Source organism: Sphingobacterium sp. UBA5670 (assembly GCF_002420705.1).
GTDB lineage: Bacteria > Bacteroidota > Bacteroidia > Sphingobacteriales > Sphingobacteriaceae > Sphingobacterium.
The window spans coordinates 328668-410382 of sequence record NZ_DIIM01000018.1; the positions used below are offsets into that span (position 1 = coordinate 328668).

General features: G+C 40.7%; 68 protein-coding genes and 4 tRNA genes (1 of these 72 running past the window's edge). 45 read left to right on the top strand and 27 right to left on the bottom strand.

Annotated features, from left to right (window positions below; genetic code table 11):
• The 4 genes from B3C94_RS15635 to B3C94_RS15650 all read left to right on the top strand — a co-directional run.
• On the top strand, positions 1 to 2236 hold the 3' portion of the coding sequence (locus B3C94_RS15635) for an NADP-dependent malic enzyme (RefSeq protein ID WP_293905274.1). It extends 47 nt beyond the left edge of the window; 2236 of the gene's 2283 nt are visible here — the last part of the coding sequence; its start codon lies off the left edge, out of view; it ends in the stop codon at positions 2234 to 2236.
• Positions 2237 to 2268: 32 nt separating this feature from the next.
• Positions 2269 to 2850, top strand: a complete 582-nt coding sequence (gene ruvA, locus B3C94_RS15640; RefSeq protein WP_293905276.1) for a Holliday junction branch migration protein RuvA — start codon at positions 2269 to 2271, stop codon at positions 2848 to 2850.
• Positions 2851 to 3692: 842 nt separating this feature from the next.
• Complete coding sequence (locus B3C94_RS15645; protein ID WP_293905278.1) at positions 3693 to 5549, top strand: beta-N-acetylhexosaminidase; 1857 nt, start codon at positions 3693 to 3695, stop codon at positions 5547 to 5549.
• 180 nt (positions 5550 to 5729) lie between these two features.
• The gene (locus tag B3C94_RS15650) at positions 5730 to 6206 is read left to right on the top strand and encodes a GAF domain-containing protein (RefSeq protein WP_293905280.1); all 477 of its coding nucleotides are present in this window, start codon (positions 5730 to 5732) and stop codon (positions 6204 to 6206) included.
• 134 nt (positions 6207 to 6340) lie between these two features.
• Here the strand turns inward: B3C94_RS15650 and B3C94_RS15655 are convergent, their stop codons facing one another.
• The 13 genes from B3C94_RS15655 to B3C94_RS15715 all read right to left on the bottom strand — a co-directional run bounded on the left by B3C94_RS15655 (position 6341) and on the right by B3C94_RS15715 (position 18176).
• On the bottom strand, positions 6341 to 6943 hold the full coding sequence (locus B3C94_RS15655; RefSeq protein ID WP_293905282.1) for a hypothetical protein: 603 nt from the start codon (positions 6941 to 6943) through the stop codon (positions 6341 to 6343).
• A gap of 25 nt (positions 6944 to 6968) precedes the next feature.
• Positions 6969 to 8189, bottom strand: coding sequence for an LVIVD repeat-containing protein (locus B3C94_RS15660; RefSeq protein WP_293905284.1), 1221 nt, complete (start codon positions 8187 to 8189; stop codon positions 6969 to 6971).
• A 73-nt stretch (positions 8190 to 8262) separates the two neighbouring features.
• The gene (locus B3C94_RS15665; protein WP_293905286.1) at positions 8263 to 9171 is read right to left on the bottom strand and encodes a WD40 repeat domain-containing protein; all 909 of its coding nucleotides are present in this window, start codon (positions 9169 to 9171) and stop codon (positions 8263 to 8265) included.
• Positions 9172 to 9471: 300 nt separating this feature from the next.
• Positions 9472 to 10056 carry a bifunctional phosphoribosyl-AMP cyclohydrolase/phosphoribosyl-ATP diphosphatase HisIE gene (gene hisIE / locus B3C94_RS15670; RefSeq protein WP_293905288.1) on the bottom strand — a complete coding sequence of 195 codons (585 nt, stop codon included), beginning with the start codon at positions 10054 to 10056 and terminating at the stop codon, positions 9472 to 9474.
• A 127-nt stretch (positions 10057 to 10183) separates the two neighbouring features.
• Positions 10184 to 10936 carry an imidazole glycerol phosphate synthase subunit HisF gene (gene hisF, locus B3C94_RS15675; RefSeq protein ID WP_293905290.1) on the bottom strand — a complete coding sequence of 251 codons (753 nt, stop codon included), beginning with the start codon at positions 10934 to 10936 and terminating at the stop codon, positions 10184 to 10186.
• Between the two features lies 1 nt (position 10937).
• Positions 10938 to 11690 (bottom strand): HisA/HisF-related TIM barrel protein, encoded by a 753-nt coding sequence (locus tag B3C94_RS15680; RefSeq protein WP_293905292.1) that lies wholly within the window; start codon positions 11688 to 11690, stop codon positions 10938 to 10940.
• Between the two features lie 12 nt (positions 11691 to 11702).
• Positions 11703 to 12302, bottom strand: coding sequence for an imidazole glycerol phosphate synthase subunit HisH (gene hisH, locus B3C94_RS15685; RefSeq protein ID WP_293905294.1), 600 nt, complete (start codon positions 12300 to 12302; stop codon positions 11703 to 11705).
• 1 nt (position 12303) lies between these two features.
• The gene (hisB, locus tag B3C94_RS15690) at positions 12304 to 13443 is read right to left on the bottom strand and encodes a bifunctional histidinol-phosphatase/imidazoleglycerol-phosphate dehydratase HisB (RefSeq protein ID WP_293905296.1); all 1140 of its coding nucleotides are present in this window, start codon (positions 13441 to 13443) and stop codon (positions 12304 to 12306) included.
• A gap of 4 nt (positions 13444 to 13447) precedes the next feature.
• Positions 13448 to 14506: a histidinol-phosphate transaminase gene (gene hisC, locus B3C94_RS15695; RefSeq protein WP_293905298.1), complete on the bottom strand. Its 1059-nt coding sequence runs from the start codon at positions 14504 to 14506 to the stop codon at positions 13448 to 13450.
• 226 nt (positions 14507 to 14732) lie between these two features.
• Positions 14733 to 15644 (bottom strand): ribonuclease Z, encoded by a 912-nt coding sequence (locus B3C94_RS15700; RefSeq protein ID WP_293905300.1) that lies wholly within the window; start codon positions 15642 to 15644, stop codon positions 14733 to 14735.
• A 1-nt stretch (position 15645) separates the two neighbouring features.
• Positions 15646 to 16026 (bottom strand): STAS domain-containing protein, encoded by a 381-nt coding sequence (locus B3C94_RS15705; RefSeq protein WP_293905302.1) that lies wholly within the window; start codon positions 16024 to 16026, stop codon positions 15646 to 15648.
• A 33-nt stretch (positions 16027 to 16059) separates the two neighbouring features.
• Positions 16060 to 17010 carry a phosphoribosylaminoimidazolesuccinocarboxamide synthase gene (locus tag B3C94_RS15710; protein ID WP_293905304.1) on the bottom strand — a complete coding sequence of 317 codons (951 nt, stop codon included), beginning with the start codon at positions 17008 to 17010 and terminating at the stop codon, positions 16060 to 16062.
• Positions 17011 to 17210: 200 nt separating this feature from the next.
• The gene (locus tag B3C94_RS15715; RefSeq protein WP_293905306.1) at positions 17211 to 18176 is read right to left on the bottom strand and encodes a PhoH family protein; all 966 of its coding nucleotides are present in this window, start codon (positions 18174 to 18176) and stop codon (positions 17211 to 17213) included.
• A 351-nt stretch (positions 18177 to 18527) separates the two neighbouring features.
• On the opposite strand from B3C94_RS15715, the gene B3C94_RS15720 reads away from it, so the two are divergent.
• From B3C94_RS15720 to B3C94_RS15810, 19 genes are all read left to right on the top strand, one after another.
• Positions 18528 to 19316: an SAM hydrolase/SAM-dependent halogenase family protein gene (locus tag B3C94_RS15720; protein ID WP_293905308.1), complete on the top strand. Its 789-nt coding sequence runs from the start codon at positions 18528 to 18530 to the stop codon at positions 19314 to 19316.
• 158 nt (positions 19317 to 19474) lie between these two features.
• On the top strand, positions 19475 to 20029 hold the full coding sequence (locus tag B3C94_RS15725; RefSeq protein WP_293905310.1) for a hypothetical protein: 555 nt from the start codon (positions 19475 to 19477) through the stop codon (positions 20027 to 20029).
• Positions 20030 to 20189: 160 nt separating this feature from the next.
• Complete coding sequence (locus B3C94_RS15730) at positions 20190 to 22025, top strand: ABC transporter ATP-binding protein (RefSeq protein WP_293905312.1); 1836 nt, start codon at positions 20190 to 20192, stop codon at positions 22023 to 22025.
• Positions 22026 to 22128: 103 nt separating this feature from the next.
• Entirely contained in the window at positions 22129 to 22527 is a 399-nt protein-coding gene (locus B3C94_RS15735) for a hypothetical protein (protein ID WP_070563336.1), read from the top strand.
• Between the two features lie 77 nt (positions 22528 to 22604).
• Complete coding sequence (locus B3C94_RS15740; protein WP_293905315.1) at positions 22605 to 23264, top strand: heme exporter protein CcmB; 660 nt, start codon at positions 22605 to 22607, stop codon at positions 23262 to 23264.
• Between the two features lie 37 nt (positions 23265 to 23301).
• Positions 23302 to 23967: a cytochrome c biogenesis protein gene (gene ccsA / locus B3C94_RS15745; RefSeq protein ID WP_293905317.1), complete on the top strand. Its 666-nt coding sequence runs from the start codon at positions 23302 to 23304 to the stop codon at positions 23965 to 23967.
• 241 nt (positions 23968 to 24208) lie between these two features.
• Positions 24209 to 24418: a CcmD family protein gene (locus B3C94_RS15750; protein WP_104385077.1), complete on the top strand. Its 210-nt coding sequence runs from the start codon at positions 24209 to 24211 to the stop codon at positions 24416 to 24418.
• Between the two features lie 20 nt (positions 24419 to 24438).
• The gene (locus tag B3C94_RS15755; protein WP_293905322.1) at positions 24439 to 25422 is read left to right on the top strand and encodes a DUF6427 family protein; all 984 of its coding nucleotides are present in this window, start codon (positions 24439 to 24441) and stop codon (positions 25420 to 25422) included.
• A 175-nt stretch (positions 25423 to 25597) separates the two neighbouring features.
• Positions 25598 to 26923 carry a hypothetical protein gene (locus B3C94_RS15760; RefSeq protein ID WP_293905324.1) on the top strand — a complete coding sequence of 442 codons (1326 nt, stop codon included), beginning with the start codon at positions 25598 to 25600 and terminating at the stop codon, positions 26921 to 26923.
• 4 nt (positions 26924 to 26927) lie between these two features.
• On the top strand, positions 26928 to 27557 hold the full coding sequence (lptC, locus tag B3C94_RS15765; protein ID WP_293905326.1) for an LPS export ABC transporter periplasmic protein LptC: 630 nt from the start codon (positions 26928 to 26930) through the stop codon (positions 27555 to 27557).
• A gap of 293 nt (positions 27558 to 27850) precedes the next feature.
• Positions 27851 to 29956: a peptidylprolyl isomerase gene (locus tag B3C94_RS15770; protein ID WP_293905328.1), complete on the top strand. Its 2106-nt coding sequence runs from the start codon at positions 27851 to 27853 to the stop codon at positions 29954 to 29956.
• 61 nt (positions 29957 to 30017) lie between these two features.
• Positions 30018 to 30539, top strand: a complete 522-nt coding sequence (locus tag B3C94_RS15775; RefSeq protein WP_293905330.1) for a DUF2480 family protein — start codon at positions 30018 to 30020, stop codon at positions 30537 to 30539.
• A gap of 119 nt (positions 30540 to 30658) precedes the next feature.
• A complete protein-coding gene (locus tag B3C94_RS15780; protein WP_293905332.1) occupies positions 30659 to 31444 on the top strand; it encodes a DUF3108 domain-containing protein in 786 nt (261 codons plus the stop codon).
• Positions 31445 to 31449: 5 nt separating this feature from the next.
• Entirely contained in the window at positions 31450 to 32013 is a 564-nt protein-coding gene (locus B3C94_RS15785) for a DUF3109 family protein (RefSeq protein ID WP_293905334.1), read from the top strand.
• A 50-nt stretch (positions 32014 to 32063) separates the two neighbouring features.
• Positions 32064 to 33035 carry a polyprenyl synthetase family protein gene (locus B3C94_RS15790; protein ID WP_293905336.1) on the top strand — a complete coding sequence of 324 codons (972 nt, stop codon included), beginning with the start codon at positions 32064 to 32066 and terminating at the stop codon, positions 33033 to 33035.
• A gap of 1 nt (position 33036) precedes the next feature.
• Positions 33037 to 34089, top strand: coding sequence for a TerC family protein (locus tag B3C94_RS15795; RefSeq protein ID WP_293905338.1), 1053 nt, complete (start codon positions 33037 to 33039; stop codon positions 34087 to 34089).
• A gap of 222 nt (positions 34090 to 34311) precedes the next feature.
• The gene (locus B3C94_RS15800) at positions 34312 to 35499 is read left to right on the top strand and encodes an aminopeptidase C (protein ID WP_293905340.1); all 1188 of its coding nucleotides are present in this window, start codon (positions 34312 to 34314) and stop codon (positions 35497 to 35499) included.
• A 111-nt stretch (positions 35500 to 35610) separates the two neighbouring features.
• Positions 35611 to 36849, top strand: a complete 1239-nt coding sequence (locus B3C94_RS15805) for a thioredoxin family protein (protein WP_293905342.1) — start codon at positions 35611 to 35613, stop codon at positions 36847 to 36849.
• A gap of 54 nt (positions 36850 to 36903) precedes the next feature.
• Positions 36904 to 38142, top strand: coding sequence for a thioredoxin family protein (locus B3C94_RS15810; RefSeq protein ID WP_293905345.1), 1239 nt, complete (start codon positions 36904 to 36906; stop codon positions 38140 to 38142).
• Between the two features lie 102 nt (positions 38143 to 38244).
• Here the strand turns inward: B3C94_RS15810 and B3C94_RS15815 are convergent, their stop codons facing one another.
• Entirely contained in the window at positions 38245 to 40368 is a 2124-nt protein-coding gene (locus tag B3C94_RS15815) for a prolyl oligopeptidase family serine peptidase (protein ID WP_293905347.1), read from the bottom strand.
• A 320-nt stretch (positions 40369 to 40688) separates the two neighbouring features.
• Between B3C94_RS15815 and B3C94_RS15820 the strand changes: the two genes are divergently transcribed.
• The 9 genes from B3C94_RS15820 to B3C94_RS15860 all read left to right on the top strand — a co-directional run bounded on the left by B3C94_RS15820 (position 40689) and on the right by B3C94_RS15860 (position 46301).
• Positions 40689 to 42857 carry a M1 family metallopeptidase gene (locus B3C94_RS15820; RefSeq protein WP_293905349.1) on the top strand — a complete coding sequence of 723 codons (2169 nt, stop codon included), beginning with the start codon at positions 40689 to 40691 and terminating at the stop codon, positions 42855 to 42857.
• Positions 42858 to 42916: 59 nt separating this feature from the next.
• Positions 42917 to 43672, top strand: coding sequence for a UDP-2,3-diacylglucosamine diphosphatase (locus tag B3C94_RS15825; protein ID WP_293905350.1), 756 nt, complete (start codon positions 42917 to 42919; stop codon positions 43670 to 43672).
• Complete coding sequence (locus B3C94_RS15830; RefSeq protein WP_293905351.1) at positions 43654 to 44244, top strand: Crp/Fnr family transcriptional regulator; 591 nt, start codon at positions 43654 to 43656, stop codon at positions 44242 to 44244. Before B3C94_RS15825 ends, B3C94_RS15830 begins: the two co-directional genes overlap by 19 nt.
• Before the next feature lie 66 nt (positions 44245 to 44310).
• Positions 44311 to 44640 (top strand): DMT family transporter, encoded by a 330-nt coding sequence (locus B3C94_RS15835; protein ID WP_293905353.1) that lies wholly within the window; start codon positions 44311 to 44313, stop codon positions 44638 to 44640.
• A 98-nt stretch (positions 44641 to 44738) separates the two neighbouring features.
• The gene (gene prfA / locus B3C94_RS15840) at positions 44739 to 45812 is read left to right on the top strand and encodes a peptide chain release factor 1 (protein ID WP_293905354.1); all 1074 of its coding nucleotides are present in this window, start codon (positions 44739 to 44741) and stop codon (positions 45810 to 45812) included.
• Between the two features lie 73 nt (positions 45813 to 45885).
• Positions 45886 to 45959, top strand: a tRNA-Asp gene (locus B3C94_RS15845).
• A gap of 59 nt (positions 45960 to 46018) precedes the next feature.
• A tRNA-Asp gene (locus B3C94_RS15850) sits at positions 46019 to 46095 on the top strand.
• A 31-nt stretch (positions 46096 to 46126) separates the two neighbouring features.
• A tRNA-Asp gene (locus B3C94_RS15855) sits at positions 46127 to 46200 on the top strand.
• A gap of 24 nt (positions 46201 to 46224) precedes the next feature.
• Positions 46225 to 46301: transfer RNA gene (locus B3C94_RS15860), tRNA-Asp, on the top strand.
• Between the two features lie 62 nt (positions 46302 to 46363).
• Here B3C94_RS15860 and B3C94_RS15865 read toward each other — a convergent pair.
• The 3 genes from B3C94_RS15865 to B3C94_RS15875 form a co-directional block, all read right to left on the bottom strand.
• Complete coding sequence (locus B3C94_RS15865; protein WP_293905355.1) at positions 46364 to 46588, bottom strand: (4Fe-4S)-binding protein; 225 nt, start codon at positions 46586 to 46588, stop codon at positions 46364 to 46366.
• Positions 46589 to 46636: 48 nt separating this feature from the next.
• Positions 46637 to 47878 carry an MFS transporter gene (locus B3C94_RS15870; RefSeq protein ID WP_293905357.1) on the bottom strand — a complete coding sequence of 414 codons (1242 nt, stop codon included), beginning with the start codon at positions 47876 to 47878 and terminating at the stop codon, positions 46637 to 46639.
• 374 nt (positions 47879 to 48252) lie between these two features.
• Positions 48253 to 52299, bottom strand: coding sequence for a glycoside hydrolase family 2 TIM barrel-domain containing protein (locus tag B3C94_RS15875; protein ID WP_293905358.1), 4047 nt, complete (start codon positions 52297 to 52299; stop codon positions 48253 to 48255).
• Between the two features lie 391 nt (positions 52300 to 52690).
• On the opposite strand from B3C94_RS15875, the gene B3C94_RS15880 reads away from it, so the two are divergent.
• Complete coding sequence (locus tag B3C94_RS15880; protein ID WP_293905359.1) at positions 52691 to 53263, top strand: RNA polymerase sigma factor; 573 nt, start codon at positions 52691 to 52693, stop codon at positions 53261 to 53263.
• Between the two features lie 15 nt (positions 53264 to 53278).
• Positions 53279 to 54394 (top strand): S1 family peptidase, encoded by a 1116-nt coding sequence (locus B3C94_RS15885; protein ID WP_293905360.1) that lies wholly within the window; start codon positions 53279 to 53281, stop codon positions 54392 to 54394.
• Positions 54395 to 54624: 230 nt separating this feature from the next.
• Here B3C94_RS15885 and B3C94_RS15890 read toward each other — a convergent pair whose 3' ends face one another.
• On the bottom strand, positions 54625 to 55260 hold the full coding sequence (locus B3C94_RS15890) for a peroxiredoxin (RefSeq protein ID WP_293905361.1): 636 nt from the start codon (positions 55258 to 55260) through the stop codon (positions 54625 to 54627).
• A gap of 471 nt (positions 55261 to 55731) precedes the next feature.
• Here B3C94_RS15890 and B3C94_RS15895 point away from each other — a divergent pair, with 471 nt between their 5' ends.
• A complete protein-coding gene (locus B3C94_RS15895; protein WP_293905362.1) occupies positions 55732 to 56868 on the top strand; it encodes an acyl-CoA dehydrogenase in 1137 nt (378 codons plus the stop codon).
• Positions 56869 to 57060: 192 nt separating this feature from the next.
• Here B3C94_RS15895 and B3C94_RS15900 read toward each other — a convergent pair whose 3' ends face one another.
• The 5 genes from B3C94_RS15900 to uvrB form a co-directional block, all read right to left on the bottom strand.
• Positions 57061 to 57465, bottom strand: coding sequence for a hypothetical protein (locus B3C94_RS15900; protein ID WP_293905363.1), 405 nt, complete (start codon positions 57463 to 57465; stop codon positions 57061 to 57063).
• An 11-nt stretch (positions 57466 to 57476) separates the two neighbouring features.
• Positions 57477 to 58727, bottom strand: coding sequence for a glutamate-5-semialdehyde dehydrogenase (locus B3C94_RS15905; RefSeq protein WP_293905364.1), 1251 nt, complete (start codon positions 58725 to 58727; stop codon positions 57477 to 57479).
• Positions 58724 to 59755, bottom strand: coding sequence for a glutamate 5-kinase (gene proB / locus B3C94_RS15910; RefSeq protein ID WP_293905365.1), 1032 nt, complete (start codon positions 59753 to 59755; stop codon positions 58724 to 58726). The genes B3C94_RS15905 and proB overlap by 4 nt, the downstream gene beginning before the upstream one ends.
• A 330-nt stretch (positions 59756 to 60085) precedes the next feature.
• Positions 60086 to 60691, bottom strand: coding sequence for a porin family protein (locus B3C94_RS15915; protein WP_293905367.1), 606 nt, complete (start codon positions 60689 to 60691; stop codon positions 60086 to 60088).
• 131 nt (positions 60692 to 60822) lie between these two features.
• Positions 60823 to 62856, bottom strand: a complete 2034-nt coding sequence (gene uvrB, locus B3C94_RS15920) for an excinuclease ABC subunit UvrB (protein WP_293905369.1) — start codon at positions 62854 to 62856, stop codon at positions 60823 to 60825.
• 284 nt (positions 62857 to 63140) lie between these two features.
• On the opposite strand from uvrB, the gene upp reads away from it, so the two are divergent.
• From upp to B3C94_RS15960, 8 genes are all read left to right on the top strand, one after another.
• Positions 63141 to 63788 carry a uracil phosphoribosyltransferase gene (gene upp / locus B3C94_RS15925; protein ID WP_293905371.1) on the top strand — a complete coding sequence of 216 codons (648 nt, stop codon included), beginning with the start codon at positions 63141 to 63143 and terminating at the stop codon, positions 63786 to 63788.
• A gap of 104 nt (positions 63789 to 63892) precedes the next feature.
• Positions 63893 to 64366 carry a ribonuclease H-like YkuK family protein gene (locus B3C94_RS15930; RefSeq protein WP_046672303.1) on the top strand — a complete coding sequence of 158 codons (474 nt, stop codon included), beginning with the start codon at positions 63893 to 63895 and terminating at the stop codon, positions 64364 to 64366.
• A gap of 51 nt (positions 64367 to 64417) precedes the next feature.
• Positions 64418 to 65020, top strand: a complete 603-nt coding sequence (gene pnuC, locus B3C94_RS15935) for a nicotinamide riboside transporter PnuC (protein ID WP_293905376.1) — start codon at positions 64418 to 64420, stop codon at positions 65018 to 65020.
• Positions 65021 to 65043: 23 nt separating this feature from the next.
• Positions 65044 to 65577, top strand: a complete 534-nt coding sequence (locus tag B3C94_RS15940) for an AAA family ATPase (protein WP_414712687.1) — start codon at positions 65044 to 65046, stop codon at positions 65575 to 65577.
• Positions 65578 to 65729: 152 nt separating this feature from the next.
• Positions 65730 to 66140: a BrxA/BrxB family bacilliredoxin gene (locus B3C94_RS15945; RefSeq protein WP_293905378.1), complete on the top strand. Its 411-nt coding sequence runs from the start codon at positions 65730 to 65732 to the stop codon at positions 66138 to 66140.
• Between the two features lie 270 nt (positions 66141 to 66410).
• Positions 66411 to 68054: an amidohydrolase gene (locus B3C94_RS15950; protein WP_293905380.1), complete on the top strand. Its 1644-nt coding sequence runs from the start codon at positions 66411 to 66413 to the stop codon at positions 68052 to 68054.
• Positions 68055 to 68190: 136 nt separating this feature from the next.
• Entirely contained in the window at positions 68191 to 69096 is a 906-nt protein-coding gene (locus tag B3C94_RS15955; RefSeq protein WP_293905382.1) for a GLPGLI family protein, read from the top strand.
• Entirely contained in the window at positions 69096 to 71756 is a 2661-nt protein-coding gene (locus B3C94_RS15960; protein ID WP_293905384.1) for an outer membrane beta-barrel protein, read from the top strand. Before B3C94_RS15955 ends, B3C94_RS15960 begins: the two co-directional genes overlap by 1 nt.
• Positions 71757 to 72042: 286 nt before the next feature.
• Here the strand turns inward: B3C94_RS15960 and lipA are convergent, their stop codons facing one another.
• Positions 72043 to 72924 carry a lipoyl synthase gene (lipA, locus tag B3C94_RS15965; protein WP_046672297.1) on the bottom strand — a complete coding sequence of 294 codons (882 nt, stop codon included), beginning with the start codon at positions 72922 to 72924 and terminating at the stop codon, positions 72043 to 72045.
• A 149-nt stretch (positions 72925 to 73073) separates the two neighbouring features.
• On the opposite strand from lipA, the gene B3C94_RS15970 reads away from it, so the two are divergent.
• On the top strand, positions 73074 to 75332 hold the full coding sequence (locus B3C94_RS15970) for a beta-N-acetylhexosaminidase (protein ID WP_293905387.1): 2259 nt from the start codon (positions 73074 to 73076) through the stop codon (positions 75330 to 75332).
• Positions 75333 to 75710: 378 nt separating this feature from the next.
• Positions 75711 to 78530 carry a carbamoyl-phosphate synthase large subunit gene (gene carB, locus B3C94_RS15975; RefSeq protein WP_293905389.1) on the top strand — a complete coding sequence of 940 codons (2820 nt, stop codon included), beginning with the start codon at positions 75711 to 75713 and terminating at the stop codon, positions 78528 to 78530.
• A gap of 50 nt (positions 78531 to 78580) precedes the next feature.
• On the opposite strand, the gene B3C94_RS15980 is transcribed toward carB, so the two are convergent.
• The 3 genes from B3C94_RS15980 to B3C94_RS15990 all read right to left on the bottom strand — a co-directional run.
• Positions 78581 to 79618 carry a formylglycine-generating enzyme family protein gene (locus tag B3C94_RS15980; protein ID WP_293905391.1) on the bottom strand — a complete coding sequence of 346 codons (1038 nt, stop codon included), beginning with the start codon at positions 79616 to 79618 and terminating at the stop codon, positions 78581 to 78583.
• 68 nt (positions 79619 to 79686) lie between these two features.
• Positions 79687 to 81093 carry a Gfo/Idh/MocA family protein gene (locus B3C94_RS15985; RefSeq protein ID WP_293905393.1) on the bottom strand — a complete coding sequence of 469 codons (1407 nt, stop codon included), beginning with the start codon at positions 81091 to 81093 and terminating at the stop codon, positions 79687 to 79689.
• Positions 81094 to 81481: 388 nt separating this feature from the next.
• Positions 81482 to 81715, bottom strand: a 234-nt coding sequence (locus B3C94_RS15990) for a hypothetical protein (RefSeq protein WP_293905395.1), incomplete at its 5' end; no start/stop codon positions are given.

Below are 81715 nucleotides of genomic sequence, written 5' to 3' on the forward strand. Positions count from 1 at the left end.
GGGTAGACCTGGTAAAATAGCTGTTGTTCCGACCAAACCAACAAATTCGCAAAGAGACTTATCATTAGCATATTCTCCGGGTGTAGCGGAGCCATGTTTGGCTATTGCTGAGAACAAAGAAGATGCTTATAAATATACCGCAAAAGGAAACCTTGTTGCTGTTATCAGTAATGGTACGGCAGTGTTGGGCTTAGGTGATATCGGCGCCCAAGCTGGTAAACCAGTCATGGAAGGTAAGGGTTTATTATTCAAAATTTTTGCCGACATTGATGTATTTGACATCGAAGTGGACACCAAAAATGTCGATGAGTTTGTCAACATCGTCAAAGCATTGGAACCTACTTTTGGGGGTATCAACCTAGAAGATATCAAAGCACCGGAATGTTTTGAAATCGAACGTCGTCTAAAAGAAGAAATGAACATCCCAGTGATGCACGATGACCAGCATGGTACGGCAATCATTTCGGGTGCCGCATTGATCAATGCCTGTGAAATTATCGGAAAAGATATTTCTAAAGTGAAAATCGTCGTGAATGGCGCTGGCGCAGCTGCAATGTCATGTACGGCAATGTATATTTCAGTAGGTGCTAGCAAGGAAAATATTGTGATGCTGGATAGCAAAGGTGTCATCCGTACTGACAGAGAAAATCTGGACAGTATGAAAGCACAATATGCAACAGATCGCGATATTCGTACCCTGGCAGATGCTGTAAAAGATTCGGATGTATTTATCGGTCTATCGGCAGCAGATGTCATGTCGGCAGAGATGTTGTTATCGATGGCTCCAAACCCGATTGTATTGGCGATGGCAAATCCAAATCCTGAGATTGCTTATGATTTGGCGATGGCTACGCGTAACGATATTATCATGGGTACAGGCCGTTCAGATTATCCTAACCAGGTAAATAACGTATTGGGGTTCCCCTATATCTTCCGTGGTGCTTTGGACGTACGTGCAACAGCAATTAACGAAGAAATGAAAATTGCCGCGGTACGTGCCATTGCAGATTTGGCGAAACAACCTGTTCCGGAAGAAGTAAATCAAGCCTATAACACCAGCAATTTAAAATTCTCGGAAGAATATATTATTCCAAAACCTACCGATCCGCGTTTGATCACTGAAGTTTCTATGGCTGTTGCTAAAGCCGCTATCGCATCGGGTGTGGCACAAAGCGTGATCGAAGACTGGGATCAATACAGCGATGCCCTACGTAAACGTCTTGGTAAAGATGATGCGATTATGCGCAACTTAACCATGGCTGCTAAAAGAGATCCTAAACGTGTTGTTTTTGCCGAAGCAGACAATTACAAAACTTTGCGTGCAGCGCAGATCGTTAAGGAAGAAGGCATTGCTATTCCAATTCTTTTAGGTCGAAAAGATAAAATCGAACGTCTAATCAAAGAGTATGCTTTTGAATTGGATGGCCTTGAAATCATCGATCCTGTTGCTGAAGTTGACAATGAAACGGAGCGTTCCAAGAAATTTATCGAGCATCTTTACATCAAAAGACAACGTCGTGGTATATCGAAATACGATGCTCGTAAGTTGATGTACGACCGTAACTATTTTGGCGCCTCTTTAGTGGAGTTCGGCGAAGCGGATACTCTAATTTCCGGTATGACCAAAAATTATGCAAATACAATCCGTCCGGCATTGCACGTAATCGGTGCTAAACCAGGCAGCCGTGTCGCAGGGATGTATATGATGTTAACTAAAAAAGGTCCGATCTTCATGGGTGATACAACCGTAAATGAAGACCCTACAGCACAAGAATTAGCAGACATTACCTTGCTACTGGATAAAGCTGTGAGACGTATGAACATTCAGCCACGTATTGCGTTACTATCTTACTCTAACTTTGGTTCCAGCGAAGGAAAAACACCAACCAAAGTAAGAGCTGCTGCACAGATCCTACACGATCAGCATCCAGAAATTATAGCTGATGGTGATTTACAGGCCAACTTCGCACTCAATAGCGAAATGCTGACAGCGAATTTTCCTTTCAGCTGCCTAAATGGAAAATCAGCGAATACACTTGTATTCCCTAACTTGGAATCAGGAAATATCGCTTATAAACTATTGCAAGAAGTTGGTGAAGCGGAAGCGGTAGGTCCAATCCTTTTGGGTATGAACAAACCAATTCACGTGTTGCAATTGGATAGCTCGGTGCGCGAAATCGTCAATATGGTTACCATTGCTGTAGTAGACGTACAAGCACATCTTAAAAATTTATAGAATCGCTTAAAATCTTCCTATATTCGTGTACTATGTACGAATATTTCAATGGAAAATTAGCATATAAAGCCCCCACTCATGTTGTTATCGATGTGAGTGGGATTGGCTATTATGTCCACATCTCTCTTTATACCTTTTCCCAAATCAAGGATCAGGAAAATTGTAAATTATTTATTTCACTGCAAGTTCGGGAAGATTCACATACGCTTTATGGCTTTGCGACAGAAGGCGAGAAAAAACTATTTGAAAATCTGATCTCCGTTTCTGGCATCGGTCCAAATACAGGCCGAATGATCCTCTCGTCAAACACACCAGATGAAATCCAGTCGGCTATTGTCAACGGTCAGGTCGCCCTGATTCAAAAGATTAAAGGAATTGGTCCTAAAACAGCACAGCGACTTATATTGGAGCTTCAGGATAAATTGAAAAAGCAGGGCTTCGAAGCTTTGGCAACACCGATTCAATCTCAATCCGTACCGGACGAAGCCTTGTCAGCACTGGTGATGCTTGGATTCAACAAAGCCGCAGCAGAGAAAGTATTAAACGCCATTCTAAAGACCGAAACCAATCTTTCCGTCGAAGACATGATCAAACTGGCGCTGAAACGACTTTAATGCATACACATTTGCTGAACTCATCCGATATCAATCATTAGATAACGGATACGTACTGCTAATGCTGTTGCGAAAAAGATATAAAGGAACCTTCGGGTTCCTTTGTCATTTCCCGAACCTCAGTTTTGCAATAAGTCGAAGACTAAAAAGGAAGCATCACAACAGCGATTTATTCTTTACAAAGGCATAGCCCTTTCTTCTTTTCGCTTTGGTTTTTAGGTACAGCAAACGGAGATCAAATAGGGACCAAATTCGGCCTTTTGACAGTGCTTGTTCAGTGATCGTTCAGTGCTTGTTCAGTAATCAGTCAGTGTGGGCTGAATAAACATTGACTGATTACTGTCTCAAAACTGATTAAAAATTGTGATTAGTCCGAACTTGGTATTAGGATGTTCCAGTTTTAACACCTACCTTATGTAAACTACAGCCTAATTAACCAATTGTAGTCATCTTTATAAATGGCGTTTATGAGACTTTTTCCGGAAAAAGCAGATTCCGCTGTGTTTGTATTGGCGACAATAGGAAATAATGTACGCTCTCTCCTTGCGTTAAAAAACAGGCGTCCATTCCTGAACAACTGTTCAGTAGAACACAGATAGAAACATTTAAGAAGCACATTTTTTTACATGAATTTAGATCCCATCCGCCGAAATAAAATGATCCATTTAACCACTTAAACAAACGATTGATCTAGCACAAACAGGCTGTTATCCTAGCTGCTTCTAAGTACCCAGAGACACGGTTAACAGTGTTTTCATACCCTATTTGTTACATTTTCTCTTTGCTAAAACGTATTTATTCACCTATTTTTAGAGCTTCTTATTTCAGTTATAATCTCACGCATGAAGAAACTATTTTCACTTGCGCTGGCTCTAAGTTTAGGAGCAGCAGTATTTGCGCAAGAAAAGAAAGATGCTATCTTGAACATTGTGCCATTACCGCAACAGGTTCAAATTAAAAATGGCACATTCAAAATCAACACAAACACCAAAATCGCCTTTGATAGCGAAGAAGACAAAAAAGTTGCCACTTTATTTCAGGACTTCCTGAAAAGCAACTATAACCTCAACTTATCCTTAGTGAAGTCAGCGAGCAGCAATTGTATCTATTTCTCCTCCAAAAATGCTAAATCTACTCATGCTGAAGCGTATGAGCTTAACATCGGTTCAGACCGCGCGACTATTAGCGGAAAAGCTGCCGGTCTATTTTATGGCATGCAATCCTTGATCCAATTGCTTCCTGTAGATAAAAAAGCCAGTATTGAAATTCAACAGGCTTCAATTCAGGATGAGCCTCGTTTTGCCTACCGTGGATTGCATCTCGATGTTGGCCGTCACTTCTTTCCGGTAGAATTTGTTAAAAAATACATTGATATTCTGGCATCTTACAAATTGAATACGTTCCATTGGCATTTGACAGACGATCAAGGTTGGCGTATAGAGATCAAATCTCATCCAAAGTTGACGCAAATTGGTGGTTACCGCAAGCAAACGCTCCTAGGTAATTACAAGACAGATGGCGATTATGACAACACACCGTACGGTGGTTTCTATACCCAGGATCAGATCAAAGAGGTCGTTGCCTACGCAAAATCCAAATATGTAACGGTTATCCCCGAAATTGAGATGCCAGGACATGCATTAGCAGCACTATCTGCTTATCCAGAATTAGGCTGCGGTGATAAACCGGGACCATACACTGCTGCCCAAACATGGGGTGTGTTTGACGATGTTTTCTGTGCAGGAAAAGAAGAAACATTTAAGTTGCTGGAAGATGTAATTGACGAAGTCATTCCCCTATTCCCTAGCGAATATATACACATCGGTGGTGATGAGTGTCCAAAAACAAAATGGAAAACATGTCCATTTTGTCAAAAAAGAATCAAAGATAACAACCTCAAAGATGAACATGAGTTACAGAGCTATTTTATCCAACGTATGGAAAAATACATCAATAGCAAAGGTAAACGTATCATCGGATGGGATGAGATCTTAGAGGGCGGTTTAGCGCCTAATGCGACTGTCATGAGCTGGAGAGGTGACCAAGGTGCAATTGATGCAGCCAATCAAGGTCACGATGTGATCATTACGGCAAACAGTTATGGTCTATACTTCGATCACAAACAGGGTCCTGATCAAAACAGAGAGCCTTTAAGTATCGGCGGACTTTCTACATTGAGCAAGGTATATGCGTCAGACCCAATGCCTAGCAAAATTGCTGAAAACAACAAGAAACACGTGTTAGGTGTACAAGCAAATATTTGGACAGAGTATATTGGATCATCCAATAAAGTCGAATTTACAGTGTTACCGCGTGTATTGGCACTTTCTGAAATCGCTTGGACACAACCGGAGAAAAAGAACTGGAAAAATTTCTCAGAACAACGTGCAGCAAATCAGCTCGCTAAACTTGACCAAACCAATACATTCTATCGTGTCCCAGAAGTATATGGCATAACAGACAGCACCGTATATGCTTCGGAATATACGATCAGAGGCTTGAAACCATCTGTTGAAGGGGCCAAAATTTATTACACATTGGACAACTACGATCCTTCAGAATTGGATTTAGAATATACAGGTCCAGTGAAAATTACGGTTCCTAATAGTAAGGAACGTGTTTTCAAAGCTGTTGTTGTAACGCCTTCCGGCAAAAGAAGCAACTACATTCGGGTGAATATTATCAACACAAAGAAATAATAACATTTGCCTGATAAGAAAGCGCTAATATTCTGTTAACTTTGAACAGCGTATTAGCGCTTTTTCATTTCATGCAGGTTGGAACTCAATATGCCGTGAAGCTTTCCGGACAGGCAAAACATGCTTGGCAATTGTAATCCGGATAGCAAATGCATGATTATTTTTTTTACATAGATTTTTATGGCAGAGGATTTACAAATAGCTAAAGGTAGCAAAGAAGAACAATATCAAAATTTACTTCCTCAGATTGGGGGACTATTGCAAGGCGAGCCTAATCAAATTGCCAATCTGGCTAACATCGCCGCTGCATTGAAAGAACAATTCAATTTTTTCTGGGTTGGATTCTATCTTGTTGATGGCGAAGAGCTCGTATTAGGCCCCTTTCAGGGGCCCGTTGCATGCACACGTATCAAAAAAGGCCGTGGTGTATGTGGCGGTGCCTGGGCACAGGAAAAAACATTGATTGTTCCTGATGTGGAACAATTTCCAGGGCATATTGCCTGCAGTTCGCTCTCGCAATCCGAAATTGTTCTACCGGTTTTTAAACAGGGAGAAATTATTGCTGTGCTGGACGTTGACAGCAGTGAATTAAATAGTTTTGATGAAGTCGATGAGAAATACCTTACGCAGATATTACAGCTTTTAGACAGCGAATAAGTAAGCTCCACAACTGAAGAGTGAAATAGCGTAAATATCGGCCTAGATTTGAAAAACGGACCGTATACTTACGCTATTTTTTTATAATTCAAGCTATCGACACCTGTTAATCCAAAAAAACATCCGATCGATACCTAAAAACCAAATCCTACCTGTAAAGTAAAACGGTGCAGATCATATTTTTTATCCATTTGTGTTGTTCCGTACCCTATGCTAGTGTCTGGTAAGTTTGCTGAGGGACGCGTATAAGTATCCTTTCGGCTATAGTGCTGATACCGGTATCCCGTTGCCAAAGACCAATATTTCGCTGAGTTCTTAAATTTAAAGCGCCAACCCAGCTGTGGATTTACCAACAAGCCGCCCTGATATTCATATTTCAAATTCTTCTCGGATAGATTTTTATTCAGAAAAGCAAAACCATAACCTAGATCCAATCCCGCGAAAAAACTACGTTTTCTGTCCGGGAATTCCACATAATTAACTTTTGCTGAAAGTGGCAAAAACCATTTTGATCCTTCACCATTTACAGGATATCGATCCAGCCCAGTGTTGAGGCCCAGAGCGATATTTTCATGAATCTGCAGCCCATGGAATGTATGCAGCCCAAATCCAGACTCTAAAAATGCTGGACCGTAAGTAATGACCGAAATTTCATTGTGATTTGTATACCTTTTTGTTTGGGCACTGGCATAGAAAGCAGTCGAAAGAGCCAACAAGGCAATAAATAATCTCTTCATATAAGGAAATAATGAGCAGTTGATTTTAGTTGGATTTAGTAACAGAAATGACACTTAAAGCTTTCAATTTAGCCTTATTGCTATAATCATATTGATGGACCCCATCCTGTCCCACGACAATGAGCGATTTTGGTCCAGCGATAACATCCAGGCTCATCAGATCTTTGTGAGTTTCTAAAAGCTTATTACCTATTTGGCTGACATCACTGGCATCGAATGATTTCAATCCAGATTTTCCATCACAGACATATAAGGTTTGGTCTGCTAGCGCCAGGCCGTAGGGGTTCTCCAAAGTGAAGCTATTTTTCAGCATAGGTTTCGTCAGGTCCCGAATATCGATCACTTCCAATAAATTCTGCTGCCCACCACATACCACGCCTGCGCGTAAAGTTACAAAGGCATATTTCTCATTGACAACGACGGGATCACAAGCACGTATATGGGCATACCTTGACAGCTCCACCGGAGCAGAAGCCGTCGTAATATCATAAATCACCATCCCTGTATTGGAACCGATAAACAGACTATTTTTGAACGGAAAAATTGTTTCAATACCGGGGCCTATTTTGATGTCCTTTACATAAGCCGGTTTACTTGCATTCTGCACATTAAAAAGGTGTAAAGTCGTTTGGTCGACGGCGTATAGATGTTTATTTGCAATGGTAAATCGCGCCATGGATGCCCCCTGTCCAGATCCCGCATTGACTTCATTATAGATAAGGTCTTTTCGGTCATAAGGTGAATATTTATCTTTTTGGCTATAACTTACCAGACTATCTCGGTATCCCGTAATGATGCGATCTGGTCTGTTATTGAAGTTATCCATTTGAAGCAACATCTTAAATACATCCTTATTTCGTGTCAGCAGTTGGGGCGATGCAGGATTTTGAAGGTCGAATGTCAACAAATCGGTATAACTATCGGCATATAGCTTTCCGTCTAGAACAGCAAGATCCACATTGCCAGGAATACTCAAAAAGGCAATTGCCAGAGGTTTTGAAGGATCGACGTTATTAAAGATATGAATACCTTTCCCAGGCTCGTTGATAAACAAGTAATCTTGATAAATATAGATCTTTCCTGTTTGTACAATTGGGGTAGGACTACTTACAGGATTAGCTTTAGCCCGGATACTTTCCATGGTTTCAGATATGGGAATGCTAGCTAGATACATTCCTTTACTTTCGATTTTATCACAGCCCGAAAGCGCAATACAACCCAACAAAATGAGCCAAATTCTTTTCATAAAATATAACTATATGGTCAATTAAATTTATAATTACTATAGTTAACGGAATACTTATGAATTCGCTACAAGCTTATTTATTTTTTTTAATTTCCCATATTTTCACTAATTTATCATCACTTACGCTGAAGAAATACTGTCCATTTTGCGACCATGCTCCAGCATTAACAGATAAATGATGGCCATCCTGCATTTTCTCACGGCTCATATTTTTCAATAAGGCGAAGTCATCTGTAGACCAGAATTTCAAAGATTTATCGCGGCTTACCGTAGCAAAAATCGGAGCTTCTGGATGCGGATATATCCCATATACGGTAAAAAGATGGGGTACAAAAGAGAAATTATCATGCAATTGGTTTGGATTCGAAATCACTAATTGCGCATCCCGTCCACCACTTAACAACTTATTATGGATAAACGCCAGAGAAGTTGCGGGCATACTATGCAATTTTAAATCAGTGATCATATGAAAGTCAGTACTATCCAATAGATATACTTTCCCATCTTTATCGCCCAAGGCTATTCGTCCAAGTCCTTCATCAATTGCAATTGCGCGAATTGTTGTTGGGGATATACGCTTCTCGTAAATACTTTTATAAGTTGCCAAATCAATGACATACAATGTCCCCTCTTCACCTACTGCCAAAAGCTCATTTTTCCAGGACATATAAGCCAATGCAAAAATAGCTTTGGTGCTTAGTTGTATGCTTGCTACAAGCTTTTGCTCTTCCACATCGACAAAAAGCAGTTTTCCTTCGCGCAATGCGATGGCAAGAATCGGTGTACCGGTTATCAAACGTAAGGCATAGACGGATGAACTGACCGCACAGAGAATACGTTTGAATGCATTATGCTCAATATCCCATTCCACAACACCTTTATCATTACCAGCCGTAAAAAATGTATCCGCATAATAACCCTTTTCTACGCAGAAAATAGGGTTCTGATGTCCTGGCAAAGTCGATTTTAATGTAATATCCATAGTCATTTCGCTAATACTTCCCGCTTTATACAGATTGGGTACGTTACGTTCGTTTTTTATTTTATACAGGTAAATTATTTACCGACCGACCACTGCTCCTATATCCATCGATATCGTCATTTGCCTTACTAGTCGGTAAAAACAAGAAGTGCAGTATATTTACAAATATACTGCACTTCGGAGATCTTTTTGTCATCTTAGCTTAAAGCCTTGTCTCCGCTTCATATTTTGTTCAACGATAATGCCGTTGTCCGATTTTAAGGGAGCTCAGGGCAAGAAGCAAGATGTTTCTTCAAATACCTATTGATGTCTACTTTCGAGATTTTTCGCAATTGTTTCCAAAGAAAATCCCTTTTCACGCAACAATACGATCAAATGAAACAATAAGTCTGAAGTTTCATTGATAAAATCAATATCTGTTTCAGTCAATGCTGCAATTACTGTTTCTACGGCTTCCTCGCCAACCTTTTGCGCAATCTTATTGATACCGCGAGAACGCAGACGATTGACATAAGATTCGTCAGAAGGATGTTCATAGCGATGGTTAACAATACGCTCTAGCTCCAACAGAAAGTTTTGGTTGAAGTCTGTATTAAAACAGCTTCTGCTCCCCGTATGACAGGTAGGTCCCATTGGTTCTGCTTTGATCAAAACAGTATCCTTATCGCAATCAACATGGATGCTTTTTACATTCAAAAAGTTTCCACTTTCCTCCCCTTTTGTCCAAAGGCGATTCTTGCTTCGGGAGAAAAACGTGACGCGTTTCTCTGCTTGTGTCTTCTCCCAAGCTTTCTCGTTCATATAGCCTAACATCAACACTTCCAACGTTTGGAAGTCCTGCACAATCACTGGAACGAGGCCGTCACTTTTTGCAAAATCTAGCATGATTTTAGTATTTCAATTTTTAATTATTTTCGAAGAGCCATGAGCTCAGTTTTAACTTCTCAGGATTTCTTTCAGCAAGTTTATGACTTACTTTTCCTCTATGATCATTAATCTTCAATCCTGTATCCTATCTTACGACAATACCATTTTGGCGTAAGGTAGCTTTAAGATCGGGAATCAATATTTCACCATAATGGAAGACCGATGCCGCCAAGGCAGCATCCACGTTAGCTTGTTGAAAAACATCGACAAAATGCTGTTGATTACCGGCGCCGCCAGAAGCAATCAGCGGAATATGAATCTGGTCGTTTATTGTTTTTAAAAAACCATTGTCAAAGCCATTCTTTGTTCCGTCATGATCCATTGACGTCAGCAGAATCTCTCCCGCTCCTCGCTCCTGCGCTTCAAGGATCCAATCCGCCGTGTTCAATTCTGTCTTAATACGCCCGCCACTCAGATGAACAAAATTCTGACCTTCGCTCGACCGGGTATCTACAGCAACCACAACAAATTGTGCTCCAAAAGCGGCGGCCATCTCATTGATAAGAGTAGGATTACGTACCGCAGCTGAGTTGATGGAAATTTTATCCGCACCGGCATTCAATAAGATGTCAGCATCTTTGATTTCATTGATACCACCACCTATTGTAAAAGGTATATTCACTTGACGCGCCACGGCTTTGACTAAATCAATTGTCGTTTTACGTCCCTCATGTGTCGCTGTGATATCCAAGAAAACGAGTTCGTCTGCCCCTTGTTGAGAATACTCATAGGCCAATTCAACGGGATCACCCGCATCTCGGAGATCCACAAAGTTGACTCCTTTGACGGTACGTCCATCTTTAACATCCAAACAGGGAATTATACGTTTTGCCAGCATTTTAAAACCTGATTAACGATTTTAAATTCCAGTCTTTGATTTCATCGATCGAAATTCTATTTTCATAGATGGCTTTACCAACCACAACGGATTCTACACCGCCTAATTCCTGAAGTTTTTGGATATCTTCCATCGAACTGATACCACCAGAAGCAATTAACTTGATAATCGGAGAATGGTTCAGCAACTTTTGGTATAATTCAACACCTGCACCGCCTAATTTACCATCTTTACTAATATCGGTACATAAAAACCGAAAGAATCCTAAAACCAAACACTTGTCAATATATTCGATCAATTTAATTGGAGAACTTTCCAACCACCCAGAGTATTTGATTACTTCATCCAAAACGTCGATTGCAATAACGATGTGGTCGGCATATTTTACTTTCCCTTCGTTTAATGTAGCCAGCTCCTCCAAGAATGAAGGGTTTGTGATTGCTTGTGTCCCGACGATCACACGATAAACACCAGCATCAACCAATTCTTTTACCTTTTCTATACTTCTGACACCACCGCCATATTGTATTTTCATATCCGTCTTCTGGATGATGTCAAATAAATAAGCTTGGTTGCTGAAGTCTCCTTTTGCACCGTTTAAATCGATGATATGAACCAACTCCGTACCATTTGCACGGTAGTTTTCGATCTGTTCCTCTAAACTAATCGCATACGTTGTCACGTCATTGTAGTTACCCTCTCTCAAGCGGACAACCTTTTTGTCCAAAACGTCTATTGCTGGAATGATATACATAGTCGAATATTTTTAGTCAATTTGAATAGTTGAAAAATTGAGCAACAACTGCTCGCCTGCTTTCCCAGATTTCTCCGGATGAAATTGTACGCCAAAGAAATTGTCCCTGGAAATCGCCGCCGAAAAAGGCTCTCCATAAACACATTTCGCTGCGGTATATATCGCATCGTATTCAATAAAATACGAGTGAACAAAATAAAAATATGTCTGATCTTCTATATTCGCAAATAAAGGATTATCTGCTTGCACGGAGACGCTGTTCCAGCCCATATGTGGCACCTTACCTGCTTTCCCTGCATCGAAATGTAACGTTTTCAATGGAAACAGTTTTAACATTTCGGCATTTCCCTCCTCTGAAAAATCTGTCAGCAGCTGCATGCCAACACAAATACCCAAGACAGGCTTTCGCAGCTTTTTGATCGAGGGTACCAATCCCGATTCCTGTAGTTTGTCCATTGCTGCGCCAGCATGCCCCACTCCAGGAATGATGATACGATCATATTGATCGATCTCATCGGCAGTATTGACCATACCATAGGTAAGTCCAACACGATCTAGTGCTGCTGTCAAAGAGAAAATATTCCCTGCACCGTAATTAATAATTCCTATCATCTTACAATACTCCTTTTGTACTTGGCAATTGCATATGGTCGGCATCGCGTCTTACCGCTTTTTTGATCGATTTAGCAAAAGCTTTGAAGATCGCTTCGATCTTATGGTGTTCGTTGTCACCTTCTGCTTTAATGTTTAAATTCGATCGTGAGGCATCTGAAAACGACTTAAAGAAATGGAAAAACATTTCCGTTGGCATATCGCCGATTTTCTCGCGTTTAAATGTCGCATCCCACACAATCCAGTTGCGACCACCAAAATCCAATGCCACCTGGGCCAAACAATCATCCATTGGCAAGGTATAGGAATAGCGCTCAATGCCACGTTTATCACCTAAAGCCTTCAAAAAGACTTCACCCAGTGCGATACCTGTATCTTCAATGGTATGATGCTCGTCAATATGAAGATCGCCTTTCGCCTTAATGGTCAAATCAAGGGCTCCATGTCTCGCCAATTGATCCAGCATATGATCAAAAAACGGCAATCCCGTTTCGATGTCAGATTTACCCGAACCATCCAAATTCAACTGAATAAAAATATCCGTTTCATTGGTTTTCCGATGATGTTCGGCAGTGCGCGTCCCCAATTTAAGGAATTCGTACACCGTCTTCCAATCTGTTGTCTCTAAAGCTATAACAGTCGAATCTATCGCAAGGTTTTCCAAAGCACCTAATTGATCGTTAGCACGTAGCCAAATTGCCTTTGCGCCGAGATTTTGCGCTAATTTAACATCGTTCACACGATCGCCGATGACAAAGGATTGGCTTAAATCGTATTTCGACGCATCAAAATAGGCACCAAGCATACCAACACCCGGTTTACGGGTTTCCGCATTCTCATGTGGAAAGGTTTTATCAATATGTTCCTCGGCAAACACTACGCCTTCTCCTGCAAACGTATCAATCACAAAATGATGGACTGGCCAGAAATTCTCTTCCGGATGGGAAGATGTTCCTAAACCATCTTGGTTGGAAACCAAGATCAATTCGAAATCCAGCTCCTTTGCGATACGTGGCAGATACTGCAAGGCACCGGGGTAGAATTTTAATTTGGCAAAAGAATCGATTTGTTCGTCTTCAGGTTCCAAAATCAATGTTCCATCGCGGTCTATAAACAGCACACGTTTTAAGTTATCAGGCATAGTATTATTTATTGATTTGATTAAGTTTTTCTAACAATATTTGATTTTCGGCAGGCGTTCCAACAGTGATCCGCAGACAGCCTTCACATAATTCGACTTTGGATCTATCTCGAACGATAATTCCATATTGAACTAGATAATCGTAAACTTCACGTGGTTGCTCCATCTTGACCAAAATAAAATTGGCATCAGAAGGTGTAATATGCTGTACATAGTCCAGTTCAAGCAGTTCGCGTACCAGTTTCTCGCGTTCGGCCACCGTCTCCTTGATCCAGTCATTGACTTGATCAACCTTATCCAAGGCTTCTAAAACAATATCTTGTGTAGCCTGATTAATGTTGTATGGTGGTTTTATTTTATTGTAAACAGCGATAATCTCTTTACTGGCAAAAGCCATACCCAGGCGTAACGCCGCAAGTCCCCAAGCTTTAGACAACGTCTGCAATACCACTAGATTGGGGTATTCAGCCAGTTCTTGCGTAAATGATTTGACAGCAGAAAAATTAATATAGGCTTCATCCACAACAACAAGACCCTGAAAATTATTCAAGATCGCCTCAATATCCTGACGACGGATTGAGTTTCCTGTTGGATTATTCGGAGAACAGATAAAAATCAGTTTAGTATGTGCATCTATTGCATTGGCAATGCCATCCAAATCCAGCTGGTAATCAGCGGTAAGGTTTACCTTTTTGAAAGCAACATCATTGATGTTCGCCGAGACTTCATACATCCCGTAGGTTGGCGGAACTAAGATGACATTGTCAATACCGGGAGTACAAAATGCACGGTATAAAATATCAATAGCTTCATCACTTCCATTCCCCAAAAAGATATTCTCTGATGGTACACCTTTTATTTTAGAAAGTTTTGCTTTAACTTGATGTTGGAGAGGGTCTGGATATCGGTTGTAATCATGGTTTAGTGGGGATCCAAAAGGATTTTCATTGGCATCAATCAATATGGATGCCTCCCCTTTAAATTCATCTCTTGCGGACGAATAAGGTACGAGCTTCTTAATATTTTCCCGTAGTAGGTTGTTTAAGTTGAATGGATTATCCATTATAAAAAAATTAGAGCCGTAAACTTAGATAAATTGTTCATCATATGCAATATAATAAGCAATTATTCACTGCTGATCTATTGGACCTTCGATTGTATTTATCAGCTTTCTTAGCCCTGAAACTTGCTTATACTCTTCGTTTATACCGCTTGAGCGTCTCTCTTTTAGCGGTATTCCTTGGCTGTAACAAAGCTGTAATTAAAAAATAAACTAAATTCAAAAAAAATTACACCGAAAACCATCGACCTTCAACAGAGAGTTCCGTATTTGGGAATACGGTTCTTGCCTCCTCCAATAAGGGTTGTAAATCTCGGTATCGTGCCGAATAATGACCTAACAGTAACCTCTTGGCCTGAGTCTCCTGGGCGATCTCTCCAGCTTCCAAAGCTGTTGTATGAAACGTTTCTTTTGCCCGATCGACCATATCATGCAGGAATGTGGACTCATGGTACATCAGATTCGCCTTTTGAACATAAGGCAGATATTCTGCGGTACGTACCGTGTCGGAACAATATACATAACTGCGCGATAAGGGAGCAGGAAGGCTCAGCTCATCCGCTGTATACACGTTACCACTTTCATCGACGTAATCAAGTCCTTTCTTAATCATCGGAAAATATACAGTAGGTATATTCAGTTCCTGAACCACATCTCCAAGTAATGTTCGAGCGCGAGGCCCTTCGTCAAATCGAAAACCAGTACAAGCGATGCGATGTTTTAATGGAAATGCACTTACTTTTAACGTTCTATTTTCAAAAATAACGCCCGGCTGCTCCGGTGAAATCGGATGAAAAACAAGATTATAGCGTAAAACTGTCTCGGAATGCAAAAACTGCACATCCAGAATCTCCTTTAAAGCAGGAGGGCCATACAGATGGAGATCACTTTTTCGACCGACAAGGTGCATCGATGAGAGCAGCCCGACCAGACCCAAATAATGATCCCCATGTAAATGGCTAATAAATATATGTCCTATGCGATTGCTTTTGATACCGTATCGGCTGAGCTGCATTTGTGTACCCTCTCCGCAGTCGATCAAAAACAATTGCTCATTAAAGTTCAGCACTTGGCTAGTCGGATGACGATCAAACATTGGTGTCGCCGAGCTATTTCCTAATATCAGAACTTCAAACTTCATATTAATCTTCAATTGCCCCCCGATACTCAGATTCCAGTTCGTGTGCAAAGATTAAATCCTCGGCAACCTTTAAAGATGGTGCAATTTTCAACGATTTATCCAAATGCGATACCCGAACCATATCCATCAATGTTGGACAAAGATTAACCAGAATGAATATGCCACCCACAGACTGGCACAAACGATGAGCAAGCACTCCTAAACGGATACCCACCTCGTCCGTTTGCTGCACGTGGATCATGTCCAAAACAATATTCCGTTGTCCAATTGTATTCCGCAACAGAAACTCCCCTTTGAGTTTCGCGGCATTATCCGCGTCAATCACATCGACATGAGGTTCTATGACAATATAGCGATCGTGCTTATCAATGGTATACTTCATTAGTCTATCTCCTTTGTTTGAGGATACAATGTACTAATAATTTAGCGTTTTCAAGGCGTTTGCGACATTTCTTTCCACACGCTCCAACACATTTTCTTGATCCGGATACACAAATTTCTCTCCAACAATGTGCTCGTACAACTCAATATAACGCTCGGAGATCGAAGTGACGATCTCATCGGTCATCTCTGGAACAACTTGACCATCTTTCCCTTGGAAGCCGTTTTCGATCAACCATTTACGCACAAACTCTTTTGACAACTGCTTTTGTGCCTCGCCTTTTTCCTGACGCTCCTGGTAGCCTTCCGCATAAAAATAGCGGGAAGAATCCGGTGTGTGAATCTCATCGATCAACACAATTTCCCCGTCTTTTTTCCCAAATTCATATTTTGTATCCACTAAAATTAATCCTCGCTGTGCGGCAATTTCAGTACCTCTCTGGAACAAAGCTTTAGTATATTGTTCCAATTGAACATAGTCTTCTTCACTTACGATACCTTTTTTCAAAATATCGGCACGTGAGATATCTTCATCATGTCCAACAGCTGCCTTTGTTGTTGGTGTAATAATTGGTTCTGGCAATTTGTCATTTTCTTTCAGGCCTTCTGGCAATGACTCTCCGCATACTTCACGTTTACCCGCAGCATACTCACGCCATGCATGTCCTGACAAATAACCACGGATAACCATTTCTACTTTAAACGGCTCACATAGTTGACCGATAGTTACACTTGGATCCGGAACAGATACGACCCAATTTGGAATAATATCAGCCGTAGCCTTTAAAAATTTGGCTGCAATTTGATTCAACACCTGCCCTTTATAAGGTATAGGACGTGGAAGTACCACATCAAATGCCGAGATACGGTCTGAAGCTACCATGGCCAAATAAGTATTAGCGATCGTATACACATCACGTACTTTTCCTCGGTAAAAAGCAGTCTGATTTTCGAAATTGAAATTTGTTTCTTTTATAGCGTTCATGTTCAAAGTAAAATTCAAATGTAATTAATTGTTCATTTTTGTCTGCATTCAAAGACGTTCATAAATGTAATAGCTTTATTTTACGAGCGCGCAATGCTCGATTTTCTTTTAATAGAGCTATTTGAGAGATGTAGGTCGGTACCATTTGTACCATTGTCAAACCTGGATATCCCCAATTATAAGTTTTCAGTATCCAACGATTAAATATCGCCATACGCTTCGAGGATGCGGCGAACCAATTTATGGCGAACCACATCTCCACCGCTGAGGTGGATAATGTCTATCCCTTCGATATTCTCCAATAAGCGAATAGCCGTAGACAATCCAGATTGATTTTTCTTTGGTAAATCTACCTGTGTCATATCACCGGTAACGATAAACTTTGCTGTGGGTCCCATACGTGTCAAAAACATCTTCAATTGCATATCCGTTGCATTTTGAGCCTCGTCCAGAATAACAAAGCAGTTGTCCAATGTTCGTCCACGCATAAATGCTAGCGGTGCAACTTCGATGGTCCGATTTTCCAGGTAACCTTTCAGCTTTTCCGCTGGAATCATATCGTCCAAAGCATCGTAGAGTGGTCTCAAATACGGATCTACCTTCTCTTTCAGGTCTCCCGGTAAAAAACCAAGATTCTCACCAGCTTCCACAGCCGGTCTTGTGAGAATGATCCTTTTGATTTCCTTATTTCGAAGCGCCCTAACCGCTAAGGCAACTGCCGTATAGGTCTTTCCAGTACCCGCCGGCCCTATCGCAAATAAGATGTCATTCTTCGAAATACTATCCACCATTTTCCGCTGGTTAGCGGTACGTGCACGTACGATCAGTCCATTAGGCCCATAAACGATCGGTTCGGATCCGAAAGCAGCATGTTTGGCAGCAAGTTCTTTTTCCTGTTGGGCCGCAGAACCTGCATTTGCCCCCAGGAGATTTTCAAAATCCAATAAAGTAATGTTGTTAAATTTCTCCAGATGAGCCATGACTTCCTTAAACGATTGCTCAAACAGATCTAATTCCTTCGCGTCGCCCAACACCTTCATTTCACTTCCGCGAGCTACAATCCGCAGTTTTGGGAATTGCTTCTTCAAATAATCGAAGTGCTCATTGTCTGCTCCCCATAATATGGGCAAATTCAGACCATCTAATGCAATTAGTAATTCGTTCAAATTTTATCCTATTTAGAATTAATTAGATTGTAGCCATTACACAACATCGTTCCTGTATAATACTATTCAAAATTAACGTATTCTAACGAAACCACCAAGAATATACAGTGCACAAAAAAGGATGATTTAGAAGGCGATGGAAACAAGAGACAAAGGGATGCAAAGATTTCCTTATGCACAAAATCTTCGCTATGTTTGTGTATATCAATCGAAAAAAGACAGATTCAAAATAAGTTATCCAATTAGCTTTATAAATCATCTGATAAATAGTAATTTTGTCCACTATTCAGATAAATTTAAGGGTATATTTAAGGGAATTCAGCAGCAATTCGATCTAGGATTTAGATTATAATGGCAGTAATTACATTAACAACAGACTTAGGACACAAAGATTTTTATCAAGCCGCGTTAAAAGGTAGTCTTTTATCGCAGTTGTCTGGTGCCAATATTGTTGATATTACCCATGAAATTCCAGCATTCAATATCCCTCGGGCGGCCTTTGTATTAGGTAACGCCTATCATTACTTTCCGAAAGGAACCGTTCACATTATTGGGATCAACACCCTGTTTCATGAAGAATCGAAATATATCGGCATGAAATACAACGATCATTATTTCGTCGGGGCCGACAACGGTATTTTCAGTCTATTACTAAACGGCAATGAACCTCAGGAACTGTATGAGCTCAACTTAATGCAAGACCTTCGGTATCTTCATTTCCCCCTCGCAGATATCCTTTCTAAGTCAGCTTGCCATATCGCCAAGGGAGGCAAATTAAAAGAGATCGGCACTCCGATGCAGCAGCTCATCGAAAAAGTAACTTTGCAGCCTATCTTTGATAAAGATATGATTCGGGGCAACGTCATTTATGTTGATGCTTTCGGTAATGCCATTACCAATATCTCCAAAGATCTATTCAATAAAGTTCAAAAAGGACGTCATTTTGTCCTTTATTTCAAACGCAATGAAACCATTACCAACCTTTCTTGGCATTACAACGAAGTCGGAGAAGGCGAGAAACTTTGTTTGTTTGGTATTTCAAACTACCTGGAAATTGCCATCAATAAAGGTAATGCAAGTCAGCTGCTTGGACTTCATGACGACGACTCCAATGTAATCCGTATAGAATTTAAAGATTAATTTCATAAATTCATGGTGGTATTGACCACTGCCCTATTTTTACCCTCGGTCAGGTTCACCGCTGGGCTAAAATTCAGGCATAGCATCACGACAAAATAAAACTTTAGCGTGAACGTTAATTTTAATTAAATAGTTGATTATACATATCGTCCAAATACATGATAAAATCTTTAAGATCCCTTTTTCTACTCAGCATTTTATTTTGCTTCGTTGGGCAGGCCAAGTCGCAAACTAATCCAGACTCGAGCTCTTTTGAGGTACAACGGACTCGTGTAAATGACTTATTGGATGCCCGACAGCAGAAATTCGGCGCCTATGACACGAGCCTCACGCAAAAAACAGGGCTTTTTGGCTTATTCAAATCAAAAGGCGACATGCAAAAAAGCATTGATATCCTTAAAGATATCGTTATTACTGACAACAATATTTTCCTAGAGACTCAAAAATTACTAAAAATCAAAGATTTTGAAAAGGACAAATTCCAGCAACTGGCAACGGACTACGACAAACAGGTCTCAGCTTATATAGGCACGATAAGTAAGCTTCAAAAAGAGAACGAAAAATTGCGCGCACAAGTAGACGAAACATCCGGTAAGGGAGGCGCAGGCAATATCCTCCTGTACGTTGCTTTACTTGTCATTTTGGTTTTAGGCTTTTTACTCTATAAAAGCCGTTTACAGCAGCTAGCGGCAAAACATCAAAATTTAGGCTAGACCTCCTCATGTGCGAGCATTTTTAAAATAGCAGAACAGCCGAAACAGCTGTTTATCTTGGAAAAAGTGAGATTCAGGTTAAAAATTGACTAAAGTATGATAGCAAAATATTTTTAATCTCTTTACATTTGTCCTCGCAACAAAATTTGAAGTAGCGGATATGGCAAGAGGATTCAACAGCGGTAATAAACAAGAAGAAGATCTACCAAAACCAAAATTGAATAAGGAGCTCCTCATAAGAGCATCTAAATTAATGACCTATTTAAAACCTTATCGTTTTAAATTTGGGATCGGCATGTTTTTCTTGGTATTATCCAGTTTAGCCATGCTGGCGTTCCCCGCTTTGCTTGGGGCCATGATTGATGCTGCGCAAGGCAAGCAAACTTATCCCTGGCTGACTCCGCAAGTATATTATATCGGCGGGATTGCCTTTATCATTTTATCTTTTCTGTCGGTCGTTTCTTTTTTTCGCATACGCATCTTTGTAGAGATTGCAGAACGCACATTGGCCGCACTCCGCAAGGACACCTATCTCAAACTAATTTCATTACCAATCGAATTTTTCGCCAATCGCCGTGTTGGGGAATTAAACAGCCGATTATCTGCAGACCTTTCACAGATCCAGGACACATTAACAACTACATTGGCTGAAATCTTAAGACAGTTGATTAGCCTTTGTTTCGGTGTCTTTCTTTTAGTTTGGGTATCGCCCAAACTTGCGCTCATGAACCTGTGTATTTTACCGATTATCGTTGTAGCGGCCATTATTTTCGGAAAGTTCATCCGTGAATTGTCGCGGCAGGCACAGGATAAAATGGCCGAGTCCAATAGTATCGTTCAGGAGACGTTATTGGGAATAAGCAATGTTAAGGCATTTGTGAATGAATACTTCGAGTTTAACCGCTACAGTAATCAGATGGATTCAGTGGTAAAATTGGCGGTCAAAGGAGCTACTTTCCGCGGTGCTTTTGCCTCTTTTATTATCTTCTGTATTTTCGGTGCGGTGATCGCTGTCATCTGGTACGGAGCAGCATTGGTTTCTATTCATGAGATGACTGTCGGAGACTTAACGACCTACATCTTGTATTCGATGTTTGTGGCAGGATCTATGGGCAGTTTCCCCGAACTATATGCCAATATCCAACGTTCCCTAGGAGCAAGTGAACGGATTTTGGAAATTTTGGATGAACCACAGGAAAACCTGAATGTAAAACCAACTTGTAAGGAAGTCCACAAGACCATGACCGGAAAGCTAAGTTTCAACCATGTTTCCTTTGCCTATCCAAGCCGTCCTGACATTGAAATCCTGAAAGACATTAACTTTACAGCCAATGCTGGCGACAAAGTTGCCATAGTTGGACCAAGCGGAACCGGTAAATCAACGATAGCCTCGTTGATCTTACAATTCTATACCGCCAACAAAGGCGAAGTTTGTTACGATGACAAACCAGCATCCGATTTTGAACTTTGCGATATCCGCAACCAGGTCGCTATCGTACCGCAAGATGTTCTGTTATTTGGCGGCACCATACGTGAGAATATAGCCTATGGCAAATTAGAGGCTTCCGAAGATGAAATTATAGCAGCCGCAAAACGTGCCAATGCCCATCAATTTATATTAAATTTCCCTGAAGGCTATGACACGGTCGTTGGTGAACGCGGCGTCAAACTCTCTGGGGGGCAGCGTCAACGTATCGCTATCGCACGTGCACTTTTAAAAGATCCGGCAATTCTTATCTTAGACGAAGCTACTTCTTCCTTAGACTCTGAATCAGAAAGACAGGTACAGGATGCATTGGAAGAATTAATGCGTGGACGCACCTCAATTATCATTGCCCACAGACTATCCACGATTGTAGACGCTGATAAAATTATCGTTGTTGAGAATGGTATTGTATCTGAAAGCGGTACTCACTTTGAACTGCTCCAGAAAGAAAGTGGTCTCTATCAACATCTCTATAATCTTCAATCCAAGCAGCAGAAGATTGATATGTAAAATTTTGTTAATTATTGATTCTTTCTAAACAAATTCACCCAGAGATTGTTCATTTGGTATCATACTTGATTATCACTTGAATATATAACAAAATAGAAGAATTATGAAAAATAGCAAAAATGGATTAGTGGCATTTGCTTTGGTAGGATTGGCTGCGGGAGCTGCTGCATGGTATCTTTTAGGAACTGATGATGGAAAAAAACAACTAGATCGTGCAAATGATGGCATTAAAAGCTTAACTAAGTCATTGAAAGATCTTTCAAAAAAAGAAGCTAAAAAAGCCCAAAAATTAGCCAACAGAGCTTCTGCTGAGTTGGACAATCTGAAATCTAAAGCTCAAGCTGCTTTTAGCAAAGCTTCGGACGATGCAGATGCATTAAAAAATAAAGCAAAAGAAGCTGGTAGAGAAGCGTTGGACCACGCCAACAATGCCGCTCAAAATTTGGCAAGCAAAATCGACAATACGACTGATGCTGCAAAGTCCAAAATATCTAATGCCTAAGTAAAAAAACAGCTTTTTTAAGAATTGATGGTTTTGGTCACTATTGCGGTCCAAATACATTTGTATCTTTGCGGTATATGACTTTACTGCAACAGGTAAAAACTTTAATTCTTAAAGACATCATTCTGGAATGGCGTTCAAAATATGCTATTAACGGAATTCTACTATATGTCGTATCAACTGTTTTCGTCTGCTATCAAGCGTTTAAATCAGTTGATACGACTACTTGGAATGCATTGTTCTGGATCATCATGCTTTTCGCGTCGATCAATGCAATCAACAAAAGCTTCATTCAGGAAAATCCCAATCGACAACTCTATTATTATTCACTGGTCGATCCCAGAGCAATTATTTTAGCGAAAGTCATCTACAATATAATGATGATGACCCTTCTTGCTATCATTGCTTATTTCGTCTATTCAACAATATTCAGAAACCCTATCGGCGACCCAGCCCTATATTTTGTTGCGGTTATCCTTGGCAGCATCAGTTTTGCCACTGTTTTTACCATGATCTCCGGCATCAGTTCCAAAGCAGGGAACAACAGCACCTTAATGGCTATCTTAAGTTTTCCAGCCATTATCCCACTATTAATCGTGTTAATTAAGCTATCTCGTAATGCAATAGAAGGCTTGGAAAGGGCCTCAAGTAGCAAAGAAATAATCGTATTACTTGCAATTAATGTAATCACCATCACTATTTCTTTGTTGTTATTTCCGTACCTTTGGCGAGATTAAATTTTAGAATTGAGAACAAACTAAATTCAATTTATCCATGAGAAAAAAATGGTGGAAAATATTAGCAGTAATGATTATTTGTGCTGTCATTATCAATGGTCTTCTAGGCCCAGTTCCCCGCCTCTTCATCCTTCACGAAAGCATACGCAATGTCTATTTCCATGTTCCGATGTGGTTTGCCATGATTTCTATGTACCTCGTATCTGTCATATACAGTATTAAATACCTAAATACCGGAAAACAAGAATATGATCTTATGGCCATAGAAGCTGTAAACACAGGAATCACCTTTTGTTTCCTTGGGCTTGCGACAGGTATGCTTTGGGCAAACATCACCTGGGGAGAGCCTTGGCCAAATGACCCTAAGCTGAATGGTTCCGCCATCGCGACATTGATGTACCTAGCTTACCTGGTTCTTCGCAATGCATTAGATGAAGAGCAAAAAAGAGCCAAGATCTCTGCTGTATATAATATTTTTGCCTTTCCCATTATCATCGTATTGATCTATATTTTACCCAAACTAACGGATTCCCTACACCCAGGCAGTGGGGGCAACGGAACATTTGCGGATCTTCAGATGAGCAATGAGCTACGCCCTACATTCTACAGTTCGGTTATTGGATGGATCCTAATTGCAACTTGGATCTGTACACTGCGTTATAGAATGCGTTTATTGGAGAGAAAGCAAGAATTGAGCGCTTAGCGATATCGAATCTTTCAAAACTAAGAAAATCAATGCAGACTGATTTAAACAAATAGAAGCCATCATCATTTTTTCAAATCGTATGAAACTGCTCATGAATGCATTCAAAAAGTAAATTGCACATGGATAATTAAATAGGAAATGAATAAATAGGATAGCTTCACCACAATAAAAAAAACAAACCGAGTGAAAGGACTCATTTATACCAATGAGCACCCCACTTAATAAATAATTTAAACGGATGAAAAAAATAACTCTGTCAATCGCTTTACTGATCCTATCTACTTTGAGCACATTTGCACAGGATGATGTCGATATGGCGACCGGATTACGTAGTGAAGGTAAGATCTACGTTGTTGTATTGGTCATGTTGGTCATTTTTCTAGGTTTGGCTTTTTTCCTTTTCCTGCTCGATCGTCGTATCAGCAAATTGGAAAAAAAGAATAAATAGCATTTTATTGATCCCCTACCATGATTATAAGTCAGTTTAGAAATTATTCACCAATAAATATTTTATTTCTATCCGTCGTAGGTTTTGTTCTATGCTTGGGCATATTTCTGCACCTTCCGGACAAACTTGATTCTGTAATCTTTGAACCTGCTCTGGGGAATCTTTTGGGAGAAAACAACTTGATCAACCTTTCCCCTTCGACCAATGTTTTTATCACATTGATCCTGACGATCTTTCAGGCTACAATACTGAACCGCATCACCAGCCATTTTAATCTACTGGGTAAACCCAGCTTCTTGGTGGCGCTGATGTACATGACACTGGCCAGCTTGTTTTTACCATTTTTGGTACTCTCTCCAACACTGATCTGTAATTTTATTTCGATATGGATGTTAAGCAAGTTACTCTCCCTCTATCGACAGACAGATGTTAAAGCCGAAATGTTTGATCTCGGCATGATAGTGGGCATAGGAAGTCTGATCTATTTTCCATTTCTAGGTATGTTCTTCTTATTGTGGATAGGCTTGCTCATTTTTAGACCCTTCAATTGGCGAGAGTGGATCACACCATTATTAGGTCTTGCAACGGTCTATTTTATCTTGGCAGTTATCTATCTTTGGACGGGTAAAATGACGCAGTTTTACACCATTTGGTTGCCGTTTACCTACAAATTCCCTACTGCTATTCGCATTCAATTAGTCGACTACCTGGTCCTTGTTCCCGTAATCTTTACTTTAATACTTTTCCTACTGGTATTGAAAGACAACTTTTTCAAAAGTGTGGTGCATATCCGCAAGTCATTTCAGTTACTGTTTTTTATGTTATGTCTAGCAATAGTTTCCTTCTATTGGAACAAAAAACTAACAGAGGCACATTTTTTACTTTGTGCACCTTCTATTGCTATCTATATGGCATACTATTTCACTTACGCCAAAAAGAAATGGTTTTTTGAGGTCGTTTACGCCATTATAACATTAACCATCATCTACTTTCAGTTTTTCTAAACAACTGTACAGCAAGTGTTTAACCTTTTTTAACAAAATCGGCTTAACAAGCTCGCAAAAATTGAATAGTTTTGTATGCGATTAAAAGCAAAGAACATTTAATATCAGAGTCAGATAACTCGAAAATTTCACTAAAACTAAATAAACATTAGTTTCTCAATTTTATAGATTGACCATGCAGAAACGCTTTACAAGCTCTCTAAGAAATAAATCACTCCAACTGTTGTTAGCAGGTGGAATTTTAGCTAGTTCTACTACCGCATTTGCACAAAAAACGACATCCGCATCACCTTATTCTCAATTTGGACTCGGTCAGATGCGTGAAGATTTATTGCCACAATATAGAGGGATGGGGGGTGTCAATACCGCTATCCGGAGAATCAATGGCGTATACAATACCAACCCAAGCAACCCTGCATCTTATTCTTCGACACAGTTTACCACCTTTGATGCTGGTTTATATGGGAATTACACGCAGTTGAATTCAACAACCAGATCAGACAATACGGCTGACTTTGCTTTTAGTCACATCACCATGACTTTCCCAATGAAACGATTTGGAGGTATCAGTTTAGGTATTCTTCCCTACTCGGATATCGGTTATCGGACATCTTCAACTGGAACCATCAATTCTGACCCTTACACGAAAGTTTTCACGGGCGAAGGTGGTTTAACAAAAGCCTACGCAGGCTGGGGGGTACGCATTGTGAAAGGCCTGAGTATCGGTGCCAACATGTCTTATCTATTTGGAACATTAAACGATTATAGCCGCGTAGAATTTTTGCCTTCATCTGGTGCATTAAATACACAACAACAAAATAAACGTGAAATCCAAGGAATTATCTTTGACTATGGTTTACAATACGAACAACCTTTAAATAAAGAATATTCACTCACCTTTGGTTATTCGGGATCGCTGAATAACGATATTAAAGAGCGGACAACAATATTTAATACAAGAACCACGCCTTCTAGAGATCCTGACAACCAAAATATCCCTTTGGATAGTACCTATATTTCGGGCCGAGAAAGCAGACATTTGACCCTTCCGTTGAAACATAATGTCGGTATCACTCTTGCCCGTAGCAATCGCTGGTTAGTCGGTGCTGATTTTAAATATGCAGATTGGTCCAGATTTCAGACAAGAAAAGGAGAAAATGAGCTTCGTAAGAATTATGGAGTAGCGATTGGTGGTCAGATTACACCAGATGTTACTTCGCTCAAATACTTGAACCAAGTAGACTATAGAATTGGTTTCAGATATAACAAAACACAATATTTCTTAAGCGACCAAAATATCAATGATATGGCGGTTACTGTAGGCGTAGGATTACCGTTAGCTAGAAATCAATATTCCGGAGCATTCTCTAAAATCAATTTCTCTGCAGAATTTGGGCAAATGGGCAAAATCAGCAATAGCCTCCTACGTGAACGTTATATTAACTTTAATATCGGCTTTACCTTAAATGATCGCTGGTTTAGAAGAACACAATTTGATTAATAGCATGGTACGCAAAACTTTTGCTTCATCCATCATCCAAAATATATCGCCCCTAGTAATATTATTTTTACTAGGGGCGCTCTCATTGACCTCATGTGAGCCCGATCTAAAGGAAGTAGACCGTATTGCCAACATGAAAAAAGAAGAGGCTGTCGACATTTCACGCCATGTTGATATCATCTATAGCGATTCCACACGGGTCAAAGCGAATCTCACAGCGCCCGAAATGCGCATCAAACATGATAGCACCGAAGTCTACGAATTTCCAAAAAGCATCAAAATCATCTTTTACGATGACCATTTGAAGGAAACTCAGCGAATCACTTCCGACCATGCCATTCGAAGGGAAAAAGAAAAGACGACCACCTTTACAAAAAATGTGGTGGTAACGATGGCCGACGGATCTATTATCAAAACCGAAGAGATCATCTATGACGAAAGTAAGGCAGATAGCAACAGCAACATGACCTTTTATAATCATGTTCCGATTACAGCGTTTTTTCGGGATAATCGGGGTAACTTACAAGGCTCATCATTTACTTCAGACAAGGATTTTAAACATGTCAATATTGCCAACGCAACGGGATATACGGTCATTACCAACAATAACCTATTCCCCTCGCTAGGTAAATAGACGATCAAAGGACATAAGCCTGATTCCTTTTTGCCCCAGAGAGCTGCGTGGCTCTGGATAATCCACTCCCAGCAGATTGTCTATACAATTAAGTCATTAAGAACGAATCCTTTGGGCGAAAAGAAAAGAAAAAACTCCGCTTCATACAAATAGTTTTCAAATTTGTTTTGCTACATTCAGGAAAATATTCCGTTTTTTTTTATAAAAATTGTATCTTGCACCGCATTTTGCTATGCTATGCATAAATTAACGAAATACAAGTATTTACACAATATAAACACAATAAGCAGACTATGGGATTAATGGGCTTTTTGCGTAACAAAGCCGGTGTCATCTTGACAGCAGCTATGGCTATCGCAATTTTAGCATTTTTACTAGGCGATGTCGTTCGAGGAGGGGCTCCTTTTTGGGCGAGACATCAAAATCGTGTAGGGGAAGTCAACGGAACTGAAATTGAATATCCTGCGTTCAGTCAACAAGTTGAACAAACAGAAGAAATGTTCAAACAGCAGATGGGTGGTGCAGTTACCCCTCAAATGCGGACATACGCCGTTCAACAAGTATGGAATCAATTTTTATCAAGAGAGATCTTGAAGAAAGAAATTGAAAAGATCGGGTTGACGGTAGGTGCCAAAGAATTAAATGATCTAGTACAAGGACCAAATCCTTCACCTCAGATCGTCCAAGCATTTACCAACCCACAAACGGGGCAGTTTGATCCTGGTCAATTGCGTACTTTTATCAGCCAAGTTAACACAGCTGGCAACCAACAAGTGGCTCAACAATGGGAAGCGCTACTTGAAGGGGTAAAAGATGAGCGTTTAAGCAGCAAATATGGCGAATTGCTTTCCAACAGCGTATATGTTACCTCCTTGGAGGCAAATGAAGAATACCAAGAGCGCAACAAATTAGCAAACTTCAAATATATCCTTTTAGATTATGCTTCTATTAAAGACGCAGATGCTAAATTGACAGATGCTGATTACCAAGAATATTATAATGAACATAAAAACATGTTCAAAACACAAGAGGAAACACGTGCAATTCAATACGTAACTGTAGATGCAAAACCTCTGGCAAAAGATTCTTTAGCGGTAAAAGAGACGATTAATAAATTGAAACAAGATTTAATTGTTTCAAAAGATGACTCCTTGTTCGCTTCGATCAACTCAGACAACAAATTTCCGTTCACCTATGTGAAGAAGGGACAGTTAAGTCCTTCGCTGGATTCTGTTGTCTTCAATGTTGCGGCTGGAACAACAGTGGGACCTTTCTTGAACAACAACGCATATGAAATTGCAAAAGTTGTTTCGACGATTATCAGTCCTGATTCTGTGAAAGCGTCCCATATCCTATTGGACCCTGCTGCTGAAGGCGGCGTTGATAAAGCGTTGGCAAAAGCAGATTCGATCAAAGGTCTGATTCAAAAAGGCGACAATTTTGCTGCGCTTGCAGTTCAGTTCAGCAAAGATCCTGAAAGCAAAACAAATGGTGGTGAACTCGGTACTTTCACAAGAGGCCGCATGGTTCCTGAATTTGAAAAAGCTGTATTCGAAGGAAAAACAGGTGATATCAAAGTTGTGAAATCACAATTTGGTGTTCATATCATTAAAATAGAGAAACAAACAGGCAGTTCAAAATACGCGAAAGTTGCTATCATAGACAAAGTGATCAACAGCGGAAAAGAAACGCTGAACAATGCACATAGCAAAGCTACAGCATTCTTATCGGCAGCTACAGCACAAAACTTTGCGCAAGAAGCGAAGAAACTTGGTCTAGAAGCAAAAACAGCATCACGTGTAACAGCGATGGATAATGTGCTAGACGGTGCTGAAGCTCCACGTGATTTAATCAAATGGGCTTTCGAAGCTAAAAAAGGTGATGTCTCTGATAAGGTATTTGAAACTGAAACTTCTTATATCCTGGCAAACTTAGTGAACATCCAACCTAAAGGAACACTGTCTTTAGATGCTGTTAAGAAAGATATCGAACCTGCCGTAAGGAATATGGTTAAAGCGAAAATCTTGAAAGATAAATTTGACAAGGCTCTAGCTGGGACTTCTTCGATTGATCAAGTTGCCCAAAAAGTTGGTAAAGCAGCTATTCATGTTGAAAACGTTGTCTTCGCAAATCCAGTTATCCCTGGTGTAGCATTAGAAAATTTAGTTGTAGGTACTGTATTTGGTCTTCAGCCGAACAAACCTTCCAAAGCTATTGAAGGTAATACAGGCGTATATGTTGTACAAGTAAACGGTTTTACGAATCCAGCAGCTATTTCAGATATTAACGGACAAAAGAAACAAATGCTTGCAGCAAAAGCACAACGCGCTTGGGGATCTATTTTCCGCGCATTGCAAGACAAAGCTGAAATCATTGACAATAGAGTGAAATTCTTTTAGAAGATTTTTAAGTAAATTTGTAGCCGGACGAATTATCGTCCGGCTTTTTTTTGATGTAAATATGGATATTCAAACAAATATTGTCAATAAAGTTGCCCAAAGTGGACTAGTCACTGTTGACCTGGCCGACTACCATCCCAAAGCAGACAATGTGCTATATGATATTAAGGATAACCTCTTCCATGGCCTGATTCTGAAAGAAAAGGACTTCCGCGAATTCATTAAGGCGCATGACTGGTCGCAATATACTGGCAAACAGGTTGCCATTACCTGTACAGCCGATGCTATTGTCCCGACATGGGCTTATATGTTATTAGCGAACAAACTGGAACCCTATGCCACAACAGTTATTTTTGGCGATCTGGATGAGTTATTGCGCATGCAGTATGCTGCAGCAATTGAACAGATTGACATGGAACAATTTCGGGACCAACGGGTGGTTGTAAAAGGTTGTGGTGATATTTTTATTCCAGAATCGACATTTGTACAGTTTACGGTAAAACTAAGTAAGGTCGCGAAAAGTATTATGTACGGTGAACCTTGTTCTACAGTTCCTGTGTTTAAGCGAGCGCAGCCTAAATAAACCTGTTCAAAAGTCCGTATAAGTTACAGTCCATGAGCACTTTCATTAACGCAAAAAGTTAAATTTATTTGAATGAAATTAACATTTCTTTTTCAAACAAATTTCGTAAACTTACGTACATGAAACTTATATCGACTTTGCTCCTTTACTTATCTGTTTTAGTAAGTACTGCTTTTGCTCAAGATTTACCGCATTTAAAAGAATCAGCATTTAAAGGCGGCGAGAAATTAAAATATAAACTCCGTTATGGTTTTATTTCTGCCGCAACCGGAACATTAACTGTTGAAGATACTAAGGATGGATTGGGAAACCCTTCCTTCCATTTATACGCGGCGGGTAAAACAGCAGGTGCCTTTGCAATATATACGGTAAGAAATGAATACAACTCGTATATCAACAGCAAAACATTTCTACCGTATTACTATACGGAGAACATTCGCGAAGGAGGGTATAGACGCAATGATAAGGTACGCTTCAACCAAGAGACAAATACTGTCGTAGGCAATAAAGGAACTTTTAAATCGAAAGTAGATCAGACCTTCGATTTGCTGTCTTCCTACTATTTCGCCCGCAATCTGGATCTTTCAACGGTAAAACCTGGAGAGTCTTTTAAGCTGACTTATTTTTTGAATGATGAGATTGCCACCTTAGGCATACAATATATTGGAATAGAAAAAATAAAAACAGAATTAGGCACATTAGAATGCCTCAAATTCAGTCCTGAGATCAAACCGGGACGTATATTTAAAAAAAATAGCAAGCTTTATTTGTGGGTAACCAACGATGGCAACCGCATTCCGGTCAAAGCCAATGTAGATATTCTAATCGGTTCGGTAACATTGGAACTACTCGAAGCCAGTGGATTAAAATACAAATTGGGACAAAAAGCAAGCTACTCAAAATAATTAGAATGATTGAAGTAGGAAATGTATTGGTACACGAAGATCTCATAAACAATGACTTTGTGTGCAATTTATCAAAGTGCAAAGGAATCTGTTGTATCGAGGGCGATTCGGGTGCCCCGTTATTAGAAAGTGAAAAGGCTGTATTGGAGGAGATTTATCCTAAAGTAAAGCCATATATGACCGAAAAGGGCATTGAAGCAATCGAAGAGCAAGGCAAATATGTTGTCGACGTCGATGGTGATTTGACGACAACCTGCGTCGATGGCAACAAGGAATGTGCCTATGTGACCTGGGAAAATGGCATCACAAAATGTGCAATCGAAAAGGCTTATGAACTTGGCGAGGTACATTGGCGCAAACCTGTTTCTTGTCACCTCTACCCGATCCGTACGACACATTATCCCGAGTTCGACGTACTTCATTATGACCGTTGGCATATCTGTAAAGATGCATGCTCATTTGGCAAAGAATTACAGGTACCCGTATTCAAATTTTTAAAGGATCCTCTTATCCGCACCTACGGCGAAGAATGGTACAAAAATCTTGAGAAAGCAGTCGAAGAGTTGTAACAAAATCACTATCTTTAAGCTTTAACTATTTTGGTATTTCACCCCAATTCATGTCAAAATTAAGAGAGATCCAACGCCCTATTGTCCATGAACTTGAGGCTTTTGAAAAAAAATTCAAAGCTTCGATGAAAAGCTCCGTCCCCTTGTTGGATCGCATTACACAATACCTGATCAAACGTAAAGGCAAACAAATGCGGCCTATGTTTGTGTTCTTTTCTGCAGGTATATGTAACGGAATCAATGAGTCCACTTACAGAGGTGCTGCGCTCGTAGAATTATTGCATACCGCCTCATTGGTACATGATGATGTGGTGGACAATTCTTACGAACGCAGAGGTTTTTTTTCCATCAATGCATTATGGAAAAATAAAATCGCTGTTTTGGTGGGTGATTTTTTACTGTCAAGAGGCCTATTACTTTCTGTAAAACATCAGGATTATCACTTGCTAAAAATTGTATCAGAAGCTGTTGATCAGATGAGCGAAGGTGAATTGCTTCAAATCGAAAAAGCTCGTAAACTGGATATCGAAGAGTCTATTTATTTTGAGGTCATCCGAAAGAAAACAGCTTCGCTGATTGCTTCTTGCTGTGCCTGTGGATCGGCTTCTTCAAATGCAGATCAGGAAACAATAGATAAGCTCCATCAATTTGGTGAAAAAATCGGTATTGCATTCCAAATCAAGGACGATCTATTTGACTTTGGATTAGATGATGTCGGCAAACCATTGGGCAATGACATCAAAGAAAAGAAAATGACCCTACCGCTAATCTATGCGCTGAATCAAGTGACTTCAAGTGAAAAGCGTCGAATTATTAATTTGGTCAGAAACCATAATGAAGATGCGCAAAAAGTTACTGAGGTGATCGACTTTGTCCGAAAGAGCGGTGGACTGGAGTACGCAACAAGTAAGATGCTGGAATACCAACAAGATGCTTTCCGGATTTTGGAAGACTTTCCTGACAGCGAATACAAAGAGGGCTTGCAGCAACTGGTAAAATATACAACAGAAAGAAAAAAATAAAATGAGTCACGAATTAATGTTTTTTGGAGGATTCCTCATCTTTATTGCACTTATGCTGGCAATAGATCTTGGATTATTCTCTAAAGGCGACAAGCCTGTGAGCCTAAAAATGGCTTCTATTATGAGTGCTATCTGGGTCCTATTCTCATTAGGATTCTATTGGCTGCTGCGTCACTATGGATTTGAATTGCACAACATCCATGACCTGGACCACCTTCAAGAAATCATTACCAAACATCACCATGATATTAAAATCATTCCGGGTGATTTAGCGGCCAGTCTCGAGGTCTATAATAAGAATCTCGGTCTGGAATATCTCACAGGCTACGTTGTGGAATATGCTTTGTCCGTAGACAATATTTTTGTGATGGTCCTATTATTCACTTCTTTTGGTATTCCAGAGCGCTATTACCATAAAGTTTTGGTGTGGGGGATTTTGGGAGCGATCATTATGCGTTTCTTATTTATTTTCCTTGGTGCTACCCTGATTGCCAAATTTGGCTGGATCCTCTATGTTTTCGGAGCTTTCTTGGTCTTTACAGGTGTGAAAATGTTTATCAACCGAAATCAGGAAGAGGAAGTTGATCCACAGAACCACCCTGTTGTTAAATTTGCATCTCGATACTTTAAGGTAACGCCGAAATTAGATGGTGGACACTTCTTCCATGTTGAGAATGGCGTGAAATACATGACACCACTCTTTCTTGTATTGCTTGTCATCGAATTTACAGACCTGATTTTCGCTGTAGATTCTATTCCTGCCATTTTCTCGGTTACTAAAGATGCCTATGTGGTATTTTTCTCCAATATTTTTGCAATCCTCGGATTACGGTCTATGTTCTTCCTATTGGTCAACATTATCCACAAATTCCAATACCTCAAAGTAGGCTTAGCCTTTTTGCTGGTCTTCATTGGTCTAAAGATGCTGCTGCACCATTGGTTGGCGGAAGTAGGTTTCACAACAACACATTCGCTGATTGTTATTGTCAGTATCCTTGCGCTAAGCATTATTGCATCGCTGGTTTTTCCAAAAAAGGCTGAACCGGCTGACTAAGCCAATGCGGATTAAAAAATGATTATACTAAAACACAATGGTCAGAAAGAAATTTCTGGCCATTTCTGATCAATACTACTACTTATTTAGCATCCTATTCTCCAGCAGCAGATTAACAGAAAAACAGCATATTTTTAAGAACAATTATTTTACAGAGGAATTTACCTTACTAAATTTTATTTATTTAATTTAGCATCACATTAAATTAACAAAACACTAACAATGAATTGGAATAAAACGATTGTACTAGCCGCATCATTTTTCGCAGCTTCCTTCCAAGTACAAGCACAAGACAATTTGATCAATGCGTTAAAAGCAAATCAAAATGACAATAGCAAATCCGGATTTACATTTACTGAAGTTATCAATCTAGGTAACACATCCATCAAAAACCAAGGCTCGTCAGGTACTTGTTGGTCTTATTCAGGTAATTCTTTCCTGGAGTCAGAAATGATCCGTATGGGTAAAAAACCTGTTGAAATCTCTCAAATTTATACGGCACGCAACACATACTTAGACAAAGCCCGTACCTATGTACGCCTTCACGGAGGATTGTCACTAGGTGAAGGTGGCCAATTCCATGATGTATTGAACTCATTCCGTAAATACGGTACAATGCCCCAATCGGCTTATACAGGTCTTCATTACGGTACGACACGCAACAACTTTGGCGAAATGACAAATATGTTGGATGCCATGTTAGGCGCCGTAGTAAAAGGCAAAACATTAACGCCAAACTGGGAGAAAGCCTATACCGCTGCAATGGACTCTTACCTTGGTGAGGTACCAGAGAAATTTGATTACAATGGCAAATCTTATACACCACGCACCTTTGCAGATCAGGTAATTGGTATCAATCCGGATGATTATGTAGGTATCGCTTCTGTAACTGACCACCCCTACTACAGCCAATTCGTGTTGTTGATTCCTGACAACTGGTCATTCGATCGTTTCTATAATGTGAAGATGAACGATTTAACAGATATCATTGACAACGCTTTACAAAAAGGTTATACCGTAGCCTGGGCGACTGACGTATCAGAAAAAGGTTTCTCTTGGAAAAATGGCGTAGCCTATGTACCAGAAAAACCTTTCGAGGAAATGACTGACCAAGAAAAGTCAACCATGTTTGTTGGTCCTAAACCAGAGTTAAAAGTAACAGAAGAAGAAAGACAAAAAGCTTTTGACAACTGGCAAACTACAGATGACCACGGGATGCATATTGTAGGTCTTGTAAAAGATCAGAACGGAAAAGAGTACTACATCGTTAAAAACTCTTGGGGCACAACAAATGACTACCACGGATACTTATATGCATCAAAAGAATTTGTGCGTTACAAAACAACTTCTTTGATGTTACATAAAGACGGTCTAACGAAAGATTTAAAATCGAAGATAAATATTAAATAAGCGATTTATCAGTCCACAAAAACACCTCTGAAATTAATACTTCAGAGGTGTTTTTGTTTTCAGATTAATTTAATAACTTAAACATAATTATGAATCTTTTGTTGAGTGAGTATGAGAAGTATAATCGCATTATGCCTAACGATTTTATTCGGAAATTTGGCGCAGGCCCAAACTAAGGGGGTGAAATTTGTAGATGGGTTGAGTTGGAAACAAGTTAAGGAGCGAGCACAAGCCGAGAACAAGTTTATTTTCGTGGAGCTATTTGCAACCTGGTGTGGTCCCTGTCAATATATGAGCAATGAAATCTTTCCTTTAGAACAGGTGGGGCAGCCAATTAATCAGAACTTCATTAGTGTTAGGGTACAAATGGATTCCACAGAGTCCGACAATGCCAATATCAAAAAATGGTATGCCGATGCGCGTGCGATTTCCAATGAATACAATATTCAATCCTTTCCCACATTTCTTATCTTTAATCCCGATGGGCAAGTGGTACACCGGATTGTCGGAGCAAGTGATGCCCCCGAATTCGTCGGTCATGTGATGGATGGATTAAATCCCGAAACACAGTATTACACGCTTCTAAAAAAATTCGAGAAAAGACCTCAGGATATTTATACCGCCAAGCAGATGTTGAAAGCAGCCAATATTGCCTACGATGAAAATACCGCGCGAAAGGCCGAAAATACCTTAGCAAACTCATTAGGAACGGATGAATTATTCAAAAAGGAAAATGTACACATTCTATTGGCTGCCGCCAAATTCACTAACTCCAAAGCCTTTAATCTGATCCGCAACAATAAAGAGAAAATTGATATTCTATTAGAGTCACCAGGTATTGCCAACCGCACACTGGCTAATGTTGTCGTCAACGAATTATTTCAGATTAAGATTGATGCCAAACATGAGCCCAACTGGGATAGTTACCAAAATGAACTTGCTGCAAAATATCCAGACATCGATTTCGTTCCGATGTTCAAGAAGATAAAAGCACATTATTACCTTCAGGTGAAAAATTATATAGCCATGAAGAATACCATCAATGATTACCTTTCGTCGGAAGATTTTACCCCACATCAATTAAATACCTTTGCCTGGACGATATTCAACAATAGCAGCGATCCTGCCTGTATCGAATCCGCATTAAGCTGGAGCAAAAAATCGATTATTGAAGATCCGAGCAGTGCATTTTTGGACACCTACGCAAATCTACTTTATAAGAAAGGAGAAAAAGATAAAGCCCTAAAGTGGCAAAATAAAGCGGTCGAAATGGCCAGTGAGGACGATCGTCCGATTTATCAGGAGACACTGGACAAAATGATGAAGGGTATAAAGACTTGGGAAAACTAATGCTATCCTGCACAAAAGCTAACTATTAAATTAAAATTCTAAAATACCAACGTTATGAAAAAATTGATTTTAATATTATTCCTGATTCCAACCTTGCTTTTTGCGCAGAGCGGAGGAATGAAATTTGAGCATGGCCTCAATTGGAGCCAGATAAAAGAAAAAGCGGCGAAAGAAAATAAATTCATATTTGTAGACTGTTTCACAACTTGGTGCGGGCCATGTAAATACATGTCGAGCACCATTTTCCCACAAGCCAAAGTAGGTGATTTCTTCAATGCCAAATTTATCAATGCGAAGATCCAGATGGATAAAACCAAGAATGATAATGAAGAAGTAAAATCGTGGTATGAAGAAGCCGATCGCTTCGCCAAAGATTATAAAGTAAGGGCATACCCTACTTTTTTGATCTTTGATGCCAAAGGAACTCTTGTTCACCGTATCGTCGGTGGTGGTGAAGCAGCCGATTTTATTGCCAAAGCACAAAAAGCGCTTGACCCAAATACACAATATGAAACCTTACTAGCCAAATTCACTGCTGATCCGAATAATATAAGCATTGCTAAAAACATGGCTATGGCGGCCAAAGAAGCTTACGATCAGGAGACTCAAGCAAAGGCGGAAGGCATTGTATTATCATCCTTATCAACAGATCAAATATTTACAAAAGAGAATGTCAGCTTGTTACTTTCTGCAGCCAATGTAGTCGATTCGAAGGCATTTAATTTAATCAAAGATAATCCTGCTAAATTTGATGCTGTTAGTGAAAAAGTAAAAGCAAATGATTTCTTGTCTCAATTATTGGTGAGTAACGCCGTAAATACTAAAATTCGTGCGAAGGAAGCTGTTGATTTCGCTAGCATAGAAAAAGAATTGGCGCAAAAATATCCTACGATCAATACCGAGAAAGCAAGCTTGGAAATGCAGCCACGTTATTATGGTTATACCAAAAACTACCCTGGACTGAGAGATAGCTTCAACAAATACATTGCAAAATATGGTTCCAGCATCACCGCAGCAGAATTGAACAATATGGCTTGGTCCATTTTTGAAAACTGCAATGACCCAGCATGTTTAAAAGCAGCAGCTGAATGGAGCAAATTGTCCAATGAGAAAGAAAAAGATGCACCAATGTATCTAGATACATTTGCAAACATCCTGTATCGTCTTGGAGAAAAGGAAAAAGCCATTAAAACACAGGAAAAAGCCATTTCTCTTATTACAGATGCGACGCAAAAAGAAGAATATGTAGCAACCTTACAAAAAATGAAAAAAGGTGAAAAGACATGGCAGTAAGAAGATCTTCTTCTCGTCAATAAATAAAAATACCCGATCAACTTATTGATCGGGTATTTTTTATCATGCATCTGCCGAAAGCCTTTTCAAAGGGCAGTTTGCTTATTTTAATTCCTTAATACCCATATTCCAAAGGGCAAAAGCGTACTTATCAACCGTACTATTAATCAGAACCTCTGTCGACCTACCGGCACCATGACCGGCTTTTGTCTCAATACGGATCAATACAGGGTTATCACAAGCTTGTTTTGCTTGCAGCTCAGAAGCAAACTTATAGGAGTGCGCTGGTACCACACGGTCATCATGATCTCCTGTAAAGACCATCGTCGCAGGGTAACAAACACCTGTTTTCACATTATGCACCGGAGAATATGCTTTCAGATAATCAAACATCTCCTTGCTATCACTTACCGTCCCGTAATCATAGGACCAGCCTGCTCCAGCAGTGAAGGTATGGTAACGCAACATATCCAAAACACCAACCTCCGGAAGCGCAACCTTTGCGACTTTAGGATCTATTGTCATAGTTGCTCCAACCAACAATCCACCATTAGAACCTCCGGATAATGCCGTATACGCCGGCGATGTATAACCATTCTCCTGAAGGTAATGTGCTGCCGCAATGAAATCGTTAAACACATTCAACTTGTTGAACTGCCTTCCGCCATCATGCCATTTCTGACCATATTCACCACCGCCACGCAAATTGGGAACCGCATACACGCCGCCATTCGCTAACCATACCGCCACCGAAGTACTAAAGGCAGGTGTCAGGCTGATATTAAAGCCGCCATAGCCATAGACAATAGTCGGGTTTTTCCCGTTCAATTCAATTCCCTTTTTATAGGTGATAATCATCGGCACTTTGGTACCATCTTTGGACGTATAAAAAACCTGTTTCGATTCATATTGGTCACTGTCAAATTTGACATTCGGCTTGATATAAAGCGTAGATTGCCCAGAAGCCACATCAAATTTATAACTTGAAGAAGGTGTAATGTAATTTGAGAAGCCAAAATAGATTTCTTTTTCCTTCTTCTTACCCGAGAAACCGCTGGCTGTACCTACACCCGGTAATTCTATTTGTCTAATCTTTTTACCCGTATAATCGTATTGAATTACCACAGAAACGGCATCCTTTAAATAGTTTGCAAAAAGATACCCTCCGCCCGTACTGATTGAAAGAACATTCTCGGTCTCTGGAATAACATCTTTCCAGTGCTCTTTCGAAGGATTTTTCAAGTCTACTTTAACCAATCGGTTGTTGGCAGCCTTGTAATTTGTCTCCAATAAGAAACTATCGCCAATATTGTCAACAACCCCAGTGTTGGCATCAAAATGATCCTGCAGGCAGACAATTTTGCTATTCGGCTGATTGAGATCCTGATAATAAAGTTCATTGCCTGTTGTCGTATTTGCGGCAGAGATAATCAAGTAACGTTGATCATCCGTTAATGAAGCTCCAACATAACGTCTAGGCGTTGCAGGACCACCAAAAATTAATTTGTCCGTAGACTGAGCTGTTTTAAGTTTATGGTAGTATAATTTATGCTGGTCTGTTTTTTCCGAGAGTTCAGATCCTTTTGGTTTATCGTAACTCGAGTAATAAAAACCATCGTTGCCTTTCCATGCGATGCCGGAAAATTTAACATCAACCAACGTTTCGCCTACCGGAGACTTGTCTTTGGCATTCAGTACAATGACTTTCCGCCAGTCCGATCCCCCTTCAGAAATAGAATAGGCCACTAAGCTTCCATCCTTTGAAAACGAAACGTCTGCCAGAGAAGTTGATCCGTCTTTTGAGAATGTATTTGGGTCCAAGAAAACTTCTTCAGCGCCCTTCTCTCCTAGTTTACGATAAAGCACAGCATGTTGCTGTAAGCCATTATTCTTAAAAAAATAGGTGTATCCCCCCTCCTTAAACGGTGTCCCTATTTTTTCATAATTCCATATTTCCGTCAATTGATCTTTCAATTTTGTACGAAATGGAATTGCATTCAAATAATCAAATGTGACCTTATTTTCAGCTTGCACCCAGCTTTTTGTTTCAGCTGAACGGTCATCTTCCAACCAGCGATAAGGGTCCGCTACCTTCTCACCCCAAAATTCATCTACGACAGTCCCCTTGTTTGTCGTTGGATATGTTAACTGTTGTCCATAACCAGTTGTCGCCGTACCTGCCATACCTATCATCATAAGGATAAGACCAAAATTTTTGTTTATCATAAAAAATCGTCTACTTGTTTCACCCCAGCTAAGTTTCATTCACTTAGCATCTGAAAATTCAATTTGAGTTGAATATAAACAAATTTATCGACCTCTTACCTGCCTCAGGCAGTTTTTCTCTTCCTCAAATTATAAAAAAAAGCCTAGATTTATCACTTCCCGCTTGTCCTTTGCGCTAACACCCAAACACCTGCATAAAAGCGAATAACTAAACAAAACATGAACCGCTCATAGTAGCATTAAACACATTTCTGCACAGCATATTTTTATAGCAAGCGAAATTTTTTTAGATTTATTCAAATCTTGAAAATACTATAACCATGTTCAAAAAAGTCGTATACCTCACTTTGTCCATTTCCATTCTTCAAATTGGAATAAGCGAAGCCCAACAACTCCCTATAGATCAACAATATCGATCCACCCCCACCAAGATTAATAATCTTGTCCATACCAAACTCGATGTACGTTTTGACTATACAAACCAATTTCTGAATGGCAAAGAATGGGTCACTTTACAACCCCATTTCTACCCAACAGATTCCCTTCGCTTGGATGCAAAAGGCATGGATATTAAACAGGTATCTTTGGTCAATGGTGAACAGATGATCCCCTTGAAGTACAGCTATGACGATCATTCTCTTTTGATCAAGCTGGACCGCAATTATCTTTCAAATGAGAAGTATACCATATACCTCGATTATACCGCAAAGCCCAATTTATTGAAGGTGCAGGGCAGTGCAGCAATCAACGATGCAAAAGGGCTTTATTTTATCAATCCAGATGAGCGTACGCCAAACAAACCGCGGCAGATATGGACGCAAGGCGAAACCGAGGCATCATCAGCCTGGTTCCCGACAATTGATCGCCCCAACCAAAAGACTACCGCAGAAATCTCCATGACGGTGCTCGACAACTATGTCAGTCTATCGAATGGCGCACTGAGCAGTCAGCGTAAAAATAATGACGGTACGCGTACAGATACCTGGAAAATGGATCTGCCCCATGCTCCATACCTTTTCATGATGGCCGTTGGTGATTTTAAAATCTATCAGGACAAGTACAACAATATCCCAGTTGACTATTACCTGGAGCCGAAATATGCACCTTATGCAAAAGACATTTTTGGTAAGACACCGGCCATGATGGACTTTTACAGTAAAACCTTAGGTGTTCCCTACCCTTGGAATAAATATGCACAGATCGTGTGTCGCGATTATGTATCTGGGGCTATGGAAAACACCAGTGCAACATTACACGGTGAACATGTACAAAAGACGAAACGCGAATTGTTGGACGATAATCAAGAGGGGACGATTGCCCATGAACTGTTTCACCAGTGGTTTGGTGATTTGGTGACTGCCGAGTCCTGGTCCAATTTAACCATGAACGAATCTTTCGCTACTTTTGGCGAGGTTATCTGGCGTGAGCACGACGGCGGTAAAGACCGTGGTGATAAATCAAGATTTGAAAAGCTTCAATCTTACCTAAAATCTACCAAAAATGGTAAGAGTCCTACCTTAGCCCGTTATTATTATCACGACAAGGAAGATATGTTTGATAATATCAGCTACGCCAAAGGATCATTGATTCTTTATGCGCTTAAGGAGCAAATGGGTGATGTGGCCTTCTATCAGTCACTGAAAAAATACCTAACGGAGAATTCTTTCAAAACGGGCGAACCGCAGCAGTTGCGCCTAGCGATGGAGGAAGTAACTGGGAAAGACTGGGCCCCCTACTTTAATCAATGGTATTATCAGGGCGGACACCCCATTTTAAAAATTACAACAAGAAATGCTGAAAATAGTTTACTGCTCAATGTAGCCCAAGTGCAGGACTCTACAGTCCAGACATTCCAGGTTCCTTTGGTTGTTGATGTCTATACAAAAAATGGTAAGATCAGACAGACTTTCCAGCTCAACAAGCGCAATGCCCAATTTATGATTCCCTTACCTGCTGCTGTTGAATTTATTGATATCGATCCCGAAAAAACACTCGTTGGCCAAATCCTTATCGACAGATCAGATGCCGATTACCTGTATCAATATGAACATGCAGCATCATTTGCCAACCGCGTAGGTGCAATTGCCTACGCCTCAAAAAATCCGACAAATACCATCAGCCAGCAAATCTTGACAAAAGCATTGGCAGATACCGATGCGGACCTTGCTGCAACTGCAATTCAAGGTCTCGACCTTAGTAATCCGACCGTGCGTAAATCAACAGAGAAAACCATCTTGGCACTTGCGGAGAAATCGGAGGCTTCCGTTATACGGGCTTCTGCCATCCAAAAGCTAGGAAAAACAAAGGACAAAAAGTATAAAAATATCATTTTAAATGCTGTCACCGACAAATCCTATATGGTTATCGCAAGTTCGATCATGGCGATCAAAGAGAGCTACCCTGATCAGCTTCAACAGTCACTCAAGCGAATTGATCCCGATGCTACGGAATATCTAAAGGCACTTATCACCGAATTGTCTAAATCATAGCAAAATATATTGTGGAGGCGAATTTTGTATTCGCCTCCATTTTTTTTAGTTTTGGGCACATGTCAACAAGAACAAAAATCTATTTTGCCTCCGACTTCCACCTTGGATCCTATCCTTTGGAACGCTCACGTGAAAGAGAACTGCACATTATTCAATGGCTGGACCAGATCAAAATAGATGCAAAAGCACTCTACCTTGTTGGCGATATCTTTGATTTTTGGTTCGAGTATGCGACTGTGGTTCCCAAAGGCTACATACGCTTTCTTGGCAAATTAGCCGAAATTGCCGATCTCGGTATTCCCATCACCTTATTTAAAGGAAATCACGACATGTGGATGTTTGATTACCTCAAAAAGGAATTAAATGTCCGGATCATCGACGATGAGCTAGAATTACAGCTCAACGGCAAGCATTTCTATATACATCACGGAGACGGGCTGGGCTCGGGAGATTATAAATATAAACTGCTGAAGAAAGTATTTCGAAGCCGCCTCTGCCAATGGTTATTTGCGCGATTACATCCAAATCTTGGTATCGGAATTGCTACACGCTGGTCCAAACATAGTAGACTTTCCAATAACGAGGACGAAAAGTTTCTGGGCGAAGACAAAGAATGGCTAATTGGCTATGCCAAGGAGCTTGAGGCCAGCAGACATCACGATTACTATATATTTGGCCACAGACACCTTCCTTACGATGTTACGTTGAATCCCAATAGCCGTGTCATCAATTTGGGCGAATGGATCAACTATCATACTTATGCAGTATGGGATGGTGAAACTTTACGTTTGGAAAAATGGGCGAGCAAATCCTAATTTCTTTATCAGATTGCCTGAATGGTTATCACTTTCTTACGCCAGAAAGCGCTGCAAAATTGGAGCAGGTCAGTAAGAAAATCACGGCGAAAAGAAATAGCCTATTGATTGAACAGGACAAAATTCAAAAAGACATCTACTTTCTGGCTTCGGGATTAGCGCGCGTTTATTACGAAACACCTAATAGGCAAATTACCCTGGATTTTGTCTCACCCGGTGGAACACTCATATCCATGAATAGTTATGTCCATGATACCCCGGGCTATGAAAATATAGACCTTTTGGAGGACAGTGTTGTTTATCAAATAGACCAAAAACAACTTTTTGACCTCTATGAAAGTGATATTGCTATTGCCAACTGGGGAAGAAAGATGGCTGAACTGGAATTCATTAAAGCCGAGCAACGAACCATGTCCAAGCTGTTTAATACTGCCCAGGAGCGCTATGCCGAGTTACTTCAAAAATACCCTCAATATATTCAACGGATCAAACTAGGATACATCGCCTCCTATCTCGGTGTCAGCCAGGTTACGCTCAGCCGAATTCGCGCAAATATTCATACAAATTTTTAACATTTGTAAAAATTATTATCGGCCAAAAGCTGGAACTTTGTACCAAAATAAAAAATAGAAAACGATATGAACTGGATATTTTTAATATTGGGCGGATTATGTGAAATTGGTTTCACCACTTGTCTGGGTAAAGCAAAAGATGCGACCGGAAGCGGACAATGGCTGTGGTACGGCGCTTTTGTGGTTTTCCTATTTGCGAGCATGGGCTTATTGATCAAAGCAACACAGACACTTCCTTTAGGTACAGCTTATGCGGTATGGACGGGAATAGGTGCAGTGGGAACTGTTTTAATGGGGATCATCTTCTTTAAGGAACCCGCAGATTTCTGGCGCATATTCTTTATTTTCACGCTGATTGCTTCCATCATAGGACTAAAAGCAGTTTCCTCTCATTAATAGCAGGCTAGGTAGTTTAAAAGCAACAAAATTTCCTTACTTTTGTACACTCAATAGTAATCTAGGTCATACATTCCTAGAAGAAGCATTTTTGATATATGTTAGATAAATTACAAGCGATAAAGGAAAGATGGGAAGAAGTGGAAGCTGAGTTGAGCAACCCTGAAACCATGCAAGATATGAAACGTTTTGCCAAATTGAATAAAGAATACAAAGATTTAGGCAAAATCGTGGACCAATACCATATTTACAGAAATATGGTGAGCAATATTGACACCAACAAGGACATCATCATGAACGAGAAGGATCAGGAACTTCGTGAGATGGCCAAAGAAGAGTTGGATCTTTTATATGTAGCCAAAGAAGAAAAAGAGGAAGAAATACGTTTAATGCTGATTCCGAAAGATCCAGAAGATGCGAAAAATGCCATTATCGAGATCCGTGGTGGTACGGGCGGTGATGAAGCAGCCTTATTTGCGGGTGATCTTTACCGTATGTATACACGCTATTTCGAAACCAAAGGCTGGCGCAACGAGGTAATGGATGTTACCGAAGGAACTTCTGGCGGTTATAAAGAGGTGATCCTAAAAGTTATTGGAGATGATGCTTATGGCCAGTTGAAATACGAATCTGGCGTGCACCGTGTCCAACGTGTTCCGGATACCGAAACACAGGGTCGTGTACATACATCTGCTGCATCGGTAGCTGTTCTTCCTGAAGCCGAAGATGTGGATGTTGAAATCAATCCAGGTGATATTGAGTTACAGACATCCCGTTCGGGTGGTGCCGGTGGTCAGAACGTCAACAAGGTAGAAACCAAAGTACAGTTGACACATAAACCGACAGGTATCGTTGTCGTTTGTCAGGTAGAACGCTCCCAATTAGCCAACCGTGAGTTAGCCATGGAGATGTTGCGTAACAAACTCTACGAGCTTGAACTGAACAAAAAGAACGGCGACATCGCGGCAAAAAGAAAAACGTTGGTATCTACTGGAGACCGTTCTGCGAAAATTCGTACCTATAACTACCCACAAGGTCGCGTAACTGAACATCGTATCGGAATGACGATGTACAACTTACCAGCAATTATGGATGGTGATATTCAAGGAATTATAGATGCATTGCAGTTTGCGGAGAATGCAGAAAAGATGAAAGAAGGTCAAGTAGACTAGTTTTTTTTCAAAAAATCTTTGCAGATACGTAAACAAACGCTATATTTGCACACCTTCTGAGGAGAAGGGTTGAGGTCTGGTAGTTCAGCTGGTTAGAATACATGCCTGTCACGCATGGGGTCGCGGGTTCGAGTCCCGTCCAGACCGCTTCAAAAGAGAGAGAAATCTCATACGTTCTTTAACAAATTAAGTTTTTAAGATTTTTAGGTCTGGTAGTTCAGCTGGTTAGAATACATGCCTGTCACGCATGGGGTCGCGGGTTCGAGTCCCGTCCAGACCGCCAAAAATTATTAAAAACAATCCTTAAGATTTTAGGTCTGGTAGTTCAGCTGGTTAGAATACATGCCTGTCACGCATGGGGTCGCGGGTTCGAGTCCCGTCCAGACCGCTAAAATTTTAAAAACACATTGTTGGTCTGGTAGTTCAGCTGGTTAGAATACATGCCTGTCACGCATGGGGTCGCGGGTTCGAGTCCCGTCCAGACCGCCAACAAAAAAAGCATCATTTATAATTAAATGATGCTTTTTTTTTGCCTTAACAATACACAGCTATTATTTTTTTAATTCGTACTGAAGAGCTCCCGAAGGGCAATGCCTGATCTGTTCAATCAATTCAGCCGTACTCGCATTTTGGGCTATAATCCAGGGTTTATCTTTCGGATGATACACATTCGGCAGACTCTTCACACAAACTGCAGCATGAGCGCAGCGTTCAGGTATCCAAAGAACGGTTATCTCTCCATTTGGATGTGGGTAGCGAATTATTTTTTCTTCCATAATACAAATCTCTCTTTCAGGGCTAATAACAATAAAGACAATTTTGTTTTAAGAATCGGCACGTCGTTTTCTGATCATATTGCTCACCCGATAGATCATAAAGATACCAACGACAGAAAGAAGAATGACGATTAATCCTAAGGTGGGGTAATGTTCCAAGGGACTTTCTTTTGTTTCTTGGACAATGATTACACCTGCTAGTGAAGCAGCCACACCACCTGCTAGCTGCTGTAAGGACGAACTGATACTCATAAAGGCACCTCGATCTTTCATCTCCGGAACAGCAGTAATCAAGGCCGAAGATGGTGTCATGCGGCTCAAAATACCCGCCATCATCAAAATATTTAAGATAACAACGATATAAAACGGCGTAACTCCCAAGTTTGTATAAATAAATACAACGACCATAAGCCAAAGCGAAGCAAAGGCAAAAATCTTAAACTTATCGTAGCGATCACTTAATTTACCCACAATAGGCATAATGATCAAGGAGGCAATACCCGAAATCATAAACAGCATCGGCAGCTGTTCGTGGCTTACATTTAAGTTATTGACGGCAAAAGCACTTCCAAAAGGCATCATCATATAACCGCCGATAGACAACAAAGCCGTTGCCATAAAGCCGACACGATATTCTCGCTGCGAAAAAGTCAACCACAGATGCTTCAGCGCAGATTGATGTTTCTGAAGACCGATATGTGCCGTAATAGGAATGAGTTTGACCGCTATGATAATCACAATAATCAAAGCCATTACTGCAATCCACAGGAAGGCACTATGCCAACCCCAATTATTTGCAATATATAATCCGATGGGGATACCCAGGACTTGACTTGCACCGAAGCCCATCTGCACAAACCCCATCACTCGTCCCCTTTGCTGAAGGCTAAAGATGTCGGTAATAATAGCCATAGAAATCGAACCGATAACACCGCCAAACAGCCCCGTGACGATTCGTGCAGCAACCAAAGTCCAGTAATCGTTGGCAAAGCTACAGCAGAACGTCCCTATAATAAAACCCGAATAAAAAAATAACAGTAGTTTCTTCCGGTCAAAACGATCGGCAAATCCCGCTGTCAGCAGACCCGAAGCACCAGCACTAAAGGCATAAGCCGAAACCGCAATACCAAATTGAGCTGGTTTGAGATCGATCGCTTTCATCAGGATATCCCCCATCGGTGACATCACCATAAAATCAAGCACGACGGTGAATTGTGTCATTGCCAATAAAAACACCACAAGTTTTTGATAGGCCGTAAAGGGGGCGTTATCAAGTTTATTTATTTCCATACTCTCCGTATTGCTTCGGTTTAAACTGGCCTAAAAATACAGAAGTGCGCGAACATTCTTTGTAATAAGTTTGCAAATTTCTACGAGTTCCCTTTTGCCTTCTTGACGATCGTATTGTTAACGATGCCGCTCGAAATGCTGCCTTTTGTACACCTATCTATGGGAGCAGAAGAAAGCATCCCGCAACAAAACCTTCATGATTTCGCAGACACCAACAGCCATGAAGCGGGCTGAAGTTCCTTCCGGTTAATAACCGAGCGTAGCAAGCTCATTAATATCTTAATGAAAAATACGAATCAATAACATCAGACACTTTAAAAAAAAGCCAGCATCTGTTTCGACAGATGCTGGCTTTTGATCCGATATGAAGCTACTTATTCAGCTATAACAGCAAACTCAGCTCCAGAGGCATAATCATCACCACGTTGGGAATTAAGTCCAGTAAAACGAATATAACGTCCTTTTACAGGTTTCTCAAATCGAATAGTTTTCAATTTTTTGCTTCGTTCAAAAGATCCCGACATCACATCCTCCCAATTCTTGCCATCCTTGCTCACCTGAATCTTGTAATCCTTAATATCGCCATTCGGCCCATCCTGTCTTGGCAGAAAAGTGAACCCTTTAATCGTTTTGATACTCGCAGCATCAAAATCAACCCAATGCGGATATTGTGCCACAGTAACCGAATACATGGTGTGCCAGATCGAAGATGGGTCTCCATCCAATAGGTTCTTGGCATCACCTTCACCAGTTTCCTGACTTGAAGCAAAGACAACCTCCATTGGAATAGTCTCGATTTTTGTGTATTGCTGTGTTACCTTTAATTTCTCGTTATGCTGATACCAAGCAGTTACGGTACCACCAGTACGCAAATCAAAAGGGGCTTTATAGATCGTTGCCTTCCCATTGTTCAGACTATATACAACAGGTTCATTCTGATTACCAGACAAAATAGAAACTTCACCGTTTGAACTTCTTGCCAAAGAAATTGGCGCATCGCCTGCGGTTGCTACATGCGCTTTCTCCATCACATCATCCTGTTGAATCGGGCGGATAATAAAGCCTATTGCAGTGGGTACTGCTTTCACACGATCTTTGTCCAATGGCGGCCCTTGTCCACAGCTATTGCCTCCCAGCCCGGTTACCGCAGCATCGAGATGCAGGTGTACTCCCGAACTTTTTGGCAATTGATAAGGATGTGGTGCAAAGGTCAACTCAAGCTCACTATATGCCAAAGCCGAGGTCGCTAAATGTTCTTTCGCAACAAAGATAGCCCCTTGTCCCGCACTGTTTGTCAATGCTGTCCAGCGTACATCCTCGTTGTTGCTCATATTTTGTGGATTAGGCCACGGCACAAACTGGTCTTTTATCGTACTTCTGTGCAATTCAATAAACTGAGCCGTCTTGCGATCTGCATAATTATTGATCGGCCCACGTCCATAATAACTATAATTACCGTATTCAGCAGGTAGCTGCAGAGAATAACCTAATCGGGCTAAAACGACGCTCGCATTATTGGATGTAATACTCGATGAAAGCTCAATAGATCCATCCTTGTAGACTGTCCAGATCTGATTGCTTGTAAATTTAAAGTCGTCCTTACCAAAAGGTTTGTCCGTATGCTCTTTGAGGGTGTAAGTTCCCGAAGTTCCGCCCAACAAAGACGCACCATAAGGAGCCTGCGATTCAACTGTAAACGCCAATACAACTGTTCCATCTTTTTTGGTATAGCTGTTTGAAGACAAAACCTTATGTTTCAGATTATGCAGTCCTTTTTCAAACCATTGTTGATAAGCCCAGTTATCATTGTCAACCGGAGCACGTAGTGCATCCAATTTAGGACCTTCGCCATCGCGGATAATTTGTTTACCGGCATAAGTTAGATTATATATCGAGCCAGTTTTATTGTCAAACTTCGCGATAAAATGATCTCCCTTCACGACCTGTAAATCGCCTTCTTTGGAAAGCTCCGGAGTTTCCCCTTGCGCAACAGATGAAATCAGCGGTTTATTTTCAGCAGCTTTGACAAAAAGCTGTTCCTCCATCTGGACGAAACCCTTTGTTGCCCATGGTCTATCTTCATTGAGAATAAACTGCACTTTCACAAAATATTCCGATCCCGCATCTAACTGCGCATAATGTATTGGCAATACAAGCTGCTTGCGTTGGCGCGCTTTGGGCAAATCCGCTGTACTGATAGTGCTTTTGCTATTCGTTACTTCTACGCCATCTTTGAATAACGACCATTGTACCTGATAATCGGATAGGTCCTTAAAATAATTTTTATTAAATAGTTCGATTTTACCCTGCTGCATATCAACAGCCTTTACACCTGCATTTTGGTAAACCTTTTTCACCTCGTAATACTGCGGTTTAGGCTTCATATCGGCAAAGATCAACCCATTATTGACAAAGGTTCCGTCATTGGGTTTATCCCCAAAATCACCACCATAGGCTAGGAAGCGTTCGCCGGTCTTTTTATCATAATAGTACATCGCCTGATCGATCCAATCCCAAATGGCGCCGCCCATAAAGAAATTTGTCGATTCGATGGCTTCCCAATAATCAATCAAGTTACCGACAGCATTTCCCATCGAATGTGAATATTCTGAGATATGGAAAGGATATTTCAATTTGTAAGTACCTTTTACAGCGCCTCTTACCCAGTCAATTGACGGATATTGGTTGGACCCCATATCTACGATTGCATTGTTACGCTCGTATTGAACAGGTCTTGATGTATCAATTTTCTTGATAGCCTGATAGGCTGCCACAAAATTATCGCCGGGACCGGCTTCGTTTCCTAAAGACCAAATGACGACAGCCGGATGATTGATGGTCGAATGCACCATTTCGATATTACGGGCCACATGTGCATTCTTCCATTCAGGAACATGCGAGAGAGATTCTTTTCCATAATAATACTCATGACTTTCGATATTGGCTTCATCCTCCAGATAAATCCCATATTTATCGCACAGGTAATACCAATACGCAGGTTCCGGATAATGCGAATTACGAACGTGGTTGATATTGGCCCTTTTCATCAATTTTACCTCAGCTTCCATCTGTTCTCTCGTCACCACTTTACCATGCTCAGGATTGGTCTCGTGCCGGTTGACACCTTTTAATTTGACTGTTTTGCCGTTGATATAATAATAACGACCAGCTAGACCAAATTCATCATCAGCGGCTTTGGTATCTTTTATCTCAACTTTTCTAAATCCGACGTAGGTTGAAATAGTCTCAACCGTTTTGTTCTTTTTATCCTTCAATTCAGCCACCAAAGTATACCGATAAGGTAATTCGGCAGACCATTTATTCGGATTTTGAACATTCAATGTCGCGGCTACGCTATTAGAAGCCTGACTGCCCAGCGGAGGAACAAGTGCCGATGCCTCAGTTTGGTCTACAAGCGTATTTTCGTCACTATACAATTTATTCTTATAGAGTGAATATAGCACTTTATAGCCTTCAGCCTGTTTACTGCCTAGATTTCGTACCGCGCTGGTAATTTTCAAGGAACCATTTTCATAGTTGCTATCCAAATCTGGAATAGCCGCCAGATCACGGATTTGCACTTTTGGCGTTGAAGTCAGGGAAACATCGCGAAATATACCGGGCAATCTAAACATATCCTGATCTTCCAAAAAGGAAGCATCGGAACTACGATAGACTTCAACTGCCAACACGTTTTCAGCTCCCTTTTTCAAGTAAGCCGAAATATTGAAAGAAGCTAAATTTCTTGAATTTTTAGAAAAACCAACGTATTTTCCATTTATCCACAGGTAGAAAAAAGAATCTACCCCATCAAAATTGATAAATACCTCGCGGCCGTCCCAGTCAGCGGGTACTGTAAAATTGCGTCGATAGGATCCTACTTCATTACGATAAACATAGGTTGTCCAATCCTGCGCCGGTGTACGCATTACCCCACCCTTCCAATCATCGATCTTTACCTGATGATGAAAGATAACACGCTGATTGGTATAAATAGGAACGCCATACTTCAAGCTTCCATCCTTTTGTATCCCATAAATATTCCAGCTCATGGGTACCGGTACCGATTCCCAGCCATCGACATTATAGGTAGGATTATAAAAATCCTTTGGCCGCTCCTCCGGAGTCTTTACCCAATTGAATTTCCAGGATCCATTGAGCGAAATCCAATAGTTACTATGCTCGGGAAGTACTTTTCGGGCACTTTCTACGTTTTGAAAGGAGAAGAACGACGCATGCGGCAGTTCTTTATTCAGTGATAATAATTGAGGCGATTCCCATTCATTCCCTTTTGGAGACTGTGAAGCGCCATACTGGAAACCGTCGATAGAAGGCGTAATCGTTTGTCCTATCGTAACAGTCGTGTCCAGTGACAGCAATGAGGCTAGAATCGTTGAAAAAATAACAGATTTTCTTAACATAATGTAATTAAGCAATTTAGTCCAGGAAACCAAATGTAACTTCATTTTGTAGCAATAACAAGCAGATTATGAAAGCACTCGATTGCGAAACTTTTTCGATACAAAAAACTGGCAATTTACAGCCATTTTGCGTTTTGAAATTGCTTAAAAGATCGCAATGTAGAGATGGTAGATAAAATAGCCTGCACATAAAATGAAACAGGTCAGCATGGACGCTCTGACTCAAAAACAGCAACTGATTTCAATAAAAACAAATGCTTTCGGTTTCAAGGAATAAGCCGTATTTTTGGGGATAGATTTCGCTTTAAACAAATAAAAGTTTACGTTTGAAAATATTTCGAAGAATTTTATTTTTCAAAGGGTTACAATTTAAGCATTAAGGTATTAATAGGTGAGTAAATTCAGTAAATCAGTCCTGCTAGAAAATGATGAGCAAATCATTGAAGGCATCAAAGACGGCAACAGCTTGGCGATAGATGCTATCTATAAGCGATACTATCCGTCCATAAGCCATATGATATTGCAGAACAACGGAAGCGAGGATGAAGCGAAAGATATCTTTCAAGAAGCTGTGATTGTGCTCTACGATAAGGTTTCCAAAGGGAACTTTGAGCTCAGCAGCAAGTTAAAAACATATCTTTACTCGATTTGCAGAAGGCTTTGGCTTAAGCAACTCAATCGTGCTGGTTTTGGCAACAGTGACATTAGCGGTTATGAAGATTCCTTATTTGAAGAAGAAGATCTACAACAGCATCAAGAACTTGAAAAAAAGTTCGATCAAATGGAACTAGCCTTAGAGAAAATGGGAGAACCTTGTAAGACCATCTTACATGATTTCTACATCTTAAACCATTCGATGCAGGACATCTGTGAAAAATTTGGTTATACCAATACAGATAATGCCAAGACTCAGAAGTATAAATGCCTACAACGGCTGAAAAAAATATTTTTTTCAACAGATTAAAATTTGAGTAACACCATGGGAACAATGAATCAAAAAGAATTTTTCGAATTAGCGGATCAATATCTTCGCGGCGAATTATCGGCCGAGGACAAAGCTACATTTGAGTCTTTTTGTGCTGAACACCCCTCCTATGCTGCCCAATTACAACAACACCGTGACTTTATTGCCAATATGCAAGAAACTAGCCATCGTCTAGATTTCAAAAATGCATTAGCGCAATCAGCAAAAGAATACCACAAAACCCAAAGTAAGGCTGCCAAGGTTGTCCCAATGAAGCAATCAACAGTTATTTCACTTTGGGAACGTATCAAAGCAAGTTCTTTGGTGGCGGCAGTGGTAGCGGTATTTGCAGTATTTGGCACATTATGGCTGAGCGGTTATTACAGCAACCTCGAGAAAGCATCTTCCGATTACAGTGCATTACGTAGAGACATGAACAATGTCAAAAAGAACGTCAACGCACACAACGCTGCAATCAGGGATATTAATGACAAAAAATCAATAAAGGGCACCGAAAGCCAGTTTGGCGCAACAGGATTTATGTTGACAACAGATGGCTATGTCGTCACCAACTACCATGTTATTAGTGGGGCTGATTCTATCTATTTACAAAATAGTAAAGGCGAATCGTATAAAGCGCAAATCGTACATACCGATCCAAGCAAAGACTTGGCAATTTTATACATCGCAGATAAGACCTTTAAGAAAGCTAAAAGTTTACCTTACACATTTAAAACATCGACTTCAGATCTTGGCGAAGATATTTATACGATCGGCTTTCCTCGTGACGAAGCAGTATATGGTCAGGGATACCTAAGTTCGTCAACAGGTTATGCCGGTGATACCATCGCTTATCAGATTTCCGTACCTGTCAATCCAGGTAACAGTGGCGGTCCGGTATTGGATAGCAGAGGTAATGTGATTGGTATTATTTCCGGAAAACAACGTGGCATAGATGGTGCCGCCTTTGCAATCAAAACGAAATCAATCTTAAATGCTTTAGCGGATATCCCAAGTGATTCACTGGTTACGGGCCTTAAGATCAACAAAAAGAACAGCTTGGCTGGTTTACCACGAACCGAACAAATCAAAAAGATGCAAGACTATATTTATATGGTCAAAGTTTATTAAGACCGGCATCTTTTAGCAACATAAAAAAGCAACGTTTTCCCGACGTTGCTTTTTTTTATACTTTGATCTTTAGCTAACTTCTCTTCATTTGACCTCACATACCACTTCCGACTTACCGGACTGTTATAATGCAATGGAGGCTTTTGGACAACAGAACAAATACACCCCCGAAATAGAAAAAGGTCAAACTCGAATAGCGTTTGACCTTTTTCTTCTAATCCGTCTTATTACTATAAGTTTGGCTGCGGCGTAGTCCGCAAATACGGTTTAATTTCTTTAAATCCTTTTGGGAATTTAGCTGGAATATCTTCCGTTTTAATCGCAGGGACAACAATCACGTCTTCACCATGCTTCCAGTCAGCAGGCGTTGCTACCTGATAATCCGCTGTTAACTGCAAGGAATCAATCACCCGCAAAATCTCATCAAAATTACGGCCAGTAGATGCCGGATAAGTCAATGTCAATTTGATCTTTCTATCTGGACCGATAATGAATACCGAACGTACTGTTGCTGTAGCTGAAGCATTTGGATGGATCATATCATACAATTCAGAAATATGGTGGTCTTCGTCAGCGATAACCGGAAAATTCACCTCTGTATTTTGTGTTTCATTAATATCCTTGATCCAATTCAGGTGATCATTCACATTATCAACACTTAACGCAATAGCTTTCACTCCTCGTTTGTCAAACTCAGATTTCAATTTGGCGGTACGGCCAAGTTCCGTTGTACATACAGGTGTATAATCAGATGGATGTGAAAAGAATACCACCCAGCTATCTTTGATATAATCGTGAAAGTCTATTTCACCAATGGTTGTTTGCGCTTTAAAATTTGGCGCTTCATCTCCTAATCTTAAACTCATAATCGTATTTTTTAAATGTGTTTAAATCATATAGTCTACAAATATAGTAGATTAAATTTAGCAAACAAGCAATTCTTCATTTTTTTAGATTAAGATGAAAAAACTAAACTCAATCCAATTGAAAATAAGGATTTTACAACTATAAACAAAATGGAAAACCAATATGGTCCTTTATATTTATTCGCTGGAGAGACTTACTTTCTCGGCAAATACATATCCAGATAAAACGATAATAGATGCCCTAATCCACCCATTATTCACCAAAATACTTATGATGAATACCTATAGTAGCTTAAAAAGTAATTTACCAAATTACTATGCTTGCATAATATATATTATGTATATTTGAGTATGGTGGTACACCGATCTCATAAAATAATTGTGAGTTGGGAGAAAACTTTTTGATAGCAAAACTTATTAAATATATCAGTTATCGGCTTGGTAACTGATGAACCAAAAAACTAAAATGCCATGAATTTTGAATTAAGCGAAGAACATAAAATGATCCGCGACGCAGCGCGGGAATTCGCCCAGGAGCTAAAGGCTGGGGCAATCGAACGCGATGAAGCTGCAAAATTTCCAACAGATTTTGTCAGGCAAATGGCCGAATTAGGATTTATGGGCATCATGACCCCGGAAGCTTATGGTGGAGCTGGCATGGACACTTTGGCCTATGTTCTTGTGCTCCAAGAAATTGCCAAAATTGACGCCTCTGCGGCCGTTATCGTATCCGCCCACAATTCCCTGGTATTATATGGACTCAATGCTTATGGTACAGAGGAACAAAAACAAAAGTATCTAATTCCTTTAGCAAAGGGTGAGAAACTTGGCGCTTTTGCGCTATCAGAGCCTGAGGCTGGTTCGGACGCCTCCTCTCAACATACAATTGCCGAAGATAAGGGCGATTATTATCTGCTCAATGGAACAAAAAATTGGATTACCAATGGAGGGCACGCCGACATATACCTCGTTATTGCACAGACTCATCCCGAAAAAGGGCACAAAGGCATTAACGTGCTTATCGTAGAGAAAGGTTTACCGGGCTTTACCATTGGGCCAAAGGAGAACAAATTGGGTATCCGCAGTTCTGACACGCATTCTCTTCTATTTTCTGATGTTAAAGTTCCGAAAGAGAATCGCATTGGAGAAGATGGCTTCGGGTTCAAATTTGCGATGAAAACACTCGATGGCGGCCGTATTGGCATAGCTGCTCAAGCCTTGGGAATTGCTGCTGGAGCCTATGATCTCGCACTTGCTTACTCCAAAGAACGGAAGACCTTTGGAAAACCTATCTCGGATCATCAAGCCATTCAGTTTAAATTGGCGGATATGGAAGTCGATATTGAAGCCGCAAGACTCTTGACCTACAAAGCTGCCTGGACAAAAGATCAGGGGCTCCCCTATGGAAAAATAGCGGCCATGGCCAAATTACATGCCTCTGAGGTCGCTATGAAACACACGGTAGAAGCGGTTCAGGTGCATGGGGGGTACGGCTATGTCAAAGAATACCACGTCGAACGATTGATGCGCGACGCAAAGATTACGCAAATCTATGAGGGTACATCCGAAATTCAACGCTTGGTCATTGCCCGTGAAATTCTACGGTAACGTTTCCGTTCAAAATCCCTTAATAAACAGGAGCTGTCAGTTCAATAACTGACAGCTCCTGTTTATTTTCTCTGCTCAGCGCAGCATCTTTCACATCACAACTGGAAGTCCCTACGGCACTTCAATAAATACCTCCTGTACCCAGGGTTTTCACTTCTTCATTCGTTGGACACAACAAATTGCCAAGCGTCATTATAGACTTTTCAATTTATTATCGATCATAGCTAGATACTGGTAATCTTGAAAAGCAAAACTGGCTGTTTCGGCCATAGCTAGATTCAAAATGAGCTTTGCTTTGCGGAGTAAGTTTTCCTGGCTACCATCCGTAGCATTCAACCCATCAAATAATAGGGTCAGTGCTAATGGATGTAATTGCTGTACCTGGAGATCTTCTTTAAGATATACCGCAAGTTCAGTCTCCGAAAGATTTATGAAGTAGTTTCTGCTCTTTTCAAAAAACTTCTCATAAGCTCCTTCAAATACAGCTGGATCGCTTGGTTCCGTAAAGGCATCATGCCCCTCCGTCCATATACGAAGAAATTTGCCTATTTCTTCAATCCAGTTCATCAATACATCTTTTTTAAAACTTAATCCCATTGTACCTTTGCTTATCGGATCTGTCCACTTCCACGGACAATCCATTTCTCTGTAACCAACTTTTCCAATGCAAATGGTCCCCGTGCATGTAATTTCTGAGTAGAAATTCCTATTTCAGCCCCAAGTCCAAATTCACCACCATCTGTAAAACGTGTCGATGCATTGGCATATACCGCCGCAGCATCCACAGTATTTAGAAACTGTTCAATATAAAGTTCATTAGAAGAGACAATACACTCCGAATGTTTGGAAGAATATTTTCCAATATGTTCCAGAGCTTCATCAAGTCCATCAACAGTTTTTATCGAACATTTCAAATCTAAAAATTCTCTTCCAAAATCTGCCTCTTCTGCCGCTTTTAAATTTGAAAAATTTTCACCTTTCAATAGCTCATAGGCAACAGGATCAGCAAAGACTTCAACTTGAGCTTCCTCCAGATAGGGAGCCAATCTAACTAAAAACTCTGGTGCAACATCCTTATCGACCAAAACAGTATCCAAGGAATTGCAGACCGAAGGTCTGGAAATTTTAGCATTAGCCACAATTTTAGCTGCCATATCCAGATCTGCAGTTCGGTCTACATAGGTATGGCATACTCCCGCACCAGTTTCGATCACAGGTACCTTCGCGTTTTCCCTGACAAAATCGATCAACGACTGTGACCCCCGCGGGATAATGATATCCACATAGGAGGTTGCCTCCAGCAATTCTGATACGTGCTTTCTATCGACAGGTAACAACTGTACAATATCCCTCGTAATACCATGTTCGTCCAAGATTCCATAGATGACTTTTAATAAAGCCGCATTGGTGTATTGGGCATCGGAACCGCCACGCAATAAACAAACATTACCCGATTGAATACATAAAGCAGCAACGTCAATAGTAACGTTGGGCCGCGATTCATAGATTACACCGACAACCCCGAGTGGGACGGTGATCTTTTCTATTTCCAATCCATTGGGTAGCACCTTTTTTAATAAGAGCTGGTCTGCTGGATCCGCTAACTGTGCAATCTGCTTCACACTGTCAGACAGACCTCTTAGACGATCGCCATTGAGCAGGAGACGGTCTTTTTTGGGATCTTCATCCGACATGCGGTCCAAATCACTTTTATTGGCTTGTAATATAGCCGATTCTTGTTCAACAAGAGCGGCTGCAATGGCATTCAAAATGGCTACTTTACTATCTGGGGCCAGCTGCTGCAACACTTTTTTTGCTTTGGCTGCTGCCTGAAGTTGTTCTACGATGGATTCACTCATAATAATACGATATCATTTGCATGCGCAATTTCTACATTCTTTTTACTTGACTGGGACAAAGCAGATGAATCCATCTTGGCCCGGGCCACGGCGACCGTTAAGCCTTCGAGATTAACAATATTCAAGACTTCTCCTTTTTCAAAATGTTCGACGATACGGGTTACGCCTACGGCGAGTAAACTCTTGTGTTTCAATAAGGCCTCTTCCGCCCCACGGTCAACCATTAATTCACCCTTGATCAAACTTCCGCTTGCAAGCCATTTCTTGCGGGAAGAGATCTTCTTGCTCTCTGCAAGGCACAGTGTTCCCGTTTCGTGCTTTATCGCTTTTTGGATTGCATCTTCGGTCTGCATGCTAAATATAACGACTGCAATTCCCATTTGATTAGCTAATCGGGCAAAGTTCAATTTCGAGGTCATTCCCCCCAGTCCCACCGACGATTTGTCCTTCCTTGCCAATCCCAGGATATCCCGGTCGATTGTTTCAATTTGCGGTATAATCTTGTTGTTTGTGTCCAATACTCCTGGGACAGAAGTGCTGAACAATAGTTTTTCGGCACCAAAGCCAACGGCAATCAAGGTTGCCAACTCATCATTGTCTGAAAACTTTAGTTCTTTATTACTCACTACATCATTTTCATTTGCGATTGGAATAACATTATTCCGCCACAATTCCTCGTATGTATTTTTCAATTGCAGAAATTGATCCCGATTGGAAAAATGATGTCTTTCACATAAGCTTTGAGCCAAAGAAATTTTAAAGGGGCGGAAATAGGTTGAATACGTATTGATCAGTATGGGGTTTCCAATTGCAGCTGCGGCCTTACGTTCTGATAACGTTCCCGTATAATTGGGCAGAAAACGTTTACCGGCAGCGACAGCACCTGAAGACACCAAGACAATATTGTATTTCTTTTGTAAGGAAGCAATTTGCCTAGCGATCTCCAAAACAATACGTTCATCAACTTCTCCCTCTTTCGTGGTAATAGAAGCCGATCCAAATTTGACAACGAGAATTGGCTTTTTCATTCTTTAGTATGTTTTAGTTTAGATTTGAGCACTAATTTACTGAGAAGAATTTGATTTTTGCAAAATATGTTAACAATTGAACAATATAATTCAACAGAAAAATTTGTGAAACAAGGCCGAATCTATTGGCCTGGGAGGCATTCGATCTGAAAGAAAAGAAATAATTGCTGCCGATCCCGGATGCCTATGAACATGACCTAACGATGGAAAACATAAGCTTGAGTGCACAAAAAAGCAGCAAATCCTATTATAAGGCTTCAAAAAAGACAGGTCCTTTCTAAGGCGAAATATTTGATGGAGTGCTGCTTCTCGTTAAAGATATATTGGTTGCTATTTTTTTAGTATTTGATGGAGGTCAAATCGTAAGCCAACATTGAACGTGCGATTATAGAGTTTTACATTTTCATTGACACTCATATCCTTCATCCCATAATTGGAGCCAATGAAGAAACCATAGCCCCCATTCCATTTGTAACCTAAGTTAAAACCCAAACCATAGTCTGAAGGGTTGGTCGTTGCATCGTAAAATTTTCCATCATTATTATTCATGGACATCTGGATACCATAATAAGGGCTCGCTGCTATATAAGCCCGCCCCTCTCCAATCGTCACATTATAGGCGATATTTAACGGAATATCGATTGCGTTCCGACGATAAGTCGTCCAATTATTTTCCAGAGTGTGCTTTGCTTCCATACCATTTTGGGTAAAGTTGACTTCAGGCTGAATAGAAATTCCGGCAATAAGAGGGATTTCAACAAAAACACCTGCTGTAATCCCCGAAATACTTCGAAAGCTATAATTGTGGGATCGCTTATTGGATACTAACGATCCAGCATTCGTGTACCCAGCATTTATGCCGTAGGAGATTTTGCTTTGGCAGAATGCCGTGGAAAGCACAAAAAACAGTATTATACTGCAGACTAAATGTTTCATATGTGGTCAATTTATTTACAATTGCCACAAATATGCAAGGCGGAATCTTAATTTAAACGCTATTTAGCGTTGTTTAACAAATCTTAATATTGATTAACAATAATTAATACATATTAACAGACCACCTTCCTTTAAGAAGGGAATCGCTCTTCATAGAGCTTCTCCAAGGAGAACATTTCATCACGATATTTCGCTGCTTCCAAGAAATCCATTTCTTTCGCTGCTTTATCCATTTTCTTACGAACATTATCGATTGCTTTCTTCAGATCCTTCTCGCTCAGATACTGCATCACTGGATCAGCTGCAATCGCCTGCGACGGATCAGGTTCAAAATAAATTTTAGGTTCAATACCCGAGAAATCGGCGACAGAAGTCTGCTCCAAAATCTCCTCTCTTGTTTTGCCGACCGTACGCGGTGTAATGCCATGCTCCAGATTATATTTCATCTGCTTGTCCCGACGCCGATTAGTTTCATCGATCGTCACACGCATACTGTCGGTCATTTTGTCTGCATACATAATAACCCGACCTTTATCATTCCGGGCAGCCCGGCCAATCGTCTGAATGAGCGATCGTTCGGAACGCAGAAAGCCTTCCTTATCCGCATCGAGAATAGCAACAAGCGTGACCTCCGGCAGATCAAGCCCTTCACGGAGTAAGTTTACCCCGACCAATATATCAAATTCCCCCAAGCGAAGCCCTCTCAAGATTTCCACACGCTCCAAGGTTTTAATTTCGGAGTGTATATAACGGACTTTTAAGTTCAGCTTGGTCATATATTTGGAAAGTTCTTCGGCCATACGTTTGGTCAATGTAGTAGCCAAAACACGTCCACCTTCTTTGATGGTCTTATCCACCTCTTCCAGGAAATCATCAACCTGATTGATCGCTGGCCGTACTTCAATAATTGGATCCAAAAGTCCTGTAGGACGAATGACCTGTTCAACCACAACACCTTCGGTCTGCTGAAGTTCATAGTCGCCCGGAGTCGCCGACACATAGATCGTCTGATTCGTCAGGGATTCAAACTCCGGAAAGTTTAAAGGTCTATTGTCCAAGGCAGCAGGCAACCTAAAGCCATGCTCTACAAGAGAAACTTTACGCGATCGGTCTCCACCATACATGGCACGCAATTGCGGTAAGGTCACATGGCTTTCATCAATAACCAACAAGTAATCCTCCGGAAAATAATCCAGTAAACAGAAAGGACGCATCCCCGGTTTCCGGCCGTCGAAAAAGCGGGAATAATTTTCAATACCCGAACAATAGCCCAGTTCACGCATCATTTCCAAATCATAGTTAACCCGTTCCTCCAAACGTTTCGCTTCCAGCATTAGTCCCTCCTCTTCCAGTTGCGTTTTCCGCTGCATCAATTCATCCTGAATGGCCCAGATCGATTCTTTGAATTTTTCCTTCGGTGTAACGAAGAGGTTTGCCGGAAAAAGAGCAAGATCTTCCATCTTGTTGAGCGTTTTACCTGAAATAGGATCAATCTCGCTCAGTTCATCAATTTCATCACCAAAGAAAGAAATACGAATGGCGTTATCCAGATACGCTGGAAACACGTCTACGGTATCGCCCTTTACACGAAAAGTACCGCGTTTAAATTCGGTGGTCGTCCGTGAGTATAAGATCTCCACCAATTTATGCAGGAAAGCATTTCTGGTGACCGTCATGCCGACGCCAAAACGAAAAATAGAACGGGAGAAGTCCTCCGGATTCCCCATACCATAAATACAGGATACCGAAGAAACAACAACAATATCACGGCGGCCTGACATCAATGATGAAGTCGTCGCCAAACGTAATTTTTCGATTTCCTCGTTAATTGCTAAGTCCTTCTCGATATAAGTATTGGTAGAAGCTATAAAAGCTTCGGGCTGATAATAATCATAATAGGATACAAAATAGTTAACCGAATTATTAGGAAAGAACTGTTTGAATTCACCGTACAATTGAGCCGCCAAAGTTTTATTATGGCTTAAAATCAATGTCGGCTTTTGAGTTTCCTGAATCACATTGGCCACAGTAAAGGTCTTACCCGATCCTGTCACCCCCAAAAGCGTCTGATATTGCTCTGCCTGTTCAACTCCGGCAACCAATTGCTTAATTGCTTCTGGCTGATCGCCGGTCGGCTTATACTCTGATGTCAATTCAAATTTCATATACTTCCTATTTCTTAAAGAAAACTATTTAGGCCTTTCCCAGCAAACATTGCACCAGTAATAGTTTGAGCCGCAAGCTCAAAACAGTTCTTTTAATCCGATGGTTTTGATCTGCAAACAGGACGATTTTTTCGACATGTGGTCCAGGCCATATCCAGCTATGGTCTAACACAAATTTACTAAAAATTTTACCATTTTACTGCAAACTATAATAATACCATAGATGTTATTACTTTCAATTGATTATTTATTATCTTTAGTTTAACTGAACTAGCACGCACGTCATGGTCACTATTCTATCTACCCAAAATAGCATCGCAAATCATTTTATCGCCGAGTTGAGAGATATCACTATTCAACAGGATCGCATGCGCTTTCGTCGGAACCTCGAACGGCTAGGTGAAATTTTTGCTTATGAAATTAGCAAGACGATGGCCTATACCCCTGTGGAGATTGAAACGCCATTGGGGGTAGCCAAGACACATCTCTTAATGGAACAGCCCGTACTAGCAACTATTCTCCGGGCAGGCCTTCCTTTTCATCAGGGATTGTTAAATGTATTTGATCACGCCGACAACACGTTTATTGCGGCCTATCGCCATACCAAAAAGAGCGGCGAGTTTGAAATTCACAAGGAATATGTCAATACCCCAAATTTAGACAACCGGACGGTGATCATCGTGGATCCCATGCTGGCGACCGGAAAAAGTCTTGTTTTATGCTGTAAGGATCTATTGGCCGAATACGACATCAAGGAATTGCATATTGTCGCGGCCATCGCTTCCGAAGAAGGACTAAACCACGTTCAGGCCTTTGTACCCAACGCACATATCTGGGTAGGTGATGTAGACCACGAACTGACCTCAAAAGCTTATATTGTGCCGGGGCTTGGCGATGCCGGAGATCTGGCCTATGGTGCAAAACATCATTAATGTGGATAAATTATTTAAAACTAAATTAACACTTAGATCATTGAAATTCAGTAAATTTATGTCAATGATGAAGTTTAATTTTTTTATATCTAATTTATATCGCTATGAGATGGCAAAAATACAATGGCGAATCCATTCGCTCCACGATTTTCGATGCTGTTGAGGAAGTCATTAAACGAGAAGATGCGCTAGGGAATAAGCTCAAGGTTTATATCGGCACCGATTCCCAAGTCAAAAGAGGCATCATCGACTTCGCGACAGTCATCGTCTTTCTCCGGGAACATAAAGGTGGATTTATGTTTATCCAACGGGACAAAAGGCACCACCGAATGAGCATTAAAGAAAGGATGCTGCTCGAAGTCCAAAAATCCATCGATATAGCCTATCAGCTCTGCCCCCTCCTCGAAAAACACAAAGTAGACCTCGAAGTCCACGCCGACATCAACACCAATCCAAATTTCCAGTCAAATGTTGCTCTTAAAGAAGCTATGGGCTATATTATGGGTATGGGATTTGTTTTTAAGGCCAAGCCCGAGTCATTTGCCAGTACCAATTGCGCCAATAAACAGGTTCAATAATTGACTATTGGATAGACTTTGTATATTTAGGTGTAATTTTTAGTACACCACATGCAGGATTTTTTTCAGCAGATTGCCAGTCAATTTGCCCAAACCCCTTGGCTCGAAGGGTTAGGCACCCTAACTGGCTTTCTTTGCGTCTATTTGGCAGCCAAACAGAATATTTGGAACTGGCCAATCAGCATCATCAGCGTAGGATCCTATGCAATACTGTTTTACGATGCCAGATTATACGGAGATACCGTATTACAATTCTATTTTCTCTCTACCGCGATTTACGGCTGGTATTATTGGATAAAGCGAAAAGAAGAAAAAACGAAACCGATCGTCAAAGCCAGCGGCAACCAATTGCTCCTCTGCTTCCTAGCCATCTTTGTCCTCACGATCTTCATCGGTTATCTTCTCGACAGCAAAACCAATTCTGATGTCCCCTATATTGATGCATTCTGCACTTCGGTCAGTTTTGTAGCCCAATTCCTGATGACAAGAAAAATTCTTCAGAACTGGCTTCTTTGGGTGTTTGTAGACATTTGTTATATCCCACTATACATACATAAAGATCTTATGCTGACAGCTGTGCTCTATTTTGTTTTCACAGTCATCGCCTGGAATGGCTACCGTGATTGGCAGAAAACCTATAAAAATTTTGTGTAATATTGCCTATCAAAACGATCGATGTGGGAAAAGAATTTATAAAAATTGCTGTTGTTGGTCCCGAGTCTACTGGAAAATCAACGATGGCACAGTTTCTTGCCAAAGAGTTTAAAACAGTATGTGTGCCCGAATATTCACGCTATTATTGTCAAAGCCTCAACAATAAATACACCTTACAGGACGAGGTCAATATGTTCTATGGGCAGGTGGCACTCGAGGAAGCACTGATTCCATTGGCTCAAGGACAGCTCCTCATCTGCGACACAACCTTTCTGACGGTAAAAATTTGGTCGGATCATCTTTTTGGTCATACGCCACAGGAAGTTACCGATAAAATTCAGCAACATCTCTACGACCTTTATCTCCTGATGGATATCGATCTGCCCTGGCAGGATGATCCGCTACGAGATTTTCCCGAACAGCGGGATCATTTTATGGAAATCTGGAAAGGTGAATTGACATCCCTTCATGCACAATATCGCATTATCTCGGGACTCGGTGAACAGCGTCTCGAAAATGGACTTCGCGCTGTAAAAGATTTTCTGACATTGATTTGAGACAAGTATCTTGACGAAGCTGCGTTTTACAGTTATATTTGTAGAAATAAAGAATAGCCCAGATCTGCATCGATTAAAATTGCCTGATCAATAGCGAAGTCTTTATGGTGTACAATTGAAATAGAATATTAACATTTTTACTAGAAGAAATAATGTATCCAGAATATTTAGTAACTCCAATGCGTCAAGAGTTAGTTGATGCAGGATTCGAAGAATTAAAAACACCTGAAGCAGTTGACAATGCAATCGCATCCGAAGGAACTGTTTTTGTGGTTGTCAACTCTGTATGTGGTTGTGCTGCTGCAAATGCACGTCCTGCTGCGAAAGCAGCTGTTAAAAACGAAAAACATCCCGCTAAATTAGTGACTGTTTTCGCAGGTATGGAAACTGATGCAGTTAACACTGCACGTAATTACATGTTGCCTTATCCTCCATCTTCTCCAGCAATGGCTCTATTTAAAGACGGAAAATTGGTACACATGATTGAAAGACATATGATTGAAGGTCGCCCGGCACAAATGATTGCTGATAATTTAGTCGCAGCATTTGAGGAGTACTGCTAATCACGTATTTTGATTTTTGAATAAAAAGGCTTTCCAAGTTATTTGGAAAGCCTTTTTTGAATATTGGATAATTCGTATTCTCCTTACTTTTGCTGCACGTCCCCTTTCAAAACTTTACAGATGGTCTCCTGTCCGAACAATATGCGGGAACTTAGCATAGGCGCTTCACGTAAAGTAACTCAATACGCCAAAACCTCAAACTTGAGCTCGAACATACCTGGCCGCTAGCCCAGATGCCGTTTATTCACAGCTTTTTCCTATTTTTAGGATATGAAAACCTTTCCAATAATCATTCTTTTGTTTTGCTGGACGATCATCGCATGCTCTCCACAAACCAAAGTCGACCTTATTGTATATCATGCGCAAGTATATACCGTAGATTCGACATTCAGCACGGCGCAGGCATTTGCGATCCAAGATGGTAAATTTATAGCCATCGGTTCCGATGACGAAATACTGCGAAAATATAAAGCAAAGGAAAAGATTGACGCTGAAGGAAAAGCCATTTACCCCGGATTTTATGATGCGCATGCGCATTTGTTTGATGAAGCCGAATTAATGGATCAAGTCGATCTCAACGGGGCTGATTCCTTCGAAGAAGTAATTCAACGTGTCAAAAACTACAGGCAAAAAAATCCAGATAAAACCTGGCTGATCGGTGGTGGCTGGGATCAAAATCGCTGGAAAGATAAGGCTTTTCCCACCAAAGATTTATTGGATAAGGCATTTCCTGATATTCCCGTTTATCTTATGCGGGTAGATTATCATGCGGCAGTCGCCAATTCCAAAGCGCTGGAATGGGCCAAATTAACCAGTATTCCCAGCATCCGAGGAGGCGTAGTCGGAGGGACCAATAACATGCCAAATGGTCTTTTGATCGACAATGCAATGGACCTTGTCAATAAGACAATCCCTGTTCCCAACGAAAAGGAATACCTAAGAATGATCAAACGCACACAGGATTCTTTACTTTCCGTAGGTCTCACCTCAATTGTCGATGCAGGTTTGTCCAAAGAAAGGCTTGAGCTTTTAAAAAAATACTATCGGGAAGGAGAATTGAAATTTAGAGATTATGCCATGATCCTTGGCAGTCCTCAAAATATAAAATCATTCATTGAACAAGGTTTTTATGAAACCGATCGGTTCGAAATCAAAGGGTTCAAGCTCCTTGCCGATGGCGCGCTGGGTTCCCGTGGAGCCTGCCTCCTTGCCCACTACCATGATGCTCCCACACATGGTTTTCTACTTCATAGTCCACAGGAATATGAAGAAATGATTAAGCAGATCGCTGCGAGCAAATTTCAGGCAAATACCCATGCCATAGGAGATTCGGCCAATCGGATCATTTTGGATATCTACGGCAAATACCTGCACAATAAGGATGATCGTAGATGGCGTATTGAGCACGCTCAGATCATATCGCCAACAGATTTTGATAAGTTCCGGAAATATCAGATCATCCCTTCTGTGCAGCCCACACATGCCACTTCCGATATGTACTGGGCAGAAGACCGTCTTGGTGCAGAACGTATGAAAGGTGCCTATGCTTATAAACATCTATTGCAGGAGTATGGCAAACTCGCGCTCGGAAGCGATTTTCCTGTCGAGCATTTCAACCCCCTCTACGGGTTCCATGCAGCGGTGGCCCGCGTTGACAAAAAAGGATACCCGGACCATGGATTTCAGATGCAAGATGCCATAAGCCGTGAAGATGCCCTGCGAGGAATGACGATCTGGGCTGCATTCTCCTGTTTTCAGGAAAAGAAACGCGGCAGCATCGAAGTTGGAAAGGATGCTGATTTTGTCATCCTTGAAAAGGATATCCTAAAAATTCCAAATGAGCAGTTACGAAATGTAAAAACAAGTCGGACCGTCATTGCTGGCGAGACAGTTTTTAATAGGCAACACGAATAGAAACCACCCAATAACTCGTTAGGAATAAGCTTTATACTTGCCTCTTTTCATTTGCTCACCCAAGATTACGCGTGAAAAGGAAATAAATTTTATGTTTTACGAATATTTCGTATATTTACGATATAAACATATTTTTATGAAATATTCATTATCAATCCTATTATCTATAGTTGCACAGCTTCTATATGCGCAAGAGATTCCACTAGCCATTGCGAAAGTACACTACGAATTCAAACATGTAAACGACAGTACCCAGCGGGATCAATTTATACGTGATGAAACAGTGGTTTACCTCAATCCCCGGGCAAGTTATTACACCTCCTATTCTTCTAAGCGCATGCAAGATGAGGTCAAAAAACAAATGGAAGATCCCGGTTTCGACGGTACACTAAACATTACTACACGCTCGACACCATCAAGCTCTTCCTATTTATTAGATGCCGATCAAAACAAAATGACCGAAGTGGTCAGCGTTGCCAGTGACAAATTTGCCATTCCACAAACCTACCCAACACAAGATTGGGAAATACTGGGTGAACACAAAGAAATTGGTGGCTATAACTGTCAGAACGCGAAAACAACATTCAAAGGCCGGACCTATATCGCCTGGTTTACAACCGAACTGCCGTTTTCTTATGGACCGTGGAAACTCCATGGTCTTCCTGGCCTAATCCTGGATGCCCGAGACACAAAAAATGAAGTCATTTTTGCTTACGCTGGATTCGACAAAATTGAAGATGGCAAAACATCGGTCGCTCTGCCGCAGAATGTCATCACAACCACTGCAGAAGAAGTAAAAAAAATTCAGGAAGCCTTCAAGGCCAATCCACAAGCTTATATGCAAGCGCAATCGGGAAAAAACAGAACCATCAGTGTAGGTTCATCAGGAAACATGGCCGTGGTTAGATCCAGTTCCGGCTCCGGAAGTGGCTCCCCGCTTGGTGCTTTGGATCCGTCAAAAATAAAGAGTTTCAATATTTCAAAAGACGATAAATACAAACCTTCAAAAGTTACCAATAATCCGATAGAGCTGACGCCTTAATGAAAGTATTTCTATGTTTATTTATAGTCGTTTTGCTTGGGCAAATAACCTTTGCCCAGCAAACGATTAGCGGAACGGTACAAGTGGATAAAACACTCCATCCTGTACCGTTTGCAAGCGTCAATATCCTTTCAGAAAATAAAATTATTGCCTTCAAACCGACGGATAAAGAGGGCCGCTTTACCATAACCTTAACCAAGGAATATACAAACATCTACCTGCAGATCAATCACCTGACCTACGAAAAATTTGAACTTAAACTTGGCCCTCAGGCATCAAACCTTCGAATTGCTCTTGTCCCAAAAACCAATCTTTTGCAAGATGTAATTGTAAAAAGCAAACCCAAAGTAACCCGTTCCAATGATACCATCTCTTACGATGTCGGCTCCTTTGCCAAAGAGGAAGACCGAAATATCGGTGATGTCATCAAGCGTCTTCCGGGCATGGAAGTGACCGAATCTGGGCTGATTAAATATCAGGACAAAACTGTTTCTAAACTTTACATCGACGGAGACGACCTATTGGAAAATCGTTATGGAATCGGTACACGGACTATACCTCACAAAATGGTGAAGGACATTCAGGTACTCGACAACCACGAACATTATAAGGTACTTAAAAATAAAAGATTTACAGACGACGTTGCCATTAACCTGGTTATTAAAGACGAAGCAAAGCTAAAACTCACCGGACAGGCCAAAATCGGTACTGGTACGCCCAATCTATATGATCCCGAACTGAATTCCATCTTATTCAACAAAAAAGTAAAGATGCTCAATGTCCTCAGCGGGAATAATACCGGTAAAGATCTTTCTGGGGATATCATCGGCGGCAATCAGTCATCTTTATTGGCCAAATTTGGCAGCTCGGCAATCAATAATCTTCTGGCGACCAGTACGACAGGCAGTCCCAACATACCTAAAAATAATTATTATTTCAACAATACAGGCTTACTCAATACCAATAACTTATATAATCTCAAAAATGGCTGGCAATTAAAATCCAATATTCAGGTATTATACGATACCGATAAGCAAAATAATGCTTCCAGTACACAATACCTGCTCGATGAGGGTGATGTTTATTTTAATGAACAAAATCACCTAAAAACAGCGCGGTGGCTTGGCGCGGCCAGGCTTTCGGCATCCACCAATACGGAACAGAAATATGCGAGCAATAGCTTATCACTTGAGTATGAAAAAAAAGATATAACAGCATTGCTAACAAACACTTCGGGCCAAATCGACCAATTCCAAAAACACCACATTAAGGGATTCAGTAACTTGTTCAGTTATATCCCGCAACTTAAAAATAACGACATCATTGCTATTAACTGGTCTCTAAATTATGGCAGCAAGCCACAGTCTTTACAGATCTATCCCGGTGTTTTTCCTGAAATACTCAACGATAGCATTCCCTATAAAAGTAGTCTTCAGCAAATTGATGTACCCTCATTTTTTACAGAGATCAGTACAGGTTATCGCTTCAATAAAGGTAGAATAAAGCAGTACTATCAAATTGGATTCAATACAGATCGTCAACATTTCAACTCTTTACTAACCATAGCGGACAATGACCAAGGTAGTCGGCCACTCGGCGAAAGGATGCATAATGATCTGCATTGGAACAGAACCCAGACATTCATTACACCACAATATTCCTGGAAAAACAATAGGTTTGAAACCCAGCTGGATATTCCGGTCACTTACCTATTTACGCATTATGAAGATGAAAACCAGCAGCTGACGGATTCCAAAAATTCATTGCTAATCAATCCCAATCTAAAAGCGCGATGGCAAGTTTCTCAGGAGGATTATCTTCAATTTAGCTATCAATATAGCCAAGACATTGGCAACATTGAAGACATATACCATGGAGTAGTATTGCGCAACTATAGAATGCTCAGCCAGAATAATGCGGCACTCAACGAGTCCAAAAAACATGCATTTAATCTCAATTACAATTTGGCCCGTACCCTAAAGGTTTTATTTGCAAATGCAGGCATCAGCTATTCAAGATCATTTTCGAATACGATATTATCCACTATTATAAAAAATAATATCACCGAAAATGTAGTGGTCAATATGGACAACCTTCAGGAAAGATGGTCATCGCAGATCGGATTCGACAAATACATTTTCCCTTTGGCAAGTACGCTCAAATTAAAAGGAAGTATCTCCTATTTCAAATACAATCAATTGTTAAATAATGCCATCGTTCCTATTCGAAGCATAAGCTATTTATTTCAACCCAGTCTGGAGGCCAAACTATTTAAATCCTATAACATTTCCTATACAGGAATGTTCAATTGGAACAAGAGCAAACAAGAAGGGCTAAGCAATACGATCCAAAATAAAACAACGACAATGATGCATAATCTGGGCTTTCCGGCGAGCCCGTTCAAAAATGGCTTTATGCGTGTAAATCTTCGTAATCTAGCTACCTTTCAAACGAACATGCGGAATGCAAGTTATACTTTTGTAGACTTCTTCACACGCTATAAAGTCAACAAATGGAAAATGGACCTTGAATTGGAAATAAATAATCTGGCCAATATTAAAAACTATCGCACCTACATGACGACCGCCAATATGATTGCCCAGAGTGAATTTGAGCTTCGTGGAAGAACGATTTTACTGCGTACAGTTTTTAACCTCTAAGGCATCAGACCACCTCGGAAAAAGACAATTGCGTTGGCCTAATGTTCGTCTATTGTTGTTTTATTATTTGCGCCTATAGACCAATATCTTCCGATCGAAGTTTTCTATTTTCAAGCCGGCCAGTAGTATTGAAAATGAGCGAAAGGCTTTTTAACTCACCAAATCGGGTATTTTCAGAAAAAAGAAGCCTGAGCGAAAAATCACTCAGGCTTCTTTTTTATATCTTGAAAAGATAATTCCACTATAAGGCGAAATATACCTTCCAAAAAAACTTTAAACCCGTTTTCTATTGCATGTCGAATAAATGTTTTTCAGCATGGTAAGATGAACGTACCAATGGTCCAGATTCTACATACTTGAATCCCATTTCCAAACCGATTTTCTGATATTTCTCAAACTGCGCCGGTGTGATCCACTCGATAACCGGATGGTGAGCTTTTGTAGGCTGTAAATATTGACCCAAGGTCAAAATGTGTACGCCAACATTATATAGATCTTGCATGGCCTCGATCACATCTTCTTCTGTTTCACCCAAACCAAGCATAATACCTGATTTTGTGCGGAGACCAGCTTCAGAAATTCTGCGTAGGCATTCCAATGAACGATCATATTTCGCTTGAACACGAACTTCTCTTGTCAGACGGCGCACCGTTTCCAAGTTGTGCGAAACAACTTCGGGACGAACTGCTATCACGCGGTCTAAATTATCCCATTGTCCTTTAAAATCAGGTAAAAGTGTTTCCAATGTCGTTTCAGGACTTTCTCTGCGGATAGCATTGATGGTCTCGGCCCAAATAATTGAACCACCATCCTTAAGATCATCACGATCCACTGACGTTATCACACAATGCTTTACTTGCATTAATTTAACTGAATTCGCTACGCGGTTTGGTTCATCCAAATCTACGGCCAGCGGACGGCCAGTTGCCACCGCACAAAATGAACAAGAACGTGTACAGATATTTCCTAAAATCATGAAGGTTGCCGTTCCAGCCCCCCAACATTCGCCCATATTCGGGCAATTTCCACTCTCACAAATCGTATGTAATTTATGTTCGTCTACAAGACTTCTGACATGTCTATATTCTTTACCAACAGGCAATTTGACACGCAACCAATCAGGCTTGCGCTGTGCAGGAGTTGCCGGAATAACTGGAAGTTCAATCATACAACAAAGTTAAGGATTAAAAATGTAATTTCTAACCGTCTATTTGTTGGTTTTATATCATAAAAAATGACCGTTTATCGGCATTAATAGAATAATGAAACAAAAATTAGGATATTTGTGTTGATTATCATTAATCTAATAACAAAACTATGCGACTGAGCCAATCTTTATCCATGTTGTTACTTGGGGGTGCATCTATCTTTGCTGCACAGGCCCAAACCAACTTTGACATTATACCCAAACCTTCGAAAATCACATTGGCCACGGGAACATATGCTATCCCTGCACATCTTCCGGTTATTGTTTCAGATGAGTTTCAGGAGACCACCCAATTGCTTACTGAACATCCTGCAATCAAAAGTCTATCCGTCGAAGTACTCAAAAAAAATAAAAAAGCACCAAAAGAAGGCTTTCGCATTATCAAAGCAGTCGATGCAGACAATCTCAGCAAAAATGCCTATTCCATCCAGATTGATGAAAAAGGCCTGCTGCTCAGGGCTTGGAATGTGCCTCAAATTATCAATGGGATCTACACCCTCATTCAATTAGGCTATCTACAAGCTGACCCAAGTAAAATAGCCTTTGCGACAATTATTGATGAACCTCGATTTACCTACCGTGGTCTACACCTCGATGTGTCACGCCATTTTATGCCATTGTCTTTTGTAAAAAAGTATATCGACATCATGGCTATTTATAAATTCAACAACTTTCATTGGCATTTAACGGATGGCGCTGGATGGCGGCTTGAAATCAAAAAATACCCCGAGCTAACACAAAAGGCTGCCTGGCGTACGCATACAGGCTGGAAAGATTGGTGGAACAATGGCCGCCAATACGTCGAAAAAGGCACACCAAACGCTAGCGGTGGCTTTTATACACAAGAGGAAGCCCGCGAACTGGTCGATTACGCAGCCCGCAAAGGAATCAATGTGATTCCGGAGATAGAAATGCCCGGGCATTCGGAAGAAGTGCTGGCCGTTTATCCCGAACTCTCCTGCTCTGGCAAACCCTATAGCCAGGGGGAATTCTGTATTGGTAATGAAAAAACCTTTGAATTCCTAAAGAATGTACTGGATGAAGTTCTCACCATATTCCCCTCCCAATACATCCATATCGGCGGCGATGAGGCCGAGAAAAAACACTGGGAGACCTGTCCAAAAGACCAGGCACTCATGCAAAAAGAAGGATTAAAGTCTGTCGACGAACTGCAGAGCTATGCCATCAAACAAATGTACCTTTACCTACAATCCAAAGGCAGAAAGCTTATCGGTTGGGATGAGATCCTACAGGGAGGACTCACCGAGGGCGCTACAGTCATGAGCTGGCGCGGTGAAGATGGAGGCATAAAGGCTGCTAATGCCGGTCACGATGTCATCATGACCCCAGGGTCACACCTCTATTTTGACTCCTATCAGACCGACCCTAGAACACAGCCTGAGGCCATCGGCGGATACCTGACACTAGACAAGGTCTATTCCTATGATCCTATTCCAGCGGCTATACAAGGAGATAAAGCTAAGCATATCCTTGGTGCGCAAGCAAATATATGGACTGAATATGTGCCTACCACTGAGCATCTGGAATATATGGTATTCCCACGTGCGCTGGCATTATCAGAGGTCAATTGGACAAATAAGGATGCGAAGAGCTGGACAGACTTTCAGCGGAGGCTGCAATCACATTACAAGCTATTACAGGATCTGAACGTCAACTATTATCGTCCTTCATTTAATGTTGCCTATACAGCAACATATAATGCGGCTAAAAACAATAATAAAATTACGCTGACAACGGAGCAGCTAAAAACAGATCAGATCCGGTATACCATTGACAGCAGTGAGCCAACGATCCAATCTACCCCTTATACAGGTCCATTTGAATTAAGCTCAACAGGCCATATCAATGCGACTTATTTTCAAGATTCGATCAAAATCGGCCCTACGCTTTCTTTTGATATTGATATCCATCGCGCCATTGGGAAAAAAGTAACCTACAATACACAATGGTCGGGATATCCGGCACAAAAAGATTCTACCTTAACAAACGGGATCATGGGTGGCCTTTCCTACCATGATGGCCAATGGCAAGGATTTACGAGCGCAATTGACGTTGTTGTCGATATGGAGCGGCGTGAAGAAATCCACCAGGTTGCCATGAATTTCATGCAGATGATTGGTCCCGGCGTTTACATGCCAGGAGAAATGGAAGTCCTGCTTTCGGATAATGGCCGTACATTCCGGTCGGTAGGAACAATCAAAAATGATATATCCGACAAAGAATCCAAATTGACCTTCAAAAGGTTTGAGCTCAAGCTGGACAAAGCACAACAGGCGCGTTATATAAAAATCAAAGCCAGCAACCCCAAAAAGGGTTACTTGTTTACGGATGAAATCATCGTTTATTAAATACATCAGTAGCTATTTTTCTAAACCTTTAAGTCTATTGATTTGTGTTTTCTCATTAAAGTATTAATGAGTTTACTAAGTCCGCTTATCGAAGAAAAAACCTTCAGGATTTCACAGCATCAACAGCTATACAATCCTGAAGGTTTTGGAAAGCATCCGACTGACGTTTTGCCCATCATTTATGTTTTTTAAAGTCCACTTTTCTAATCAACCCCATTTTTTTTTGAAATATTCTTAAAATAAATAGTTAATTTTCAAAATTTAAAATGTAACTTTGCACTCCGACAAAGCAGTCGGAATGACCCTTCCCCATGAGCTAGTTTTGATTGTCTTTGCTCAGATTTACAATAGGAAATTTAATTTTTTGAACTAGATATAATGCCAAGAAACACTTCCATTAAGTCGGTTTTAATCATCGGATCAGGTCCCATCGTTATCGGTCAGGCTTGCGAATTTGATTATTCTGGATCTCAAGCATCCCTTTCATTGAAAGAAGAAGGTATTGAAGTATCCATCATCAACTCAAACCCTGCAACAATCATGACGGACAAAGTTGTTGCAGACAATGTCTACTTACTTCCATTAACATGCGAAAGTATTGAAGAAATTTTGCAAAAGCACAACATTGACGCTGTACTTCCTACCATGGGTGGTCAGACAGCTTTGAACTTATGTATCGAAGCTTCTAACCTAGGTCTTTGGGAAAAATACAACGTAAAAGTTATCGGTGTTGATGTTGCTGCCATTGAAAAAACTGAAAACCGTGAAGAGTTCCGTCAATTAATGGTTGATATTGGTGTGGGCGTTGCAACATCCAAAATTGCAAACTCATTCCTTGAAGGTAAAGAAGCTGCACAAGAAATTGGCTATCCGCTTGTTATACGTCCATCGTATACCCTTGCAGGTACAGGAGGTGGATTTGTTCACAGAAAAGAAGATTTTGATGCAGCCCTAAATAGAGGTTTGCATGCTTCACCAACACACGAAGTTTTGGTTGAACAAGCTGTATTGGGCTGGAAAGAATTTGAGTTGGAATTACTTCGCGATACCAACGACAATGTTATCATCATCTGTACCATTGAAAACTTTGATCCAATGGGTATCCACACAGGAGACTCGATCACAGTTGCACCGGGAATGACATTATCAGACAAATGTTACCAGGATATGCGTAATCAAGCGATCTTGATGATGCGTTCAATTGGTACATTTGCCGGCGGCTGTAACGTCCAGTTCTCTGTAAACCCAGAAAACGAAGAAATCATTGCCATCGAAATCAATCCACGTGTATCACGCTCTTCAGCTTTAGCATCGAAAGCAACGGGTTATCCAATTGCGAAGATTGCAGCTAAATTGGCGATCGGTTACAACTTGGATGAATTGCAAAATCAGATCACGAAGACAACATCCGCATATTTTGAACCAACATTAGACTATGTGATTGTTAAGATCCCTCGTTTCAACTTCGATAAATTCAAAGGAGCAAACAAGGAATTAGGATTACAAATGAAAGCGGTAGGTGAAGTAATGGCAATCGGCCGTACATTTATCGAAGCTTTACAGAAAGCATGTCAATCCTTGGAGACTGGCCGCGCTGGTTTAGGTGCTGATGGTCGTCAATGGAGAAACCTTGACGAAATCATGGATAGTTTGGAACATCCGAGTGGTGACCGCTTATTCCATATCAAAGATGCTTTCGAATTGGGTGTTCCTTTGGAATCTATCCGTAAAGCAACACGTATCGACAAATGGTTCCTTGTACAGATCCAGGAGTTGGTACACCTTGAGCAAGAATTACGTCGTTACCAATTGAACAATATCCCACGTGATTTCTTCATGACCTTAAAACAAAAAGGTTATTCAGATGTGCAAATAGCATGGTTGTTGGGCAATGTAACAGAAGATCAAGTTTACGACCGTCGTAAAGAGTTAGGCATCAACCGTGTTTACAAAATGGTAGATACTTGTGCTGCAGAATTCCCTGCACAAACGCCATACTACTATTCGACATTCGAAGAAGAGAACGAATCCATCTCTTCAGATAGAAAGAAAATCATCGTTTTAGGTTCTGGTCCAAACCGTATCGGTCAAGGTATCGAGTTTGATTACTCTTGTGTACACGGTTTACTGGCTGCTAAAGAATGTGGTTACGAAGCGATTATGGTCAACTGTAACCCGGAGACTGTATCGACAGACTTCAATATGGCTGACAAATTATACTTCGAGCCCGTATTCTGGGAGCACGTACGTGAGATTATCGAATTAGAGAAACCAGAAGGTGTTATCGTTCAGTTGGGTGGACAAACGGCTCTTAAAATGGCTGAGCGTCTAGAGCAACTTGGTGTAAAAATCATCGGTACCTCATTTGAGAATATGGACTTGGCAGAAGACCGTGGCCGTTTCTCAGATCTATTGAAAGAACTGGAAATTCCATATCCAAGATATGGTGTAGCAACGTCAGCAGAAGAAGCATTACAAGTTGCAAACGAAGTTGGTTATCCGGTATTGGTTCGTCCTTCTTACGTATTGGGTGGACAAGGAATGAGTATTGTCATCAATGACGAAGATTTAGAAAAAGCTGTCGTTAACTTGTTGAAAAATCTTCCTGGAAACCATATCCTGATTGACCACTTCCTGGATCGTGCCGAAGAAGCTGAATCAGATTCAATTTGTGATGGTGAAGATGTTCACATCATTGGTATGATGGAACATATTGAACCTGCCGGTATCCACTCTGGTGATTCATCGGCTGTATTGCCTCCATTTGGCTTGTCACAAGCTGTTCAGGACAAAATGGAAGAGTACTCTATCAAATTAGCAAAAGCGTTGAACGTTCGCGGTCTATTAAATATTCAGTTTGCTGTAAAAGGTGAAAATGTGTATGTCATCGAGGCCAACCCACGTGCATCGCGTACCGTTCCTTTCATCGCTAAAGCGTATGATGTTCCTTATATCAACATCGCAACCAAAGTTATGTTAGGTGCCAACAAACTAAAAGACTTTACGATCGAACGTAAATTACAGGGATACGCTATTAAAGAGCCTGTATTCTCCTTCAACAAATTCCCCGAAGTGGACAAACAATTAGGCCCTGAAATGAAATCAACTGGTGAAGCTATCCGCTTTATCAAAGATCTTCAAGATCCTTATTTCAGAGAATTGTACAGTCAAAAATCAATGTTTTTGAATGCACAATAAGGCATATCAATATCAATCAAATAAAAAAGGCTTGCAGATGCAAGCCTTTTTTATTTGATATCTTTTACACAACGGAACCCGACATTATTTGTCGGACTGTTGACCTCCCCTTTTCCCCTGCTTCCGGCTTTATATCTTTCACAATATTGATCGTTGCAAAGAAATGATCCGCCACGTTGGACACGCTTTTCGAGATTTGGTTCTTGTGGGTCATAGGAATCTTGTGGCCCCTTAGGATTGGCAGCCGTACTATGCTGATAATAATCCGGTCTATACAAATCAGCACACCATTCCCACACATTGCCTTCCATGTCATATAGCCCCAGCGCATTTGCCTGAAACGATTTTACGGGTGCTGTTCCTTCAAATCCATCTTCCTTCGAATCCTGCACCGGAAATTTTCCCTGATAAATATTTGCAGTCCACTGACCATTAGGCTTCAACTCTTTACCCCAATAATATAAATCATCGTTCGCATCTTTCCGTGCTCTTGCAGCATATTCCCATTCGGCTTCTGTCGGCAATCTTTTCCCTGCCCATTTCGCATAGGCCGCCGCATCTTCATAAGCCACCTGAACAACAGGATAATTCATCTTGTCATTGATACTGCTATTTGGCCCCTCTGGATGCTGCCAATTTGCCCCGGGAACATATTCCCACCACATCAGGTAATTGTTTAAAGAATTAAGCTCTTTGGGTTTGGAAAACACAGCCGATCCGGGCACTAACATCTTGGGGTCCACTCCCGGAAAATCTTTTGGATCCAGTTCCCGTTCCGCCACTGTCACATAGCCGGTTTCCTTTACAAACTGTGCAAACTGCGCATTTGTTACCTCGTGTTCATCCATGTAAAATGAAGTAAGTTCGACCTGATGTAAAGGCTTACTATCTTCAAAATTTGAACTTCCCATCAGAAATTTTCCCCCTTCGACCAATATCATCTTGCCGGACACATGACTATTCAGCTTGTTGATCTGGGATTTAATCATACCAGCCCTTGTGGGTATATTTTCCCCTACACAACAGGAAAGTGTATCCTTTTGGGAAAATAACGATAAACAGGTAATTAGAGTTAGATTGAATAACATAATTAAAGATAAACATAAAAGGGGAACTTTTTAATGTTCCCCTCCAATTAGTCATTTATAAAACCGGACTACACACCCAATTGTATATTTTCCTTTTTTGCAGATCTTGAGCGGATAGGCGTGTTACCACCACCTTTCAGCGTGATTTCAACAGGACTGTTATTTTTCCAGGCTCCCTTTGTAAAATCAGGTACATCAACGGTCTTGCAGTTCTTCTCTACGGATTCAAAGCTCAATGGCACGATACAGCTCCACGACGCAGCATCGTAGACATCTTGATCCAAAGGTAATCCATTGCGCAAACAGTCAATTAGACGCCAGTCCATCATAAAATCCATCCCACCGTGTCCACCGACCTGTTTCGCCTGCTCACCAATATATTTTACCAACTCTGGTGTGTATTTGTCATACAGTTCTTTTAATTTCTGTTCTGTAATGAATTCATGACCGAAAGCAATATTCTCCGTAGGATACTTTTGTGCAAATCCTTTGGTGCCACTCAATGTATGCAGTCTAGAATAAGGTCTAGGAGAAGTGACATCATGCTGCAACATAATCGTTTTCCCTTTAGCAGTACGGATAAGCGTCGTATTCATATTACCACGGTATTTCTTTCCTACAAATTCCTGGAAAAAAGAGTCCTTAGCTGCTAACTCTTTTGCCTTTTCTCCCATCATAAAATCATTGGAAGACATCGCCACAAGATGATCCATTTTATCCCCTCTATTGATATTTAAGCATTGTGCAACAGGCCCAATTCCATGAGTAGGGTATAGATTTCCATTTAGTTTTATATTTTCTCTTAGGCGCCACATGTTATCATAGCCATTCTTTGCAAAATTAAGATCCAGCAAATCGTGAATATAAGCACCTTCTGCATGAACGAGTTCGCCAAACAAGCCTTGGCGCACCATATTCAATGTCAGCATTTCGAAGAAATCATAACAGCAGTTTTCCAGCATCATACAATGCTTTTTAGTTGCCTCGGATGTCTTCACTACCTCCCAACAATCCTTGATCGTCAATGCGATCGGAACCTCACAAGCCACGTGATTACCGGCTTTCATAGCAGCAATGCTCATGGGAGTATGATAATCCCATGGGGTACAGATATAGACGAGATCAAGTTTCTCTTCTTTCAATAAGGATTTCCAGCCATCCTCACCAGAATACGCTTTAGGCGCTGCCAAACCTTTTGATGTAACGATCTTCGTTGCACGGTCCACCCGATCTGGATGCTTATCGCAAAGTGCAACAATTTCACAGCCCTCAATATAAGATAAGCGTTCAACAGCACCAGGACCGCGCATGCCGAGTCCAATTACCGCTACTCTGACCTTATCAATTTTTGGAGCTGCGTAACCACACATATTAAACGACGATGCTGTTGCATTGGCATTAACCAAAGTGGGGAGTGAAACAGCCAGTGATGACAATATCCCGGCTTTTTTAAGAAAATCTCTTCTAGAATCCATAATTTAAAGTTCATATAAATTTAAAGGGACCAATTGGTCCCTCTAAAAAATCACCTATTTTAAAACAAACTAAACAGTCAATAGAAAAATCCTTTTGGATCGGATTTATACTTGGTTCTAATGAAAGAACTTAATCTCTATAACAATAATAGAACACTTTTTTCTAAATAAAAAATGAAACTTGAAAGCAATCGTTTGCTCAATTTACACAAACGATTGTTTAAATTTCTATCTCAGCTTTTTTTCAGTCAATTCCGGCAGATAAGCAAGATGTTCGAGATACTAGTGACAATCACTACTCCAACAGTAAACATCATATTTAAGACCATTAGTGATTTCGATTCTTCGTGCAAATACACCTATGGAAGCTGAGAAGGCTACGGTCATTTTATCCAGGACTCATACTGCAGCTTGCGGCTATCAATAAGGGAGCATTTGGTTTAAGGGCTACTGGTGATGCACCATACCACTGTGGGGCAGTGACAGTGCAGGGTAGCGACGGTTGCGGAACAGCTACCGATGGACCGGGCTCAGCGAAGGCCATGTGCTGTGATAACCAATAGGCGGAGGATATGCAATAGCTTGTACATGGAAATACGGGAGTATAGAAACGCAAGAAGCC

Excerpts from the sequence above, each read along its gene's own strand:
- ruvA (WP_293905276.1), top strand. The coding sequence starts at position 2,269 with ATGTACGAATATTTCAATGGAAAATTAGCATATAAAGCCCCCACTCAT.
- B3C94_RS15645 (WP_293905278.1), top strand. The coding sequence starts at position 3,693 with ATGAAGAAACTATTTTCACTTGCGCTGGCTCTAAGTTTAGGAGCAGCA.
- B3C94_RS15650 (WP_293905280.1), top strand. The coding sequence starts at position 5,730 with ATGGCAGAGGATTTACAAATAGCTAAAGGTAGCAAAGAAGAACAATAT.
- B3C94_RS15655 (WP_293905282.1), bottom strand. The coding sequence starts at position 6,943 with ATGAAGAGATTATTTATTGCCTTGTTGGCTCTTTCGACTGCTTTCTAT.
- B3C94_RS15660 (WP_293905284.1), bottom strand. The coding sequence starts at position 8,189 with ATGAAAAGAATTTGGCTCATTTTGTTGGGTTGTATTGCGCTTTCGGGC.
- B3C94_RS15665 (WP_293905286.1), bottom strand. The coding sequence starts at position 9,171 with ATGGATATTACATTAAAATCGACTTTGCCAGGACATCAGAACCCTATT.
- hisIE (WP_293905288.1), bottom strand. The coding sequence starts at position 10,056 with ATGCTAGATTTTGCAAAAAGTGACGGCCTCGTTCCAGTGATTGTGCAG.
- hisF (WP_293905290.1), bottom strand. The coding sequence starts at position 10,936 with ATGCTGGCAAAACGTATAATTCCCTGTTTGGATGTTAAAGATGGACGT.
- B3C94_RS15680 (WP_293905292.1), bottom strand. The coding sequence starts at position 11,690 with ATGTATATCATTCCAGCAATAGACGTTTTGGACAAAAAGGTTGTCCGC.
- hisH (WP_293905294.1), bottom strand. The coding sequence starts at position 12,302 with ATGATAGGAATTATTAATTACGGTGCAGGGAATATTTTCTCTTTGACA.
- hisB (WP_293905296.1), bottom strand. The coding sequence starts at position 13,443 with ATGCCTGATAACTTAAAACGTGTGCTGTTTATAGACCGCGATGGAACA.
- hisC (WP_293905298.1), bottom strand. The coding sequence starts at position 14,506 with ATGGATAATCCATTCAACTTAAACAACCTACTACGGGAAAATATTAAG.
- B3C94_RS15700 (WP_293905300.1), bottom strand. The coding sequence starts at position 15,644 with ATGAAGTTTGAAGTTCTGATATTAGGAAATAGCTCGGCGACACCAATG.
- B3C94_RS15705 (WP_293905302.1), bottom strand. The coding sequence starts at position 16,026 with ATGAAGTATACCATTGATAAGCACGATCGCTATATTGTCATAGAACCT.
- B3C94_RS15710 (WP_293905304.1), bottom strand. The coding sequence starts at position 17,010 with ATGAACGCTATAAAAGAAACAAATTTCAATTTCGAAAATCAGACTGCT.
- B3C94_RS15720 (WP_293905308.1), top strand. The coding sequence starts at position 18,528 with ATGGCAGTAATTACATTAACAACAGACTTAGGACACAAAGATTTTTAT.
- B3C94_RS15725 (WP_293905310.1), top strand. The coding sequence starts at position 19,475 with ATGATAAAATCTTTAAGATCCCTTTTTCTACTCAGCATTTTATTTTGC.
- B3C94_RS15730 (WP_293905312.1), top strand. The coding sequence starts at position 20,190 with ATGGCAAGAGGATTCAACAGCGGTAATAAACAAGAAGAAGATCTACCA.
- B3C94_RS15735 (WP_070563336.1), top strand. The coding sequence starts at position 22,129 with ATGAAAAATAGCAAAAATGGATTAGTGGCATTTGCTTTGGTAGGATTG.
- B3C94_RS15740 (WP_293905315.1), top strand. The coding sequence starts at position 22,605 with ATGACTTTACTGCAACAGGTAAAAACTTTAATTCTTAAAGACATCATT.
- ccsA (WP_293905317.1), top strand. The coding sequence starts at position 23,302 with ATGAGAAAAAAATGGTGGAAAATATTAGCAGTAATGATTATTTGTGCT.
- B3C94_RS15750 (WP_104385077.1), top strand. The coding sequence starts at position 24,209 with ATGAAAAAAATAACTCTGTCAATCGCTTTACTGATCCTATCTACTTTG.
- B3C94_RS15755 (WP_293905322.1), top strand. The coding sequence starts at position 24,439 with ATGATTATAAGTCAGTTTAGAAATTATTCACCAATAAATATTTTATTT.
- B3C94_RS15760 (WP_293905324.1), top strand. The coding sequence starts at position 25,598 with ATGCAGAAACGCTTTACAAGCTCTCTAAGAAATAAATCACTCCAACTG.
- lptC (WP_293905326.1), top strand. The coding sequence starts at position 26,928 with ATGGTACGCAAAACTTTTGCTTCATCCATCATCCAAAATATATCGCCC.
- B3C94_RS15770 (WP_293905328.1), top strand. The coding sequence starts at position 27,851 with ATGGGATTAATGGGCTTTTTGCGTAACAAAGCCGGTGTCATCTTGACA.
- B3C94_RS15775 (WP_293905330.1), top strand. The coding sequence starts at position 30,018 with ATGGATATTCAAACAAATATTGTCAATAAAGTTGCCCAAAGTGGACTA.
- B3C94_RS15780 (WP_293905332.1), top strand. The coding sequence starts at position 30,659 with ATGAAACTTATATCGACTTTGCTCCTTTACTTATCTGTTTTAGTAAGT.
- B3C94_RS15785 (WP_293905334.1), top strand. The coding sequence starts at position 31,450 with ATGATTGAAGTAGGAAATGTATTGGTACACGAAGATCTCATAAACAAT.
- B3C94_RS15790 (WP_293905336.1), top strand. The coding sequence starts at position 32,064 with ATGTCAAAATTAAGAGAGATCCAACGCCCTATTGTCCATGAACTTGAG.
- B3C94_RS15795 (WP_293905338.1), top strand. The coding sequence starts at position 33,037 with ATGAGTCACGAATTAATGTTTTTTGGAGGATTCCTCATCTTTATTGCA.
- B3C94_RS15800 (WP_293905340.1), top strand. The coding sequence starts at position 34,312 with ATGAATTGGAATAAAACGATTGTACTAGCCGCATCATTTTTCGCAGCT.
- B3C94_RS15805 (WP_293905342.1), top strand. The coding sequence starts at position 35,611 with ATGAGAAGTATAATCGCATTATGCCTAACGATTTTATTCGGAAATTTG.
- B3C94_RS15810 (WP_293905345.1), top strand. The coding sequence starts at position 36,904 with ATGAAAAAATTGATTTTAATATTATTCCTGATTCCAACCTTGCTTTTT.
- B3C94_RS15815 (WP_293905347.1), bottom strand. The coding sequence starts at position 40,368 with ATGATAAACAAAAATTTTGGTCTTATCCTTATGATGATAGGTATGGCA.
- B3C94_RS15820 (WP_293905349.1), top strand. The coding sequence starts at position 40,689 with ATGTTCAAAAAAGTCGTATACCTCACTTTGTCCATTTCCATTCTTCAA.
- B3C94_RS15825 (WP_293905350.1), top strand. The coding sequence starts at position 42,917 with ATGTCAACAAGAACAAAAATCTATTTTGCCTCCGACTTCCACCTTGGA.
- B3C94_RS15830 (WP_293905351.1), top strand. The coding sequence starts at position 43,654 with ATGGGCGAGCAAATCCTAATTTCTTTATCAGATTGCCTGAATGGTTAT.
- B3C94_RS15835 (WP_293905353.1), top strand. The coding sequence starts at position 44,311 with ATGAACTGGATATTTTTAATATTGGGCGGATTATGTGAAATTGGTTTC.
- prfA (WP_293905354.1), top strand. The coding sequence starts at position 44,739 with ATGTTAGATAAATTACAAGCGATAAAGGAAAGATGGGAAGAAGTGGAA.
- B3C94_RS15865 (WP_293905355.1), bottom strand. The coding sequence starts at position 46,588 with ATGGAAGAAAAAATAATTCGCTACCCACATCCAAATGGAGAGATAACC.
- B3C94_RS15870 (WP_293905357.1), bottom strand. The coding sequence starts at position 47,878 with ATGGAAATAAATAAACTTGATAACGCCCCCTTTACGGCCTATCAAAAA.
- B3C94_RS15875 (WP_293905358.1), bottom strand. The coding sequence starts at position 52,299 with ATGTTAAGAAAATCTGTTATTTTTTCAACGATTCTAGCCTCATTGCTG.
- B3C94_RS15885 (WP_293905360.1), top strand. The coding sequence starts at position 53,279 with ATGGGAACAATGAATCAAAAAGAATTTTTCGAATTAGCGGATCAATAT.
- B3C94_RS15890 (WP_293905361.1), bottom strand. The coding sequence starts at position 55,260 with ATGAGTTTAAGATTAGGAGATGAAGCGCCAAATTTTAAAGCGCAAACA.
- B3C94_RS15895 (WP_293905362.1), top strand. The coding sequence starts at position 55,732 with ATGAATTTTGAATTAAGCGAAGAACATAAAATGATCCGCGACGCAGCG.
- B3C94_RS15900 (WP_293905363.1), bottom strand. The coding sequence starts at position 57,465 with ATGGGATTAAGTTTTAAAAAAGATGTATTGATGAACTGGATTGAAGAA.
- B3C94_RS15905 (WP_293905364.1), bottom strand. The coding sequence starts at position 58,727 with ATGAGTGAATCCATCGTAGAACAACTTCAGGCAGCAGCCAAAGCAAAA.
- proB (WP_293905365.1), bottom strand. The coding sequence starts at position 59,755 with ATGAAAAAGCCAATTCTCGTTGTCAAATTTGGATCGGCTTCTATTACC.
- B3C94_RS15915 (WP_293905367.1), bottom strand. The coding sequence starts at position 60,691 with ATGAAACATTTAGTCTGCAGTATAATACTGTTTTTTGTGCTTTCCACG.
- uvrB (WP_293905369.1), bottom strand. The coding sequence starts at position 62,856 with ATGAAATTTGAATTGACATCAGAGTATAAGCCGACCGGCGATCAGCCA.
- upp (WP_293905371.1), top strand. The coding sequence starts at position 63,141 with ATGGTCACTATTCTATCTACCCAAAATAGCATCGCAAATCATTTTATC.
- B3C94_RS15930 (WP_046672303.1), top strand. The coding sequence starts at position 63,893 with ATGAGATGGCAAAAATACAATGGCGAATCCATTCGCTCCACGATTTTC.
- pnuC (WP_293905376.1), top strand. The coding sequence starts at position 64,418 with ATGCAGGATTTTTTTCAGCAGATTGCCAGTCAATTTGCCCAAACCCCT.
- B3C94_RS15945 (WP_293905378.1), top strand. The coding sequence starts at position 65,730 with ATGTATCCAGAATATTTAGTAACTCCAATGCGTCAAGAGTTAGTTGAT.
- B3C94_RS15950 (WP_293905380.1), top strand. The coding sequence starts at position 66,411 with ATGAAAACCTTTCCAATAATCATTCTTTTGTTTTGCTGGACGATCATC.
- B3C94_RS15955 (WP_293905382.1), top strand. The coding sequence starts at position 68,191 with ATGAAATATTCATTATCAATCCTATTATCTATAGTTGCACAGCTTCTA.
- B3C94_RS15960 (WP_293905384.1), top strand. The coding sequence starts at position 69,096 with ATGAAAGTATTTCTATGTTTATTTATAGTCGTTTTGCTTGGGCAAATA.
- lipA (WP_046672297.1), bottom strand. The coding sequence starts at position 72,924 with ATGATTGAACTTCCAGTTATTCCGGCAACTCCTGCACAGCGCAAGCCT.
- B3C94_RS15970 (WP_293905387.1), top strand. The coding sequence starts at position 73,074 with ATGCGACTGAGCCAATCTTTATCCATGTTGTTACTTGGGGGTGCATCT.
- carB (WP_293905389.1), top strand. The coding sequence starts at position 75,711 with ATGCCAAGAAACACTTCCATTAAGTCGGTTTTAATCATCGGATCAGGT.
- B3C94_RS15980 (WP_293905391.1), bottom strand. The coding sequence starts at position 79,618 with ATGTTATTCAATCTAACTCTAATTACCTGTTTATCGTTATTTTCCCAA.
- B3C94_RS15985 (WP_293905393.1), bottom strand. The coding sequence starts at position 81,093 with ATGGATTCTAGAAGAGATTTTCTTAAAAAAGCCGGGATATTGTCATCA.